General features: G+C 57.4%; 115 protein-coding genes, 6 pseudogenes, 2 riboswitches and 1 other annotated feature (2 of these 124 cut by a window edge). Of the genes and pseudogenes, 96 read left to right on the top strand and 25 right to left on the bottom strand.

Annotated features, from left to right (window positions below; translation table 11 throughout):
• Positions 1–1,145, top strand: partial view of an ABC transporter permease gene (locus tag IRT44_RS18955; protein WP_171564445.1) — the 3' portion only. The gene continues 313 nt to the left of window position 1, outside the view; only the last 1,145 of its 1,458 coding nucleotides appear in the window; its start codon lies beyond the left edge, outside the window; the stop codon is at positions 1,143–1,145.
• Between the two features lie 20 nt (positions 1,146–1,165).
• The gene (locus IRT44_RS18950; protein WP_171564444.1) at positions 1,166–2,692 is read left to right on the top strand and encodes an efflux RND transporter periplasmic adaptor subunit; all 1,527 of its coding nucleotides are present in this window, start codon (positions 1,166–1,168) and stop codon (positions 2,690–2,692) included.
• A 110-nt stretch (positions 2,693–2,802) separates the two neighbouring features.
• On the opposite strand, the gene IRT44_RS18945 is transcribed toward IRT44_RS18950, so the two are convergent.
• Together IRT44_RS18945 and IRT44_RS18940 are read right to left on the bottom strand one after the other, a co-directional pair.
• Positions 2,803–3,588 carry a class I SAM-dependent methyltransferase gene (locus IRT44_RS18945; protein ID WP_171564443.1) on the bottom strand — a complete coding sequence of 262 codons (786 nt, stop codon included), beginning with the start codon at positions 3,586–3,588 and terminating at the stop codon, positions 2,803–2,805.
• Positions 3,589–3,683: 95 nt separating this feature from the next.
• On the bottom strand, positions 3,684–3,848 hold the full coding sequence (locus tag IRT44_RS18940) for a hypothetical protein (protein ID WP_171564442.1): 165 nt from the start codon (positions 3,846–3,848) through the stop codon (positions 3,684–3,686).
• Positions 3,849–4,000: 152 nt separating this feature from the next.
• On the opposite strand from IRT44_RS18940, the gene IRT44_RS18935 reads away from it, so the two are divergent.
• From IRT44_RS18935 to IRT44_RS18925, 3 genes are read left to right on the top strand one after another with little or no spacing between them, the layout of a single operon-like run.
• The gene (locus IRT44_RS18935) at positions 4,001–4,453 is read left to right on the top strand and encodes a DUF1284 domain-containing protein (RefSeq protein ID WP_230077195.1); all 453 of its coding nucleotides are present in this window, start codon (positions 4,001–4,003) and stop codon (positions 4,451–4,453) included.
• Positions 4,454–4,474: 21 nt separating this feature from the next.
• A complete protein-coding gene (locus tag IRT44_RS18930; protein ID WP_171564440.1) occupies positions 4,475–4,696 on the top strand; it encodes a hypothetical protein in 222 nt (73 codons plus the stop codon).
• Positions 4,697–4,715: 19 nt separating this feature from the next.
• A complete protein-coding gene (locus tag IRT44_RS18925; protein WP_171564439.1) occupies positions 4,716–5,525 on the top strand; it encodes an EcsC family protein in 810 nt (269 codons plus the stop codon).
• Positions 5,526–5,587: 62 nt separating this feature from the next.
• On the opposite strand, the gene IRT44_RS18920 is transcribed toward IRT44_RS18925, so the two are convergent.
• Complete coding sequence (locus IRT44_RS18920) at positions 5,588–6,133, bottom strand: GNAT family N-acetyltransferase (RefSeq protein WP_171564438.1); 546 nt, start codon at positions 6,131–6,133, stop codon at positions 5,588–5,590.
• A 125-nt stretch (positions 6,134–6,258) separates the two neighbouring features.
• Positions 6,259–6,702 (bottom strand): flavodoxin, encoded by a 444-nt coding sequence (locus IRT44_RS18915; RefSeq protein ID WP_171564437.1) that lies wholly within the window; start codon positions 6,700–6,702, stop codon positions 6,259–6,261.
• A 149-nt stretch (positions 6,703–6,851) separates the two neighbouring features.
• A riboswitch (Lysine riboswitch) is annotated at positions 6,852–7,038 on the top strand.
• A gap of 92 nt (positions 7,039–7,130) precedes the next feature.
• Between IRT44_RS18915 and dapD the strand changes: the two genes are divergently transcribed.
• The 5 genes from dapD to IRT44_RS18890 all read left to right on the top strand — a co-directional run bounded on the left by dapD (position 7,131) and on the right by IRT44_RS18890 (position 11,683).
• A complete protein-coding gene (gene dapD / locus IRT44_RS18910) occupies positions 7,131–7,841 on the top strand; it encodes a 2,3,4,5-tetrahydropyridine-2,6-dicarboxylate N-acetyltransferase (RefSeq protein ID WP_171564436.1) in 711 nt (236 codons plus the stop codon).
• Between the two features lie 16 nt (positions 7,842–7,857).
• A complete protein-coding gene (locus IRT44_RS18905) occupies positions 7,858–9,075 on the top strand; it encodes an aspartate aminotransferase family protein (protein WP_230077194.1) in 1,218 nt (405 codons plus the stop codon).
• Positions 9,076–9,079: 4 nt separating this feature from the next.
• Positions 9,080–10,225 (top strand): N-acetyldiaminopimelate deacetylase, encoded by a 1,146-nt coding sequence (locus IRT44_RS18900; protein ID WP_230077193.1) that lies wholly within the window; start codon positions 9,080–9,082, stop codon positions 10,223–10,225.
• Between the two features lie 378 nt (positions 10,226–10,603).
• Positions 10,604–11,197 (top strand): hypothetical protein, encoded by a 594-nt coding sequence (locus IRT44_RS18895; protein WP_171564433.1) that lies wholly within the window; start codon positions 10,604–10,606, stop codon positions 11,195–11,197.
• Positions 11,198–11,263: 66 nt separating this feature from the next.
• Positions 11,264–11,683, top strand: a complete 420-nt coding sequence (locus IRT44_RS18890; protein ID WP_311837303.1) for a DUF4912 domain-containing protein — start codon at positions 11,264–11,266, stop codon at positions 11,681–11,683.
• Positions 11,684–11,743: 60 nt separating this feature from the next.
• On the opposite strand, the gene IRT44_RS18885 is transcribed toward IRT44_RS18890, so the two are convergent.
• On the bottom strand, positions 11,744–12,172 hold the full coding sequence (locus tag IRT44_RS18885; protein WP_171564431.1) for a DUF1885 family protein: 429 nt from the start codon (positions 12,170–12,172) through the stop codon (positions 11,744–11,746).
• A 184-nt stretch (positions 12,173–12,356) separates the two neighbouring features.
• Here IRT44_RS18885 and IRT44_RS18880 point away from each other — a divergent pair, with 184 nt between their 5' ends.
• From IRT44_RS18880 to IRT44_RS18860, 5 genes are all read left to right on the top strand, one after another.
• Positions 12,357–12,881 carry a MarR family winged helix-turn-helix transcriptional regulator gene (locus IRT44_RS18880; RefSeq protein WP_171564430.1) on the top strand — a complete coding sequence of 175 codons (525 nt, stop codon included), beginning with the start codon at positions 12,357–12,359 and terminating at the stop codon, positions 12,879–12,881.
• Between the two features lie 180 nt (positions 12,882–13,061).
• Positions 13,062–13,361, top strand: a complete 300-nt coding sequence (locus IRT44_RS18875) for a DUF3055 domain-containing protein (RefSeq protein WP_171564429.1) — start codon at positions 13,062–13,064, stop codon at positions 13,359–13,361.
• Positions 13,362–13,413: 52 nt separating this feature from the next.
• Positions 13,414–14,217, top strand: coding sequence for an alpha/beta hydrolase (locus IRT44_RS18870; RefSeq protein ID WP_171564428.1), 804 nt, complete (start codon positions 13,414–13,416; stop codon positions 14,215–14,217).
• A gap of 151 nt (positions 14,218–14,368) precedes the next feature.
• Complete coding sequence (locus IRT44_RS18865) at positions 14,369–14,494, top strand: GapA-binding peptide SR1P (RefSeq protein ID WP_171564427.1); 126 nt, start codon at positions 14,369–14,371, stop codon at positions 14,492–14,494.
• Between the two features lie 118 nt (positions 14,495–14,612).
• Positions 14,613–16,709: a hypothetical protein gene (locus IRT44_RS18860; RefSeq protein ID WP_230077191.1), complete on the top strand. Its 2,097-nt coding sequence runs from the start codon at positions 14,613–14,615 to the stop codon at positions 16,707–16,709.
• A 112-nt stretch (positions 16,710–16,821) separates the two neighbouring features.
• On the opposite strand, the gene IRT44_RS18855 is transcribed toward IRT44_RS18860, so the two are convergent.
• Positions 16,822–18,294, bottom strand: a complete 1,473-nt coding sequence (locus tag IRT44_RS18855) for an aminotransferase class I/II-fold pyridoxal phosphate-dependent enzyme (protein WP_171564425.1) — start codon at positions 18,292–18,294, stop codon at positions 16,822–16,824.
• A 39-nt stretch (positions 18,295–18,333) separates the two neighbouring features.
• Between IRT44_RS18855 and IRT44_RS18850 the strand changes: the two genes are divergently transcribed.
• On the top strand, positions 18,334–19,443 hold the full coding sequence (locus tag IRT44_RS18850) for an NAD(P)H-dependent flavin oxidoreductase (RefSeq protein WP_311837315.1): 1,110 nt from the start codon (positions 18,334–18,336) through the stop codon (positions 19,441–19,443).
• A 115-nt stretch (positions 19,444–19,558) separates the two neighbouring features.
• Here IRT44_RS18850 and IRT44_RS18845 read toward each other — a convergent pair whose 3' ends face one another.
• On the bottom strand, positions 19,559–20,209 hold the full coding sequence (locus tag IRT44_RS18845; protein ID WP_230077189.1) for a YktB family protein: 651 nt from the start codon (positions 20,207–20,209) through the stop codon (positions 19,559–19,561).
• 406 nt (positions 20,210–20,615) lie between these two features.
• On the opposite strand from IRT44_RS18845, the pseudogene IRT44_RS18840 reads away from it, so the two are divergent.
• The 6 genes and pseudogenes from IRT44_RS18840 to typA form a co-directional block, all read left to right on the top strand.
• Positions 20,616–20,897: pseudogene (locus IRT44_RS18840) on the top strand (hypothetical protein); the annotation flags it as partial.
• A 186-nt stretch (positions 20,898–21,083) separates the two neighbouring features.
• Entirely contained in the window at positions 21,084–21,737 is a 654-nt protein-coding gene (locus IRT44_RS18835; RefSeq protein ID WP_230077187.1) for an endonuclease III domain-containing protein, read from the top strand.
• Between the two features lie 76 nt (positions 21,738–21,813).
• Complete coding sequence (locus IRT44_RS18830) at positions 21,814–22,338, top strand: DUF4446 family protein (RefSeq protein ID WP_171564421.1); 525 nt, start codon at positions 21,814–21,816, stop codon at positions 22,336–22,338.
• 324 nt (positions 22,339–22,662) lie between these two features.
• Positions 22,663–23,259 carry a hypothetical protein gene (locus tag IRT44_RS18825; RefSeq protein WP_230077186.1) on the top strand — a complete coding sequence of 199 codons (597 nt, stop codon included), beginning with the start codon at positions 22,663–22,665 and terminating at the stop codon, positions 23,257–23,259.
• A gap of 234 nt (positions 23,260–23,493) precedes the next feature.
• Positions 23,494–23,898, top strand: a complete 405-nt coding sequence (gene speD / locus IRT44_RS18820; protein WP_171564419.1) for an adenosylmethionine decarboxylase — start codon at positions 23,494–23,496, stop codon at positions 23,896–23,898.
• Positions 23,899–24,069: 171 nt separating this feature from the next.
• Positions 24,070–25,911: a translational GTPase TypA gene (gene typA, locus IRT44_RS18815; protein WP_230077185.1), complete on the top strand. Its 1,842-nt coding sequence runs from the start codon at positions 24,070–24,072 to the stop codon at positions 25,909–25,911.
• An 81-nt stretch (positions 25,912–25,992) separates the two neighbouring features.
• Here typA and IRT44_RS18810 read toward each other — a convergent pair whose 3' ends face one another.
• The gene (locus tag IRT44_RS18810) at positions 25,993–26,223 is read right to left on the bottom strand and encodes a hypothetical protein (RefSeq protein ID WP_171564417.1); all 231 of its coding nucleotides are present in this window, start codon (positions 26,221–26,223) and stop codon (positions 25,993–25,995) included.
• A 159-nt stretch (positions 26,224–26,382) separates the two neighbouring features.
• Between IRT44_RS18810 and IRT44_RS18805 the strand changes: the two genes are divergently transcribed.
• The 4 genes from IRT44_RS18805 to IRT44_RS18790 all read left to right on the top strand — a co-directional run bounded on the left by IRT44_RS18805 (position 26,383) and on the right by IRT44_RS18790 (position 29,360).
• Complete coding sequence (locus tag IRT44_RS18805; protein WP_171564416.1) at positions 26,383–27,243, top strand: deoxyribonuclease IV; 861 nt, start codon at positions 26,383–26,385, stop codon at positions 27,241–27,243.
• A gap of 3 nt (positions 27,244–27,246) precedes the next feature.
• On the top strand, positions 27,247–27,573 hold the full coding sequence (locus IRT44_RS18800; RefSeq protein ID WP_230077184.1) for a YlaH-like family protein: 327 nt from the start codon (positions 27,247–27,249) through the stop codon (positions 27,571–27,573).
• A gap of 10 nt (positions 27,574–27,583) precedes the next feature.
• Positions 27,584–27,856, top strand: coding sequence for a hypothetical protein (locus tag IRT44_RS18795; protein WP_171564414.1), 273 nt, complete (start codon positions 27,584–27,586; stop codon positions 27,854–27,856).
• Between the two features lie 205 nt (positions 27,857–28,061).
• Complete coding sequence (locus IRT44_RS18790; protein ID WP_212131824.1) at positions 28,062–29,360, top strand: hypothetical protein; 1,299 nt, start codon at positions 28,062–28,064, stop codon at positions 29,358–29,360.
• A gap of 3 nt (positions 29,361–29,363) precedes the next feature.
• On the opposite strand, the gene IRT44_RS18785 is transcribed toward IRT44_RS18790, so the two are convergent.
• Positions 29,364–29,696: a DUF5665 domain-containing protein gene (locus tag IRT44_RS18785; protein ID WP_171564412.1), complete on the bottom strand. Its 333-nt coding sequence runs from the start codon at positions 29,694–29,696 to the stop codon at positions 29,364–29,366.
• Positions 29,697–29,846: 150 nt separating this feature from the next.
• On the opposite strand from IRT44_RS18785, the gene IRT44_RS18780 reads away from it, so the two are divergent.
• The 3 genes from IRT44_RS18780 (at position 29,847) to IRT44_RS18770 (ending at position 32,954) form a co-directional block, all read left to right on the top strand.
• Positions 29,847–30,305: a pyridoxamine 5'-phosphate oxidase family protein gene (locus tag IRT44_RS18780; RefSeq protein ID WP_212131825.1), complete on the top strand. Its 459-nt coding sequence runs from the start codon at positions 29,847–29,849 to the stop codon at positions 30,303–30,305.
• A gap of 89 nt (positions 30,306–30,394) precedes the next feature.
• A riboswitch (SAM riboswitch) is annotated at positions 30,395–30,507 on the top strand.
• A 96-nt stretch (positions 30,508–30,603) separates the two neighbouring features.
• Positions 30,604–31,770, top strand: a complete 1,167-nt coding sequence (locus IRT44_RS18775; protein ID WP_212131826.1) for an aminotransferase class I/II-fold pyridoxal phosphate-dependent enzyme — start codon at positions 30,604–30,606, stop codon at positions 31,768–31,770.
• Complete coding sequence (locus tag IRT44_RS18770) at positions 31,767–32,954, top strand: trans-sulfuration enzyme family protein (RefSeq protein WP_230077183.1); 1,188 nt, start codon at positions 31,767–31,769, stop codon at positions 32,952–32,954. Before IRT44_RS18775 ends, IRT44_RS18770 begins: the two co-directional genes overlap by 4 nt.
• Before the next feature lie 34 nt (positions 32,955–32,988).
• On the opposite strand, the gene IRT44_RS18765 is transcribed toward IRT44_RS18770, so the two are convergent.
• On the bottom strand, positions 32,989–33,597 hold the full coding sequence (locus IRT44_RS18765; RefSeq protein WP_171564511.1) for a YhcN/YlaJ family sporulation lipoprotein: 609 nt from the start codon (positions 33,595–33,597) through the stop codon (positions 32,989–32,991).
• Between the two features lie 195 nt (positions 33,598–33,792).
• On the opposite strand from IRT44_RS18765, the gene IRT44_RS18760 reads away from it, so the two are divergent.
• Entirely contained in the window at positions 33,793–35,124 is a 1,332-nt protein-coding gene (locus IRT44_RS18760; protein WP_230077182.1) for a PhoH family protein, read from the top strand.
• 392 nt (positions 35,125–35,516) lie between these two features.
• On the opposite strand, the pseudogene IRT44_RS18755 reads toward IRT44_RS18760, so the two are convergent.
• From IRT44_RS18755 to IRT44_RS18740, 4 genes and pseudogenes are all read right to left on the bottom strand, one after another.
• Positions 35,517–35,972: pseudogene (locus IRT44_RS18755) on the bottom strand (IS3 family transposase); the annotation flags it as partial.
• Between the two features lie 12 nt (positions 35,973–35,984).
• The gene (locus tag IRT44_RS18750; RefSeq protein WP_230077180.1) at positions 35,985–36,353 is read right to left on the bottom strand and encodes an IS3 family transposase; all 369 of its coding nucleotides are present in this window, start codon (positions 36,351–36,353) and stop codon (positions 35,985–35,987) included.
• 26 nt (positions 36,354–36,379) lie between these two features.
• Positions 36,380–36,676 (bottom strand): helix-turn-helix domain-containing protein, encoded by a 297-nt coding sequence (locus tag IRT44_RS18745; protein ID WP_171566349.1) that lies wholly within the window; start codon positions 36,674–36,676, stop codon positions 36,380–36,382.
• A gap of 95 nt (positions 36,677–36,771) precedes the next feature.
• Positions 36,772–37,248, bottom strand: a complete 477-nt coding sequence (locus IRT44_RS18740) for a DinB family protein (protein ID WP_171564407.1) — start codon at positions 37,246–37,248, stop codon at positions 36,772–36,774.
• A 154-nt stretch (positions 37,249–37,402) separates the two neighbouring features.
• On the opposite strand from IRT44_RS18740, the gene IRT44_RS18735 reads away from it, so the two are divergent.
• The gene (locus IRT44_RS18735; protein ID WP_171564406.1) at positions 37,403–37,849 is read left to right on the top strand and encodes a hypothetical protein; all 447 of its coding nucleotides are present in this window, start codon (positions 37,403–37,405) and stop codon (positions 37,847–37,849) included.
• Between the two features lie 67 nt (positions 37,850–37,916).
• On the opposite strand, the gene IRT44_RS18730 is transcribed toward IRT44_RS18735, so the two are convergent.
• Entirely contained in the window at positions 37,917–38,405 is a 489-nt protein-coding gene (locus IRT44_RS18730) for a hypothetical protein (protein WP_230077902.1), read from the bottom strand.
• Between the two features lie 73 nt (positions 38,406–38,478).
• On the opposite strand from IRT44_RS18730, the gene IRT44_RS18725 reads away from it, so the two are divergent.
• A complete protein-coding gene (locus tag IRT44_RS18725) occupies positions 38,479–39,126 on the top strand; it encodes an MBL fold metallo-hydrolase (RefSeq protein ID WP_171564404.1) in 648 nt (215 codons plus the stop codon).
• Between the two features lie 148 nt (positions 39,127–39,274).
• Here the strand turns inward: IRT44_RS18725 and IRT44_RS18720 are convergent, their stop codons facing one another.
• Positions 39,275–40,345 carry a coiled-coil domain-containing protein gene (locus IRT44_RS18720; protein WP_230077179.1) on the bottom strand — a complete coding sequence of 357 codons (1,071 nt, stop codon included), beginning with the start codon at positions 40,343–40,345 and terminating at the stop codon, positions 39,275–39,277.
• Positions 40,346–40,467: 122 nt separating this feature from the next.
• Here IRT44_RS18720 and IRT44_RS18715 point away from each other — a divergent pair, with 122 nt between their 5' ends.
• Positions 40,468–41,586, top strand: coding sequence for a class I SAM-dependent methyltransferase (locus tag IRT44_RS18715; protein ID WP_230077178.1), 1,119 nt, complete (start codon positions 40,468–40,470; stop codon positions 41,584–41,586).
• A 44-nt stretch (positions 41,587–41,630) separates the two neighbouring features.
• On the opposite strand, the gene IRT44_RS18710 is transcribed toward IRT44_RS18715, so the two are convergent.
• Together IRT44_RS18710 and IRT44_RS18705 are read right to left on the bottom strand one after the other, a co-directional pair.
• Positions 41,631–41,897, bottom strand: a complete 267-nt coding sequence (locus IRT44_RS18710; RefSeq protein ID WP_171564401.1) for a DUF2626 domain-containing protein — start codon at positions 41,895–41,897, stop codon at positions 41,631–41,633.
• Positions 41,898–42,110: 213 nt separating this feature from the next.
• Positions 42,111–42,815, bottom strand: coding sequence for a helix-turn-helix transcriptional regulator (locus tag IRT44_RS18705; protein WP_171564400.1), 705 nt, complete (start codon positions 42,813–42,815; stop codon positions 42,111–42,113).
• A 219-nt stretch (positions 42,816–43,034) separates the two neighbouring features.
• On the opposite strand from IRT44_RS18705, the gene IRT44_RS18700 reads away from it, so the two are divergent.
• The 3 genes from IRT44_RS18700 to IRT44_RS18690 all read left to right on the top strand — a co-directional run bounded on the left by IRT44_RS18700 (position 43,035) and on the right by IRT44_RS18690 (position 45,507).
• Entirely contained in the window at positions 43,035–43,412 is a 378-nt protein-coding gene (locus IRT44_RS18700; protein ID WP_171564399.1) for a Spx/MgsR family RNA polymerase-binding regulatory protein, read from the top strand.
• A gap of 560 nt (positions 43,413–43,972) precedes the next feature.
• Positions 43,973–44,731 carry an enoyl-CoA hydratase/isomerase family protein gene (locus IRT44_RS18695; protein ID WP_230077177.1) on the top strand — a complete coding sequence of 253 codons (759 nt, stop codon included), beginning with the start codon at positions 43,973–43,975 and terminating at the stop codon, positions 44,729–44,731.
• A gap of 146 nt (positions 44,732–44,877) precedes the next feature.
• A complete protein-coding gene (locus IRT44_RS18690) occupies positions 44,878–45,507 on the top strand; it encodes an RsfA family transcriptional regulator (RefSeq protein ID WP_171564398.1) in 630 nt (209 codons plus the stop codon).
• A 75-nt stretch (positions 45,508–45,582) separates the two neighbouring features.
• Here the strand turns inward: IRT44_RS18690 and IRT44_RS18685 are convergent, their stop codons facing one another.
• Positions 45,583–46,050, bottom strand: a complete 468-nt coding sequence (locus IRT44_RS18685) for an N-acetyltransferase (RefSeq protein ID WP_171564397.1) — start codon at positions 46,048–46,050, stop codon at positions 45,583–45,585.
• 273 nt (positions 46,051–46,323) lie between these two features.
• Between IRT44_RS18685 and IRT44_RS18680 the strand changes: the two genes are divergently transcribed.
• The 28 genes and pseudogenes from IRT44_RS18680 to ftsZ all read left to right on the top strand — a co-directional run bounded on the left by IRT44_RS18680 (position 46,324) and on the right by ftsZ (position 77,397).
• Entirely contained in the window at positions 46,324–47,667 is a 1,344-nt protein-coding gene (locus IRT44_RS18680; protein ID WP_171564396.1) for an acetyl-CoA carboxylase biotin carboxylase subunit, read from the top strand.
• A gap of 13 nt (positions 47,668–47,680) precedes the next feature.
• Complete coding sequence (locus tag IRT44_RS18675; protein WP_171564395.1) at positions 47,681–47,893, top strand: acetyl-CoA carboxylase biotin carboxyl carrier protein subunit; 213 nt, start codon at positions 47,681–47,683, stop codon at positions 47,891–47,893.
• Between the two features lie 52 nt (positions 47,894–47,945).
• A complete protein-coding gene (locus IRT44_RS18670) occupies positions 47,946–48,875 on the top strand; it encodes a hydroxymethylglutaryl-CoA lyase (RefSeq protein WP_171564394.1) in 930 nt (309 codons plus the stop codon).
• Positions 48,872–49,645 carry an enoyl-CoA hydratase gene (locus IRT44_RS18665; protein ID WP_212131830.1) on the top strand — a complete coding sequence of 258 codons (774 nt, stop codon included), beginning with the start codon at positions 48,872–48,874 and terminating at the stop codon, positions 49,643–49,645. Before IRT44_RS18670 ends, IRT44_RS18665 begins: the two co-directional genes overlap by 4 nt.
• 15 nt (positions 49,646–49,660) lie before the next feature.
• On the top strand, positions 49,661–51,199 hold the full coding sequence (locus IRT44_RS18660) for an acyl-CoA carboxylase subunit beta (RefSeq protein ID WP_230077176.1): 1,539 nt from the start codon (positions 49,661–49,663) through the stop codon (positions 51,197–51,199).
• Between the two features lie 305 nt (positions 51,200–51,504).
• The gene (locus IRT44_RS18655) at positions 51,505–52,479 is read left to right on the top strand and encodes a ketopantoate reductase family protein (RefSeq protein ID WP_230077175.1); all 975 of its coding nucleotides are present in this window, start codon (positions 51,505–51,507) and stop codon (positions 52,477–52,479) included.
• On the top strand, positions 52,463–52,882 hold the full coding sequence (locus IRT44_RS18650) for a DUF3397 domain-containing protein (RefSeq protein WP_171564390.1): 420 nt from the start codon (positions 52,463–52,465) through the stop codon (positions 52,880–52,882). The genes IRT44_RS18655 and IRT44_RS18650 overlap by 17 nt, the downstream gene beginning before the upstream one ends.
• A gap of 52 nt (positions 52,883–52,934) precedes the next feature.
• The gene (locus tag IRT44_RS18645; protein WP_171564510.1) at positions 52,935–53,492 is read left to right on the top strand and encodes a helix-turn-helix domain-containing protein; all 558 of its coding nucleotides are present in this window, start codon (positions 52,935–52,937) and stop codon (positions 53,490–53,492) included.
• A gap of 113 nt (positions 53,493–53,605) precedes the next feature.
• On the top strand, positions 53,606–55,228 hold the full coding sequence (gene bshC / locus IRT44_RS18640) for a bacillithiol biosynthesis cysteine-adding enzyme BshC (protein ID WP_230077173.1): 1,623 nt from the start codon (positions 53,606–53,608) through the stop codon (positions 55,226–55,228).
• 252 nt (positions 55,229–55,480) lie between these two features.
• A complete protein-coding gene (locus IRT44_RS18635) occupies positions 55,481–56,740 on the top strand; it encodes an adenosylhomocysteinase (protein WP_171564388.1) in 1,260 nt (419 codons plus the stop codon).
• A gap of 150 nt (positions 56,741–56,890) precedes the next feature.
• Positions 56,891–57,322: a division/cell wall cluster transcriptional repressor MraZ gene (gene mraZ / locus IRT44_RS18630; RefSeq protein WP_171564387.1), complete on the top strand. Its 432-nt coding sequence runs from the start codon at positions 56,891–56,893 to the stop codon at positions 57,320–57,322.
• 86 nt (positions 57,323–57,408) lie between these two features.
• Positions 57,409–58,344 (top strand): 16S rRNA (cytosine(1402)-N(4))-methyltransferase RsmH, encoded by a 936-nt coding sequence (gene rsmH, locus IRT44_RS18625; RefSeq protein ID WP_230077172.1) that lies wholly within the window; start codon positions 57,409–57,411, stop codon positions 58,342–58,344.
• A 37-nt stretch (positions 58,345–58,381) separates the two neighbouring features.
• Positions 58,382–58,861: a cell division protein FtsL gene (ftsL, locus tag IRT44_RS18620; RefSeq protein ID WP_230077171.1), complete on the top strand. Its 480-nt coding sequence runs from the start codon at positions 58,382–58,384 to the stop codon at positions 58,859–58,861.
• Positions 58,862–59,000: 139 nt separating this feature from the next.
• A complete protein-coding gene (locus IRT44_RS18615; protein ID WP_230077170.1) occupies positions 59,001–61,367 on the top strand; it encodes a penicillin-binding protein in 2,367 nt (788 codons plus the stop codon).
• A gap of 67 nt (positions 61,368–61,434) precedes the next feature.
• Positions 61,435–63,360, top strand: coding sequence for a stage V sporulation protein D (locus tag IRT44_RS18610; RefSeq protein ID WP_230077169.1), 1,926 nt, complete (start codon positions 61,435–61,437; stop codon positions 63,358–63,360).
• 119 nt (positions 63,361–63,479) lie between these two features.
• Positions 63,480–64,958: a UDP-N-acetylmuramoyl-L-alanyl-D-glutamate--2,6-diaminopimelate ligase gene (locus tag IRT44_RS18605; RefSeq protein WP_171564382.1), complete on the top strand. Its 1,479-nt coding sequence runs from the start codon at positions 63,480–63,482 to the stop codon at positions 64,956–64,958.
• A gap of 43 nt (positions 64,959–65,001) precedes the next feature.
• The gene (gene mraY, locus IRT44_RS18600) at positions 65,002–65,973 is read left to right on the top strand and encodes a phospho-N-acetylmuramoyl-pentapeptide-transferase (RefSeq protein ID WP_171564381.1); all 972 of its coding nucleotides are present in this window, start codon (positions 65,002–65,004) and stop codon (positions 65,971–65,973) included.
• Entirely contained in the window at positions 65,970–67,334 is a 1,365-nt protein-coding gene (murD, locus tag IRT44_RS18595) for a UDP-N-acetylmuramoyl-L-alanine--D-glutamate ligase (protein ID WP_171564380.1), read from the top strand. Before mraY ends, murD begins: the two co-directional genes overlap by 4 nt.
• 67 nt (positions 67,335–67,401) lie before the next feature.
• Positions 67,402–68,490 carry a stage V sporulation protein E gene (gene spoVE, locus IRT44_RS18590; protein ID WP_171564379.1) on the top strand — a complete coding sequence of 363 codons (1,089 nt, stop codon included), beginning with the start codon at positions 67,402–67,404 and terminating at the stop codon, positions 68,488–68,490.
• Positions 68,491–68,506: 16 nt separating this feature from the next.
• Positions 68,507–69,597 (top strand): annotated as a pseudogene (gene murG, locus IRT44_RS18585) (undecaprenyldiphospho-muramoylpentapeptide beta-N-acetylglucosaminyltransferase).
• A 116-nt stretch (positions 69,598–69,713) separates the two neighbouring features.
• The gene (gene murB, locus IRT44_RS18580) at positions 69,714–70,619 is read left to right on the top strand and encodes a UDP-N-acetylmuramate dehydrogenase (RefSeq protein WP_171564377.1); all 906 of its coding nucleotides are present in this window, start codon (positions 69,714–69,716) and stop codon (positions 70,617–70,619) included.
• A gap of 15 nt (positions 70,620–70,634) precedes the next feature.
• Complete coding sequence (gene murA, locus IRT44_RS18575; protein WP_171564376.1) at positions 70,635–71,891, top strand: UDP-N-acetylglucosamine 1-carboxyvinyltransferase; 1,257 nt, start codon at positions 70,635–70,637, stop codon at positions 71,889–71,891.
• Between the two features lie 169 nt (positions 71,892–72,060).
• A complete protein-coding gene (locus tag IRT44_RS18570; RefSeq protein WP_171564375.1) occupies positions 72,061–72,852 on the top strand; it encodes a cell division protein FtsQ/DivIB in 792 nt (263 codons plus the stop codon).
• Positions 72,853–72,885: 33 nt separating this feature from the next.
• Positions 72,886–73,593, top strand: coding sequence for a DUF881 domain-containing protein (locus IRT44_RS18565; RefSeq protein WP_171564374.1), 708 nt, complete (start codon positions 72,886–72,888; stop codon positions 73,591–73,593).
• Positions 73,594–73,610: 17 nt separating this feature from the next.
• Positions 73,611–74,360 carry a DUF881 domain-containing protein gene (locus tag IRT44_RS18560; protein WP_171564373.1) on the top strand — a complete coding sequence of 250 codons (750 nt, stop codon included), beginning with the start codon at positions 73,611–73,613 and terminating at the stop codon, positions 74,358–74,360.
• A gap of 1 nt (position 74,361) precedes the next feature.
• Entirely contained in the window at positions 74,362–74,709 is a 348-nt protein-coding gene (locus IRT44_RS18555) for a small basic family protein (RefSeq protein ID WP_171564372.1), read from the top strand.
• Positions 74,710–74,848: 139 nt separating this feature from the next.
• The gene (ftsA, locus tag IRT44_RS18550) at positions 74,849–76,099 is read left to right on the top strand and encodes a cell division protein FtsA (RefSeq protein WP_171564371.1); all 1,251 of its coding nucleotides are present in this window, start codon (positions 74,849–74,851) and stop codon (positions 76,097–76,099) included.
• 152 nt (positions 76,100–76,251) lie between these two features.
• The gene (ftsZ, locus tag IRT44_RS18545) at positions 76,252–77,397 is read left to right on the top strand and encodes a cell division protein FtsZ (protein ID WP_171564370.1); all 1,146 of its coding nucleotides are present in this window, start codon (positions 76,252–76,254) and stop codon (positions 77,395–77,397) included.
• Between the two features lie 74 nt (positions 77,398–77,471).
• Here the strand turns inward: ftsZ and IRT44_RS18540 are convergent, their stop codons facing one another.
• From IRT44_RS18540 to IRT44_RS18530, 3 genes are all read right to left on the bottom strand, one after another.
• Entirely contained in the window at positions 77,472–78,317 is an 846-nt protein-coding gene (locus tag IRT44_RS18540; RefSeq protein WP_230077168.1) for an IS3 family transposase, read from the bottom strand.
• A gap of 17 nt (positions 78,318–78,334) precedes the next feature.
• Positions 78,335–78,631 carry a helix-turn-helix domain-containing protein gene (locus tag IRT44_RS18535; protein ID WP_171566349.1) on the bottom strand — a complete coding sequence of 99 codons (297 nt, stop codon included), beginning with the start codon at positions 78,629–78,631 and terminating at the stop codon, positions 78,335–78,337.
• Positions 78,632–78,779: 148 nt separating this feature from the next.
• Positions 78,780–79,133: a YmaF family protein gene (locus tag IRT44_RS18530; RefSeq protein ID WP_230077167.1), complete on the bottom strand. Its 354-nt coding sequence runs from the start codon at positions 79,131–79,133 to the stop codon at positions 78,780–78,782.
• Positions 79,134–79,477: 344 nt separating this feature from the next.
• Between IRT44_RS18530 and IRT44_RS18525 the strand changes: the two genes are divergently transcribed.
• The 18 genes from IRT44_RS18525 (at position 79,478) to IRT44_RS18440 (ending at position 96,718) form a co-directional block, all read left to right on the top strand.
• Positions 79,478–80,482 carry an ABC transporter substrate-binding protein gene (locus IRT44_RS18525; RefSeq protein WP_171564368.1) on the top strand — a complete coding sequence of 335 codons (1,005 nt, stop codon included), beginning with the start codon at positions 79,478–79,480 and terminating at the stop codon, positions 80,480–80,482.
• Positions 80,482–81,519, top strand: a complete 1,038-nt coding sequence (locus tag IRT44_RS18520) for a FecCD family ABC transporter permease (protein WP_171564367.1) — start codon at positions 80,482–80,484, stop codon at positions 81,517–81,519. The genes IRT44_RS18525 and IRT44_RS18520 overlap by 1 nt, the downstream gene beginning before the upstream one ends.
• Before the next feature lie 4 nt (positions 81,520–81,523).
• A complete protein-coding gene (locus IRT44_RS18515) occupies positions 81,524–82,303 on the top strand; it encodes an ABC transporter ATP-binding protein (RefSeq protein WP_171564366.1) in 780 nt (259 codons plus the stop codon).
• Between the two features lie 43 nt (positions 82,304–82,346).
• Positions 82,347–82,913, top strand: a complete 567-nt coding sequence (gene cobU, locus IRT44_RS18510; RefSeq protein WP_212131841.1) for a bifunctional adenosylcobinamide kinase/adenosylcobinamide-phosphate guanylyltransferase — start codon at positions 82,347–82,349, stop codon at positions 82,911–82,913.
• A 201-nt stretch (positions 82,914–83,114) separates the two neighbouring features.
• A complete protein-coding gene (gene spoIIGA, locus IRT44_RS18505; protein WP_171564364.1) occupies positions 83,115–84,074 on the top strand; it encodes a sigma-E processing peptidase SpoIIGA in 960 nt (319 codons plus the stop codon).
• A 1-nt stretch (position 84,075) separates the two neighbouring features.
• Positions 84,076–84,798 carry an RNA polymerase sporulation sigma factor SigE gene (gene sigE / locus IRT44_RS18500; protein WP_171564363.1) on the top strand — a complete coding sequence of 241 codons (723 nt, stop codon included), beginning with the start codon at positions 84,076–84,078 and terminating at the stop codon, positions 84,796–84,798.
• Positions 84,799–85,005: 207 nt separating this feature from the next.
• On the top strand, positions 85,006–85,785 hold the full coding sequence (sigG, locus tag IRT44_RS18495; RefSeq protein WP_171564362.1) for an RNA polymerase sporulation sigma factor SigG: 780 nt from the start codon (positions 85,006–85,008) through the stop codon (positions 85,783–85,785).
• 226 nt (positions 85,786–86,011) lie between these two features.
• The gene (locus tag IRT44_RS18490; RefSeq protein ID WP_171564361.1) at positions 86,012–86,296 is read left to right on the top strand and encodes a YlmC/YmxH family sporulation protein; all 285 of its coding nucleotides are present in this window, start codon (positions 86,012–86,014) and stop codon (positions 86,294–86,296) included.
• A gap of 68 nt (positions 86,297–86,364) precedes the next feature.
• Positions 86,365–87,213, top strand: coding sequence for a peptidoglycan editing factor PgeF (pgeF, locus tag IRT44_RS18485; protein WP_212131843.1), 849 nt, complete (start codon positions 86,365–86,367; stop codon positions 87,211–87,213).
• Positions 87,210–87,908 (top strand): YggS family pyridoxal phosphate-dependent enzyme, encoded by a 699-nt coding sequence (locus IRT44_RS18480; protein ID WP_171564359.1) that lies wholly within the window; start codon positions 87,210–87,212, stop codon positions 87,906–87,908. Before pgeF ends, IRT44_RS18480 begins: the two co-directional genes overlap by 4 nt.
• A 29-nt stretch (positions 87,909–87,937) precedes the next feature.
• Positions 87,938–88,363: a cell division protein SepF gene (locus tag IRT44_RS18475; protein ID WP_171564358.1), complete on the top strand. Its 426-nt coding sequence runs from the start codon at positions 87,938–87,940 to the stop codon at positions 88,361–88,363.
• A gap of 25 nt (positions 88,364–88,388) precedes the next feature.
• Positions 88,389–88,658, top strand: a complete 270-nt coding sequence (locus IRT44_RS18470; RefSeq protein WP_171564357.1) for a YggT family protein — start codon at positions 88,389–88,391, stop codon at positions 88,656–88,658.
• 13 nt (positions 88,659–88,671) lie between these two features.
• Positions 88,672–89,445: a YlmH family RNA-binding protein gene (locus tag IRT44_RS18465; RefSeq protein ID WP_230077166.1), complete on the top strand. Its 774-nt coding sequence runs from the start codon at positions 88,672–88,674 to the stop codon at positions 89,443–89,445.
• Positions 89,446–89,539: 94 nt separating this feature from the next.
• Complete coding sequence (locus IRT44_RS18460; RefSeq protein ID WP_171564355.1) at positions 89,540–90,034, top strand: DivIVA domain-containing protein; 495 nt, start codon at positions 89,540–89,542, stop codon at positions 90,032–90,034.
• Between the two features lie 55 nt (positions 90,035–90,089).
• Positions 90,090–90,360 (top strand) — a binding site (T-box leader).
• A 50-nt stretch (positions 90,361–90,410) separates the two neighbouring features.
• Positions 90,411–93,197: an isoleucine--tRNA ligase gene (gene ileS / locus IRT44_RS18455; protein WP_230077165.1), complete on the top strand. Its 2,787-nt coding sequence runs from the start codon at positions 90,411–90,413 to the stop codon at positions 93,195–93,197.
• Between the two features lie 216 nt (positions 93,198–93,413).
• Entirely contained in the window at positions 93,414–94,175 is a 762-nt protein-coding gene (locus tag IRT44_RS18450; RefSeq protein WP_171564353.1) for a TraR/DksA C4-type zinc finger protein, read from the top strand.
• A gap of 12 nt (positions 94,176–94,187) precedes the next feature.
• The gene (locus IRT44_RS18445; RefSeq protein WP_230077164.1) at positions 94,188–95,306 is read left to right on the top strand and encodes a mandelate racemase/muconate lactonizing enzyme family protein; all 1,119 of its coding nucleotides are present in this window, start codon (positions 94,188–94,190) and stop codon (positions 95,304–95,306) included.
• 14 nt (positions 95,307–95,320) lie between these two features.
• A complete protein-coding gene (locus IRT44_RS18440; protein ID WP_212131846.1) occupies positions 95,321–96,718 on the top strand; it encodes an MFS transporter in 1,398 nt (465 codons plus the stop codon).
• A gap of 32 nt (positions 96,719–96,750) precedes the next feature.
• On the opposite strand, the gene IRT44_RS18435 is transcribed toward IRT44_RS18440, so the two are convergent.
• Together IRT44_RS18435 and IRT44_RS18430 are read right to left on the bottom strand one after the other, a co-directional pair.
• Entirely contained in the window at positions 96,751–97,224 is a 474-nt protein-coding gene (locus IRT44_RS18435; protein ID WP_230077163.1) for an NUDIX domain-containing protein, read from the bottom strand.
• A gap of 43 nt (positions 97,225–97,267) precedes the next feature.
• Positions 97,268–98,182 (bottom strand): NAD(P)/FAD-dependent oxidoreductase, encoded by a 915-nt coding sequence (locus IRT44_RS18430; RefSeq protein WP_230077162.1) that lies wholly within the window; start codon positions 98,180–98,182, stop codon positions 97,268–97,270.
• 263 nt (positions 98,183–98,445) lie between these two features.
• Here IRT44_RS18430 and IRT44_RS18425 point away from each other — a divergent pair, with 263 nt between their 5' ends.
• From IRT44_RS18425 to IRT44_RS19360, 4 genes and pseudogenes are all read left to right on the top strand, one after another.
• Positions 98,446–99,909 (top strand): LCP family protein, encoded by a 1,464-nt coding sequence (locus IRT44_RS18425; protein ID WP_230077161.1) that lies wholly within the window; start codon positions 98,446–98,448, stop codon positions 99,907–99,909.
• Between the two features lie 183 nt (positions 99,910–100,092).
• A pseudogene (locus IRT44_RS18420) lies at positions 100,093–103,610 on the top strand (BadF/BadG/BcrA/BcrD ATPase family protein).
• Between the two features lie 23 nt (positions 103,611–103,633).
• A complete protein-coding gene (locus IRT44_RS18415; protein ID WP_230077160.1) occupies positions 103,634–105,262 on the top strand; it encodes a 2-hydroxyglutaryl-CoA dehydratase in 1,629 nt (542 codons plus the stop codon).
• Positions 105,263–105,346: 84 nt separating this feature from the next.
• A complete protein-coding gene (locus IRT44_RS19360; RefSeq protein WP_256379846.1) occupies positions 105,347–105,475 on the top strand; it encodes a hypothetical protein in 129 nt (42 codons plus the stop codon).
• Between the two features lie 189 nt (positions 105,476–105,664).
• On the opposite strand, the gene IRT44_RS18410 is transcribed toward IRT44_RS19360, so the two are convergent.
• A complete protein-coding gene (locus tag IRT44_RS18410) occupies positions 105,665–105,760 on the bottom strand; it encodes a YjcZ family sporulation protein (RefSeq protein WP_171564345.1) in 96 nt (31 codons plus the stop codon).
• A gap of 200 nt (positions 105,761–105,960) precedes the next feature.
• Between IRT44_RS18410 and IRT44_RS18405 the strand changes: the two genes are divergently transcribed.
• The 10 genes and pseudogenes from IRT44_RS18405 to IRT44_RS18360 all read left to right on the top strand — a co-directional run.
• Entirely contained in the window at positions 105,961–108,165 is a 2,205-nt protein-coding gene (locus IRT44_RS18405) for a DNA topoisomerase III (protein ID WP_230077159.1), read from the top strand.
• Between the two features lie 88 nt (positions 108,166–108,253).
• Positions 108,254–108,919: a PspA/IM30 family protein gene (locus IRT44_RS18400; RefSeq protein ID WP_171564343.1), complete on the top strand. Its 666-nt coding sequence runs from the start codon at positions 108,254–108,256 to the stop codon at positions 108,917–108,919.
• A gap of 79 nt (positions 108,920–108,998) precedes the next feature.
• Positions 108,999–109,403 (top strand): DUF350 domain-containing protein, encoded by a 405-nt coding sequence (locus IRT44_RS18395; RefSeq protein ID WP_171564342.1) that lies wholly within the window; start codon positions 108,999–109,001, stop codon positions 109,401–109,403.
• 21 nt (positions 109,404–109,424) lie between these two features.
• Positions 109,425–109,931: a DUF4178 domain-containing protein gene (locus IRT44_RS18390; RefSeq protein ID WP_230077158.1), complete on the top strand. Its 507-nt coding sequence runs from the start codon at positions 109,425–109,427 to the stop codon at positions 109,929–109,931.
• Positions 109,932–109,943: 12 nt separating this feature from the next.
• Positions 109,944–110,740 (top strand): annotated as a pseudogene (locus IRT44_RS18385) (DUF4247 domain-containing protein).
• A 399-nt stretch (positions 110,741–111,139) separates the two neighbouring features.
• A complete protein-coding gene (locus IRT44_RS18380; protein ID WP_171564339.1) occupies positions 111,140–111,364 on the top strand; it encodes a spore coat associated protein CotJA in 225 nt (74 codons plus the stop codon).
• Complete coding sequence (locus IRT44_RS18375) at positions 111,361–111,630, top strand: spore coat protein CotJB (RefSeq protein ID WP_171564338.1); 270 nt, start codon at positions 111,361–111,363, stop codon at positions 111,628–111,630. Before IRT44_RS18380 ends, IRT44_RS18375 begins: the two co-directional genes overlap by 4 nt.
• Positions 111,631–111,651: 21 nt before the next feature.
• The gene (locus IRT44_RS18370) at positions 111,652–112,221 is read left to right on the top strand and encodes a manganese catalase family protein (RefSeq protein ID WP_171564337.1); all 570 of its coding nucleotides are present in this window, start codon (positions 111,652–111,654) and stop codon (positions 112,219–112,221) included.
• Between the two features lie 262 nt (positions 112,222–112,483).
• The gene (locus tag IRT44_RS18365) at positions 112,484–113,131 is read left to right on the top strand and encodes a DUF4912 domain-containing protein (protein ID WP_230077157.1); all 648 of its coding nucleotides are present in this window, start codon (positions 112,484–112,486) and stop codon (positions 113,129–113,131) included.
• Positions 113,128–114,070, top strand: a pseudogene (locus IRT44_RS18360) (1,4-alpha-glucan branching protein domain-containing protein); its annotated part runs 1,226 nt beyond the window's last position; the annotation flags it as partial. The gene IRT44_RS18365 and the pseudogene IRT44_RS18360, both read left to right, overlap by 4 nt.

The following is a 114,070-nucleotide window of genomic DNA, read 5'->3' as shown; positions in this document are numbered from 1 at the left end:
TCAAGCGGATACACGGGGAAACCAAGCTGAAAGTGGGCAGGCGAGAAGGGTATGTCGAGGTAGTCGGAGTGGACGTGCACGAATCGGCCGCCTACCGCAAGGATGACGTGGAAAAAGGCAGCTACCTGAGCGGATCGCCGCAGGAAATCGTCGTGGCCTACCGAGTTCCCACCATTTTGCGGGACGTGGAAAAGGAGCGGCGGGAAGCGCGGCGGAGAAGCGCGGACGCCAAACGGGGCGGGGGAATGGAGATCATGCGCCCTGGTTTTAACGGTGGCGATGCCCCCCAATCGTTCAATCTCGTCGACAAGACGGCTACGATCGTGCTGACGCGCGAGTACCGGATCGACGACGAGCCGCACTTCGAAAAGAAAGAAATCCGCGTGAGAGTCGTCGGCCAACTGCGGCAGGACGACAACCACCGCTACGGACACGCGGTCTATGCGCCGCTCAGCCTGGTAAAAGAGATCAACGACTGGCTCAACCGCACCCGGGGCGACGAATTTGGCGATGGAGGCGGCAGCACCCGGCGCAACCGCGAGACTGCGAAGCAGGACAGCTTTGAGTTTGACGAGATGACGGTGAAGGTGGAATCGCGCGAAAAAGTGGAGAGCGTTGTACAGGCGCTAAAGGAGCGCGGGTTTGAAGTCTGGTCGCCGGCTCGCGAACTGGAGCAGATCAACAAGTTCTTCTTCATCATCCAGATCGTGCTGGGCGGAATTGCCGCCGTCTCGCTGTTGGTCGCCACGATCGGCATTGTCAACACGATGATCATGTCCATTCTGGAACGGACCAAGGAAATCGGCATCATGAAGGTGATCGGCGCCACCGTGTACAACATACGCTGGCTGTTCCTGATGGAATCGGGCTTCATCGGATTGATTGGCGGACTGGCCGGCCTCGGCATCGCCTGGGGAGCGGTGGAGCTGGTCAACCACTTTGGAGAAGCGGGCGGCATCATGGACAGCCTCAACATCGGCTTCGGCGGACCCGAGGGAGAGGAGAAACTGCGCCTGGCCATCATTCCGACGTGGCTGTCTCTGTTCGCCATCGGATTTTCGTTTGTCATCGGTTTGCTGGCGGGTATTTTCCCAGCCATCCGCGCCTCCCGGTTGAGCGCGCTGCAAGCGATTCGATCTGATTAAAGAATGTGGGGATAGGGAGTATGAAAAAGAAAACGTGGATCATTCTTTCGGCAGTCATTGTCCTGTTGGGCGGTGGCGGATACGCCGGCTATCACTATCTCGGCTCCAAAGACGCGGCAGCCGAACAGACTCAGGAGGAGCCGCCCTCCTTTCCCACCGCAGTCGTGGACAGGGGGGACGTGAAAAAGACCATTTTTGCCTCTGGTACCGTGGAAGTAAAGGCGCGCGAGGAAGTAAAACCGGAACTGTCCGGCAAGGTGGAGCAGGTCTTCGTGAAAGAAGGGCAGCGCGTGAACAAGGGAGATCCGCTGTTCTCCATCGACAGTTCGGACGCCGCCCTGGAGCTGCAAAAGCAGGAGTTGAGCATCGTCCGCGCCAAGCGGGAATTGAACGATTTGAAAAACCGGAAGGACAAGATTGTCTTTTCCATGGGCGGCAAGGTGAAGGAAGTGCTGGTCAAGGAAGGAGACACGGTGACGCCGGATACCGTGGTCGCCAAACTGGTTGACACCGAACACCTGAAGATTACCGGAAAATTTTCCGCCTTTGAAGCAGAGCACTTCAAGGTGGGCCAAAAGGTGAAAGTGTTTATCTCCTCGTCGATGATCTTTCTCGACGGAACGGTGACCAAGGTCGACCTGGTCGGCAAGAAGGAAAAAGGCGTCGGTGGCGTTCACGACGTGGAAGTGCTGGTGAAAAAGCCGGGAGCTCTGTACGTGGGAGACCTGGGAGAGGTACAGTGGGTCAATCCAAGCGGCGTTCTGTTCGCCAGCCAGGTGGCGACGCCGTTTGAAGACCCGGACGACGTGGAGATTGTGGCCGGCACCCACGGCAAGGTCGGCAAGGTGGAAGTGGAAAACGGCGACGAGGTCAAGGCGGGTCAACTGCTGGCGAAAATGGACATGTCCGCCTCCGAACTGGACCTGAAGGAGAAGGAACTGTCCTTGAAAGAGTCGCTTTTGTCCCTCGAGCAGAAGAAGCGGGAGATCGCGAAAAAGCAGGTGACGGCGCCAATCAGCGGGGTAGTCACCAAGGTGGAGGTCAAACCGGGAGAGACGCCGGACTCCAGCAAGCCGGCTATGGTCATCATGGACAGCAGCGCCGTGTATTTTGTGGCGGGTGTGGATGAAATCGACATTCCGTCCATCAAGGTGGGTCAGACGGCCGAGGTGTACGTGACGGCGTTTGGCAACAAGCCGTTTATCGGCAAGGTCGTGGACGTGCCCAAAGAGGGGACGAAAGAGGACAAGTCGGTGCGCTTCGCGGTGAAAATCGAGCTGACTGATGCCGCTGAGATGAAGCACGGCATGACCGGCGACTGCGACATTTACGTCGAGAAAAAGGAAAACGTGCTCCGGCTGCCGCTGCAGGCGGTCGAAGTGCTGGAGGACGGCAAGGGAACGGTCATGGTGAAGGATCCAAAAACCGGAGAGCCGACGCCAAAAGAAGTGGAGATCGGGATCGAAGGAGCAGAGTTCATCGAAATCAAGAGCGGCCTTGAGGAAGGCGAGGAAGTGCTGATGATGAACGGCGGCGACGTCTTCTAGCACGGCCGCGTCGGCACGCCTCCGGCTCAAATGAAACCCGCCTGCTTGTGCCATTGCGGCAGAGCAGGCGGGTTGTTTGTTTGGACGCCCTGCTGTTCAGCCAATCCGCTTTACGGCAGCGGCCTTTGCTCGGGCGGCTTGATGGCGGCGACCCGGATTCGGCAGTAGTCCAGGACCCAGGAGCCGTCGCGGAACAAGGCGGGACGCAGTCGTTCGGCGATCATCGCGCAGGTTTCGTCTTTTTCCTGCGGAGGCATGTCGGCAAAAAACGGGCCGCAGAATGCATCCAGCCAGTGGCGCAGCCCCTGTTCTCCGTCCGGGAGCTCTGTGGGCCGTTCAAAGTGCTGCGCCAGTTTGACGACAAAGCCCTGCTGTTCCAAAAGCCAGGTGTAGGCGCCGATGCCGGGGAAGTACCAGGGGTTGCAGCTGTCCGCATCGCGCCCCTTGTCTGCCAGGACGGTGCGGATGGCCTGGACGACCCGTTCCACGTTGCCCGCTCCGCCAAATTCGGCCACGAACCGTCCGCCCGGCTTCAGCGCCAGCCACACCTGGCGGATGACCGCTTCCGGCCGCTTCATCCAGTGCAGGGCGGCGTTGGAAAAGACGGCGTCAAACAACTCCTCCGTCACAAACGTCTCGGCGTTGGCGACGAAAAACCGCAGCGCAGGGTATTTGCTCCGCGCCGTGTCAATCATCTCGGCTGACAGGTCCATTCCTGTCGGCACAGCCCCGGCCTTGGCCATCTCGGCACAGAGATCACCTGTTCCGCAGCCCAGGTCGAGAATCGTTTCCCCCGGCTGCGGCTGAAGCCATTCCAGCACGCCTTTGCCAAACCGGGAGACAAAGTCCAGCTTGCTGTCGTACAGCCGTGCGTTCCAGCGGTTCTCTACATGCATGGAAAATCCCTCCTTGGTATCGTTGTACCAGTGGAGGGGTTATTCGTCAAATCTATAAAAATGATGAAATGTATAGTTTTTACCTATTTATGCTCCTATATTCGGTCAAGATACAGCGTGGTTACCGAGGTGGAGTCGCCGTTTTTTATTTCTTCTTCCGTCGCCTTTTCTTCCAACTCGTCCATCTCCATCCCGGGCGCGATGGTCGGTTCGTGCTTCGGATTGCGATTCGGTTTGCGCTCGTCCGTCCGCTTGTCCATCGATCCTGCCTCCTTTCATTTGGGCTGTCCCTAGCGTTTGCCGGCAGCGCCAGCATTATGCCTGTCCCGGCAGCCGCCTTGTGGCGGGATGGTGAAAGCAGTACGATAAAACCAGGGAAAAGATGCCGGATGTCGGCAGGGAGGAGGAACGTATGGAGCCGATTATGCTGCGCGGCCATCATCTGCTGTGCGTTCACGGGTTTCAGGGGATGGGGTACAGCCCCGCGTTTGTCGCCAAAATGGGGGAAATCGTCGAGCGAATCCGCGATCCCCGGCAGGATTTTCCCATCCGGGTGGTGCGGGACTTTGACGACGCGTGCCAGGCGTGTCCCAACAAGGGAGCGGAACGGTGCGAAGCTTCCCCCGATTCGGAAGAGCACGTGCAGACGCTGGACCGAAACGTTCTTACCCATCTGGGCTTGACGGCGGGAGAGGTCTACCTCAAGTCGGAACTGGTGGAGCGCACCCGCCGCCTGGTGGCACCGGACGATCTGGCCTTCCTCTGCGCCGGGTGCTCCTGGTACGAATACGGCGTGTGCCGCGAGGGCATCGCCCGCTTGCGCCAGACAGAGGCCGGCAGGCAGGAGCGGAAAACCGCCCCATAGCCGGAAAGGAGAGAGAAAATCGTGACCGACGAAGAGCGCAGCGTATTGGAAAAGCTGGGGTTCCGGTTGGAGGACGGCGCGGTGAAACATCTCAAGCTGGGGATCGTAGAACGATGTGAGGTCTTTGAGGGATTTGCGTCTCTCGCAGAACTGGAGGCCTTTGCAAAAGCGATGCTGCGCACCCGCTGCCGGTTACGTAAAACGGCCGCACAGCCGGGCAGAGAGGGGCAGACGCGCGGGTAAGGAGATGAGTAGAGTCAGCATGGAGACGAGAGAGATGCTCTTGCGGGCGTTGAACGAAGTGGAAGCGTGGGAACGGGATCAGAAGGACCTGTGGTTCTGGGAAAAGCTGGGCCGGCTGCCATTTGTGCTGTTGGACCGCATTACGCCTGCCGTCGTCAGGGAAAAGCTGGGGACGGCTGTCGATGAAATGGCCGCCTTTTTGGAACAGGGGGGTACCTATCTGGTAAGCGATGAGGCGGTGTATGCGCGGTTTCAGGAGGCCCAGCAGGGTAAGGGACGGCCCAAGCAGGAGGACGTCAAGGGATTGCCGCTGGCCAGCATGGACCAGGTGGCAGCGGAAATAGTGTCATCCCGCGCCGCATTTGCCACGGTGCAGGGAGCGACAACGGGGGTGGGCGGCCTGTTCACCCTGGCGATCGACGTTCCGCTGCTGTTGGGCACCTCGCTCAAGGTGCTGCAGGAGATGGCACTCTGTTACGGATACCGCCCGGAGGAAAAACGGGAGCGGCTGTTCATCGTCAAATGTTTGCAATTTGCCTCTTCCGACATTGTCGGCAAGCGCGCGATCCTGGAGGAGCTCTCCCGCTTTGACGAGCCCGAAAGACAGCGGGATGTCATTGCCCAACTGCAAGGTTGGCGGGAAGTGGTGGTGACGTACACGGAAAACTTTGGATGGAAAAAGCTGTTTCAGATGGTACCGGTGGCGGGCATGCTGTTTGGCGCTTACCTGAACCGCTCCACCGTGCAGGATGTGGCGGAAACGGGCCGGATGCTGTACCGCAAGCGGCGGATTCTGGAGCGGCTGAGGCAGGAAGAAGCCGGAGCCTGACGGGCAGGATGTCCCGTGCGCTCCGGCTTTCCCGCTGCCAGGGCGGCACGGGACTGGCCGCTTTACGCCCACTCCTCGCTCGTGATCGCGAAGATCAGGTGGTCTTCCCAGACGCCGTTGATCTGCAGATACCGAAGCGACAGCCCTTCCCGGCGGAAGCCGGTCTTTTCCAGCACGCGGATGGAGGCCGTGTTGCGCGGCATGACCGCCGCCTGTACGCGGTGCAGTTCGGCTTTGGCAAACGCAAAATCCAGCACCTGCCGGACGGCCTGCGTCATACAGCCGCGTCCGCCACATGACTGGTCGAGAAAGTAGCCGATGGTGGCGTTTTGCCAGGCGCCACGCACGATGTTGGTAAGGTTGACGCGGCCGATCAGCTCGTCGCCTTCACGCAGAAAAACGCCAAATGCGTAGGCGGTACCCGCCGCGAAGTCGCGCTCGGCGGACGCCAGCTGCTCCCGCTGTCCCTCCAGGGTAAAAAACGACGCGGGACGGATCGGTTCAAACGGTTGAAGAAACGCCTGATTGCGAACGCGCAGGTCCAACATGGCCGGTGCGTCATTTGCCGTCAGGGGGCGGATGTACACGCTGGGTGCCTGTGAAGACATGGGGCGGTCCTCCTTATCCTCTTGATAGAATCTGGACCGCCAGTGTATCACGTATGCGTCCTTTTTGAAAAGACGGCTTGGCAGATTGGCCGGAACCGTACGGATGGGGCGCTAGCGCTCTTTTGCTACATCAGCGACTGTGCAAACGAACGTCCGAATTCCCGGCAGGTTTCCTTCTCCTGGGCGGACGGGGACAGTTCCACCTTCAACCCGTTCAACGGGACGTCTGCGCCCAGCGCAGTTACTTTTTCCAGCAGAATGTCGACGGCGGCTCCCACTTTTTCGTAGCCGGAGTCGCAAGAGCCGAATACCGCCGCTTTTTTGCCCCGCAGGTCAAGCCCTTCCATCTCTTCGTAAAAATCCAGAAACTCGTCTGGCAGTTCTCCGTCTCCCCACGTGTAGGCACCAAGCACAATGCCGTCATAGTCGGCCAAATCGGAAGCGGAGCAGTCCAGCACTTCCTTTACCTCCGGTTCGATTCCCGCCGAGCGAATGCCCTCGACGATCGCATCGGCCATCTCCCGGGTGTTTCCTGTCATGCTTGCATAAACGAGAATTATCGTTTTCATAAGCCCTCCGAATAGATAATGGTTATCATTTTCAATTACAAGATAATGAAAATGATTATCGTTGTCAACTATTATGTTTCGCTTCTTCTTCATTCAGATGTTGCCACCCGGGGAGGATTTTGATAGAGTAAAAGGAAATTCCATAACCATTAACAAATAGAGGTGCGCTGCGGAAGAGTACGTCTTGCCATACAAACGCGGGGGGCGTGGAAAGACGGAAAGGCCAAGGCGCCGAAGTTCTGGCCGTACCCCTCGGACGGCGAGGGCTGGGGTTCCCGTGAACAACGGTCGCCCTGTCATGAAAGGCACGGCCTTTCGTGGAGCGCTATTTACGGTTTGCTTTCAGGTATCAAAAAAGCAATGAGGATAGCGTCTGCACTCATTGCTTTTTCTACATTTTCACATACATGTGATGGAGGAGATTCACAGTGAACATGATGGATGCGCATGAAATTATCTCGTTTATTCAAAAAAGCGAAAAGAAAACGCCGGTGAAGGTATACCTGAAAGGGGAGCTGGACGGCATCGACTTCGGCCCAAGCGCCAAAACGTTTATCAGCAACGGCACGGGCGTGGTCTTCGGCGAATGGAAGGAAATCGAGCCGGTGCTGCAACAGCATAAGGATAAAATCGCCGATTACGTGGTGGAAAGCGACCGCCGCAACTCCGCCATTCCGCTGCTGGACACGAAAGGCATCCAGGCGCGCATCGAGCCGGGCGCGATCATCCGCGACCAGGTGAGCATCGGCAACAACGCCGTCATCATGATGGGGGCCGTGATCAACATTGGCGCTGTCATCGGAGAAGGAACGATGATCGACATGAACGTGGTGGTCGGCGGCCGCGGCACTATCGGGAAAAACTGCCACATCGGTGCCGGTGCAGTCATCGCAGGCGTGATCGAACCGCCGTCCGCCCAGCCGGTCGTGATTGAAGACGACGTGGTAGTCGGTGCCAACGCGGTGATTCTGGAAGGCGTTCGCGTCGGCAAAGGTTCCGTCGTGGCTGCCGGTGCGGTCGTCATCGAGGACGTTCCGCCGAACGTGGTCGTGGCTGGCACTCCGGCGCGCATCATCAAGCAGATCGACGAAAAGACACGCTCCAAGACGGAAATCAAGCAGGAGCTGCGGCAACTGTAGGAGCGTGAGTGAGAAGATGGCTACGGACTGGCGTTCACTCGACGAACAGTACATCGTCCCGACGTACAAACGGCTGCCGATCGCAATCGCCAGAGGAGAGGGCAACTATCTGTACGACACCGACGGCCGGGCGTATCTTGACCTGTTTACCGGACTGGCCGTCAATGTTCTCGGCCACTCCCATCCGCGGATTGTCCAGGCGCTCCGGGAGCAGGGCGAGCGGTTTTTGCACATCTCCAACATCTTTCTCAACCCGCCGGCGATCCGGCTGGCACAGCGGCTGATCGACAACACCATCCCCGGCAAGGTCTTTTTCTCCAACTCCGGGGCGGAGGCGACGGAAGCGGCGATCAAGCTGATTCACAAATGGACAAAAGCGGAGGGGGCCGGCCGGTCGGGTATCGCCGTCCTGCGCAACAGTTTCCATGGGCGCACGCTGGGAGCGGTGCGGCTGACGCGGCAGCCCCATGTCTATCAGGATTTTCCCCAGCCTGACTTTCCCGTCTACGAGCTGGATGCAGAAGACGCAGAACAGCTTCGCGCCGTCTGCCGCAGCGAAAAGCCAGCCGCCCTCCTGATGGAGCCGGTGCTCGGCTCCGGCGGTGTGGTGCCGCTTTCCGAAGCGTTTCTGCGGGAAGCGGAGGCGATCTGCCGGGAAGAGGGCGTGCTGTTTGCCATGGATGAAATCCAGACCGGCATGGGACGAACGGGTCGTCTGTTCGCGTATCAGCACGCCGGAGTGACGCCTGATTTGATCCTGTTTGCCAAAGGAGTGGGCGGCGGTCTGCCGCTCGGCGGGGTGATCGCCGGCCAACGGCTGATGAATCTGTTCAAGCCGGGGGATCACGGCACCACCTTTGCGCCCTCGCCGCTCTCCGCCGCGCTGGGCAATGCGGTGCTGGACGAATTGCTCGACCCGGCTTTTTGTGACCAGGTGAGCGACGTGATCGGCTACCTGTGGGGCCGTCTGGAAGAGCTGAGACACCGCCTGCCGGAGCAGCTTCATGCACTGCGCGGCAAAGGGATGATGGTGGGCATTCCGCTGAACGTTACACCCGAAGAAGCGGCCCGGCTGCAGCAAAACCTGCTGGCTGCGGGCTTCCTCGTCGACGTGACGCAAAAGACGATCGTCCGCCTGCTGCCTCCGCTTACCTTGACGCGGGCAGATGTGGACCGGTTTATCGACGAGTTTGCCCGTCAGCTGACGGCGCTCGGCACCGGAAAGGAAGTGTAGAGGGATGACCGATTCTGCGTTTGTGCAGATTCGCCGCGACTTGCATCAAATACCTGAACCCGGTTTTGCGGAGTACAAAACGCAGCGCTACCTGCTGGACTATCTGGAGCGGCTGCCGCAGGAGCGCCTGCAGATCAGGACCTGGCGCACCGGCATTCTCGTCAGGGTGCGCGGGCTTCATCCCAGGCGGACGATCGCCTGGCGGGCGGACATGGATGGTCTGCCGATCCGGGAGGAGACGACCTATCCGTTCCGCTCCAAGCACGAGGGGTACATGCACGCCTGCGGCCACGACATGCACATGGCGATCGGGCTGGGCATTCTGACCCATTTTGTGCACCATCCCGTCGATGACGATCTGCTCTTCGTGTTTCAGCCGGCCGAAGAAGGACCGGGCGGCGCCAAGCCGATGATGGAGAGCGAAGAATTTGCTGAGTGGCGGCCTGACTGCATCTTTGCGCTGCATATCGCGCCGGAGTACCCGGTGGGACACATCGCCACCAAGCCGGGTATCCTGTTTGCCAACACCTCGGAGCTGATGATTGAGCTGACCGGCAAAGGGGGGCACGCGGCCTTTCCCCACAAGGCAAACGACATGGTGGTGGCGGCCAGCCATCTGGTGACGCAGCTGCAGTCGATTGTGGCCCGCAACGTCGATCCGCTCGATGCGGCCGTCGTGACGGTGGGCAAAATCGAAGGGGGCACCCGGCAGAACATCATCGCGGAAACAGCGCGGTTGGAAGGAACAATCCGGACGATGTCGCTGGAGTCGATGGCCCGGGTGAAAAGCCGCATCGAGGCGCTGGTCAAAGGTATCGAAGCGGGTTTCGAGTGCACGGCTGCCATCGATTACGGCTGCGGGTACTGCCAGGTGTACAATCATGAGCTGCTGACGGAGCAGTTCATGGAGTGGGTGGGCACCCAGCGCCCGGACATCACGCCGATTCGCTGCAGCGAAGCGATGACGGGAGAGGACTTCGGCTTTTTCCTGTCAGAAATCCCCGGCTTTTTGTTCTGGCTCGGGGTGAATACCCCCTACGGCCTGCATCATGCAAAGATCGAACCGGACGAGCGGGCGATCGACATCGCAATCAGCCTGGTGACGGACTATCTGACCTGGCTGTCCGGACAGGAGGAATGGCCGATCTGAGCGACCCATTCATCAACCGAAGCCGTAGACAATGTACATCGTCGCATGGAGGGATGGGCCCCGCGTCTCGTTTTGGAGCGGACTTCATCCGCTTCTGTGCTGGGCGTCAAGCGAGCGAGCGGGCCCGATCTCCCATGCGCCTCGGACTTTGTCTGCATGCTGAAGCGACTCCACGCGAGTCGCTTTTTCTTTTATCTGAATAGAGTGTTGATAAGTCCTTCCTCCAGCACGAGATCCGCCTGTGGATATTGTGGATATTGTGAAAAAAGTTTGCGTGGCGACCACAACTATTTGCCGGCTTGGGCGTATAAGTTAATGCAAAAGAAATTGGGAAATTACGCGCTGAGAGAGGCGCAGAACATACTGGAGGATTGTGACATGAAGAAAGCATGGTTGTCTGCCCTGTTGTTGCTGACGATCGCCGGAGTTGGAAGCACGGCCCTGGGCGAAGGCGCGATGCGGGTCTATCTGAGCGGCGAGCGCATCGTCGACAGCTTGCCCGCTTCCACGAGCGCTTCGATGCAGAAACTGGTCAAGCGGATGGGAGGCTTTGTCGAGTACGATCAACGCTCCGGAAAACTGGAGATCGTCAAGCCGAACGTCAATATTCTCGTGCTGGAAGGCATTCAGCAATCCCGCAACAAGAACATCATTTTCAGCAATCCGATCAAAGGGTACAGCGACAAGGACGTGCCCCGGACGTTTAACGTGTTTGTCGAGGTGGATGACGCGCCGGTGACGAAAGACCTGAGGCTGCGCCTGGTGCTGATCGGCCCGGACGGCAAAGAGGTAGACCACGGCAAAGAGTGGAAGTACTCGACGCTGAACGCCAACAGCTTCTACTTCTCCGAACCGTTTGTCTCCACCAAATTGGAACTGTACGGAACGTACAAAGTGCAGCTGCAGATGAAGACAGAGAAGTCCAACGAGTACATCACCGTCGGTGAAAACAGCTTTACCGTCGGACGATAGCCCAATGAGAAAATTGGCTTGGTCGCGTTTCCACATGGCTTGTTGTCATGGTATAATGAGTAACAAATGACGTTTTGCGTCACCCTGATGCAAGTACATGAGAGAAAGGAACGATGGGAGCGAATGGAGACAAATCCCGCGCGGTCATCCACAGACATAGAAGGCCCGAGTATACGGATTGCCTGGAAAGATGAGCATTCGATCCTGGCCCAATGGCACATGACAAAGGAGTTCGAACGGGAAGTGGAGCGGAAATTTGCCATCCCGTTTGCCGAACTGCCATTTGTCCTCCGCCTCTTTGATGTGACAGACCGCAACGAGATCCGCAACGACGGCACCGACCTCTACACTGACTTTGACATTAACCACCGCTCATCGGAGTGGATCCTCTACGGCGTCACACAGGGCTTGCGCTACTGTGTGGATTTGGGGATTCGAATGGTTGATGGCAGATTTTATTCGCTGTCCCGATCTCAACCGATTTGATCAACGTACGCATTAAAACGGCTCTCCACTCGGGAGAGCCTTTTTTTGTCGTCCGGCCGCTCACGGTTTGCGCGGCTGGAAGTACTGGATGCGTTTGTTGAACAGGTGCAGCTCCGCCTTGTATTCGCGGGCCAAATAGCGGCAGAATTCATTTGCCTTGTTCATATCGCCGTGCGTGGCCGACTCCGGCAGGGAGACCTGAATGAAAAACTGCTCCTGGCCGTTCTCCTCGCGGGAGCCCACGCCCACGATGATGGCCTTGTAAAGATTGGGATCCTTGCCTTTCAGCAAAAACCAGGAACCCTTCCCTTCCGGCCGCTCCTCGATCACGTACGGAAAGGCGGCGTCCGCGTAGGTCCACCCCAGTTGTTCCCCCGTTTTTTTCGTCATCTCAATGTATCGCTCAAACTTTGCCTTGACGTCGTCGATGTCTGCTTTCGTGGCTGTGGAACCTTCCACGAAATAGATGTAGGCCGATTTCAGGTTCACGATTGCCGTCACTCCTAGTCCCGGGAATCTCTTGCGATTAGTGTAGCATTTCCTGCCACTCATTGGCAATGCGACATGTTACAAGGAAAATAATTGCGCGTCTTTTCTGAAAAGTGTAAAATAAATATCACATTCATTACAGGAAAGAGAAACAATGATAAAGGATCGTGGAGGAATGGACCCGATGCACGAGGTTTCAATTCGAAACGTTTATGAAGCATTAAACACGATGCGCGCCATTGATGTCGTCAACAAGGAAGACTGGGAACGGGCGGCCAAGGAAGCGGAGCTGGATTCGTCCGTGCAATTGAATATTCTCTGGATCATTTACTGCTACGAAGGCGTCCGCGTGACGCAGATCGCTGAATGGACCTTTTGGCATCCGTCTTCCATCGTCATTCATATCAAAAAGCTGGTGGAAAAAGGGATGGTCTCGATCGAAAAGTCGGAGCTGGACGGGCGCGTGGTGCACGTCTACCCGACGCAGAAGGGACGGGAAGTGATCGAAGCGAGCAGGCGGAACGTACCGTCGATATTTCGGCTCACCTATGCGCTGGAAAAGCTGGAGGAGCGGTACAGTTCGGCCGTTGTGGAACTGTTCTTTGAATGTTTGTCGTTTGTCGCCCAATCGTTGCATGGAGCGGAAAAAGTTCGCTGGATTCAGGAAGGGGAGGACCGCGTTCCCAACCTTCGCCATCTGATCAGCTAGGATCACAGCAGGATTGGTGAGCAAAAGAGGCGGCAGAACACCCAGGCGCTTTTGTGCGGCCACGAGGCTGCTGCGAGGGCAGGGGTGGAAATCTGCCGCTTTTTTTGATATACTGATAAACAATCCGAAAATTTCATCAATTTGCTTTTCGGACATCAATGCTATGAGGAGGGATTGCTGATGGAACGGTTCGACCACTTGTACGACGTTGCGGAGACTGCTCAGGTGCGCTTCTTCGGTGTTGCGACGGAACTTGCACGGCACGACTTTGGGATCGTCTTCACCAACAAGTTTGATGGTAAGCCGCTGGTCATCTGTATGCAGACGGGGCAATCCACTCTTCTCAGTTCGGAGGACGCGGTCAATCCAGAGTACCTGAAAAAGGTTTTTCGGATCGACTGCCAGAATGAAGCAGAAATGCTGTCGCAGTTTTTCCAGGAGTGTTTGCCATCGGTGCCGTTGGAAGATAACCAGTACTGACATCGGGCAGAAGGATTCCTTCTGCCCGTTTTTGTCTTGGGGAGGGAGGAGAATGGACAGCTATTTCCATGCCTGGACGGTCGCCGATCCGGTCGCGGCGGTCGTGCTGGTGCACGGAACTGGCGAGCATCACGGACGCTACAAGCATGTGGCGGCCTTTTTGAATGACCACCGCGTGGATGTATTCAGCGGGGATCTGCCCGGGTGGGGTCGTTCGCCGGGGAAAAAGGGGCACATTGATTCGTTTTCACAGTATCTGGACGCCGTGGAAACCTGGACGGAGCGGGCGCTCAAGGCAGCTGGAGACGAGCGGCCCGTTTTTCTCCTGGGGCACAGCATGGGCGGTCTGGTGGCGGTGCGGTTTGTCCAGCGGTATGAGAAGCGGCGTCAGCTGGCCGGGTTGATGCTCAGTTCGCCCTGCCTGCAGTTGAAGATCGACGTGCCAGTGTGGAAGGCCAGGCTGGCGCAATGGCTGGATCGCGCCATGCCCAGGCTGGTGATGGCAAACGGGATCACGGCGGACATGGTCTCCCGCGATCCGCAGGTGCAGGCGGAATACGTAAACGATCCGTACATCTATTCCAAAGTGAGCGTCCGCTGGTTCCAGGAGCTCAACCGGGCCATGCGGGCCGCCTGGGAAGAGCGGGAGCGGCTTGACCTTCCCGTGCTGGTGCTGCAGGCAGGAGATGACCAACTGGTCGATCCGGACGGAGTGGAACGGTTTGCGTCCGGCTTGCCGGCGGAGGTCACCTTTGTCCGTTTTCCCGGACTGCGCCACGAAGTGCTGAACGAACCCGAGCGGGAGGACGTGCTGCGGCAGATGCTGGAGTGGCTGAAGCGACACGGTGGTCAATGATAAATGTGACATACTAAATTGGCGATATTGTGTGTGTTTTTCGTATTGACTCTCATTAGTATGTCATATTAATATAAAAGTACCATCACATTTTGATGTCACTTTTGGCTGATCTGCGCTTAGGCAGTACGAACGCGGAGGGATTTCGAATATGGGTACGATTGTTTGTCAGAGTTGTGGGACGATTATCGAGCATTTTGAAAGCAACCAGGTGAAAACGCTGTACGGGATCTGCAACTGCGACTGCTGCCCCAGTGAAAAACAGGAACAGGAGTAACATGCAAATAGTTCGTCAGGCGCTTGTTGATAGCGCCTGATTTTTTTTGACATCCATTGCCATATGTCGGATAATTGGTAAAAGAGGGAGAAACGTCACAAAAGGAGGAATCGTTACAATGAAGAGAACCCCCATCCGAGGTTTGTTGGCGGCGGCGCTGCTGGCCACGACCCTGTGGAGCGGGACTCCGGCTTTTGCGTACTACGTAGGGGAAGAAGTCCGCATCGACTCAGGCAATCCGGTCATTTCCAAAGCCGGTTTTGACATTTCCAAGGATTACGCTGTCTGGATCGCAGAGGGCGAAAAAGTTATCACTCTGTATGATCTCGATGAGCATAAAGAAAGCCAAATCGGGGACAAGCAATCTGCCAAATCCCACCTGCGCGTGGATGGCAAGTACGTGTCCTGGATCGATTCCCGTCACGGCGGTTCGGATGTCTACCTGTACGACATCGCAAAGAAAAAGGAAGTGCGCCTGACGGACGGCTCGACAGAAGCGATGGAACTGGAACTGGCCGGAAACTACGTGGCCTGGAGCGGCAAGCATGGCGGAAAATCCGACATTTACCTCTACAATATCAATACCGGGGAAGAAGTCCGGATCTCCACAAGCGGCCAGGCGAGCAAACCGACGGTAAGCCCCTCGTATGTCGCGTGGGAAGACCGTCGAAACGGCAACGTCGACATTTACTACTACGACATCAAGAGCGGACGGGAACGCGCAGCGGTTACCTCGCTCGGCCATCAGACCAATCCCTCGATCTATGATGACCAGATCATTTACCAGGACGAGCGATACGACGACCTGTACGTCTACATGATCGGCCGCGAGCGAAACAAGCGCCTGACGGACGACTCCAACGAGCAGGCATACCCGCATCTGTACGGAGATACATACGTGTATATCGAAGAGGGTGCACTGATGATCGGCGATGTAGACTACGACGATGCGGAGGAGTTGGACGAAGAGGTCTACGACAAGCTGCCGCCGCGCATTTACGGCGATTACGTGATCTTTGCGAAACAAGACGGCGACAAGAAGGTGCATCTCTATCTGTACGACTTGGACGAAGAAGAGTTGGTCCCAATCGGCGGCTTGTCCGGAGAACCGAGCCAACCGGACGGCGATGACCGCTATGTGGTCTACCTCAATGAAAACAAGAAAGCATCTTCGGTGGTTCTGCACGATCTAAAAACGCAGACCAGTTCCGTGATCAGCAAATCCGGTTCGGAGCCGCGCCGTCCCCTGGTCAGCGACCGTTATGTCGTCTGGTATGACGCTGAGGACGAAGCGTTGATCGCGTACGACATTCGCCGCGGTACCCAGAAGAGGGTGACGAGCAGCAAGGACGAACCTTCCGACACGCTGTACGAACTGGACGGCAGCAAGCTGGCGTGGATCGACGATGACCGCGATCTGTACGTAACCGACTTGTCCACGGAGAAAACCGAGGATATTGCAAGGGTGAGCAACCCCAAGGCTGTTGACATTTACGGCAACTACGTGCTGTGGGTAACGGAACGCTCCGGAAAAGACAGCATTTACCTGTACGACCTGGACGATGAGGACGAGACGGAAGTGCGCACCAATGCTGACATTACCGGGGCCAGCGTGGGCGACAACGTCGTGGTGTGGAGTGAATATTCATCCAAAACCAAATCGTACGATCTGTACTATTACGACATTCGCCGGGACCGTACCGATGTGCTCACGCGTTGGACGGACGGGGATCAGATCGAACCGCAGGCGTCCCGCAACCTGGTCCTGTTCAAGGAAAAGCGCGGTTCGCGCAGTAAAGACTTCAGCTACGAGTTGTACGACATTGAAGACGAATCGTACAGCAGGTACTACTGGTCCGATGATGCGGAAATGGATGAGGTTCGCCTGAGCGGCAACCGCGTGGTGTGGATCGATAACCGCGACGGCAATCCGGCCGTGTACACGCTCGCAGTCACAGACCCGCGGGACGATGACGACGACGATGAACCGTCGGGCGATTACCGGGATTACAATTTCCTCAAAGTGCTGGAGGACGACTCGTTCTTCGACATTATTGACGAGAACGACTATGAAGACATCTATTTCGTCTTCTTTGTCGGCACAAAGAACGAAGTGTCCCTGAACTTCCTGGATGCGCTGAGTGACGCCGATCTGTTTTTAGACTTGGTGTATGAATCCGGTCTGGACAACGTTGTCATCCGCGTGTACAAATAATTTTTCAGACAAAACAGGCAGGCTGCGAGGGCGTGGTTCCCTCCTGGCCTGCCTGTTTATGATTATCAAAAAAGCCGCTGCACTCGAGATGAGGCAGCGGCTGTCACTGTCTTTAGCCGGAGATGGCGGCCTGCTGTTTGACCACCTTGACGGTCCGAAGCGTCTCGTCTTCCGGCCCCTGTACCGGGAGACCGACGCGAATGTTTTCCTGAATGTAGGCGATGTTGTCGGCCGTAATCACTTCGCCGGGGAGAAAAATCGGGATGCCCGGCGGGTAGACCATGATGAATTCGGTAATGACGCGGCCCTCCGCTTCCGCCAGCGGAATGACCTCCGTCTCCGCGTAAAACGCGTCGCGCGGCGTCATGGACAGCACGGGGATTCTCGGCAGGACAATTGCCGGCTTTTCCTCCGCCTGCACATGGGCAAATTCCACTGCCAGCTCGCGCAGAGCGTTGACGAGTACCTCAATCGTCTCGTCCGTGTCGCCGGGGGTGATGAGACAGAGCACGTTGTACAGGTCGCTCAATTCCACTTCGATGTTGTACTTGTCCCGCAGCCAGTTTTCCACTTCCCAGCCGGTGATGCCAAGATCCCGCACGTGGATCAGGAGCTTCGTCGGGTCCATTGCATACGTCGCCGGTTTGCCGAGTATTTCCCGGCCGATGCAGTAGATGCGGGGAATCTCGTTGATCATCTTCCGCGCCTTGTCGGCGAGCCGAATCGCTTCGTCCATCATCGCCCGTCCGTTCAGGACCAGATGCTGCCGGGCCATGTCCAGCGACGCCAGCAAAATGTACGATGTGGAAGTGGTGGTCAGCATGCTCATCACCGTTTTCACCCGGTCGATGTCCACGAGTCCTTCCCGCACGTTGAGAATCGAGGTCTGGGTGAGCGACCCGCCCAGCTTGTGTACGCTGGTGGCCGCCATGTCCGCCCCCGCCTGCATCGCGGAAATGGGCAGGTCCTCATGAAAATGGATGTGCACGCCATGGGCCTCGTCCACGAGTACGGGAATGCCGTATTGGTGGGCGATGCGCACAATTTCCCGCAGATCCCCGGCGATGCCGTAATAGGTGGGATTGATCACCAGCAGAGCGGCCGCGTCCGGATGGGTCTGCAGCGCTTTTTGCACGGCCTTGACCGTAATCCCGTGGGAAATCCCCAGGCGTTCGTCCATGGCCGGGTGAATGAATACCGGAACGGCTCCGGCAAAAATAACCGCCGACATGACGGATTTATGCACGTTGCGCGGCACGATGATCTTGTCACCGGGTTTGCAGGTGGCCATGATCATCGCCATGATCGCACCGCTTGTCCCTTGTACGGAAAAGAATGTATGATCAGCGCCGAACGCTTCGGCGGCCAATTCCTGAGCCTCTTTGATCATCGCCTTGGGATGATGCAGATCGTCCAGAGGAGCAATGTTGATGAGGTCAATCGAGAGCGCATTCTCCCCGATAAACTCGCGGAATGCCGGGTGCATGCCCATGCCCTTCTTGTGACCCGGAATGTGAAACTGGATGGGATTTTTTCGGGCGTGCTCCACCAACCCGCTGAACAGAGGAGTTTTCATTTGACTCATACGATCGCCTCGCTTTACCAGAAAGATGAATATGCGAAAATGATGGATGCAACGAAACAAACAAAGTTGAGTATAGCAAAAAGCATCGGGAAAGCAAGCGGATTTTTATTCATGTATGCGTTTACAGGCAGGAGTTTTGCCCCTGCACCGAGAAGTTTTGTGATAAGCGAGGTGAAGAGGATGAAAACGAGAGTAACGGAACTGCTTCACATCCGCTATCCCATCGTCCAGGGGGGATTGGCGTACCTGGCCTACGCCGAGCTGGCTGCAGCCGTCTCCAATGCCGGCGGTCTGGGGCAGATCACGGCAATGTCCCTGCCGTCACCCGAGGCCCTGCGCGAACAGATTCACAAGGTACGAGCGCTGACAGACAAGCCGTTCGGCGTCAATTTTGCCATCGGCCAGCACGGTCGTCCGTACGAACACATGCTGGAGGTCGCGCTGGAGGAGGGCGTCAAGGTCATATCAATCACCGGCGGCAATCCGGAACCGCTGATTCGACGAACCGACGGCCATGACGTGAAAAAGCTGGTGCTCGTCGCCTCCGTGCGGCAGGCGCAAAAGGCGGAAGCGATCGGTGCCGATGCAGTTATGGCTGTGGGTCAGGAGGGCGGCGGCCATTTGGGGCGTGACGACATCGGGACGTTTGTGCTCATTCCCCGCGTCGTGGATTCGGTGAAAATTCCCGTCCTGGCCAGCGGCGGCATTGGTGACGGTCGCGGTCTGCTCGCGGCGATGGCGTTGGGAGCGGACGGCGTGGAGATGGGCACCCGATTCATCGCCACGCAGGAATGCGTGCACGCCCATCCTGCCTATAAGGACGCACTGTTAAAAGGCACAGAGCACGATACGGCCGTCATCAAGCGAACGCTTGGCACACCCGCTCGCGTCGTGCGCACCCCTGGCTCCGACCGAATCCTGCAGCTGGAGCAGGAAGGCGCTGACTACGAACGCTTGAAGCCCTACATCAGCGGCGAGCGCAATCGTACCTTCATCTACGAGGGGAACGCTGAGGAAGGCTTTGGCTGGGCCGGGCAGGTGATCGGCTTGATCCACGATGTGCCGACCGTGCAGGAACTCTTCGAGCGGATGTTCCGGGAGGTGGAGGAAAGACTTGCTGCGCTGCGCGCCAGTGTCGAGCGGGAATAGCCGATACCGCTTATTCCCATCTCTCGTCCGGTACGCGAGACAATGAAAAAAGAACAGGCACGCCTCATTTTCGATAGAAAGCGGACCTGTTCTTTTGCATATATTCTCACTACCTTTAGCGAGAAGCAGCCAGCGAACCGGACCTGCACAGGTTGTACAGCCTGGTCAGCACGGCAAATGTATCGTCCATTCGCTGCAGCAGCTTGTCGCCGTCGGCCAGCACCGGATCGTGCCGGTCGATGGTAATGCCGCAGAGAATCTCCGCTTTTTTCACGGCAGCCAGCCTGTCCACCAGCTTGAGGATGCCCTCCCGTCCCAATTCAGCCTGCGGGGTGCTGTCCGGCTGGGTGTGGTCGGGGGACCAGCGGAAATCATCGGGGACGATCTCCAGGATCTCATCCAGATGCCGCTTCATCGATTGACTGATCTCTGCTTTTACGGGCGATTCGTAGATGACGGCGTACCAGACAAACAGGTGCGTGCCCCACAGCCCCACCTGAAAATGCGGGTGCTTTTTATACCCGCGCTTGTCGGGAGCCCAGGCCACCCATGTATCGTTTGGCGGATTGACGGTCCGGCGGGCGTGTTTGGCCACATGGTAAAACATTTCGCTGCCGCACGCCGTGGAGAGCGTCGGGGCGAAATGATGGCCGAGCGCCTCCAGTTTCGGGCGGATGACGGTTTTGATCGCCTCCATCCGGTTATCCAAGCCGTCAATGGCAAATACGTCAAAGTCTTCCTGACGAAAACCTGAAAACGTTTTCATGAAACGGACACCTCGCTTCAGACTGTCTCGCAAGTTGCCCGCGAGAAACGGGCAGGCGTCCCCGTCAAGGGAGCTTGTAATCCCCCATATGATAACATAACAAGCCGGAAAAAAATACATGTCGGGAAATGAATAGCAATCCAAGCCGCAGAATAATATGATATACCACTCGCTCCCGTCTGCAGCAACATTGTCTGAGTATTCTGTGAATGGGGGTGGATGAACTACGACAAGGAATCTGGAGTTTGGGGAGCTGGCAGGTTGGCTTGGCCGGACCACCGGCACGCGATGCCGCACACACTCGAAAGCGGGAGCAGCGTCTCGTGAAGGGAGTCCTACAGGCAGTTTCTTTTCCGCGCGAACACCCCCGACGGCATGGCCGAATGAACGTACCGGCACCTCGTCGGTAAAGCGCATTCGGCAGGAAGAGGCCGTCAGAACAGTCGAAACAAAAGGAGCTGAGAAAACAATGATCCACGAAAAGGCTTGCAATGTAACCATGGATCAGGTGATTGCCGCTCTGAAACGACGCGACGCCGAAGAACGCATACCCGTCCTGCGCCTGGAACTGGACTACGAACTGGCCACGCTGTACGATGCGCTGCAGGAGAATGACAAGGTGCAAATTCGCAAATCAACCGAACGGTTAAAGCAGCTCAGCCGTGAAATGCTGCTGCTGGAAGCGTAACGAACGACTGGAGGAACGTACAGGAAGATGAGTCTCGAACATGTGCATAGAGAATAAAAAAAGCGACATCTCGTCATGGTAGGTGTCGCTTTTTTTGGTCTCGGAATGGGGCGCGGAAGGCGTCTTTTTGCTCGCGGTGTATCTGCTACAATGAAAGGGAAACGCGTCTGCGGGAGGGATGAGCGCATGTGGAAGCGCATATACCACACGTTGGAGCGGACATTCCCGTCGTTTACCGTGGATGAGTGGTGGGGGGTGACCGAGCCGTTCGCCCGCATGGCGGGGAGCGTACTGGTGCAGAATACGACCTGGATCAATGCAAGCAAAGCGCTTGACAGACTGGAAGAGGCGGGATTGCTTGAACCGGCGGCACTGGCTGGCGAGACGGCCGAACGACTGGCGGAGGTGATTCGTCCGGCCGGATTTCAGCGGGCGAAAAGCGCTGCGCTGCTGCGGCTGGCCGGGTGGGTCGTGGAGCATGGCGGAGTGGACAGGCTTCGCCGGTTGACAGACAGCACGGACGAGCTGCGCCGACAGCTTCTGCTCCTGAAAGGAATCGGGCCGGAGACGGCGGACACGATCCTGGCCTACGCATTGACCCGGCCGACCATTTCCGGGGACGCCTATACCCGTCGATTGTGGCAGCGGCTCACCGGCGAAGTGCTTTCCTACGAACAGGTGCGGCGGGCCATTCTGGCGGAGCTGACGGAGGCGGAAGATCTGCGCCGGCTGCACGGTTTGATCGTGGAGCACGGCAAGGCGATTTGCGCAAAGCGCCTTCCCCGCTGTTCGGCCTGTTTGTTTGCAGACGATTGCCGATATTTGCATGATTCCATTTGAATTGCCCGACCGGACGGAGGTACAATAGTAGAGGATTTTGGCATTTACGCACCACCAGAAAGGAAGAAAACATCGCATGGAACCACTCCTATCATTGACGGCCGACACGCCAATCTTGCTGTTGACCGTGCTCGCGTTTAACCTCCTCCTGCTCGTGCTCATCATCATGCAGTCCGTGCGGATCAAACGGCTGCGCAAATCGCTCAACCGGCTGCTGTCGGGGACGGGCGGGGCCAACCTGGAAGAGGGCATGCACCGGCTCATGGACGAAGTGGTCGAGGTGAAAAAGCGGCAGGATGACCAGCAGTTTACGCTGAACCGCCTGGCGCAGCGCGTTGGAAGCCAGTGTGCCAACGTGGCGCTCGTCCGCTACAATGCGTTCGCCGAACTGGGCAGCGACTTGAGCTTTTCGCTTGCCATCGTGGACGACGCGCAGAACGGCGTGGTCATCACCAGCATCTACGGACGGGATGAATCGCGCATGTATGCCAAACCGGTGCAGGGCGGCGAATCTCCTTATCAGCTCTCCGAGGAAGAACGTACCGCCATTCGCAAAGCGATGAACAACAGTGCTGGCCGACTGGATGAGAAAAGCCGGTAAATCCTACAGGAATGGCACGCATTGCACAGATTCAGGGAGTTCTTTTTCCCTCCTCGCCATTTCTTGGGGATATTTGAGCTTTTTGCGAAAATTCATCCGCTTTTCGCTCAAGACTTTTGCCTGCACATCGTGTATAATAAAAGTGTCAAGGACGGTTTAATTACAAAAAGTAGGTGATCCGCCTTCATTACCCAAATCGATTATCGATTCACGGGGCAAGGCCAGATTCTACAACGTTCCTTTGTTGACACGTAGCGTATCTCCTCAATTGGCAGTCGTTATTGTCTGAACGAGCCAGGAATTTACAAGAATTGAGGAGATAGTATGGCACAGCGTTTAGCAACCAATTACGCCAAGGCCTATTTCACGATGAATGAAGAAGAGCTGGACCGATTTGTCGCTCTCTTCGCCAATGAACACATTTCAGTCGATGTTAAAGTATGCGACAACGGTGATCGTGACGTGTTGCTGACGGATCAGAACGGGGAGATCCAACTGACCTTCCACCGGACTGGCAACCGTTATTCGTGTGAAAGTTCCTACCTCATCCGAGACATGCAGTTGGCCAACGCGATGCGAAAAGCCATGAAAACATTTCGCGGTCACGGAATCGTGCACCGAATCTACGACGGATTTACAATCGTCTACCATTACGACGAAGGCTCTGTCGTAAGCATTCAGGAAGTCTCCGGCGACGAAGAGGTGTCCATCTTCGAGAACACCAACGGAAACGTTGCACGGGAACTGGAATCCCTGTTCCGGCAGATGGGCAGCGAACAGGAGATCGAATCGATTCGGCAAGAGACGGATCGATGGCTTGATTTGCGTAATTGGGCAAAGAGAACGGCCCCGGAAAAGGTCAATGCGATTGATCTTCGACTGGCCGCGTTGTCACGCCGTTTGTTTCAATTGGAAGCATAAGAGCAAGCAAAAAATGGGCGCATCCGCCCATTTTTTGTTTTCCTGGTTTTTCTCCAAAAAAAGTATTGTCATTTGGGCAGAAGCATGGTATGTTTGTTTTCGTTGGAAACAAGATTAGGAACCAGGATTCACTTTAAAGGGTGGATTACATGAGGAAAACCGCCCCCGTTAGTGAATGACGCAGGTCCTAGCGATGTTTAACATTACACTTGCTAGGAAGGGGGAAACCGAAAGATGGAATACTCGACTTTCGGAAGACACGTTGCCGTTGACACATGGGGAGTTCAGTTTGATTTGTTGAACGACGCCGAATATTTGAAGAAAGAAATGATTGAGGCTGCCGAAGCGTGTGGCGCCACCGTATTGGGCGTGCAAGCCAAGCAGTTTTCTCCTCAAGGGGCTACCGTTCTGGTTCTCCTCTCGGAAAGCCACCTGTCCATTCACACCTATCCCGAGCGCGGATTTGCCGCTCTGGACTGCTACACCTGTGGCGAAACTGTCGATCCGCAAGTGGCGATCGACTACCTGATTTCCGTGCTGAAGCCGGAAAAAGTGTACGCGAAGAAACTGGTACGCGGCACCGGCGAACTGCAAGTTTCCGAACCGGAAATCAAGACGTTTGAAGTAGCAAGCAAGTAACAATCGCCAGCAAAGCCAAGAGGTGCGGAATCATCCGCACCTCTTTTACGTCAATCCTGCTCCGGGATTGGCGGCTGAGTGACATCCAATCGTCGTTCATCGCAGGTGTCCATTGTGCCGTTTTTCACAACCTGATAATATGAAAGGTACGCATACCTAGAGGAGGTACACATGAAGCGTCTTGACATCCGCAACATTGCGATTATTGCCCACGTCGACCACGGGAAAACGACGCTGGTTGACAAATTGCTGATCCAATCGGGGACGTTCCGCAGCAACCAGCAGGTGGAGGAGCGGATGATGGACTCCAACGATCTGGAGCGGGAGCGAGGCATTACCATCCTGGCGAAAACGACGTCCGTCAAATACAAGGAGTATACCATCAACATCCTGGACACGCCCGGCCACGCCGACTTCGGCGGTGAGGTGGAGCGGATCATGAGCATGGTGGACGGTGTGCTGCTTATCGTCGACGCATTTGAAGGCTGTATGCCGCAGACCCGTTTCGTGCTGAAGAAGGCGCTGGAAGCGAAGGTGACGCCGATCGTCGTCGTGAACAAGGTGGACCGGGAAAACGCCCGTCCCCAGGAAGTGATCAACGAGGTGTACGATCTGTTCATCGACCTGGACGCGACGGAAGAGCAGCTGGAGTTTCCGATTGTATACGCATCCGGTCTGCAGGGCATTGCGGGGATGGAGCCGGATCAATTGCAGGGCGACCTGGGCCCGCTGTTTGAAACGATCGTCAAGCACATTCCGGCGCCGGAAGCGGATGAAGCGTCTCCGCTGCAGATGCAGGTCACGATGCTGGATTACAACGACTTTTTGGGCCGCATCGGCATCGGCCGGATTTACCGCGGGACGATCAACGTCAACGACATGGTGGCTGTCGTCAAACGGGACGGCTCGATCAAGCGGATGCGCGTGCAGAAGCTGTTCGGCTTTTCCGGCCTGCAGCGCGTGGAGCAAAAGATGGCCAAAGCGGGGGACATTGTGGCGATCGCCGGACTGGAGGACATCAACGTCGGCGAGACCGTCTGCCACGTCGATCATCCCGACCCGCTGCCCCTGTTGAAAATTGACGAGCCGACGCTGCAGATGACCTTCCTCGTCAACAACAGTCCGTTTGCCGGACGGGAGGGCAAGCACGTCACCTCCCGCAAACTGCGCGACCGGTTGATGGCGGAGCTGGAGACAGACGTGTCGCTGCGTGTGGAGGAGACCGATTCGCCCGACGCGTTTATCGTATCCGGCCGGGGCGAACTTCATCTCTCCATCCTGGTGGAAAACATGCGCCGGGAAGGGTTTGAGCTTGCCGTCTCCAAACCGGAAGTGATCGTGCGGGAAATCGACGGCCAAAAAATGGAGCCGGCGGAGCGCCTGATTATCGATGTGCCGGAGGAGTACACGGGTGCCGTCATGGAGACGCTGGGCCAGCGCAAGGCAGAGATGGTCAACATGATCAACAACGGCTTCGGCCAGGTGCGGATGGAGTTCATCATTCCCTCCCGCGGGTTGATCGGCTACCGCACCGAGTTTTTGACCATTACCCGCGGATACGGCATCATGAACCATTCGTTTGACAGCTACCGTCCGTACGTTCCCGGCAGCGTGGGCGGCCGCCGTGCCGGCGTGCTGATCTCCAACGAGACGGGCACAGCGACCACGTACGGTCTGATGTCCGTCGAAGACCGCGGCGTGATGTTTATCACCCCGGGGACAGAGGTGTACGAGGGGATGATCGTAGGCGAGCACAACCGGGACAACGACCTGACCGTCAACGTCTGCAAGGAAAAGCACGCCACCAACGTCCGCTCGGCGACCAAGGAAGAGACGGTGAAGATGAAAACCCCCCGTCTGCTGACGCTGGAGGAAGCGCTGGAGTATCTGAACGACGACGAACTGTGCGAAGTGACGCCGCAGTCTGTCCGCCTGCGCAAGAAGTTCCTGACCAAGTCGGAGCGGGAGCGCTACGAAAAGCAAAAACGCTGGGAAGCGCAGGCACAGGCGTAACGACAACGGAAGAAGCCGTACTGTCTATACAGGCAGCACGGCTTTTCTTTTTTCCGTCATGCGGTTTGTTCGTGGGATTGGCTACAGCTGTTTCAGGATGTTTAGTTCTTCCTCGGCGAGGATGATCTGCTGCAGCGATTCTGTTCCGTTTCGCACGGTGCTTTGCAGGACACGGACTACGCCGTCCTGGTTTTGCACCACAATCGTTCGCACTTGGCCAAGTCCGCTTTTTCTCACCGAGTCGTACATGGTGCGGTAGGCGAACCGCTCCTGCAAAAATTGTACGCTGGCCATCGCTTGTGCATGTTTCACCCGTTTCCCTCCCGCTCTGCTGAATGGTCACTACTTCATAGGTAAGCGGACGGATCGGGTTTTATGATACTGCTGCATGCGCAGGGTTCTCATTTTGACAGGGCACGGGCCAACTGATAAAGTTAAATGGACAGATTTTATCGTGGGAGTGAAACCAGATTGAAAATCGGATGCCATATCAGCGTTGGCAAGGGACTGGAACAAGCAGTCCTGCGCGCCATTGAGCTGGGGGCGGAATCGCTGCAGGTGTTTACGAAGAACCCGCGCGGTCTGCGCCCGAAAAAAATTGACTACCGGGACGCGACCAAAGGGGTGGACCTGCTGCAAAAGCACGATCTCACCCTGGTCTGCCACACCCCCTACATCACCAACCTGTCTACGCCCAAGCCGGATCTGCAGGAAGTGACGATTCGCTCGATTTTGGAAGATTTGCATATTGCCGAAGCCTACGGGGCGGTCGGCGCCGTGGTGCACTGCGGCAAGCACGTCGGCGAAGGGGAAGAATACGGGACAAAACGAATGGTAGAGACGTTGGACCTGATTCTGGAGCAGTACGACGGTCCGGTCAAGCTCCTGCTGGAAAACACGGCTGGCCAAGGCTCCGAACTGGGACTGACGATCCGGGATCTGATGGAGATTCGCGCCGCCACCCGTTTCCCCGAGAAAATCGGGTTCTGCTTTGACACGTGCCACGCCTTTGCCGCCGGGCAGTGGAGAGGAGAGACGTTTGACGACCTGCTGGAAGAGATGGAGCGGACAGGCTATCTGGAGCACCTGGTGGCGATCCACTTCAACGACAGCAAGGCCCCTTTTGCCAGCCGGAAAGACCGCCACGAAAAAATCGGCAAAGGGGAGATTGGCAGTGAAGCGCTGGCCAAATTCCTGGTGAGCGACAAACTCCAGCACCTGCCTGTTGTATTGGAAACCCCAGTGGAAGACGAACGGGAGTACGCAGACGAGATGGTGTACCTGCACGAACTGCGCCGCGAGGGCCTGGACGCTGCGGGGCAGGAGGGGTGACGCATGGAGTGGCTTGAGCTTGCCTCCACCTATTCGCCAGCCGCACCGGACCAGCTGTCGGCGTACGACAGCTTCCGCTTGTGGGCGGACCACTACCGCACCTGGATCATTTTTGTCGAGTTGATCATCGTGTACTATCTCGGGTTTGCCACTCGCTGGCGCATGCCGATTCTGAAAACGCTCCTGTTGTATGTGCTGCTCTTTATCGGCGCATTGATTTTCGCCATTCTGGACGTGCAGCTCCCGGTGAAAAGCGCACTTTTGGTCGCCGTTGCCATTCTGGTGATCGTCAAGGTGCGGAACAAGCCGGGAGAACGCAGCGGGAAGTGAGGGAACCGTCGTGAAGCGGGAGGATGCGCTCTACAACTGGCTGCAGATTCAAATCGTCGCCGACGCCCGGCCGGATGACCGGTCCGCTCTGGATACGGCAGCATTTTTCGCGGACATCTTGAGAGAGGACCACCAGGCATCGGAATGCGAGTATCGCCGCGAAGGGGACTGGTACGTGGTTCGCTGCGTCTTCCCCGACGAAGTCTGGGAACGCCGCTATCCCTCGGAGGAAGCGGAATCGCTTTTGGCTGCAATCGAAAACGAACCCCGGTATAACGAGTAGAACCGGCATGAGGCTCCGCCGAACGAAAGAACGGTTGGGACTTCGGCATTATCCCCGTCTCCGCCAGAGGCGGGGTTTTTTTGTGTCGTTTGTCCCAATCTGGTCTCGGCATCCCCCGTTTTTGGTCGTAACTGCAACCTTTGCAGGAAACCTGTCGTCTGTTAGGGTGTCCAGGGCAGGAACTACATAGAGAGGAGAAGGCAGCATGAAGAAAATAGGAACCAAGCCCGTATTGGCAGTCGTGACTGCCGCGGCGATCATCGGGGGAGTGACTCCGCTCCTGGCAGATGCGAGCACCCCCGTACCCGCAACAAACAGCACCAAAGTTGTCATGAACGATGAAAGCAAACACGTCACCCGATACAATCTGAAAGAGTTGGCGGCAAACGATCCGGCGACGCTGAACATGCTGTTGAAAACGCAGGCCGACCACCTGTATCTGGTCGTAAAAGAGATCGGGCTGGACGCCAAATTGCGGACGTACATCGAGGAACATCCGGAAGAGTGGGAGCGCGTCTACCGCGAACACTACGCCGACATCTACCTGGAAGTCCGTTTTGACGTCGATGAACAAGGTTTCATCAGCGTGAAACCGGAGACCCGCGACACAATTACGTACCTGAAAGGGAAAGTGTCGGAACATGTGACCAAAGTAGTCGTCGAAAAGCCAAACGGCGGCACGATCGAAGTGATTCCCACCGCGGAGGATACCTTCACGGTCAGCTTTACGGCGATCGTAAGCGCCACGCCGCAGTACGCGACAGTCAAGGCGTACGTGGACGACAAGCTGGTGGACACCCGCAAGGTGCAGGTAAACACGGGAACTGTCGTGCAGGCCGACGTGCTGATTCACACCTTGGCTCTGTTGGATGAGAAGAAACAGGAACTGAAAGTAAACGGCATCATCAGCCAGGAAGCGGACAAGGTGATCGTCACGTACAACGGCAAATCCAAAGAAGCGAACGTGAAAAAACTGTGGCAAGGCGTCGGCTCTTTCTCTGTCAGCCTGAAGGACGTACAGGCCGGCAAAGGCAAGGTGTTGATCGCAGCTTACAAAGACGGCAAGAAAATCGATTCCGAATCCGTGGAGCTGAAGGTAATCAACGACGCTGACAAGCCGCACAGCTACCGCATCGAGGGAACCGCAACGATCAATGCCAAGGAAAAACAGGTTCGCGTGAAAGGAAGCATTGACGGCCTGAACGGCAAGGGCAAGGTGAAGCTGTACGTCGTGGCGCCGGACGGCAAAAAGCACGAGGTGAAAGTGAAAGACGGCCGGTTTGAGGCGAAGCTGAAGTACCACGATCGCTCGTACAGCGCGAAAGCAGTCCACCTCGAGCTGTACCTGGACGGCAAACTTGTGGCCAAAGCCGACATCCCGCACAACAAGCCGGTCAACGGCGATGACGATGAAAAAGGCAAAGACAAGGGGAAAGACAAGGATAAGGGACCGAAAGGCAACGGCAATGGGAAAAAGCACGGTGATGACGACGATCACAAATAAGGCTTACTGTCGATAGGCCTGCACGTAATCGATCAATTGGCGGATGTAATCGCCGATAATCGGGACTGACAGGAACTGGCTGAGAAAAGAGCCGAGCAGCACCAGGACGATGGCCGTACCGATCGTCAATCCCAGGCCTCGGGCAAGACCTGCGAGGAAGTTGATCCACAGCAGCTTGCTCGGGGCTGTATAATTTTGAATCACGTCGGCGAGGCGGATATCCTCCAGAAAGAGGGCGATTTTGTCCATCCGTTCGTTCAGTTTGCGCACTTCCTGCAGCTCTGCCAGCAGCTTGTCGATCTTGGCCAGCAAGCGGTCGGTGGGGGATGGGGGCATGCGGCTCTCCTCCTGTCTTGCATTCGTTCCCGTTACGTATCAGTGTAGGAAAAAAACGGGTGAGAAGCAAGGTGTTGGACGGAAAGGTTTGCCTATCGCCAGGCGGGTAGGTACAATAGACGTACATTCCCTTTTCAAGGAGGCATCGGAATGGCTGAAACCGTTTCCCAAACGCTTTCGGAGGAACTGTTCGCGCTTTTGCAGCAGGAGCGTTTTGTCACACTCGGAACGATTGACCACGAGTCCGGCGCTCCGTCGCTCAGTTCCCTTTCCTGGACGTTTGCGCCGACGCCGCAGTTGATCCGTTTCGCCGTAGACAACCGCTCTCGTATTTTGGCCAACATTGCCAAGGAACCGCAGGTCGTGCTGCACTTGATCGGGGCCGGTTCCTCCTATGCCATCAACGGCAGGGCGACGATCAAGACGGAACGGATGGAGAATGTCCCGCTGAAGCTGGCGATGGTGGAAGTGGCCATCGAGGCCGTTCGCGACGTGATGTTCTACGGCTCCCGCATCTCGGTCGAGCCCCAATATGAAAAGACGTACGACAAAAATGCGGCCAGCAAACTGGACAACCAGGTGATGACCGCATTGAAAAACGCAACGTGATCGGGTTACCAGCATAATGAAAAACAGGTTGACAGGTACTGCCGATTTCGGTAGTATAAGGTCAACCAATTGCAAATTGCATAGCAAACTTCTTATCCAGAGAGGCGGAGGGACTGGCCCGATGATGCCCGGCAACCAATCACCTGTACAAGGGGATACTGGTGCTAATTCCTGCAGAGTGTAACGCTCTGAAAGATGAGAAGGATTTGCTTACGTACGCGTAAACAAAGCCTTCTTTTCAGAGAAAAGAGGGCTTTTTTTAATGCCCTCGGTCATTTTGTTGGAGGGAGAGATCCATATGCATCTGGAGACAAAATTGGTGCAGGCGGGCGTCGCCAAAGACGAGCGGACCGGCGCAATCAGCTTTCCCGTTTACAACGCCACCGCGTATCGCCATCCCGCCCTCGGGCAGAGCACGGGGTACGATTACACGCGCACAGCCAACCCGACCCGGACCGTGCTGGAGCAGACGATTGCCGAAGCGGAAGGGGGAGACGCCGGGTTTGCCTGTGCTTCCGGCATGGCCGCGATACATACGGTCATGGGACTGTTCTCCCAGGGAGATCACCTGGTCGTATCGCTCGATCTGTACGGCGGGACGTACCGGTTGTTCGAGCAGGTGCTCTCACGTTACGGACTTCGCTTCAGCTATGTCGACCTGCGTGACGTGAAGAATCTGGAAGAAGCAATCCGCCCGGAGACGCGGGCTGTTTTTGTGGAAACGCCGACCAATCCCCTGATGCAGATCACCGACATCGCGGCGGTGGCAGAGGTGGCCAAGCGAAACGGGCTGTTGACCATTGTGGACAACACGTTCATGACGCCGTACTGTCAGCGGCCGCTGGAGTTGGGGGCTGACCTGGTGCTGCACAGCGCGACCAAATACCTCGGCGGCCACAACGACGTCCTCGCTGGATTGATCGTCACAAAGGGTGAAGAGTTGTCCGAAAAAATCCGGTTTTTGCACAATTCGATCGGAGCGGTGCTGGGGCCGCAGGACTGTTGGCTGCTGCTGCGGGGGATGAAGACGCTGGCTCTGCGAATGGAACGCCATCAGGCAAATGCCTTGGCGATTGTAAAGACATTGCGGGAACACCCTGCCGTGACGGACGTTTATTATCCCGGTTTGCCGGAGCATCCCGGTTATGAGGTGCAGTGCAGGCAGGCCAGCGGGTTCAGCGGGATGGTTTCGTTCCGCCTGCGCTCGGCTGAACAGGTGGCGCCGTTTCTGGAGAGCTTACGGATCATATCGTTTGCGGAAAGCCTGGGCGGCGTGGAGTCGCTGTGCACCTATCCGGCGACGCAGACGCATGCCGACATCCCGCAAGAGATTCGCGAGTACGTGGGTGTGTGCGACCGGCTGCTGCGGCTGTCGGTCGGGATCGAACATCCCGACGACCTGATCGCTGACGTGTGTCAGGCTCTGGATGCAAGTCTCTCACTGACGGGAGGGAGCGTACGATGAAGTTTGCCACCAAACTGCTGCACGGCACCAGTTGTATCGACCCGGTGACAGGGGCGGCCTCAGTGCCCATTTATCAGGCGTCCACCTTTCACCAGGCTGATCTGGACCGGCCCGTCGTTTACGATTACGCCCGTTCGGGCAATCCCACACGGCATGCGTTGGAAGAGGCAATCGCCGTTTTGGAGGGAGGCGAGCGCGGATTCGCCTTTGCTTCCGGTATGGCGGCCATCTCCAGTGTGTTCATGCTGTTCTCCGCCGGAGATCACGTCGTGGTGGCGGAGGACGTATACGGCGGCACCTACCGCTTCTTGACCAATGTTCTGTCCCGCATGGGGATCGCCGTCAGCTTTGTCGATACCACGTCGTTGGAGCAGGTGGAAGCAGCCATCCGTCCCGAGACCAAGGGCATCTACCTGGAAACTCCGTCCAACCCGACGCTGAAAGTGACGGACATCGCCGCTGTCTGCGCGCTGGCGAAACAGCGGGGACTGCTGGTGATCGTGGACAATACGTTTATGACGCCGTACTATCAGCGGCCTCTGGAGCTGGGCGCGGACGTGGTGATCCACAGCGCGACCAAGTTCATCGGCGGCCACAGTGACGTCGTGGCCGGGTTGGCCGTGACCAAGGAGGCGGCATTGGGTGAGCAGCTCTACATGATCCAAAACGGCATGGGAGCGATCCTCGGCGTGCAGGATTCCTGGCTGGTGCTGCGCGGCTTGAAGTCCTTGAAAGCGCGTCTGGACGTCAGCACGCAGACGGCGGAAAAGCTGGCCCGCTGGCTTTCCACACACCCGGCGGTCAGCCGCGTCTACTACACCGGATTGCCGGAACACGACGGTCATGACCTGCAAAATCGGCAGGCGAGCGGACACGGGGCGGTACTCTCCTTTGACGTGGGAAGCCGCGAGCGGGCCAAAGCGCTGTTTGACCGCGTCAAGCTTCCGATTGTCGCCGTCAGTCTGGGGGCGGTCGAAACGATTCTTTCCTATCCGGCGATGATGTCCCATGCCGCCATGCCGCCCGCAGAGCGTAAGCGGCGTGGAATTACGGACGGACTGATCCGTCTCTCCGCGGGCCTGGAGGACGCTGTCGACCTGCTTCAAGACCTGGAGCAGGCATTGGACGCGCTTGGACCCGCAGAGCAGGTGGCAGACGACAAACAGGCATTTTCCTGGGCGTAAGCCCGGAAAATGCCTGTATTGTTTCGGACGATGGTCAGCGGTTCACCGGGATTTTTTCATTTCCCTGCGGTTTGGAGTTGCCGCTTTTGTTGATCCGCTGTTCGTTTTCCCTGGTAGGCGTCTCTTCCCGTTTTTGCACGTCGCGCGGCAGCTGCGGCATGAGCCTCCCGACGATGTCCGCCAGTTCTTCGGCCAAGCCGGTCACGGGACGACCGCGTTGGATGTCAGCAGCCATTTCCCGCAGCCGCTGCACGATATCGGGGTCGGCCGTGACGATGGCGTTCGCCCCTTGGGGGTCTTCTTTCAGCGCTTCCGCCACCGAGTATTTGATCACGCCCACTTCCGGCCGATCCAGATGGGCGTTGACATCAATGCCGACGACCGCCCACTTGCCCAGGACCACCGCCGTCGCGTCATTGACGTTTTTCACCCGCGTGGCCAGGCGCACCAGCCGTTCAGCGGTTGCCTGCGGCGACTGGTTGTAGGTTGGGGACGGGGCGGTTTGCTGGACGCGCTGCGTTTCCGGCACAGTTTGGCCGGGCTGCGGAGCCGCCTGGTTGGCCGGAGGCTTGTTGTTCGTCATGCAGGCGGAGAGGAGCAGGCTGACGCTCAGTACATAGATCGCTGTCCGTTTCACGGTCATACTTCCTTTCCCTGGATTGCTGCGGTACAGGTGATGGTTAGTCGTATTGTGTTCTGCCTGCCCCGTTTTCATTCTTCTACCTCTCGTCTATCCGTCCACCCCTTGTCATACACTGTAATACATCGCGTTCGGACAGCAGAGCATCCGGTCCCCAACTGCATATAATAGAGAAGATGGGTAATAGGAGGCGAGACTTTGAAGAAAATCTACGTACTGGACACCAACGTACTCCTGCAAGATCCGCGGGCGATGTTCTCCTTTGCGGACAATGAGATCGTCCTACCCGCCGTGGTATTGGAAGAAATTGATTCCAAAAAGCGCTATATGGATGAAATTGGCCGTAATGCCCGTTACGTGTCGAGATTGTTGGACAGTTTTCGCGAACTGGGCCATCTGCATCAGGGCATTACGCTGGAGACAGGCGGTCTGTTTCGCGTAGAGTTGAATCACTCATCGCTTCACAAACTGCAGAAGCAATTTACAGAATTTACAAACGACAACCGGATTTTGGCCGTAGCGCTAAATTTGCAGGAAGAGGAAAACCTGTCCCCAAGCCCTCGTCCCGTCATTCTCGTCAGCAAAGATGCCCTGATGCGGGTAAAGGCGGACGCGCTCGGCCTGAAAGCGGAAGATTTCCTGTCCGACCGCGTCGTCGAGCACTCCAGTATTTATGCTGGTTGCGAAAAGCTGACAGTGGCTTCCCACATCATTCAAACGTACTACGCCTCCCGCAAGCTGAACCTGTCAGCCTGTTTTCCCAATACCCGGTTTTTTCCGCACCAGTTCCTGATTTTAAAAGACGAGATCAATCCCTCGATCTCCGCGATCGGCAAAGTGGACGCAGAAGGCAGGACGCTGGAGATGTTGGTGACGAGCGACGATCCGGTCTGGGGCATTCGCGCCCGCAACGTGCAGCAGCGCATGGCCATGGAACTGCTGCTGCGGGAGGAGATTCCGCTTGTCACCATGACGGGCAAGGCTGGTACCGGCAAAACACTCCTGGCGTTGGCGGCGGGGCTGTTGCAGATCGAGGACCTGCAGACGTACAAGAAGCTGCTGGTGGCCAGACCCATTGTCCCCCTGGGAAAAGATATTGGCTTTCTCCCCGGGGAAAAGGAAGAGAAACTGCGGCCGTGGATGCAGCCGATTTACGATAATTTGGAATATTTGTTTAATACCAAGCACCCGGGTGATCTGGACAAGATCCTCGCCGGCATGGGAAGCACCCAGGTGGAGGCACTGACGTACATTCGCGGACGCTCCATTCCCGGTCAGTTTATCATTATCGACGAGGCGCAGAACCTGACCAAACACGAGGTGAAGACGATCCTGACCCGGGTCGGCGAAGGGTCAAAAATTGTGCTCATGGGAGACCCGGAGCAGATCGACCACCCCTATCTGGACGAGAGCAACAACGGACTGACCTACGTGGTGGAGATGTTCAAGACGCAAAAGCTGGCGGGCCATATCAAGCTTGAAAAAGGGGAACGCAGCGTGCTGGCGCAGTTGGCGGCCGATCTGCTGTAGGGATGCATAGAAACCAAAAATCAGCGCATACTGTAAAACGTCGAGCCCGATGATTGATGGATCAACGGCGACAAGCCTTCTTGGGAGGCGAAAAAGCGTGGTTATTTATGATCATGCAGTCGATCTTGGTCAAAGTGGCGGAACCCGAGCTCTTTAGGTAACAGACTCTATGGATGGAGGCTGACGTGCCAAAGAGAATAACCGGTAGTACCCCAGAGCAGAAGGGCTCGACACAACCGCTCCTTGTTGGAGCGGTTTTTCATTTTTCAGCTTACAGCGGCCGATTGGACGGGGCGGATGATTTGAGAAGGGGAACTTCGGGAAAAGAAAAAAGCCCGGGCTGAAAGATGGTCAAGACCCCATTTTGTAGACACTTAAAAAACCCCCGGCCGTTAGGCCGCATGCTGACGCCTGTACTCGACTGGCGTCAGCTTATTTAATTTGATTTGCAAACGCTCCTCATTGTAAAAACGAATGTACTCCTCAATTCGTCTTTGCGCCTCATCCAAACTTCGAATATCATAAGGATAGAGAGCTTCTGCCTTTAAGTGCGAGAAGAAACTCTCCATAGGGGAATTGTCTAAACAATTGCTCCTTCGGGACATGCTGATTCGGGCGCCAACCTTTTGCAGCATGTCGTGGTATGCATGGGACGTGTACTGGAAGCCTTGATCGCTGTGTACGATCAGTCCAGTCACGTCCTTATGCTTTTCAAATGCTTTCCGAAACGTCTCTAGGACAAGGACATTGTCATTGTGTAAGCTCACATGGTGCGCCACGATTTCGTTGTGAAACAAGTCTTTAATCGCAGATAAGAAGATACGTTGATCTCCTACACGAAACTGGGTAACATCGGTGACTCACTTCTGGTTCGGTTTCTCGGCTGTGAAGTCACGCTTCAACAAATTTTCGGCAACACGACCATCTGATTCAGCCGCTCGATACGTGCTCCGATACGCTCGTTTGCCACGAATAATGGCTTTCAGCCCAAGAATTTGCATGAGCCGTAACACCTTCTTATGATTCACAACCTTGCCGTATTGACGAAGGAGTTCCGCTTGAATTCTTCGATACCCATATATTCCTTTTCGTTCATCATAGATGGTTTGAATCTGCTGTTTCAGTTCTCCGTCTCTATCCCACTCCTTCTGTGCAAGATATCGATAATACCCACTCCTCGATACACCAAGAAGTTTGGAGAGTTCGGTAATCGGGTACAATGCTGCCACATTCTCCATCACACGATACTTTTTTCTTACACCTCCCGCATCCAGATTTCCAAACACTTTTTTAGAATTTCGTTCTCCCGTTTCAATTTTTTCACATGTCGATCTTGATCGATGTACTCTGGACGTCGTCCACGCTGATCCAAAAGACCGAACTCCCCAAGTTGTTTGTATTTCCGCATCCATTTTTTTACTCGATCCTTATCCTGGATTCCTAAATGCTCAGTGATACGTCTGTATGTCCACTTCTCCTCTACATGCAATCGTATTGCCTCCATTTTCAACGACAAAGGATAATGCTTGAACTTTTGACCTTTGATAGCCATAAAAAATTCACCCCTTAAAGTAACATCGGTTATCCCAAGGGGTTTTTCCAATGTCTACTTTAAGGGGTGCACTCTAAGAGCCGGGCAAAAGGGGTTTATGAATGCGTTATGGCCAGCGCCTTTTTCAGTGTGTTGATTGTACTGATGTGCATCCCCTCGTGAAAGAGCGAAAAAACGAACATCTCGCCCAGTGTGGTCATCTGCGTGTTTCGCAAGACGAACGGCTGCGGCAATTCCTGGTTGAGCCGTTCACGGAAGGTTCGCTTGATTCGCTCCTTTTGCTCTTCCAACTGTTCGGCCAACGTGGACAGGGATGGCACCTCTCCCTGCCAGTCCGCCGGTTTCGTGCCCGGTCCGAACAGCGTTTTGTACGAGGCAGGCAGGTGTGTAAATTCGAGACCGTACATACAGCTTTCCTGAACGGTCAGAATATGTCCCAGATTCCAGCGGATGTTGTTGGAAAAGCCTTCCGGAACGATATCCGCCTGCTCTGTGGGCAGATCCTTCAATACCGCCAGAGTGATGCCGCGAACCAGATCGTACTGCTTCCAGACAAATGCGTAATCGTGCACGGGTGACTACCACCTTTCCCTAAATTTGCCATACGTGTGATTGTATTCGCTTTCGGCGGGCAAACACCTGCCAATGATGGCACATCGAGACGGTTTCATCGAAGGTCATGCGTCGGGCTTATCCCCCATACACATGAATGAGGGGGGAGTAGACATGGTCAGTCTGGATTCATCCATTTCCTTTATGATTTACATCACGGCGGTGTCCAGCGCGGCCGCCGGGGTGACGGAAGCAGTCAAGTCGGTGGTACCCTTCCTCGCCACTGATTACGAGGCCGAACAAGACCGGTTGGAAGACCACAACCACGCCGCTCGGCTGACACATTACAAAAAGTTTTGCAATCTGATCATCTCCGTCGTGTCCGCAGGCGTCATTTTCGCACTGCTCGGCCTTGATCCCGCGCTGATTCTCGTCGGGGCGCCATCCGCCTTTGTCGACAATCCGTGGAAAGTGGGCACCTGGATCTGGGGGATTGTCGCTGTCTTTGGATCGCCGTTGTTTGCCTCCGTCTTGAAGATTCTGGAAGGGTGGAAACAAAACGTCAACGGCGACAACTTTCCGCACAAGCCAAGACAAAAGGTCAGAGGACCAAGAAACTGACGAGGCGATTCATGCGGCTTTCACTCGAGTGGAAAGCCGCATGGTTTTTTCATGAGATGGGCTTGTCTCACTCGTTCCACCACGTGACGGCCGTCCGGTAGGCGCGGGCAATTCCTTCGATCAGGTCAGTCTGGTTGGCGTCCACGAGGTACAGCGTGGGGCGGGATGACGATGCGTGCAGCGTTCCGATCACGTGTTCCCGGCACTGCTCCAGAGCGGCCCAGCGGTCGCGTTCCTCGCCGGCGGCAGCGTCCATTGAAAACGCGGCGACGCGGTCAGCGTAGAGATACACGTGTTCGTTTTGACTGACGAATCCGACGTCGTCCAGGTGGGCGATGTCCGCTCCCTCGGGGAGCAGCCAGAGCGTAAATTCTTCGCCCAGCATTCCCGCCTTTTGCAAGATGTCCCGCAAGGTGTCCCGATCGTGCGGGCTTTCTACAATAAACAGTCGGCCGTCGCGGTCAAACACATTGACATGATCCCCAATTTTATGTATGACTTGAGCATAGAAGCCGGGCCGTTTGCCGTCCGGCACCTGCATGTCCACACCGTACATGCGCTTCAACAGTCTCACTCCGTTTCACGTTGAGTATTATCCATATCGTATCATAAAAAAAGGAGGTTCACCCATGAACGAACCACAATTGACCATTGAGAAATACGTACTGGGGCCGTTTCAAACCAACGCCTACATTTTGACCAACCCGGAAACCGGGCAGAGCATCGTGATCGACCCGGGGATGGAACCGGCGGCGCTCCTTCGCGCTCTGAAGGGAAAAAACATCGTCGCCATCCTGCTGACCCATGCGCATCTGGACCACATCGGCGGGCTGAATCAGGTGCGTGCCCTGACCGGCGCACCGGTCTACATCCATCCGCTGGAGCAGAGCTGGCTGACCGATCCCGATCTGAACGGCTCGACCCGCTGGCACTTGTCAGAACCCATTGTCTGCGAGCCGGCCGAGCACGAGCTGGCCGACGGGCAAACGCTGGAGCTGGCCGGACTGACCATCCGCGTCCTGCACACGCCCGGACACTCGCCGGGGAGCTGCTCGTTTGTGGTGGGACAGCATTGCTTCGGCGGCGACGTCCTGTTTGCCCAAAGCATCGGGCGGACAGACCTGCCGGGAGGAAATTTCGAGACACTGATGATCAGCATTCAGGACAAACTGTTTGAGCTGGATGACGACACGATCGTCTACCCGGGGCACGGTCCGAAAACCACGATCGAAGCGGAAAAGCTGTACAACCCGTTTGTGACGGGCTTGCTGCGGTAACCGAGCGTCGCCGGCTGTCATCCGCATCCCCAGCGGACGAGCGGCCGAATAAGGAAAAAGCCAGTGCAAAACGCTGGCTTTTTCATCTGCCAAATGCGGCCCAAATAGACGAAAGCGTGTTTGGAACAGGGCGTCCCGGCGGCCATCCCTATTTTTTGAACCCAAACGGCAGGTTGATCTTCAACTGCAGCTTTAATTCCTGGTTGGCCAGCGTGATCCCCTCCACCTGGATGTTGGAGGAGATCAGCTCCGGGTAAAAACCGAGGTCGTACGTTTTCTGCAACTCTTCAATCGTCGAGGCAGGCAGGGCGAATCCGTCATAGTACAGCTCGTTGATGTGAAATTTCAAGGCTTTCGTCGAAACCAGCTCGTACGTGCCGACCAGCCGCATGTGTACCTGGTCGTACGAGCCTTCCACAATCAATTGGTTGTTGTCAAAGGAAAATTGCGTATGTTTGAACAATTCGTCCTTGGAGACCAGGAAGCGGTTAAACTCATCCTGCCGGATCGTCAGCGTGTGCGTGAACAGCCCGTTGGATTGGATGCGATCCGGCGTCGCCAACTCGGAGATCTGGAACATTACATTGGACAGCTCGTTGAAAAACGTTTGAAAAGCGGGCAGTCCCCGTTCCCGCCAATCGGTGATGAGGTGGTCCATCAGTGCCTGAACGCTGGTCGGGTCGCTCAGCATCTGCACGTTTTTCTCCTTTTCCGCCTGGATTGCCAGCATGTCCGCCAACTGCTTCTCGTACTGCTGCCGCAAATTCTGCAGCAACGTCAGCCGGTTTTGCCGCTCCGCCTGCATCGACCTCATCGCGGCACGTTCCTTCTGGTATGCTTCCAGCTTCGTCAGATCCCGTTCGTAGAGGATTTGCAGAAAATCAAACAACAACAGAAAATCATTGAAATTTTTCGTATCAAACAGCAGCGTCAGCAGGTTGGCCCGCTCTCCCGTGTAGTACGCTTTGGCAACCTCTCCTGCGTGGCGGCGCATCGCGTCCATCACCAGTTTCTTACGCTGCAGATCCAGATCCAGCTGGGCGATCTCCCCGTGCAGCCGGTTTTCTTCCTGCTTGATCAGCGTCAGTGTGCGCTCCAGTTCTTTTTGGGTAAAGTGCTGCTGCAAGATCAGCTGTTCCAGGGGCAGCTGCTCTTGGGCCAGGGCTGTCGCGGTCAACGGCAGCGCCAGCAGCAGCAAGCAAAGCATGAGTGTACGCATGGCTTCACCTTTTGTTTTTGTGAGGTGGAGAAATACGTAAAAAACAATTTCTCTCCACATTCTATGACTTCTTTTCGTATTATAGCCTTATACGGTTAAATTTGGATAGCGGGAGAACAGAAATGACGATTACATCCATCATTCGGGACCAAATACGCAATCATCCGCGGCGGGCGATTCCGTTTGCGCGGTTCATGGAGCTGGCACTCTACCATCCGGAAGGCGGGTACTACATGTCGGCGCGCCCCAAGGTGGGCAGAGACGGTGATTTTTTTACCAGTGCGACGGTTCATCCCGTCTTTGCCGAGACGTTGGCTGACGTGGTGGCCGAGATGTGGCAGTCGGGTGGCTGGACCGCCCCGGCGCTGGTGGAGATCGGCGGAGGTACGGGCGCGCTTTCGGGCAGCATGCTTCGCCGGCTGCGCGAGACGGTGCCCGAGCTGTATCGGGACATGCGCCTCGTATTGATCGAGACAAGCCCGTATCATCGGCAGCTTCAGCAGGAGGTGCTGCGCGATGCTGAGGTGGAGACGCGTTGGTATTCCAGTCTGCGGGAGGCAGCAGCAGAAGGCGTCGAAGGGGTGATCCTCTCCAACGAATGGCTCGATGCCTTTCCCGTGCATGTGGTGGAGAAGACGGCTGACGGCTGGCGGGAGGTGTGGGTGACGGAGACAGACGGCGGTTTTGCCGAAGTGCTCGGCGAATTGACGTTTGCCCTGGAGGATAATCTGCAAGAGATGGACGAGTCGCTGCCGCGGGGGATGCGGATCGAGGTCAATACGGCGATGGAGGAGACAGCCGCCGACCTGTCCCGCCTGCTGAGGCAGGGGTATGTCCTGACCGTGGATTACGGTGACGTGCAGGAGGAGCTGTACCATCCCGCCCGGAAGCGGGGGACGCTGATGTGCTACCACCGCCATCAGGCGCACGACAATCCCTATGTGCACGTGGGGGAACAGGACATCACGGCGCACGTCAATTTTTCTGCATGGATACGCGCGGGCGAGCGGACTGGGCTGAAGACGCTTGCCTACATGCGACAGGACCGTTTTTTGATCAAATGCGGCCTGTTGGAAAAGGCGGTCGCCCATGCGGACACGGACCCGTTCACAAGTGAAGCGATGAAGCGGAACCGGGCGATTCAACAGCTGATCTACCCGGGCGGCCTGGGCGGCCTCTTTCGCGTGCTGGTCCAGGCAAAAGCGATGCCGGACGGAGTGCCGCTCAGCTTTTTGCGCTAGCTCTACAGGAAATAAAAAAAGATGCTCACCCAGAGCATCTTTTTTTACATGATCAAGTTCAGCATGGAGTGCTCTTGCGGACCCACCGGCATGACGAAGAACGTGTAATAGGTGAAGCCCACGAAAGAGACAAACATAAAACAGAAGAAAATGTTCAAGTACGCCCGTTCTGTCAGATTCATGTAGCTGAGAGATACGAAGAAGGCGGTCAGTCCGAAAAACAAGAGAGCCATCGGGTACAGGTGCCCCCAGAACGCCATCAGCGCGATCGCCAGCGTCCAGAAGCCGAGTACGCGATACATGCGATCCATCTGTTTCCCTCCTTTTTCCAGCAAGTCGGCAAGATTTACAAGATTCCTCCCCCATTATAAAGGACTGGAAGAGGCCTGTAAACGGGAAGGTATGACGGTTTTTTGACGCAGCCGTTCCCACGCATCCGAATCGCTCCCGGCATACCATCCAGCCGGATGGGGGAGATTCGGGTTGTACCGCTGCCGACCGCGCCGTTGGGCGAAACGTCGACGTCAACGAGGGATACGCGCCACGGTATAGTTGCAGGACCTGCAACCTTTGATCATGGACTCGTCTTCTTGTAATTCAATGTGTCCAAAGTAAGTCTCAAATATCCCCGACAACAGAGCGTTGTGCATCTTGCAAATGGCGTCGGGGAAACGCTTGGCTGTCTCGGAAAACGTGCAGTTGTTCACTCGAAAGCGCAAACTTCCGTCCGAAAGGGGTTCGATCTCCGGTTTGAGTCCTTGCGCCACCAAGAGCCGGTGGATGTGGGACAACTTTGCGTCCAACGTTGCGTTATTCATGTCGATCGGCACTTCCGCCAGCGCCCGTTTGGCCATTTCCGTTCCCATGCGGTGTCCCATTTTGACGAGGGCAACTTCCCCCATCTCTCCCAAGGACAGCAGACTTTCGATGGCGATGTCGGCCAACAGCCGGTAATCACGAGGAGGAAACTGCAGGCTGACTACCTGATCGGAAAGGGCGTACAGACGGCAGGGACGCCCCCCCTTGCCGCTTTTGTCGGAGAAAGAGGTAAGCAAATGGACGTCTTCCAGCTTGGTCAAATGCAGCCGCGCCACGTTTGGATGGATGGAAAACTGCTCGGCCACCTCTTGCACGGTCACAGGCTCTTTGCTGTTGGAGACAAACTGGTAAATGGAAAAACGGGTGGAATCAGCCAAGGCGCTTGTTAACTTTTGAGCGTCGCAATCCACGCTGGTCCCCCCTTTCTCAGTACAAATCACCATTAGTTTAGCCGATTTTCGCGCCGTTGTTAAGGTTGGAGTGTGCCAGGCATTCGTCGTATTTTATATATTTAATACTATTGACATAGTGTTAACACCGCATTTATAATCCAGAGTAGAAAAGGATTTTTTATTACCTAACTTTTGTATAGTTAAATAAGAAAATAGAGCAAGATGGAGGGGAACACGATGGCGGTCGCTGAACGTACTCGTCCACAAACATTGACGTTTTTCACCTATCCGAGCTGTACATCCTGTCGCAAGGCCAAGGCGTGGCTGGCGGAACACGGAGTAAAATACGAGGAGCGGCACCTGTTCAAAAATCCGCCGACGCCGGAAGAACTGATGGAGATCATCAAAAAGACCACCAACGGCTTGGACGAAATCCTGTCCACGCGCAGCCAGCGTTTCAAAAACCTGGAGGTGGACATCAATGAAATGACCGTCAGCCAGCTGTTGGAGATGCTGAGCGAAGAGCCGCAGCTCCTGAAGCGACCGATTCTGACCGACGGGGAAAACATCATCATCGGGTATAACCAATCGGCGATGCAAAAACTGCTGGCCTAAGCGAACGAGGAGGGAATATTCCGCCTCTCAGCGTGTAGACAAAGTCCGAGGCGCATGGGTGATCGGGCCTGCTCGCTCGCTTGACGACCAGCAAAGAAGTAGATAGCGTACGCTCCAAAACGCGACGCGGGCAGGGGGCAAACATCTGGGTGTTTGGAGGAAGTGAGACTTGTGCCCCTGTTTTCCCCGCGTCTTTCGTTTTTCCGCTGAGCCGGTCGTCAAAGGAGCTCGCTTGGCCCATCACTCCATGCCATGTCCTTTATCTCCACCTTCGGTTGATCGGTGTTCAGGCCTTTCGGCCTGACAACGATGGAAAGATCGTTTCCTTGCGGAACCTCAATGAAAAAGTACAGTTTGTCTTCTGTCTGCGAGGAGGGGATATCCCTCCTCTTTTTTCGTTTGGCGGGCCCGTTTACAATGTAGGAAAGCGGTTCGTGAAGTCTGATTCGCGAAGTCTGATTAGAACAAGCGGGCTGCTTCGATGGCGTTGACCTGCCTGGACGGGCGTTCACCATGGGTACTGCTGTGCTCTGGAATATCAGCGAAAGGGTTGGAGAAGAATGGACACAATCTTGGTGGAAAAACGGGCGGGGGTGGCCTGCATCACGCTGAACAGGCCCCACGTCCGCAACGCGATCAGCCTGGAGATGGCGGAGGAACTGCGCCAGACGGTGAGCGCGTGCGAGGAGGACGACGCGGTCAAGGTGCTGGTATTTACCGGCATGGGCGACAGTTTCATCTCCGGCGGCGACCTGCGGCAGTTCATGCAGGCAAGGGGGAGGGAACAGGCGCAGCCGATTCTCGACCGCGTGGCCGGGCTGCTCCGCGCGATCGACAACTGCAGCAAACCGACCATTGCGATGATCAACGGACACGCCATCGGGGGCGGCTGCGAGTTTGCGATCTCCTGTCACTTTCGCTTCGCCGCCGAGACGGCCGTGCTCGGCTTTGTCCAGATTGGCCTCTCGATCACGACCGGATGGGGCGGAGGGTCGCGCTTGCTGGACAAGCTGCCGGAGTCCAAGGCGCTGGCGCTTTTGCTGACGGGTAAGCGGGTTAGTGCGCAAGAGGCGGAGCGCTATGGGCTGGTGGATGCGGTGTATCCCGCAGATCGCCTGCGTGAGGAGACGGAACGCTTTGCCGCCGAGATCGCCGCGCAGCCGCTTTCCGGTATCCGGGCGTACATGCAGCTGTTGCGCTGGAAGCGGGACGGGTTGAGCCTGGACGAGCGCATCCGCCGCGAGGTCAGCCAGTGCGCCGAGTTGTGGGGCAGCGACGATCACGTTTCCGCGGTGCAGCGGGTTCTGCGAAAAAACTAGCGGTTTGACCAAGCAAATCCCTCCCGTTTAAACCCTTTTGTGTCTGGACATACTTTTTCTAGTAGAAAGCGATTCTACCAGAGTAGGGAAAAGCATAGGATGAATTACATCATCATCCTATCAAGGTAACGGGAGGGACATTTTTTATGGCAGCTTCCAGACAAGATGCATGGACGGAAGACGACGATCTGGTGCTGGCGGAAGTCACCTTACGCCATATTCGCGAGGGCGGGACACAACTCGCCGCATTTGAAGAAGTGGGACAGCGGCTGGGCCGAACTGCCGCCGCCTGCGGGTTTCGTTGGAACAGCTGCGTGCGCAAGCGGTATGACGCGGCGATTCAGATCGCCAAGAGCCAACGCCAGCAGTTGAAAAAAATGGGGCGGTTGAACGCGCGAAACAACGCGCTTGACTCGGCCAACACTGCCAAGTCGGGAGGCCAGCTCCTGCTGGGAGAGGGCGCAGCTGCGGCAGACGACGAGCAGCACATCGAGGCCGTCATAAGGCTGTTGACCAACCAGAAGGAGATCGTGCGCCGCTTGAAGCAGCTGGAACAAGAATTGGAAGGAAAGAATGCGGAGATAAAAGAGTTGAAAGAGGCCAACGAACGGATGAAACAAGAGCTGGAGCAGGTGCGCGGGGTCAATGAGGACTACAAGGCACTCGTGCAGATTATGGACCGCGCCCGCAAACTCGCTTTCTTGCAGGAAGAGGAGGCGCCCAAGGCGATTTTCAGGATGGATGAAAACGGCAACCTGGAGCGCGTGGAAAAGTGAGCGTGCAAACGTGCCAACAAAAAAGAAGCGGACAAAACCGCTTCTTTTTTTGACGCGTGGATGGTGCAAAATCCCTCAGTCCTGCAGGCCGACACCTTCGGGCAGCCAGACGTACGGGTTCTCGCCGCGGTCGCGAATCGGGTTGTACTTGACCGGAGTGAAGCCCATCTTCAGCCAGAATTGGTCAGCGCGACAGCGGGAGTTGGTCTTGATGGGGGCACCAAAGCTCTTGGCGTGGTTGACCAGAGCCGTGCCGTAATCCTTGCCGCGGTAATCGGGCAGCACTTCCAGTTTCCACAATTCGTAATAATCTTGAGCCGGTTTGAAGTAGCGGTCGTACTTGCCGTCGATTTTGTACAGGCTCATCCGTGCCACCAGCAGGCCGTTGTCGTAGATTCCGTAAAAAGGAGATTCCGAATCGTTTTCCACGATGTTCGCCTCCAGGTCTTCCTTCATGGAAAGCTCCTCCAGGCCAAATTCGCGGAATTTTTGAAACTCCTCCAGAGTCTTGTAATTGATCCGTAAACGTTTTACTTCATACATCGCTTGCCACTCCTCTCACGCGCATTGCCTAACCTTCATGGGCTACCTACATTATACACCAAAAACCTCCTTCCCGAGCGATTTTCTCGTGTTGATTTCTTGGGTATCCCAGAAATTGGATAGGCTATCATGGAAGAAATTTAAATTTCAACTAGAACTATGGACGGTCTCATGGCAAAATAGAGAGTAGCAAAACAATTTCGAACAATCGCACCGCATGCAATGAAAGCGTTTTCGAGCAGCGGACGATTGATCGCCGAAAGGAGCGTTGCCATGCGCAAAGTACTGATTGCCAATCGCGGGGAAATCGCGCGGCGGATCATCCGCACCTGCAAAGCCCAGGGAGTGGCGACAGTGGCCGTATATTCGGAGGCGGATCGCAACCTGCCGTTTGTCAGGGAAGCGGACGAGGCCGTCCACATCGGACCTCCCCCTGTGCCGCACAGCTATCTCAACGTGGAGGCGATCATCGCGGCCGCCAAAGAGACCGGAGCGGATGCCGTCCATCCGGGCTACGGCCTGTTGTCGGAAAACGCCGCGTTTGCACGGCGCTGCCGCGACGAAGGACTGGTCTTCATCGGGCCGTCGCCGGAGGTGATTGCGCAGATGGGGGATAAATTGACGGCCCGCCGCGTGATGCGGGAAGCAGGTGTACCCGTGGTGCCCGGCTGCGAGGAACCGGTGAACACGCCGGATGAAGCGGCCAGGGTGGCGGCCGAGATTGGCTATCCAGTCATGCTCAAGGCCAGCGCGGGCGGCGGCGGCATCGGCATGCAGATATGCCGCGACGAAGCGGAGCTGCGCCAGGCGTTCCAGTCGGCCAGGGGCAGGGCCAAGGCGTATTTTGGTAGCGACGCCATGTACGTGGAAGCGTATGTGGACAGCCCTCGCCACATCGAGGTGCAGATCGCGGGAGACGCGCATGGCACCGTCATTCACCTGCTGGAGCGGGAGTGCTCCATCCAGCGCCGCCACCAGAAGGTGCTGGAAGAAAGCCCGTCCCCGTTCCTCGACGAGCTTGCGAGACAGCGGCTTTGCGAAGCTGCGGTGACGGCTGCCAGGGCGGTCGGGTATACCGGCGTCGGCACGGTGGAGTTTATCATGGACGGGAACAAGAATTTCTATTTCCTGGAAATGAATACCCGGCTGCAGGTAGAGCATCCTGTCACTGAAGAGATGACCGGTCTCGACCTGGTCGCGCTGCAGTTGGAGATCGCCCGCGGCAACGCTCTGCCCGTCGCGCAGGGGGATGTCAAGGCGCTGCGCCATGCGATCGAGCTGCGGGTGTACGCCGAGGATCCCGTCACCTTTTTGCCGTCTCCCGGAACGATTACGTACTACCGGCCGCCGCAAATGGACGGGGTACGGGTGGACGACGGCGTGGAGACCGGCACGCAGGTAACGCCGTTCTACGACCCGATGATTGCCAAGGTGATCGCCTCCGGCACAACCCGCGAAGAAGCGATACAGCGGGCACGGGAAGCGATGCGGCAGTTTGAGGTTACCGGGATCAAGACCAACATTCCGTTTTTGCTGGAGGTCTTGGGCGACGAGGCATTCCGGCGAGGCGTGTACACCACGCGCTTTGTAGAAGAGCGAAAAGAAAAAACAACGTAAGGAGAGCATGATGATGAAAAACGTGACAGCATCCATGGCAGGAACCGTTATCAACGTGCTGGTGCAGGCAGGCGACCAGGTGAACCAAGGTCAGGACGTGGTCGTGCTGGAGTCGATGAAGATGGAAGTGCCGATCCAGGCGGAAGCGGACGGCAAAGTGGTTGAAGTAAAAGTAAATGTCGGGGACTTCGTCAATGACGGAGATGTCATCCTCGTACTGGAGTAGTTTTTAGAATGATTCCAAACTGAGCGCCCGCTAGGAAAGGCAGGTGGCCTGCATGCAGGTGCAGATTGTAGAAGTAGGGCCGCGTGACGGCCTGCAAAACGAATCTCAAATGGTGCCGACCGAGGCGAAAATCCGGCTGATCGGCCTGCTGGCCGAGGCGGGACTGCGCCGGATCGAAGCCGGCTCATTCGTCCATCCGCGCTGGATTCCCCAATTGGCCGACACGGCGGACGTCTTTCGCCAACTGCCGCGCAACCCGGACGTGACGTACAGCGCGCTCGTGCCCAATCTGCGCGGGCTGGAGCGAGCCAGGGAGTGCGGGGTGACGGAGGTGGCGGTATTCATGTCCGCCTCGGAGACGCACAACCGCAAAAACATCAACAAAAGCATCAGCGAAACCTTCCCCGTTCTCAGGGAAGTAGTCCAAGAGGCGCTGACGCTGGGCATGCGCGTGCGGGGATACGTCTCCACCGTGTTCGGCTGCCCGTATGAAGGGGCCGTCCCGCTGGACAACAGCCGGCGGGTGACGGACGAACTGCTCAAAATGGGCGTCTACGAAGTCTCCATCGGCGACACCATCGGGGTGGCCACGCCCCGTCAGGTGCAGGAGACGTTTTCAGTGCTTGTGAACGATGTTACGAGCGAGCGCTTGGCCGGTCATTTTCACGATACCCGTGGAACGGGCCTGGCCAACGTGGCGGCTGCCCTGGCCGAAGGAATCCGCACATTTGACAGCTCGATCGGCGGTTTGGGGGGATGCCCGTACGCGCCGGGGGCGAGCGGTAACATTTCCAGCGAAGATTTGGTTTACATGCTGCACGGCATGGGCTATGAGACTGGCGTGGATCTGCAGAAGCTGATCGAGGCGGGCAGTTACATTCAGCGGCAGTTGGGGCGCCCTCTGCCGTCCAAGGTGCTTGCGGCCAGTCTGGCGCAGGCGGAAACCTGCGCAAAGAATGAGGCGGAAGGGGATACGGCATGAGCGTACTGCTGCGAAAAGAGGGGGCCGTCGGCGTGCTGACGCTGAATCGGCCCGAGGTGTACAACTGTCTGAACCTGGAGACGCTGTTCACGCTGCGTCGGCTGATTGCCGAGATCGACGCGGACAGGGAAATTCGCGCCGTCGTAGTGACCGGTGTGGGGGAGAAGGCGTTCTGCTCCGGCGCCGACTTAAAGGAGCGGCGGACGATGACGGAGCTTCAAGTGCAGCTCTACATCCGCACCATCCGGGATACGTTCAGTGAGCTGGAGCGTCTGCCCAAGCCGGTCATCGCCGCGATCAACGGCGTTGCGCTGGGCGGCGGAACGGAGCTGGCCCTGGCCTGCGATCTTAGGGTGATGAGCGAGACGGCCCAGATGGGGCTGACGGAGACGTCGCTTGGCATCATTCCCGGAGCGGGCGGGACGCAGCGGCTGCCGCGCTTGATCGGCAAGGGGAAGGCCAAGGAGCTGATTTTTACCGCCCGCCGCGTCAACGCCGAGGAGGCGCTGGCGATCGGGCTGGTCAACCGCACGGTTCCGCGCGATCAGGTGATGACGTCCGCGCTTCAGCTGGCTGAGGAGATTGCCGCCAACGCGCCGCTTGCGCTGGCCCAGGCGAAGTTCGCCATTGATTACGGGATGGAGGCCGATCTGGCGACGGGGTTGGCGATCGAGAGCAGCGCCTACCAGGTGCTAATCCCCACCCGCGACCGGCTGGAAGGGCTGGAAGCGTTCAGGGAAAAGCGAAAACCGGTATATCGCGGAGAATGACGGGAGGAACGGCAGATGAGCAAGCAGTTGGAACAGACGCTGAAAGAACGGATTGCCAAGGTGAAGCAGGGAGGAGAGGAAAAGTACCACGCCAAGCTGAAGGAGCAGAACAAGCTGTTCGTCCGCGACAGATTGAAGCTGTTGTTTGACGATGAGTTCATGGTGGAAGACGGCTTGTTTGCCAATTTCACCGCGGGTGACCTGCCGGCAGACGGGGTCGTGACCGCCATCGGCAAAGTGAATGGGCGGACCGTCTGCGTGATGGCCAACGACGCGACGGTCAAGGCCGGTTCGTGGGGAGCGCGGACGGTGGAAAAGATCATCCGCATCCAGGAGACGGCGGATAAAATGCGCGTGCCGCTGATCTACCTGGTTGATTCCGCCGGCGCACGCATCACCGATCAACTGGAGATGTTCCCCGGCAGGCGGGGAGCGGGCCGGATCTTTTACAACCAGGTGAAGCTCTCCGGCAAAATTCCGCAGGTGTGCGTCCTGTTTGGCCCTTCCGCCGCTGGAGGAGCGTACATTCCGGCGTTTTGCGACGTGGTCATCATGGTGGACAAAAACGCCAGCATGTACCTCGGGTCTCCCCGCATGGCGGAAATGGTAATCGGCGAAAAGGTGACGCTGGAGGAACTGGGCGGCGCGCGCATGCACTGCTCGGTGAGCGGCTGCGGCGACATTCTGGCGGCCAATGAAGAGGAAGCGATTCAGGCAGCCCGTCGCTACCTCAGCTATTTGCCGGACGACTACACGAAAGAGCTCCCTGTGGAAGCGGCCCGGCCACCCAAACCGGATGCGCGGGACATCAACGAGATCGTGCCGGAAAACCAGAACACGCCCTTTAACATGTACGACTTGATTGATGCACTGGTGGACGAGGGTTCGTTCTTTGAGATCAAGAAGCTGTTCGCCCAGGAACTGATCACCGGTTTTGCCCGGCTGGAAGGAAAACCGGTCGGCATTGTTGCCAACCAGCCTCGGGTGAAAGGAGGCGTGCTGTTCGTCGATTCGGCCGACAAGGCGGCCCGCTTCATTACCTTGTGCGACGCGTTTCGCATCCCGCTGCTGTTTCTCGCTGATGTCCCGGGCTTCATGATTGGCACCGCCGTAGAGCGGGCCGGCATCATCCGGCACGGCGCGAAAATGATCGCGGCCATGGCGGAGGCGACTGTGCCGAAAATCTCCGTGATCGTGCGCAAGGCGTACGGCGCCGGCCTGTATGCGATGGCCAGCTCGGCGTTTGAACCCGACGCCTGCCTGGCACTGCCCGGCGCGCAGATCGCCGTGATGGGGCCGGAAGCGGCGGTTAACGCCGTCTACAGCAACAAGATTCAGGCGATTGAAGACCCGCAGGAGCGGCAAGCGTTTATTATGGAAAAACGACGTGAGTACCAGCAGGATATCGACATCTACCTGCTCGCCTCCAACCTGATCGTGGATGCGATCGTGCCGCCGAGCGAACTGCGCGGCGAGCTGATCCGCCGTTTCGAGATTTACAAGAGCAAGCAGCAAATCTTCTCGGAGCGCAAGCACCCGGTATACCCGGTGTAGATGTGCCAGACAGACTGTCTTCGGTGAGGAGGCAGTCTGTTTTTTTTTTTTTTTTTGTGAAAAACAGGCTGTGGCGCTGCTTGGCAGCCAACGGGAGGTATGCCTTTACAAATAAGAAGGTTTAACCTGAAGCGATGGCGTTGCGTTTTGTTCACTCAGATTGACCGCTGCTGTCGGCACGTGTGCTGACGGACCGCTCGGGCGGAAAATGTTTCGATAATTTCGACCTTTTGCGCACATTTCATTGAACATTGATCGCAAACCTGCTATTCTTGAAATAAGTATTGATTAATGTAGGTGAACAAATGCAGTCGGAAGCGATAACGTTCCACCCGGTGGTAATCGGCGGCGGTTCCGTAGGATTGCTGTACGCGGCCCGTTTTTTGCTGAACGGCCAGTCGGTCGAGTTGGTTACCCGCACCCGTGAGCAGGCCGCGCTGATCGGCGACCGGGGGCTGTCCCTGTACACGCTGGACGGCCGACGGGAAACAGTCGCGGTCAACGCTTCTCCGATAGACGACGGATTGCCGGAGGGCGATCTCTACCTGTTGGCCGTGAAGCAGACTGCCATCGCCGAGCTGCTGCCGCTGCTGCGCCAACTCCCCCGCTCGGCGCGGGTGCTGGCCCTGCAAAACGGCATGGGTCATCACGAACAATTGGCGGAAGGGCTGGAGCCTGGGCAGCATTTTTACGCGATCAATACAGAGGGGGCGCGCCGCCTGTCGCCGTTCGAGGTGGAACACACCGGCACCGGCCTGCTGCGCGTCGGACCCTGGACGGCTGAGCCTGTGCGCGATCCGCTGATTGCCGCGTTTGTCGCCTGGGCCAACCGCTGCGGCATCCGCGCCGAATACGTGGACGCTGTCGAGCCTTACGCCTGGCGCAAACTGCTGGCCAACGCGCTGATTAATCCCTTGACCGCGTTGTTCGAGATTCCCAACGGCATGCTGCTCGATTCACCGCACACGCTTAGGCTGATGCGGGAATTGTTTGACGAAGCGGCCGCCGTGGCCAACCGCTGCGGTCAAAAAATTGATGAAGCAGATTGGCAGGAAATTGTATCCATTTGCCGAAATACTTCCCGGAATCTTTCCTCCATGCTGCAGGATATCAGACGGCACCACCGGACGGAAGTGGACGCGATCAACGGGTACCTCGTGGACACGGGAAAACGGACCGGCACGCCCGTTCCGCTGCACGAAACGCTGTTGCGCGCCGTACATCTCAAATCAGGCATGGAAACCGCGAAAGGAGAGGCGGCACATGACCGTTTTGGGTAATCTCTGGTCGTTTGTTTGGGCAGTGCTGACCCATGTGTGGGCTCTGTTGACCGTTTTTCCATTTCTCGGGTTTCCGCTGGCGTATCTGATCGTGCACGCGTGGAAACGGGACCGGCGGCTGGCCGGCCGCTGGGCGGTTAATATCACGAATTTTTTGTTCATTCGCGCTGTCGTGGCCGCCTATGGCGTGATCTGGCCGGATGCGCTTTCCGCTTGGTGGTGGGTGATCGTGTTTTTCCTCGTGACTGTAGGCTTGCTGAGTTGGCTGCAGGTGAAGTGGAAGAGAAAACTCTCCCTGCGGAAGGCCGGTTTTTCCGCGTGGCGGTTGTCGTTTCCCCTGTTTGGACTGGTTTACGTGGTGCTCTTTGCGATGGGGATCGTCAAGACGATGAGCGTCGTCTGAATCCACCGGCGGTATCAATACATATCCTGAAAAGAAAGAAGGTAGGACAATGATGCGGCTTCCCATCGAGTCGATCGGACACAAGATTCGAACGATTCGGAAAGAACGCGGCTTCACGCTCGAAGTCATGGCCAACAAGACAGGACTGAGCAAGGGCTTGCTCAGCCAGGTGGAGCGCGGCATTTCCCAGCCCTCGCTGGATTCGCTGTGGAAAATTACGAAAGCGCTTGAATCGTCGATCATTCACTTTTTCGAGGACATCGACCAGAAGCAGGTACACGTCACCCGCAAAGAGAAGCGCAGACAGATGATCTTCCCTGAATCGACCGGCACGTACAGTCTGCTTTCCACCGGCGGCAGCGGCAAATTGGGCATGCTGGAAGTCAGGCTGCAGCCGGGACAGATGGCGGCAGACCGGTTTGTGCAGGCAGAGGGCGAAGAGTGTTTTGTCGTCATCCAGGGACGCGTGACGGCGCGTTTTCATGACGAGGAGCATGAACTGGAAGCGGGTGACAGCATTTCGTTTGACTGTTCCAAACCCCACACCATTGAAAATACTGGCGACGGCGAGGCCGTGCTGATTTGGTCGATGACACCGTCGCAATTTTAAGACAGCACATTTGACTGCACTTAGACAACCCATTCAGCGGGTTGTCTTGTTTTTTTACGGAAAGGGGGCATGGTATAATTTGCAGTGACATGGCGTAAGAAAGGTGAGCATTAATGAAAATTGAATGCGTTGCGCTTCCTTTGGCGAACCCGCTGTCCAATGCGTACCAGCAGGGAAAAGCCGATGCGCTGCAATTCTTTGCGTACCATCCCTACCGTTCCGATTCGTACCGGGAGCGGATCGCGTGGCTCACAGAACGGCCCATCCCGCACCGGAATGAACTGGCGGACGGATTGTATGCCTACAACAGTCAGATCGGCAATCATCCGGAGGCGCTGGCGCAGATTGAACGGCTGCGATGTACGCAGACGCTGGTCGTCGTTGGCGGCCAGCAGGCCGGAGTGCTGACAGGACCGCTGTATACGATCTACAAGGCTGTCCACCTGGTACAGGCAGCAAAACGGCTGTCAAAGGAACTCCAGACGGAAGTCGTTCCGGTGTTTTGGATTGCCGGTGAAGATCACGATATTGACGAAATCGACCACCTCTACTGGCTGGCGGAAGGGGGAACGGCTCTGCGCAAAGGACGGCTGGCGCTGCCGCGCAAAGGGCGCCCGTCGGCCAGCATGCTGCCCTTCGACCCGGATGAGTGCCGCCGCTTTCTGGCCGATTTTTTTGCCGACCAGACGGAAACGGAGTATACGGCCGTGATTCGGGATCTGTTGGAAGAAACGCTGGCTTCCTCCAAGACGTTGGCGGACTGGTTTGCCCGCCTGATGGCCCGCCTGTTCGGCAAGCACGGTCTGGTGCTGGTGGAGTCCAGCCTGCCGTTTGTGCGCAAACTGGAACAGCCGATGTTCCGCGCGATCCTCGAACAAAACGAACAGCTGGCCGGCCTGCTGATGGATGCCGCCGAACGGATCGAAGCCGCCGGATACCCGCAGCAGCTTCAGGTGAAGGCGCATCAAGCCAACCTGTTTCTCTACGAGGACCAAGACCGTTTGCTCCTGGAGCGCCACGGCGAACGGTTCGTGACGCGGCGTCGCAGCTACACTCGTGAGGAGTTGCTGCGGCTGGCGGAGATGGAACCGGAGCGCTTCAGCGCCAATGTAGTGACTCGCCCGCTGATGCAGGAGTATCTGTTCCCCACGCTGGCCTTTGTGGCCGGACCGGGTGAAGTGGCGTACTGGGCGTATTTAAAAGAAGTGTTTGAACTCTTTGGGCTTCGCCTGCCGATCGTGCTGCCCCGCCTGTCGGTCACCCTGGTCGAAGGGGCGATGGAGCGGCTGATGCGCGAGTGCGGCATTACCATTGAGCAGATGTTAAGGGATTTTGCCGGGTGGAAAGCCGAATGGGAGGCGCGGCGGGCACCGCACCCCCTGGCCGGGCGCTTCACGGAGGTGCGGGAAGGTTTGCTCGACATCTACCGTCCGCTCGTGGACGAGGTCATCCGCCTGGAACCGGGCATGCGTAAATTGGCCGAAAAAAATGTGGGCATGCTGATGGCCCAGGTGGACTTTTTGGAGAAGCGGCTGCTCCGCTTGCTGGACCAGCGGGAAGATGTGGGCCGGGTGCGGGTGCAGCGGCTGGAGGCTGCGCTTGCTCCCGAGGGAGCATGGCAGGAGCGGAAGCTGTCGTATGTTTCCTTTGCCAACAAGCACGGACTCGATCTGGTCGACCGTCTGATCGAAGCGCCGCTTGCCCACGACGGCAGGCATCACGTCATCTATCTGTAAATCATACAATTTCCTCTAAGATACAAGCACCCGCAGCAGTGCTTCTGACTGATGGCCAATCGATTGCAGCGAACGAGACACATGTTTCCAGGCTTCTTTGTCAGTGTTGACTGAGCCACGCTGAACCACGAGCGTCCGCTCCTGTCCGCGCAAGACCATTTTTGGTTTGAACAGGAAAAAAGGATGAAGCCTGCGAATGCGTATGATAAGATAATGATGGTGTTGCAGAGAAGAAGGAGGTTCGTCAAACCCATGAACATGGTTTCGGAAAGCATTGTAAAAGACATGTCATTGGCACCCAACGGTCACTTGAAGATCGACTGGGTGAAAGAACATATGCCCGTGTTGAACCGGATCCGGGAGCGCTTTGAACGGGAAAAACCGTTTGCCGGCCTGAAAGTGGCGATTTCCCTGCACCTGGAAGCAAAAACGGCATACCTGGCAAAAGTGATTCAAGCAGGCGGCGCCGAAGTGACGATTACCGGTTCCAACCCGCTCTCCACGCAGGACGACGTCTGCGCGGCCCTGGTGGAAGACGGCATCCGCGTATTTGCCAAGTACAATCCGGATCCGGCGGAGTACAAGGAGCACCTGATCAAAACGCTGGAGACCCGTCCGGACCTGATCATTGACGATGGCGGCGACCTGGTGTCCATCCTGCACAGCGAACGTCGCGATCTGCTCGGCCAGATTCGCGGCGGCGCGGAAGAGACGACCACCGGGATTCTGCGCCTGAAAGCGCTGGAAAAAGAGGGCAAGCTGGAGTTCCCGATGGTGGCGGTCAACGACGCGTTCTGCAAATACCTGTTTGACAACCGCTACGGCACCGGGCAGTCCGTCTGGGACGGCATCAACCGCACGACGAACCTGGTCGTCGCCGGAAAAACCGTGGTCGTGGTCGGCTACGGCTGGTGCGGCAAAGGCGTGGCGATGCGCGCCAAAGGCCTCGGGGCGAAAGTGATCGTGACCGAAGTGGACGCGATCAAGGCGGTCGAAGCGTACATGGACGGCTTTGAAGTGATGCCGATGAGCGAAGCGGCCAAACACGGCGACTACTTCGTCACCGTTACCGGCAACCGCGACGTGATCCGCAAAGAGCACTTTGAAGTGATGAAAGACGGAGCGATCCTCTCCAATGCCGGCCACTTTGATGTCGAAGTGAACAAGGTGGAGCTGGAAGCACTGTCGAAATCGAAGCGCACGGTTCGCAAGGACATCGAGGAATTTGTCATGGCGGACGGTCGAAAACTGTACCTTCTGGCGGAAGGCCGCCTCGTCAACCTGGCGGCGGGCGACGGCCACCCGGCGGAAATCATGGACATGACGTTTGCCCTCCAGGCAGTCTCTCTGGAATACGTCAACAAACACTACCAGTCGATCGGCAAGCGCGTGCTGAACGTGCCGTACGAGCTGGACGAAATGGTGGCGCGCTACAAGCTGGAGGCGCTGGGCATCGGCATCGACAAATTGACCGACGAACAAAAAGCGTATCTGGACAGCTGGGTCGAATAAGCGGCGAAACCCGTCCAAGTCCGGCGAGAAAATCAGCGAAAAAATCCTGCTTACAAAAGCAGGATTTTTTTTTATAATAACAACTAGGCAGCGAGTGGGGAAAAGTGGGGGGAAGTGGAGTCTAGTGGAAGGAAAGTGGGGGAAACGGCCGTGTTCATGGGTGAATATCAGCACAGCATCGATGAAAAAGGCCGACTGACCATCCCTGCCAAATTCCGCGAAGGGCTCGGCTCGTCCTTTGTTATAACCCGCGGCCTCGATCAATGTTTGTTTGTCTACCCGATGGAAGAGTGGAAAGTGCTGGAGGAGCGGCTGAAGACGCTCCCCTTTACCAAGGCTGACGCCCGCGCCTTCACGCGGTTCTTCTTTTCCGGCGCGACCGAATGCGAATGGGACAAGCAGGGCAGGGTAAACATACCGCCCACTTTGCGCCAGTACGCTGACATCCAAAAGGAGTGCGTCTGCATCGGCGTCTCCAACCGCGTGGAGATCTGGAGCAAAGAGCGCTGGGAAGAGTACTTCGCTCAGTCGGAGGGTTCGTTTGGGGACATTGCCGAAAAGCTGGTGGATTTCAACTTGTAACTGCATGAGTCCAGGCAGCGCAAAATATCCGGTTTGAAAAGGCAGACAACCCTTTTCTTACGCGTTTGAATCGGGAGTGACAACCTTTGTCGTTTCATCATGTGACCGTACTCAGGGAAGAAGCCGTAGACGGGCTGAATATCCGGCCGGATGGCGTCTATGTGGACTGTACGCTGGGCGGCGCGGGGCACAGCAGCTTGATCGCGTCCCGGTTGGGCGCAGGCGGACGCCTGATCGCCATTGACCAGGACGACTGGGCGCTGGACAACGCCCGCGAACGGCTGGCTCCCTACATGAATAAGGTGACGCTGGTCAAGAGCAATTTTCGCCGAATCCGTGACATTGCAAGCGATCTCGGTCTGGACGGTGTGGACGGCGTGCTGTTTGACCTGGGAGTCTCCTCCCCACAGTTGGACGAGGGGGAGCGCGGCTTCAGCTACAACGCCGATGCGCCGCTGGACATGCGGATGGATCAGGATGCACCGTTGACCGCCTACGACATCGTAAACGAGTGGGATGAGGAAGAGCTGGCCCGGATCATCTGGGAGTATGGTGAGGAAAAGTTTTCTCGGCGGATTGCCCGTCAAATCGTACAGCGGCGCCGGCATGCACCTGTGCGGACGACCGGGGAGCTGGTGGAGCTGATCAAGGAAGCGATTCCGGCGGCGGCCCGCCGGAGCGGCCCGCACCCGGCGAAACGCACGTTTCAGGCCATTCGGATCGCAGTCAACGACGAGCTGGATGCATTCCGCGAGGCGGTCGTGGACGCGATCGATCTGCTCCGTCCCCAGGGTAGAGTGAGCGTCATCACGTTTCATTCGCTGGAGGACCGGATCTGCAAGCAGGTATTTCAGGATTTTGCCAAAGGCTGCACTTGTCCGCCGTCGTTTCCCGTCTGCACGTGCGGGAACCAGGCGTCTGTCAAAATCATCACGAGAAAGCCGATTTTGCCTTCGGAAGCGGAATTGACGGCCAACCCGCGCGCCCGTTCGGCCAAGCTGCGGGTGGCGGAAAAACTGTAAGGCCCCGCGAGCCTGCACGCAAAGGAGGGAGACCGAGTTGAGCTACTACTACCGGGGAAATCTTGCGGTGGAACTGGAAAAGTCGCACACCGTGACCAAAACCAAGCGCACCATTCGCATCAAACCGTCCATTCCAACCAAGGAAAAGCTGCTGTACCTGCTGTTGATCTCGCTGATCGTGACGGGAGTGGGTCTGGTCGGCGTCCGTTACTCGCAAATTTCACAGTACAACTACGAAATCCAGCGCCTGAAAAAAGAGATCAAGGAGACGAAGGAGCAAAACGCCTCGCTGCTGCTGCAAGTCGAGCAGTTGAGCAACAGCGACCGGATTCTCAGAGAAGCGCAAAACATGGGGATGGTTTACAATCCGGAAGCGGTACACTTCATCGGTCAACCCAAGGGGAAATCCGCGTCACAGGGATCGGCGCAGACGAATCCGGCGAAAACTCCCAAGCAAAATCAAAATGACAACAATGCCAAGACGAAACAGCCCGCTCAGTCGAAAACGAATTCCTGACGGGAACTTGCGGATATTGCCGTAATCACAGGTTCAACATGCTGACATCAGCTTCACCGACAGGGATCGGAGAAGCTTTTCTTTTTTGCCGTCTCTGCACGGGGGCGGTCATCATCCGTCGAGTTGGAGGGAAGAGGGCATGGACACGAAACGACGCGTCAACTGGCGGATCCTGATTCTGGCGCTTTGCACCATCGTGCTGTTTTCCGGCCTGACGGTGCGACTCTGGTGGCTTCAGACCGTAGAAGCGGCAAAGCTCATGGACTACGCCAAAATCCAATGGGACGACATGGAAAAAACGCTGCAGCCCAAGCGGGGAGAGATTCTCGACCGCAACGGCGAGAAGCTGGCCTTCGAAGCCAAGGCGTACACGGTAAACGCCAGGCTGAAGCCCATGGACGACAAGGACCAGGATTACGTCAAAGACCCATACTACACGGCCACCAAACTGGCACCCATTTTGAACGCGCCGGTGGACAAACTGTATAAATACCTGACGAATCCTACCGCCAAAGTGGTGGAATTGGGACGCTGGGGCAACAAGATTACGGAAGAACAGCGCAACCGCATTCTCGAGCTGCAGCATCCGACGCTGCCAAACGGGCAGAAGGTGGAGGATAACCAGCTTCCCGGCATCACGCTGATCGAAACAACCCGCCGCTATTACCCCAACGGCAGCTTTGCCACCCACGTCCTCGGCTATGTGGACTACGAGGGCACGCCGCGCATGGGGATCGAACTGCAGTTGGACAAGGAGCTGCGCGGCGAAAAAGGTGAGATGCAGATTCTGACGGACAGGCTGGGGTATCAGCTCCCGGACGGGGAGCGCAAGTACAAACCGGCCAAGGACGGTCTCAACGTCTACCTGACGATCGACCGGACGATCCAGGGCTATGTGGAGCAGGCGCTGGAACAGGCGGAGCAGGAATTCAAGCCCAAGGCCATGACTGTGGTCGTAAGCGATCCCAACACGGGCGAAATCCTGGCCATGGGCAACCGGTCCCAGTTCAACCCCAACGAGTACTACAAGGGGATTTCCAACTACACCAACCACGCGGTCACGAGCATGTTTGAACCGGGCTCCACGTTCAAGATCATCACGTTGGCGGCCTCCATCGAAGAGGGGTTGTTCAACCCGAATGAGACCTACCAGTCGGGTACATACACGAAAATTCCCGGTCCGGCGATTCGCGACCACAACAACGGGGTCGGCTGGGGCAGGATCACCTTTCTCAAAGGCGTGCAGCGCTCCAGCAACGTCGCCTTCGTCATCCTGGGGTACGACCGGCTGAAGCAGGACCGGCTGAAAAAGTACTTCAAGGACTTCGGGATGGGCCAGCTTACCGGCATCGAGCTGCCCTACGAAAAGGCCGGCAACCTGAACAACCTGGATAATCCGCGTTCGCCACGCGATATCGCCGTTACCACGTTTGGCCAAGGGGTGACCGTGACGGCGATCCAGCAGGTGATGGCGGTAGGAGCGATTGCCAACGGCGGCGAGCTTTTGAAACCGCACATCGTCAAGGAAATGCGCGATCCCAATACCAGTGAGGTGGTCAAGCGCAACGAGCGGGAAGTGGTTCGCCGGGTGGTCAAGGAATCGACCGCCAAGCAGGTGCGTGACATACTGGAGACGGTGGTCACAGACGAAGAAGGTACGGGGAAAGCGTACAGGATCGACGGCTATCACGTTGCCGGCAAGACCGGGACGGCGCAGAAGTACAACCCGGAAAACGGTGAAGTCATGAAGGGCCACTACATCGTCTCTTTCATCGGTTTTGCGCCCAAGGACAATCCGCGTCTGCTCGTCTACGTGGTGGTGGATGACCCGCAGGTGGGCGAGTCGTATCAGACATGGGGCAGAAAGGTAGTGGCGCCGATCTTTACGTCCGTCATGGGGCGCAGCCTGCAGTACCTGCAGCTAAAACCCGACATGCAGCAGGTGCAGCAGGCGTCGTACAAGGCAAACACAGCCACATCCCAGAAGCCGGTTATGACCGACAAGGAAGTGACGGTGCCCAAGCTGGTCGGCATGTCCACGACGACCGCGCAACTTCGGGCCCAGCAGGAGCAGTTGAACGTGAACGTGGTCGGAACCGGCACAAAGATCGTCAGCCAGATTCCGGCCGCGAATGAGACAGTGCCCTCCGGCACCCGCGTGATCCTCGTGACGGATCGGGTCAAAGGGGCGAAAATGCCGGACTTTACCGGCAGGTCGCTGCGTGACGTAATGGAATTCGCCTCGCTGTTGAACATCCAGGTTGCGCAGGTCGGGACCGGTTTTGTCACCCAGCAAAGCATCAAGCCGGGCACCGTGCTCAATGGAGGCGAAAAGCTGCAGGTAACGCTTCAGCCTGCGTCCAAGCTGCCGCAGGCGTCTGACGAGACCAATCCGACGACAGGAGGCGCCCCTCCCGGCGCTACATCGGGATCCGAGACAACAGCGCAGGGTTCCGCGGAAGCGGGCACAGCAGGATCGGCGAATCAGCCGCCGTCAACACCGTAAGTTCTAACCCGTCCCCCCGCGAATAGGGTAGGAAAGAGACAACCTACTCCGTGAGGGGGGACTCGCTTTGCGGGTATCCAATGTAACTGTGCGGCGCCGCATTTTTGTCGCCTTGGTGATCGGCATCGTCCTGTACACCGCACTGATCACCCGTCTCGGATACGTTCAACTGGTGCAGGGGCACTGGCTGCAGGACAAGGCGTTGAAGTTGTGGAACCGCAACATTCCGTTCGAAGCCAAGCGAGGGCGCATTCTCGACCGCAACGGCAACGAACTGGTCACCAACATCAGCGTTCCCTCGGTCATGGCGATTCCGGTGCAGCTGGAAGATGCGCGTGAGACGGCGCGGAAGCTGGCGGTCATACTGGAGCAGGACGAAGAAACGGTCTACCAGGGCATTACCAAACGAGCGATGATTAACCGCGTGCCGGGCGGACGGAAAATCTCTGCGGAGAAAGCCAAGCAGATTCAGGAGCTGAACCTGCCCGGCATCGAGGTGGTGGAAGACACCCAGCGATTCTATCCGCATGGTACGATGGCCGCCCATCTGCTCGGTTTTACCGGGATCGACAACCAGGGGCTGACCGGTCTGGAACGCTTGTACGACGACTATCTCAAAGGGCAGCCCGGTTACGTTTCGTACCTGGCCGACGCGCGGGGAAAGTCGATGCCCGGCGGAGGAGAGCAATATGTCGCACCAATCGACGGGATGGACATGTACCTGACCATCGACAGCACGATTCAGTCGTTTATCGAGCGGGAACTGGATCAGGCGATGGTGGCGTATCAGCCTGACGACGTGCTGGCGATAGCCATGAACCCGAAGACGGGCGAGATTCTCGGCATGGGCAGTCGCCCCACCTTTCAGCCTGACCGCTACCGGGACTACCCCGAAGAGGTGTACAACCGCAACCTGCCAATCTGGAAGACGTACGAGCCCGGTTCGACGTTTAAGATCGTGACCCTGGCCGCTGCGCTGAACGAAGGCGTGGTCAGCCTGGACGAAGGGTTTTACGATCCGGGTTACATCCTCGTCGCCGGCAAGCGGCTGCGCTGCTGGAAACGGCAGGGACACGGCCAGGAAACGATGCTGGAAGTGGTGGAAAACTCCTGCAACCCGGGGTTTGTGACGATGGGGCAGCGGCTGCAAAAGGAGCGGCTGTTTGACTACATCAAAAAGTTTGGCTTTGGACAAAAGACAGGCATTGATCTGATTGGTGAGGAAAACGGCCTATTGTTCAACTTGGACCGGGTGGGACCGGTGGAATTGGGCACCACGTCGTTCGGCCAGGGGGTGTCGGTCACGCCGATCCAGCAGATGGCCGCCGTGGCTGCGGCGATCAACGGCGGAAAGCTGATGAAGCCGTATGTAGCCAAAGAGTGGCGTGACAGCGTAACCCATGACGTGGTGGGCAGGGCGCTTCCCACCGAAGTGCGTCAGGTGATTACGCCGGAGACGTCCGCCAAGGTTCGCTACGCACTGGAGAGTGTCGTGGCGCGCGGAACGGGGAACAAGGCGTACATCGAGGGCTACCGCGTCGGCGGCAAGACCGGTACGGCCCAGAAGGTAAAAAACGGCAGGTACGTAAACGGGGAGTACATCGTCTCCTTTATCGGTTTCGCGCCGGCAGACGACCCGCAGATACTGGTCTACTTCGCCGTCGACAACCCCAAGGCGCTGGCCTTCGGGGGGCTGATCGCCGCGCCGAGCGTCAAAAACATCATCGAATCGTCCCTGCAGTACATGGGCGTGCCGAAACGAAAGGACGGCATCCCGCGGGAGTACAATCCCGCCCTCGGCCAGACGCGTTACGTGGAAGTGCCCAACATGGTGGGGCTTTCGATGCGGGAAATAGTCACTACGTACGACACGCTGCCGTTGGTCGTCTCCGGCAAGGGCACTCACGTCATCAGCCAGTCGCCTGCCCCGGGAGTCAAAATCGAGGAAGGATCAAAAATTCGTATCCATCTGGGTGACAAATCAGCCGATTAGCTATACAATGAGATTTCGGAAGCGGGGTGGGGAGGCTTGATCGAAAGCCTCACCCGCCGCGTTTTGTAGAAATCGCAACGCATTTGTCTATAATAGGGAGAGAATGGGGTGCCTGTTTTATGCTGTTACGAGATCTGCTTGCTCCTCTGTTGCCGGTGCAGGTAACGGGAGATGACAGCTTGGAGATTACAGGATTGACGGCAGACTCACGCAAAGTTCAGCCCGGCTGCTTGTTTGTCTGTCTGACAGGCTTCACCGTGGATGGTCATGCCTTCGCGGCACAGGCGGTGGAAAACGGAGCCGTCGCCGTGCTTGCGGAGCAGGATGTGGACGTGCCAGCGACCGTTGTCCGGGTGCCGGATACCCGCCGGGCAATGGCAATGCTGGCTGACCGTTTTTACGGGTCGCCTACGCGGGAATTGAAGCTGATCGGGGTGACCGGAACCAACGGCAAGACGACCACCACCCATCTGATTGACAAGATTTTGCGCGACCAGAACAAGCGCACGGGGCTGATTGGCACCATTCACATGCGGATCGGCGATGTCACCGAAGAGGTGAAAAACACCACGCCGGACGCGCTGGAACTGCAGCACGCGTTTCGCCGGATGCGCGACGTCGACACGGAATACGCGATCATCGAGGTGTCTTCCCACGCTCTGGAGCAGGGGCGCGTACGCGGCTGCGATGTACATACCGCAGTCTTTACCAACCTGACGCAGGATCATCTGGATTACCACGAGACGATGGAGAATTACCGTGACGCCAAGTCGCTCCTGTTCTCCCAACTGGGAAACAGCTACGATCCCGACAGGTTGAAAACGGCCGTGCTCAATGCCGACGACGAGGCGTCGAACCTGTACGCCAAAGTCACGCCCGCCCGGGTGATCACGTACGGCATCGACAATCCGGCCGACGTGCGGGCCGCCGAGATTGAGATCACCAGCCGCGGCACGTCGTTTACTGCCCACACCTTCGCCGGTTCCATCCGGCTCAATCTGAAGCTGATGGGCAAATTCAACGTCTACAACGCGTTGGCCGCCATTGCCGTCGCGCTGGCCGAAGGTGTGCCGCTTGATGAGATCAAGGCGAGCCTGGAAGCCGTGCCGGGCGTAAACGGCCGGTTTGAACCGGTCGACGCGGGCCAGCCGTTTGCCGTGCTGGTTGACTACTCGCATACGCCGGACAGCCTGGAAAACGCGCTGGCGACCGTCAAGGAGTTTGCCAAGGGACGGATTTTCTGTGTGGTCGGCTGCGGCGGAGACCGAGACAGGACAAAGCGCCCAATTATGGCGCGGATTGCAACAAAATACGCTGACCTGACCGTCTTAACGTCTGATAACCCTCGCTCCGAGGATCCGCAGGCGATCATTGACGACATGTTGGCGGGCCTCACGGAAGTGGCTGCGGAGCGATACGTCTCCATCGTGGACAGAAGGGAAGCGATCCGCTACGCCGTGGCGCAGGCCAAGCAGGATGACGTCATCCTGATCGCCGGAAAGGGACACGAAACCTATCAAATCATCAAGGGACAGGTGCTGCCGTTTGACGACCGTGAAGTGGCCCGGGAGGCCATCGCCGAACGGCGGAACGAATAGAGGCACGCGTCCGTGAATAGCATCAGAGAAAGGAGGGTCGGGCATGTTCGCTGACAATGTACTACTCGTCACGATCGTCGCCGCGTTTCTCATTGCCGTACTAATCGGTCCCCTGTTCATCCCCGTGCTGCGCCGCCTGAAATTCGGGCAGGCGATCCGGGAGGAAGGGCCGCAATCTCACCAAAAAAAGGCAGGAACTCCCACCATGGGTGGGACAATCATCCTGATGGCACTTATTTTTACCGTGCTGAAGTTTGCCAACATCAATGCAGAAATCCTGTTTTTGATGCTGGTGACACTTGGCTACGGATTGATCGGATTTTTGGATGACTACATCAAAATCATCCGGAAGCGGAATCTCGGCCTGACGGCCAAGCAGAAATTTACCGGCCAACTCCTTCTGGCCGTCGGCGCGTATTACCTATTAGTGCAAATGGGACACGATACGACGCTGCACCTGCCGGGGACACCGTGGAAGCTGGAGCTCGGCCTCTTGTACTTCCCGTTTCTGCTGTTTCTCCTGGTAGGCACGACCAATGCCGTCAACATCACCGACGGTTTGGACGGCCTGCTCGCCGGGACGGGCGCGATCGCCTTCGGGGCGTACGCCATCATCGCCTGGATCAGCCAGGACTATGACACGGCCATCTTCAGCGCAGCCGTCGTCGGGGCTGTGCTCGGCTTTCTCGTCTTCAACGCGCATCCCGCCCGCGTCTTTATGGGGGACACCGGGTCGCTGGCACTCGGCGGTGCCCTGGCGGGAATCGCGATCATGACCAAGACAGAGCTGCTGTTGGCCGTCATCGGCGGCGTGTTTGTCGTCGAGACGCTCTCCGTCATTCTGCAGGTTGTCTCCTTTAAAACGAGAGGGAAGCGCATTTTCCGGATGAGTCCGCTTCACCATCACTTTGAACTGACCGGATGGTCGGAGTGGCGCGTTGTCGTCACCTTCTGGCTGGTGGGCATCATCTTTGCCGGATTGGGCGTGTACCTAGAGGTGGTGGCAATGCGATGAAACGTTATCACAATCAGCACGTAGTCGTGTTGGGCATGGCAAAAAGCGGTGTGGCAGTGGCAAAACTGCTGCACCGCTTTGGTGCGCATGTTGTCGTCAACGACAAGAAGCCGCGCGAGGAAACGGCTGGCGCCGACGAACTGGAAGCGCTCGGCATTCCGGTCATCTGCGGGCATCACCCCGATTACCTGATCCATGAAGGCGTGACCCTGGTGGTGAAAAACCCGGGCATCCCTTACGAAGCGGCGCCGGTGGCCAAAGCGCTGGCGCTCGGCATCCCGGTGGTGACGGAGGTGGAGCTGGCCTACCTCATCTCGCAGGCGCCGATCATCGGCATCACCGGCTCCAACGGCAAAACGACCACGACCACGCTGGTCGGTCTGATCCTCAAGGAAGCGGGCATGGATGCCCTGGTAGGAGGCAATATCGGCACGGTGCTGTGTTCGCTTGCGGAAACGGCCCGGCCCGACCAGCGCCTGGTGGCGGAATTGAGCAGCTTTCAACTGCTGGGGACGCAGGCGTTCAGGCCGCAAATCGGCGTGCTGCTCAACCTGTATCCGGCCCATCTCGACTACCATCACACAATGGACGAGTATTTGGCAGCCAAGCTGAAGCTGTTTGCCAACCAGACGGCTGACGACATCGCCATCCTGCCGTACGACCAGCCGGACGTGCTGGCCAAATGCGGGGAACTGAAGGCGGCCACCTACTACTTCAGCAAGTGGCAGTCGGTGCCGCAGGGCGTCTATGTGGACGGCGGTGACATCGTCTTCGTCGGGCCGCAGGGGGAGCGGGATGTGCTCATGGCTGTGGCCGATCTGTCCGTCGCCCATCTGGACAACGCCCTGGCAGCCGCGCTGGTGACCAGGCTGGCAGGCGCGGACAAGCAGTCCATCGCCAAGGTGCTCTCCACCTTTCCGGGCGTGGAGCACCGCATGGAGTACGTGGCGACGATTGACGGTGTCAAATACTACAACGACTCCAAGGCGACCAACCCGGAAGCGGCTTCGCGGGCGCTGCAGGCGCTGGACGAACCGATCGTCTGGATTTGCGGCGGACTGGATCGGGGCGTGGATTTTCGCGAGCTGGTGCCTGTCATCGGGCCGCGGGTAAAAGCGGTGGTCGCGCTCGGGCAGACTGCCCCGATTTTGCTGGAGCGGGCAAAAGAAGCAGGAATTAGCAGGCTCATCCATGTCGATACTGTGGAAAAAGCCGTCCTTGCCGCCAGCGGCGAGGCTGCGCCGGGCGACGTGGTGCTGCTCAGTCCGGCGTGCGCAAGCTGGGACATGTTCCCGTCGTTCGAAGTGCGGGGGAGCATGTTTAAGGACGCTGTGCATAGACTTAAAACAAGCCTAGCATAACGTCCGTCCCGTACAGCAGGAGTGCTGCATCAGCGAAGGACGGCGCGAGAAAGGATGACCTGTCACAATGAGCAAGTCCCGCTCCGCTCCCGACTTCGTAATTATTTTTGCAACACTTTTTTTATTGGGAATAGGCATCGTGATGGTGTACAGCGCCAGCGCGATCGTGGCGCAGAAGTTCAACGACCCGTTTTTCTTTGCCAAGCGGCAGTTGATTTTTGCCCTGCTGGGGATCACCTCCATGTACCTGACGATGAACATGGACTACTGGATCTGGAAGCGGTGGGCCAAAGTCGCGTTTTACGCCAGCATCGGCCTCTTGATCCTGGTGCTGGTCATCGGCATCGAGGTGAACGGCTCCAAGAGCTGGCTGGGCATCGGCGCGTTCGGGATTCAGCCGGGTGAATTCGCCAAGCTGGGAGTCGTCGCCTTTTTGGCCCGCTGGCTCTCCGACAATCAAAAGCTGATCGTGCAGTTTCGCAAAGGGCTGGTGCCCGCTCTGGCGATCCCGACCGTATGTTTCGCCCTGATCATGCTGCAGCCTGATCTGGGGACGGGTACCGTGCTGATGGGTACCGCGCTGGTGATGATTTTCGCCGCCGGGGCAAAGATCAGCCACTTCATCGGCTTGGGCGTGCTTGGCCTGGCCGGGTTTGTCGGACTGATTCTGTCCGCACCGTACCGGATCAAGCGGATCACCTCGTTCCTCGACCCATGGCAGGACCCGCTGAACACCGGGTACCAGATCATCCAGTCCCTGTACGCCATCGGTCCCGGCGGGCTGTTTGGCCTGGGGCTGGGGCAGAGCCGGCAGAAGCACTTCTACCTGCCGGAGCCCTACAACGACTTTATTTTCTCGGTGATTGCCGAGGAGCTTGGCTTTGTCGGCGGATCACTGGTGCTCCTGCTGTTCCTGTTGCTGTTGTGGCGGGGCATGCGCACGGCGATTACAGCGCCGGATCTGTTCGGCAGTCTGCTGGCGCTGGGCATCATCGGAATGATTGCGATCCAGGTGGTCATCAACGTCGGTGTGGTGACCGGCATGTTTCCGGTTACCGGAATCACCCTGCCGTTTTTAAGCTACGGCGGCTCGTCGCTGACGCTGATGCTGACCGGGGTCGGTGTGCTGTTAAACATTTCGCGTTTTTCCAGATAGAATAGAAGGTGATCGTATGCGTGTCGTCCTCACAGGTGGAGGCACAGGTGGACATATATACCCGGCGCTTGCGGTGGCGAAAGAAGTGTCCCGCCAGGAACCGCAGGCGGCCTTTTTGTATATCGGCAGCAAGCACGGCCTGGAGGCCCAGATTGTGCCGCGGGCCGGGATTCCGTTTGAATCGGTGGAAATTGTCGGCTTGAAGCGGAAGCTCACCCTGGACAACGTCAAGACCCTGTGGAAGTTTTTCCGCGCCGTCTCCGCGTCGAAACAGATGCTGCAGCGTTTTCGGCCGGACGTGGTCATCGGCACGGGAGGGTACGTCTGCGGCCCGGTGGTCTACGCGGCGGCCCGGCTGGGGATTCCCACCATCATCCACGAGCAAAACGTGGTGCCCGGCCTGACCAACAAATTTCTTACCCGGTTCGTCGACAAGGTGGCGGTGTCGTTTCCCGAGTCCCTGTCGTTTTTCCCCGGTCAAAAAGCGTGCTGACCGGCAATCCCCGGGCGACGGAAGTGATGCACGGAGACGAGCGGGCGGGCCGTTCGTTTTTGGGCATCGGCGGGGACAAGCGTATCGTCCTCATGTTTGGCGGCAGCCGCGGGGCGAAAGCGATCAACGAAGCGGTGCTGTCCATCGTGCCGGAGTTGGAACAATTTGAAGATACCCACTTTGTCTACGTGACCGGCGAAGTTCACTACGAGGCAATTACCGCCGCTCTGCGGGAAAAGGGAGACCTGCCGCGCAACATTTCCCTCCTGCCGTTCGTCCACAATATGCCGGATGTTCTGGCGGCTACGCATGTGCTGGTCAGCCGGGCAGGCGCATCCACGTTGGCGGAAATCACTGCCTTGGGCATCCCCGCCATTCTCATCCCGTCCCCGTACGTGACCAACAACCATCAGGAGAAAAACGCACGCGGACTGGAGAAGGAGGGAGCGGCTGAAGTCATCCTGGAGCGGGAGCTGACCGGCGAGCGGCTGCGTCAGTCGCTAACCAGACTGTTGAGCGACCGGAAGCGCTGGGCGTCCATGCGGGAGGCCTCGCTCAAGTTGGGGATGCCGCAGGCGGCAACGGAAATCTATCGGTTGATGAAAAGCCTTTAGAGGCAAAAAACGGACGTCTGGGCGATTGTCACGCCGTTATGGGCGATCGCATAGGATGAAGCAAACACGTGATAAGACATAGGTCCGACCTAGCATGTGTATCAGGAGGTTCACAGATGAAACAAATCGCAGATGAGTTGAGGCAAGCAGGTATTGGAAAAGTGTGGACCAATGAACCTCTCGCCAACCATACGACGTGGCGGATCGGGGGTCCTGCTGACTTGTTAATCCAACCCAAGGATAAAGCATCCTTGCAGAAAGCCTTGCAAATCATCCATCGTCACGAAATTCCTTGGAGTGTTATTGGGCGCGGTTCCAACCTTCTGGTGAGGGACGGAGGGATTCGCGGAGCCGTGCTCAAGGTGGCTGAGGGCTTGAGTCACTGCGAGTTCAGGGGCGAAGAGGTGTGTGTGGGTGCCGGATATTCCATGATCCGCCTAGCGGTGGAGGCAGGCAAGATGGGGTTAACAGGCATGGAGTTTGCGGGAGGCATTCCTGGTACAGTAGGCGGAGCCGTCTACATGAATGCGGGGGCTCACGGATCTGATCTTTCACGTATTCTACTAGAAGCCGAGATACTCTTCGAAAATGGCGAGGTAAAGGTGTTGAGCAATGAAGAGCTGAGCTTCAGCTATCGTACGTCTCTTCTGCAAAAGCGCAAGGGAATCGTGCTTGAGGCGCGCTTCCGTCTGCGCAAGGGCGACCGCAAGGAGATTGCGGCCACACTGGCTGCGTACAAGGATCGCCGCCGGCAGACGCAGCCCCTGCAGATGCCGTGCGCCGGCAGCGTGTTCCGCAATCCGCCGGGAGATCACGCCGGACGGCTGATCGAAGCGGCCGGATTAAAAGGCTTTCAGATTGGAGGAGCTCAGGTCTCTGAGATACACGCCAACTTTATCGTCAATCGCGGAGGGGCCACGGCTGCCGACGTCCTCACCCTGATGGATCACATCAGATGTACGATCAAAGAAAAATTCGGCGTCGAGATGCATCCGGAAGTGTTGGTGGTGGGCGAGGGGTAACACGGAGGTGAAAGTTTGGAGACTTTTACGATCGATGGCGGAAGACCTCTGTCCGGCACGCTTCGGATCCAAGGAGCAAAGAACGCTGCCCTACCCATCCTTGCCGCATCCGTTTTGACGGAAGGGCAATTTTATATCTACGACGTTCCCCATCTCAAAGACATCGAGGTGATGTTGAAGATCCTGACGGCCTTGGGGGCCAAGGCGAAGCATGCGGACGGATGTGTTGATCTGGATACAACGTCTGTCTCTGTACCGCACGTGCCAGATGAGCTGATGGGCCAGATGCGTTCTTCCATATTTCTGGCGGGGCCGCTCCTCGCTCGCCTGGGCGAGGTAACCATATCCAGACCGGGCGGATGCGATATCGGGGAGCGCCGGATTGATCTGCACCTCGCGGGATTGTCCGCACTGGGTGCAAAAATCGAAGAAGCGGAAGGCTACATCACGTTTCGGGCGGAGCAGTTGCGCGGGACCAACATCTTTCTGTCCTTCCCCAGCGTGGGAGCGACGGAAAACATCATGATGGCGGCAGTGCTCGCCAAGGGGACGACGCGCATCTGCAACGCGGCGCGTGAACCGGAGATTGTTGACCTGCAGAATTTCCTGAACGCCATGGGAGCGCGGATTCGCGGCGCCGGCACCGATACGATCGAGATCACCGGCGTTACGCGTCTGCGTTCGGTCAGCTACCGGATCATTCCGGACCGGATTGTGACGGGCACCTTTCTGCTGGCGGCAGGTATCGCCCAGGGTCATATCGAGCTGACCAACACCATTCCCGAACACCTCACCGCCCTGATCGAGGTAGCCCGTAGCTGTGGTGTTGAAATCAAGACCCACCATGATATAATGGAAATCAAGAGTACGACTCGACCCCGCGCTTACGAACGGATCATCACCTCTCCCTTCCCGGGGTTTCCGACGGATTTGCAGGCGCAATTGATGGTGTTTTTGGCGCAGGCCAGGGGAACGAGCGTCATCAAGGAAACCATATTTGAGGGAAGGTTCAAACATGTAAACGAATTGGCGCGAATGGGCGCCTCCGTATACGTCGACCTGGGTTCTGCGATCATTCGCGGCGTCAACAAACTGACGGCTGCGAACGTGGAAGCAACCGATTTACGGGCAGGTGCCGCACTTGTGCTCGCCGGCTTGGCCGCGGAAGGCACCACAACGGTAACGCAGATTCATCACATCGACCGCGGGTACGAACGGCTGGAATTGCAGCTTCGCCAGCTTGGGGCAGAGATTACCCGCACGTCGACATAGTTCAGGTGGTTGTAGAGTGACAAGCGGCATAAGGATATGCCGCTTTCCCTGTTTTGTACGGTGTCAGATAATCCATGAACATCCATTTTTTGTGTAAACCATATGTACGCAGTCGCCGCGCATTTCATGTTCTTGCGCGTGCGACAGCTTATTGAGGAAGGGTAGGCTCATGGCGGTATACGAAGAACGCATTCCGCATGTCAAGGAACAGCGCCCCAAGCGCAGAGTCAACCGCAAGCTGGTGTTTCTGCTCGGCTTGTTTTTTCTGATCATCCTTGTCATCGTGTTTATTCGCTCACCATACAGCAAGGTTCAGCAGATTCAAGTGTACGGAAACGATATCTACCCTGCCGAGCAAGTTGTGAAGAACTCCGGTCTGGTCATCGGGATGCAGTTTCTCAACGTGTGGGAATCCGATGTGCGGACAAGCCTGAAGCCGCTGGAGGGAATCAAGGACGTGTCCGTCGAGCGTTCCTTTCCCGGCGTGATTCGACTGCATGTTGAGGAGTATCGGCGTGTGGCATTCTGGAACGGACCGGACGGCAGCCGTTATCCGCTGCTGGAAAACGGGCGGGTGCTCAAGCAGGTCAATTTTGCCAATCGCGTGGTGGACAGGCCGCTGATCAGCTCCTGGTCGGCACCGGAACTGCTCCCGCAGCTCGCGAAGGCGCTGGCCAAGTTGTCGCCGGGTGTGCTTGGTGAAATCTCCGACATCACGCTGACGCCCACGGCGTACGACAAGCAGCGCGTGACGCTCTACATGCGCGACGGCAACGAAGTGCGCAGCGTGCTGCACAAACTGGACTCCATGCTCAACTGGTATCCGACGATTGCCAAGGAACTGCCGCAGGGCGTCAAGGGAGTGCTCTCGCTGTTTGAGCAGCCGTGGTTTGTGCCGTACGGAACGCCGGATGCGCCCATCCCGCTGCAGTCCGGTGATACACAGCCTCCACAGTCGTAGTGTCTTAGTACTGTATAAAAGGGGAAGCAGCCAATGGGTCGTCACAAGTTTCAGTTGTATTTAACCATCGTCACGTTCTGTACCGGGTTTCTCATCGCCACTTCGATCGAAACGACCAAACTGCTGCGGACGGAACGCATGAACGACCAGCAGTTTCAGCAGGAGACACAGCTCAACGAGCGCATCCTGGCGGAGAAGGAGCAGAACCGCCAGCTTGAGGACCAGCTCTTGGACCTGCAGCGTCAGGTGGGCAAGGTGGAGGAGGCGATGGCTCAGCGCAAGTCGGAAGCGGCGGCGATTCTCAGCGAGTTGGAAGCGGCGCGGATGATGGCCGGCGTCGTGCCGGTCGAGGGACCGGGCGTCGTCGTGACGATGCAGGACAGTCAAAATGCGGCCAGCAGCGCTGATGTGACCAATTACATCGTCCACGAGCAGGATGTGCGCCTGGTGGTCAACGAACTGCGCGCTGCCGGAGCCGAAGCAATCAGCATCAACGGCCAGCGACTGGTCAGCAACTCGTCCATCCGCTGTGTCGGCCCCACGATCATCGTCAACGGCATCAAGTCAGCCGCTCCGTTCGTCATTACCGCCATTGGCGATCCGAACACGCTGGAAAGCGCACTTAATCTGCCGGGCGGCGTCCTCAGCACCTTGCGGGATTTCGTGCAGATCGAGGTGGCAAAAAAGGACAAGGTGGTCCTGCCTGCCTTTGTCGGTGACGCCAAAACCAAACACTCCTGACGGGGGAAGCATTTTCCATGTCGCAAAAAAACCGTAAAATCACGTTTATTCTCGCCTTTATTAGTGCTATCATAGGTGTTATGTTGACGGTACAGCTTCGCAGCAACCTGCATCCGGTGCAGAAGGAGTCCCGCAGCATCGCAGAACTGCGCACGACGCTGCAAAAAGAGCTAGAAAGACACAAGAATCTGCTGGCCGATATTTCCAAATACAATCAGCTCTACTATCAGTACGAGACGGCTCTCAACGAAAACGAAAGCATCTCCGTCATGAAGGAAGAGTTGGAACGCAACCGCCGCATGGCGGGCATGGTCAGCGTGGAGGGAGAAGGGATTGAGCTGCGTATCGTGGAAGCAGAGCAGCCGCCGGCCGATCCGGCGGTGGACATGTCCTCTCACGAAGCGGTTGCAGGCGGCTATACGGTCGACGACGAGGATTTGCGCTGGCTTGTCAACATCCTTTTTGCCAACGGCGCTCAAGCGGTTTCCATCAACGGACACCGTCTGATCGCCACAACGTCCATCCGCTTGGTCGGCGACGCCATTCAGGTCGACACGAAGACGATTCAGCCGCCGTATGAATTGAAGGCGCTGGGGGAGCCGGATGTGCTCCTGTCCGCCTTGAAGCTGGAGGGCGTGGAAGAGAATTTCAAGCTCGCCAACAAGACCATTGTGGCCGAGAAGCGGGACAAGCTTGTCATTCCCGCCAATCGTGAGCCGCACGTCATCCAATACATGAAACCTGTCAAAGAAAAAGGAGATTCGTAACATGTGGCTCCCGCTCGTCGGTTTGATTGTCGGCATCGCTGTCGGCTTGCTGCTGGATTGGCGCGTGCCGCAGGAATACTCTAGCTACCTCTCCATCGCCCTCCTGGCCGGATTGGACACGATTTTCGGCGGCATCCGCTCGTATCTGGAACGTACGTTCAACGTGCGCATCTTCATGTCCGGTTTCTTTTTCAACACGCTGTTTGCGGCCGGGCTGGCCTTTATGGGCGGTTTTCTCGGCATTGACCTGTACCTGGCAGCCATCGTTGCGTTTGGGGTCCGCTTGTTCAACAATCTGGCGGTCATCCGCCGGATCGTATTGTCTCGCTGGATCAACGAGCAGGAGTAGGGTGGTTCTTGGGAGGAAGGTCATATTTTTACAAAAATTCATGATGAAAAAAAGGGAATGGTAGTCCTGTGTGGAATAAATTACGCAGATGGATTCACTACTCGATGACGAAAGTCGTAGCAGGGGAGGTGTCACAGGTTTGGTAAGTAATGAACTTATCGTCAGCCTAGATATAGGAACGTCCAAAGTTCGCGTCATGATTGGCGAGGTCAACAACGGTTCCATCAACATCATCGGTGTCGGCCAGGCCCACTCCGAAGGAATCAAAAAGGGCGTGATCGTCGACATCGACCAAACCGTGCATGCCATCCGGGAAGCTGTTGACCATGCAGAACGCATGGTAGGAGTATCGATAGACGAAGTGTATGTCGGTATAACCGGGAACCACATTGAGCTGCATGAAACTCAAGGGGTTGTCGCTGTTTCCAGCGAGGACCGTGAAATACGAGAGGAAGACATTCAACGCGTCATTCAGGCAGCGAAAGTTGTTGCCATTCCGCCTGACCGAGAAATAATCGAGGTCGTACCGAATGAATACATCGTGGACGGACAAGGCAGCATCAAGGACCCGCGCGGCATGATCGGCGTCCGGCTGGAAATGGAAGGAACAATTGTAACCGGCCTGAAAACGGTCGTACATAACATTGTGCGCTGCGCCGAACGCACCAACCTGCGTGTGGCGGGAATTTTCCTGCAGCCGCTTGCTTCCAGCACCGTGGCGCTTTCCAAGGACGACAAGAACATGGGTGTCGTCCTCGTCGACATCGGTGCCGGTTCCACAACCATCGGTGTCTTCAAACATGGGAAACTGGCGGCCACCACCGTCATTGGCATCGGTGGAGACCATATCACCCATGACATTGCGCTTGGCCTGCGCACGCATACCGACGTGGCAGACCGCGTCAAGATGAAGCACGGCTGTGCCCTGATTGATGAAGCTTCCGACGACGTCACCTTTAAAGTGACCCGCATCGGCAGCGATGTGGAAAAACAGTTTACCCAGGTGGATCTGGCCACAATCATCGAACCGCGTGCGGCGGAGATTTTCAACCTCGTGGATGAGGCCGTGTACAAGCTGGGCTTTCGTGATCAAATCGCCGGCGGATACGTGCTTACGGGGGGGACCGTGGCGATGCCGGGCATGCTGGAGCTGGCCAAGGAAGAACTGGACGCGCCGGTTCGCATCGCCATCCCGGATTACATCGGGGTGCGGGACCCCGCCTATACCACCGGCGTGGGTCTGATTCAGTACGCCCTGCAGCAGTTGGAGCGGCGCAACGTAAACAACACCGCTCCGATTAAAGCGGTGCAGAAGCAGGCCGTTTCCAAGCCGAAGGAAGGCGGCGGCTTCATGGAGAAAGTGAAAAACTGGTTCAGCGAGTTTATCTAACCGACTGCAACCGCAAAACATTTTAAATCGGGCGAATCGGCAGAGGATTGACAATGTCCCGCTGCGGCCAACTAATACGGCCGTCTGCCGCATTCCCCGCAGGCTTCATCAGCCAAAGCTTTTCTCATGTTGAATTGGGGAGGACTAGCAAGATGCTGGAATTTGATATGGAGATGGAATCCTTTGCGCGAATTAAAGTAATCGGTTGCGGCGGTGGCGGAAGCAACGCGGTGAACCGTATGATTGCTGGCGGCGTCAAAGGAGTGGAATTCATCACCCTGAATACGGATGCGCAAGCGCTTCAACTGTCCAATGCAGAAATCAAACTGCAGATCGGGGAGAAGCTGACGCGCGGCCTGGGTGCCGGGGCCAACCCGGAAATCGGTAAAAAAGCGGCAGAAGAGAGCCGCGAGATGATCGAGAACGCCTTGCGCGGCGCAGACATGGTGTTTGTGACCGCAGGGATGGGCGGCGGTACCGGTACCGGTGCCGCTCCCGTCGTTGCTGAAATCGCGAAGGAACTTGGCGCATTGACTGTCGGCGTGGTTACCCGTCCGTTCTCGTTTGAAGGGCGCAAGCGTGCCATGCAGGGCGAAATGGGGATTGCCGCACTGAAGGAAAAAGTGGACACGCTGATCGTGATTCCGAACGACCGTTTGTTGGAAATCGTGGATAAAAACACACCGATGCTGGAAGCGTTCCGCGAGGCGGACAACATTTTGCGCCAAGGTGTGCAGGGCATTTCCGACCTGATTGCGGTGCCCGGTCTGATCAACCTGGACTTTGCCGACGTGAAGACGATCATGACCGAACGCGGCTCCGCCCTGATGGGCATCGGGGTGGGTAGCGGAGAAAATCGTGCGGCCGAGGCAGCTCGCCGTGCCATTTCCAGCCCGCTGCTGGAAACGTCAATCGATGGTGCTCGCGGCGTGCTGATGAACATTACGGGCGGTACCAATCTCAGCCTGTATGAGGTGAACGAAGCTGCCGACATCGTGTCGTCCGCTGCCGATCCGGACGTCAACATGATCTTCGGTGCCGTCATCAACGAGGAATTGAAGAACGAGATTGTCGTGACGGTTATCGCCACCGGTTTTGAAGACAACCAAAAACAGGCGGCTGCAGCCCGTCGTACGCAACAGCAGCCGATTGCGACCAACCGTCCGACGCCGATCTCCAATACCAATACGGTCCGCAGCAAGGAGGAGGAAGAAGAAAAATCGTTCTTCTCCATGAGCAATCTGGACAACCTGGACATCCCGGCGTTTCTGCGCAACCGCCGTCGCAACAAAAAATAGGGACGGACGTAAAAAAACCTTGTTCCTCTTTGGTCAAGACCCCATTTTGTAGACACTTAAAAAACCCCCGGCCGTTAGGCCGCATGCTGACGCCTGTACTCGACTGGCGTCAGCTTATTTAATTTGATTTGCAAACGCTCCTCATTGTAAAAACGAATGTACTCCTCAATTCGTCTTTGCGCCTCATCCAAACTTCGAATATCATAAGGATAGAGAGCTTCTGCCTTTAAGTGCGAGAAGAAACTCTCCATAGGGGAATTGTCTAAACAATTGCCCCTTCGGGACATGCTGATTCGGGCGCCAACCTTTTGCAGCATGTCGTGGTATGCATGGGACGTGTACTGGAAGCCTTGATCGCTGTGTACGATCAGTCCAGTCACGTCCTTATGCTTTTCAAATGCTTTCCGAAACGTCTCTAGGACAAGGACATTGTCATTGTGTAAGCTCACATGGTGCGCCACGATTTCGTTGTGAAACAAGTCTTTAATCGCAGATAAGAAGATACGTTGATCTCCTACACGAAACTGGGTAACATCGGTGACCCACTTCTGGTTCGGTTTCTCGGCTGTGAAGTCACGCTTCAACAAATTTTCGGCAACACGACCATCTGATTCAGCCGCTCGATACGTGCTCCGATACGCTCGTTTGCCACGAATAATGGCTTTCAGCCCAAGAATTTGCATGAGCCGTAACACCTTCTTATGATTCACAACCTTGCCGTATTGACGAAGGAGTTCCGCTTGAATTCTTCGATACCCATATATTCCTTTTCGTTCATCATAGATGGTTTGAATCTGCTGTTTCAGTTCTCCGTCTCTATCCCACTCCTTCTGTGCAAGATATCGATAATACCCACTCCTCGATACACCAAGAAGTTTGGAGAGTTCGGTAATCGGGTACAATGCTGCCACATTCTCCATCACACGATACTTTTTTCTTACACCTCCCGCATCCAGATTTCCAAACACTTTTTTAGAATTTCGTTCTCCCGTTTCAATTTTTTCACATGTCGATCTTGATCGATGTACTCTGGACGTCGTCCACGCTGATCCAAAAGACCGAACTCCCCAAGTTGTTTGTATTTCCGCATCCATTTTTTTACTCGATCCTTATCCTGGATTCCTAAATGCTCAGTGATACGTCTGTATGTCCACTTCTCCTCTACATGCAATCGTATTGCCTCCATTTTCAACGACAAAGGATAATGCTTGAACTTTTGACCTTTGATAGCCATAAAAAATTCACCCCTTAAAGTAACATCGGTTATCCCAAGGGGTTTTTCCAATGTCTACTTTAAGGGGTGCACTCTACTTGGGGAACAAGGTTTTTTTGATTGTCTGCGCCGGACGGCAGACGGGTCAGTGGCAGCCTTCGTCGATGTGTCAGCGGTAGCCTTCGCTGGTGCGTCCCCGGTAAGAATGGATATGCCGATCGTTGAGCGTCGTTTCACCAGCAATTGTGTGATAATGGCCGCCGCCGGGAAGCGGAATGGGCGGACTGGTCCATCCGCGAAAATAGTGAACGTGACCGTCGTCAAACGAGGTGACGCCTTCGTAGTAGTGGACGTGACCCCTGCCCGGGACCGGGTAGGGCCCCGACGTTCGTCCCCGCACCTGGTGGCGATGACCGTGGTTGAAGCTGGTGCGGGTCGAATACGCATGAATGTGTCCCGGAGTGTCGGAGAAGCGAATGAAATCGATGGCATGGGTGTGCTGATCGGACCGTTTTTTTCGCAAGAGAATACCGCCTTTCAAAAGAATGACGTTTCTACATAACATGCCATCCGGGGAAATCTGGAAACGGTAGATGCCTATCGCATCACGACAAATTCTGCGAGAACGTACGGAATCTCGTCTCCGGGAGGGATCACGGCAGCTTTTCCCTTGCCGTGTATCTTCTTTTTTTGCCGCCTCAATGATATAATGACAGACGGGTTTGACGCATACCTATCGAATCGTATTCCGGCAGCGGGTGCTTGCTGACCCTTTGTTTCCCGGCGGATGCAAAGGGTTTTTTCGCTTTACGGTGGGCTGCCAGAAAGTTTTTATACATTTATACATATGGAAAGGAAGAGTGAACGATGAAACGATCCCTGTGGCTTGTAACGGGTGCGCTGGTCGTGGCGCTGCTTGGCGGCTGCGGCGGCAGCGGACCGACCACGGGCGGTTCGGACCAGGCGCCTGCGCCGGCGACGGTCGGCACAGATCAGAATACAGGCCAGAAAACGACTGCCGGCACCAAACAGACGAGTTATCCCCTCACGCTGAAAGATGCGACCGGCACCGCCTATACGTTTGCCAAGGCGCCGGAGCGGATTGTCTCCACGTCCCCGGCTGAAACGGAAATCTTGTTTGCATTGGGGTTGGGCGACCGTGTGGTGGCCGTCTCTGATTATGACGATTACCCGGAGGAAGCCAAAGCCAAGCCGAAAGTAGGGGGCATCGTCAATCCCAATGAGGAGGCGATCATTGCCCAGCAGCCCGACCTGGTGATTACGGGTATTTCCATGCAGGATCAAGTGGCGGAAAAACTGCGTTCGCTTGGCCTGGTCGTCTGGAAGACCAACCCCCGCACGACGGAGGACATCCTGAACAACATCCTGCTGTTCGGTCAGATTACCAACCGGCAGGAACAGGCGGAGACGCTCGTCGCACAGATGAAGGAAGACATCCAGCGGGTGAAAAACGCCGTGCAGGACGTCAAGCCGAACGAACGGAAGAAGGTGTATGTGGAATTCGCACCCGGTTGGACCGTCGGAAAGGGTGAATTCATGGACGAGCTGATCACACTGGCAGGAGGCGTAAACATCGCCAACGACATGGAAGGCTGGAACCCGATCAGCGAGGAGAAGGTGCTAAACGAAGACCCGGACGTGATCCTGTATGCGAGCGGCGTGACAGATGATAAAAGCGGCCAGACCCTGGAGCAGATCATCCGCAAGCGGAGCGGTTGGGACAAGATAACAGCCGTCCGCGATCAGCGGATCGTCGGTGTTGACCAGAATGTGCTGAACCGCCCGGGCCCCCGGATCACCCAAGGGCTGTATGAGGTGGCCAAAGCGATTTACCCGGATCGGGTGAAATGATGAGAACGCGATTGTTTCTCTGGGGAGGAGCAGGCTGCCTGCTCCTTTTCTTCTCGGTCGTAGTCAGCTTGTCACTGGGAGCGGCCCACCTGCCTATCTCCCAGGTGTGGGCTATCCTGCTTCATCAACTTCCAGTGATCGGGCAGCACGTCCCTGCCGACTGGCCGGCGTCGTCTGAGCAGATCGTGATGAAAGTGCGGTTTCCCCGAATCATGCTGGCTGTTCTCGTCGGGGCTTGTCTGTCGCTGGCCGGCGCCGGTTTCCAAGGCGTGCTGCGCAATCCGCTGGCCGATCCTTACACCCTGGGAGTGGCTTCGGGGTCTGCCGTCGGTGCCGCTTTCTTCATCTTGTTCGGCTTCCAGTTTGTCCTGCTCGGCCAATGGACCGTTCCCATCGCTGCTTTTCTGACCGGCCTGGTCAGTCTGTGGGCAGTCCTTAGGCTGGCCAACACGAACGGCATGTTTCACGTCGAAACCCTGCTGCTGTCGGGCGTCGTCATTCAGGCATTCCTGGGATCGCTGGTGTCGTTCATGGTCTCGCTCTCCGATCAGGTAGTGAACGAAATCGTCTTCTGGCTGATGGGCAGTCTGGCGTACCGGGGCTGGGCGTTTTCGTCCGTGCTGGTGCCCTACCTTGGTGGCGGACTGATTGTGCTGGCTGCTTACAGCCGAACGTTAAACCTGTTTGCACTGGGTGAAAGACAGGCCGCTCACCTGGGGGTTCATGTGGAACGGACAAAACTGGTGGTGCTGTGTGTGTCCGCCCTGCTGACCGCCGCCGCCGTTTCCATTGCCGGGGTCGTCGGCTTTGTCGGCTTGGTGGTGCCCCATCTGGTCCGCCTGCTGGTAGGCCCGGACTACCGCCTGCTGCTGCCGCTGTCGGTGATATACGGTGCCGCGTATGTGCTGTGGGCGGACACGCTGGCACGCACGATTCTGGCCCCGACGGAGATTCCGCTTGGGGTGGTCACCGCCTTTCTGGGCGCGCCGTTCTTTGCCTATTTGCTGAAGAAAAACAAACGGCTGGCGAGGAGGTAGACGGATGGTACGGGTTGACGGAGTGGGTAAGGCGTACGACGGCATGCCAATTCTGCGAGACGTTCATTTTTCCGTGGAAAGCGGGGAGTGTTTCGGCATCATCGGCCCCAACGGCAGCGGAAAATCCACTTTGTTGAAGCTTTTGTCCGGCGTCGAATCCCCCGATGAGGGGCACATCTGGCTGGATGGCCGACCGCTCGAAGCGTACTCGCGCAAGGAGCGGGCCCGCCGGATTGCCGTGCTGCAGCAGGAGCCCCTGCCGGCGGTCGGGTTTACCGTCAGGGACGTGGTGGAGATGGGGCGGTATCCGTATCAAAATTGGCTCGGGGAAGAGCGGGAGAACGCCGCTTCGCTGGTTGACGCAATCATCCGGATGCTCGGGTTGGGCGACCTCGAGCACCGCACGTTGGAATGGCTGAGCGGGGGGGAGAAGCAGCGGGTGGCCTTGGCCAAGGCGATGGTCCAACAGCCCCGGCTTCTGCTCCTGGACGAGCCGACGACATACCTGGACATCGGCTATCAGGTGCAGCTCATGGATATGGTCCGCGCCTGGCAGAGACAGGAGGGTGTGACCGTAATCGCCGTCCTGCACGATCTGAATCTGGCATCGCTGTACTGCGACCGGCTCCTTTTGCTGCAAAAGGGGCAGCCGTGTCGGATCGGGGCCCCTCGGGAGATATTGCATGCCGATGTGATTCGGGAGGTGTACGGCACCCAGCCGATCGTGATTGAACACCCGGTGCGCCAATCGCCGCAAATCCTGCTGCAATCGGGATGCAGCTAGCAGTGTGTCGTCGGCGTGTCGGATACGAGAGGAGGAAATGGGCATGATCGTGCTGGTTACAGGCGGTGCGCGGAGCGGCAAGAGCACGTTTGCGGAAACGTACGCGGCCCGTCTCGGGGTACAAGGCGTGTACATCGCCACATCCCCCGTTTTTGACGAGGAACTGCGGGAGCGGGTACGCCGCCATCGTCAGCGCCGCGAGCAGTCGCCCTTTTCGTGGGAGACGCATGAGATACCGTACGACCTTGCCGGCTTTTTGCGCGGGCTCTCCTTTGAACCGGCGATCGGCTCGGGCGAGCGCGTGGTCCTGGTCGATTGCCTGACACTCTGGCTGTCCAATTGGCTCTTGAAATTTGAACAGGAGCAGCCGATGGAGCGTACGCTGGAAAAGGTGGACGAACTGGTGGACGTGCTGCGGTCGTTTCCGGGGACGATCATGCTGGTCTCCAACGAAGTGGGGTACGGCATCGTTCCCGACAATCCGCTTGGCAGGATGTTCCGGGATGCGGCCGGCATCATGAATCAGCGGGTGGCGGAAGCGAGCGACCAGGTGTTTCTGGTGACAGCAGGCATTCCGGTGGAGCTGAAATCGCGCGCCTTTCGCCCGTGACGATCAAAACAATAAAGGGCTGTCGTACACATCGTGACGACAGCCCTTTCGTTTTATTTTAGGGGTTGTGCCCCGCACGAAATTGCCCTCAGCCCCCGCCTGGTCCCTTCTACAAAAAATCCGAAAAAACACGGTCAAGAATTGACAGACTTTACATACACATTGATATATACTGTCTTTGCCGGGCGGGGGTGAAGGCAGATGATCGTCTATCTTGATATCATTTTACTCCTGAATGTGGCCATTGATACCTTGCTGCTCTGGTTTACGGCCTATTTTCGCAAAGAGCGGGTTATATGGTGGAGGATCCTGCTTGCTTCTCTGTTCGGGTCGATGTACCTGGCGTTTTTCTTTCTCCCTTCCTTCGCCTCGATGTACCAGTGGACCGTGAAGCTGTTGTTTTCCGTTCTCATGCTGTGGATCGCGTTTGGCAATCGAAGACTGCGAGCCTTTCTGCACAATCTCGCCATTTTCTACTTCGTGGCCTTCATCTTCGGCGGCGGGGTGTTTGGCCTGCAGTATTTCCTTGCCTCACACAACGAGATCTTGAACGGGTTGGTGACTCTCCACAGTGACGGCTTCGGTGTCGGGTTCAAACCGACGCTGGGCGTTCTCGCCATGGGGTTTTCCCTCGTCTTTGTCCTCAGCCGGAAGAGCTACCATGCCGTTCAAGAGCCGCGACGGATCGAGGCGTTCCTCGCCGAGGTGACGGTGACGATCGCAGGGGAAAGCGTCGTCTGTCGCGGACTGGTGGACACCGGCAACCAACTCCACGAACCGATTACCCGCCAGCCGGTGATGATTGTGGAGAGCGAACTGGTTGCCCATATCCTGCCGGCTTCGCTTCGTCAGCGGATCGGCAGCCCAACGGCATGGGAAAACCTGGACGGGGTCTTCGAGCAGGTGCCCGCCGAATGGCAGTCGCGGCTGCGGCTGATTCCCTACCGCAGCGTGTCCCGAGGGATGGATTTTCTGCTCGCCGTCAAGCCGGACGAAGTAATTGTCGTGCAAAATGGCGCCCGCTACCTTGCCAGGAAGGTGCTGATCGGTCTCAATCCGATCCCGTTGGCCGCCGACGGCCGGTATCAAGCCATCGTGCACCCCGCCATCATACAAAGCGATGACCAAAACCTAACTCCCTTACGCGAACAGGAGGGCTAGTATGTATGTGAAACTTCGCCTGCAACTCCAATTGCTCTGGTACCGTTTCCTGCTGTGGATTGGTGCACGCGCCGAAGAGATCTACTACATAGGGGGAAGTGAAGCCCTGCCGCCGCCGCTGACCAGAGAAGAAGAAGAGATTCTCCTGAGCCGGCTGCCGTCCGGCGATCCCGCCGTGCGCAGCATGCTGATCGAACGCAACCTGCGGCTTGTCGTGTACATCGCCCGCAAATTTGAGAACACGGGGATCAACATCGAGGATCTGGTCAGCATTGGGACGATCGGCTTGATCAAGGCGGTCAATACGTTTGATCCGGAGAAAAACATCAAGCTGGCCACCTACGCTTCCCGCTGCATCGAAAACGAAATTCTCATGTACCTCAGGCGGAACAACAAGATTCGCTCGGAAGTGTCGTTCGACGAACCGCTCAACATCGACTGGGACGGCAACGAACTCTTGCTCTCCGACGTGTTGGGGACGGACAACGACACCATTTACAAGAACATCGAAGACCAGGTGGACCGCAAGCTGCTGAAAAAAGCGCTGGATAAGCTGACAGAGAGAGAACGCATCATCATGGAGCTGCGCTTCGGATTGTCGGGAGAAGAAGAGAAGACGCAAAAGGACGTCGCCGATCTGTTGGGCATCTCCCAGTCGTACATTTCCCGTCTGGAAAAGCGAATTATAAAACGGTTGCGAAAAGAATTCAACAAAATGGTGTAGCGCATAATTTCCCAATCGAAGGAGATACTGTTCCTAAACCGTGCCAGAGAGTGGTAACGCCACTTGCTCGTACAACCGCCTATACACGGCTCGCTCTCGCCGCAAAGCTCGGCCTTCGCCGAGTTTTCTTTCATCCGGCGATGCGTCGGTACGCGGCCTTTCAAGACAACCGGGTTGGGAACTTTCTTGCTTCGAGGAGGGTAAGACGTGACGCGCAACAAGGTAGAGATTTGCGGGGTGGACACTTCAAAGCTTCCGGTGCTTACCAACAAAGAGATGAGGGAGCTGTTCGAACGCCTGCAGAACGGCGAACTGGCAGCGCGGGAGAAACTGGTCAATGGAAACCTGCGGCTGGTGCTGAGCGTCATTCAGCGCTTCAACAACCGGGGCGAGTACGTGGATGACCTGTTTCAGGTGGGATGCATCGGCCTGATGAAGGCCATCGACAACTTTGACCTCGGCCAAAACGTGAAATTTTCCACGTACGCCGTGCCGATGATCATCGGGGAGATTCGCCGCTACCTGCGGGACAACAACCCGATCCGCGTGTCGCGGTCCCTAAGGGATATCGCGTACAAGGCGCTTCAGGTGCGGGACAATCTGACCAACAAGCATTCGCGGGAACCCACCATCACGGAGATTTCCCAGGAATTGAACGTGCCCAAGGAAGACATCGTGTTTGCGCTGGACGCCATTCAGGACCCGGTCTCGCTGTTTGAACCGATCTATCAGGATGGCGGCGATCCCATCTACGTGATGGACCAGATCAGCGACGAGAAGAACAGGGATGCCAACTGGGTGGAAGAAATCGCCCTGCGCGAGGGCATGCAGCGGCTGGGCGAACGGGAGAAGATGATTCTCTCCATGCGGTTCTACGAAGGCAAGACGCAGATGGAAGTGGCGGAGGAGATCGGCATTTCCCAAGCACAGGTCTCCCGGTTGGAAAAAGCGGCCATCGCCCACATGCAAAAACACGTGCAATCGTAATGGGTTTATCATCAGCAGCCTCCATGCCATCAGCGTCGGAGGCTTTTGTTTCTGTATAAGCTGCTCGGCGACTGAAACAGTCTGAAAGTTGTGAAATTTACAAGTCGTGATGGGACTCTGCAATCGACGCGCCGTGACGCCGGTCCAATCTTTCACCGCTCCCCGGGGCATATTTGTCTGCCCGTTCATATACTTGAACTAACGGAGAAAAAGTAGGTGAGGAAAAATGGTCAAAATCTCGGATTTCCAGACCAAAGAAGTGGTGAATATTTTGGATGGCAAGCGGCTGGGGCAGATATCCGATCTGGAGATAGACCTGCGCCACGGGCGGGTGGAGGCGATTGTCGTCCCCGGACCGGGCAAATTCCTCGGGTTTTTTTCAGCGGGCAACGACTACGTGATTCCCTGGCGCAACATCATCAAGATCGGCAAGGACGTCGTGTTGGTTCGCCTGGAGGAGTCGATGCGGGTAGAGGCAAAAACCGGCGGGGAAGACGAATACCGGGCGTAAGAAAGGCGAGAGAGCCTTTCTTTTCTTTTGGGCTGTGGTATCATAAGCCATATAAGGAAGGTGACAACATGAACGAACCGTTTGTTGGCAGAGAGGGCGGCGCGCTGCTGCATCTGCGCGAGTGGGAAGAGCGCTTTCCCGGCTTGGCGGCCGGGTTTACCCTCAGAAACGGCGGAGTGAGCGAAGGAGCGTACCACTCTTTTAACATGGGCCTGCACGTGGGAGACGACCCGAACCGTGTGGTGGCCAACCGGCGCAAGCTGGCAGCGGAACTGGGCATGTCGTTTGAAGCCTGGACGTGCGCGGATCAGGTGCACGGCAGCCGGGTCTGCCAGGTGACCGCCCAATCCATGGGAGCGGGCAGGGAGAGCCTGGACGACGTCATTCCGGCGACAGACGGCCTGCATACGAATCAGCCGGGCGTGCTGCTCACGTCCTTTTATGCCGACTGCGTGCCGCTGTTTTTCCTCGACCCGGTGTCGCGGGCGATCGGCTTGGCCCACGCCGGCTGGAAGGGGACGGTGGCGCGTATTGCCGAGGAAATGGTGCGGGCGTTTGAAAGTCACTACGGCAGCAGGGCGGAGGAGCTGCTGGTGGCGATCGGTCCTGCCATCGGCGGCTGCTGCTATGAAGTGGACGAGCGAATCATGGAACGGGTACGGACGGCGGCTGCTCGCTGGGAAGACGCCGTGACGCCCCGGGAAAACGGCCGATACATGCTGGATCTGCCTCGTCTGAACACGGAGATTTTGGCGGAATGCGGCGTTGCGCCAGAGCGCGTGCTGCGGACGGGATGGTGTACAAGCTGCCGGACCGACCTGTTTTTCTCTCACCGCAGGGAGGCGGGGAAAACGGGCCGGATGGCATCGTTTATCGGATGGAGAGAGTCTGAAAAAGGAGCTGTGAACGAATCGTGACGAGAGAGAGGGAAATGCTGAAAGCGAGGCTGGCAGCCGTCGAAGAGCGCATCGCGGCCGCCTGCGATCGAGCCAACCGGAAGCGGGAAGAGGTGAAAGTCATAGCCGTCACCAAGTACGTCGACGCCGACGCGATCGGCGATTTGTTGGCCATCGGGGTGGAGCATATCGGGGAAAACCGCGTGCAGGATGCACTGCCCAAATTCGAGCGCTACGGCCACCTGGGGACGTGGCATTTCATCGGCCATCTGCAGACCAACAAGGTAAAAGACGTCGTGGGCAAATTTGCACACATCCACTCGTTGGACAGGCTGTCGCTGGCCCGGGAGCTGAACAAGCGCGGGGAAGCGCTGGACCGTGTCGTTTCCTGTTTTCTGCAGCTCAATATCTCTGGAGAAGAGACAAAATTTGGGCTTAGTCCCAATGATGTATTGGCTTTTTTGCAGGAAACCAGTAATATGAATCATATAAAGATCGTCGGATTGATGACCATGGCGCCTTTTGTCGAAAATCCCGAGGAGGCGCGACCCGTATTCCGCGGCCTGCGGGAATGGAAAGAACGGATCAACGGCTGGAACTTTCCGCACGCTGCAATCGAAGAGCTGTCGATGGGCATGTCCAACGATTTTGAAGTGGCGATTGAAGAAGGAGCGACATATGTCCGGCTTGGTTCGGTCCTGGTTAAGCCGGAATGACCGCAACGCTGCACGAGAGGAGGATGGCCATGGGCGTAATGAACAAGATCATGGGGTTCTTTGGATTGGATAACGAAGAATACATTGAAGAGACGGTGGAAGAGGAGCGTGAAGAGCAGGAGCGGGAGTCTTTCACCAAACGGCAGCCGGCGCCTCGCGCCAACAACGTGGTGCCGTTTCAGGCTCGGGAAAAGGAGGGCATTCGGTTGGTTTTATGTGAACCACGACATTACAGCGACGCGCAGGACATCGCTGACAACCTCCGTCACCGCCGGCCGGTCGTCGTCAACCTGCAGCGGGTGGATAAGGAACAGGCGAAGCGCATCGTCGATTTTTTGAGCGGAACGGTCTACGCGCTGAACGGTGACATTCAAAAGGTGGGCGACTACATCTTTGTCTGCACGCCGGATCACGTCGACATTCAGGGGACGATCTCCAGTGTCGTCGAAGAGTAAGAGAACCTAGCAAAAGGGTGAGTGAATGACAACGGCCATTTTTACCATTGTGTATTACGCTTTTACCATTTATCAATTCATGGTCATTGCCTACGTGCTCATGTCGTGGGTGCCGCAGATGCGGGAAACGCCCATTGGTCAACTGCTGGAGCGGTTGGTGGAGCCGTATTTGGCGCCATTTCGCCGCTTTATCCCGCCGCTCGGCTTTATCGATATCTCGCCAATCGTGGCGCTGATCGCACTCAACTTCGCCCACAGGGGCCTGAATGCGATCCTGCAGCAACTGCTGCTGTGAGGTGCGTGACGGCATGAGCGTGTTTGATCATTTTCGAAAAGAAGAACGTCCCTTTGCGGAACGGGCGCTGGAGATGCTGACGCTGACAGAGCGGAAGCAGGCCATGCGCCTTACTGATTTTCTGGACCCGAGGCAGCTTGCGATCATGCAGAGCCTGACCTCGCAGGTAAGTGACGTGTCCGTCTCGGCCAGCGGAGGCTACGACGGAGCGGAGCGGGTGCGCGTGCTGCTCCATCCCGATTACATCGTGCCCGAACCGCAGGACTACCGCCTGGCCCTGCTGCGGATTTCCGCTGACCAGCGCTTCCATACATTGGAGCACCGGGATGTGATGGGTGCGCTGTTGAACGTGGGGCTGAAGCGGGAGAAATTTGGCGACATGATCGTGGCCGAAGAGGCGATCCATGTCGTCATCGCAGACGAGGTAGCCGATTTCATCTGTTCACAGGTGACCCATATACACCGGACGCCGGTCCAATTTGAGCGGGTGGATTGGGAGTCGTTTCAGCCGCCCGCTCCCCGGTATGCGGAAAAGGTGATCACGGTTCCGTCGCCGCGTGTCGATGCGGTCATCGGCGAGGTGTACAACCTGTCGCGGGCAAAGGCGTTGGTCCCGATCCGGGCGGGCAAACTGAAAGTCAACTGGAAAGTGGTGGACGACCCGTCGCATCTGCTGGAGCCTGGCGACATGGTGTCGCTGGCCGGGTTTGGACGGTTCAAGCTGCTGGACGTGTCCGGGCCGACGCGCAGCGGACGGCTGCGCATGATCGTCGGGCGACTCACCTGAGACGGGCTCAATAATTTTGCAAATTCCGGCAGGAAATGCGGATAAACCTGTCGAAGAATTTGGGTACGATTACCGGAAAAAGTGAGGGGTTCATGTGCCTTTAACGCCATTGGACATACACAATAAGGAATTCAGCACGGGTTTTCGCGGTTACAACATTGACGAAGTGAACGAGTTCCTCGATCAGGTGATCAAGGACTTCGAACTCCTGATAAAGGAAAAAAAGGAACTGGAAGAGCGTGTCGCCATGCTGAACGAGCGGGTGGAACACTACAAGAGCATGGAGGAGAACCTGAGCAAATCCATCCTTGTGGCTCAGGAGACGGCCGAGGATGTCAAGGCCAACGCCCGCAAGGAAGCGCAGTTGATCCTGAAAGAAGCGGAGAAAAACGCCGACCGGATCGTCAATGAAGCACTGGCGAAATCCCGCAAGATCGCCATCGAGATCGAAGAGTTGAAAAAGCGCGCCTCTGTCTATCGGATGCGCTTCCGCACGCTGCTCGAAGCCCAGTTGGAGATGCTGGATAACGGGGCATGGGACGATCTCGAGCAGGCAGATTCCACGACGTCCGCTCTGATGGCGGAATAAACCGTTGACGTTCAGGCCATGATGGTACTATAATATTTGCAAACTTTTCATCACTGGATCGACGATGAACGGGAAGAGTACGTGACCAAGCACTGCCCAGAGAGCCGGGGAGAGGTGAAAGCCCGGCCAGTTGCCGTCGCCGAAAATCACCCGGGAGTTCACAACTGAAAGCCGGCTGCCGGCGTCACGTCCGGCGGGCGAGTAAGGGAGCGCGTCATTCCCGTTACGAATGAAACGAGTGGAGCGGAGCGGCATCCGTCTGCTTTGCGGCAGGGCCGTTCCGTTCAATCAGGGTGGTACCACGGGAGCCTTCTCTCGTCCCTTTTGGGATGGGGGAAGGCTTTTTATTTATACCAAGTAGGAGTGAAAACAGGTCATGGATTACAGCAAAACATTATCGCTGCCCCAAACCGATTTTCCCATGCGCGGCAACCTGCCGACCCGGGAACCGCAGATACAGGCCCGCTGGGATGAGCAGGAGATTTACCGGAAAGTGCAGGAGCGGACAAAGGGGCGTCCGTTGTTCGTGCTGCATGACGGTCCTCCGTATGCCAACGGAAACATTCACATCGGCCACGCGCTGAACAAGATTCTCAAGGACATCATCGTTCGCTACAAGTCGATGGCCGGTTTCTGCGCGCCGTACGTTCCCGGCTGGGACACCCACGGTCTGCCGATCGAACAGGCGATTATCAATGCTGAGGGGCTGGACCGCCGCAACATCGAGGTAAACGAATTCCGCAAACGCTGTGAAGCGTACGCCTGGTCCTACATCGAAAAGCAGCGGGACCAATTCAAGCGGCTGGGCGTTCGCGGCGACTGGGAAAATCCGTACGTGACGCTGAAACCGGAGTATGAAGCGCGGCAAATCCGCATCTTCGGTGAGATGGCAAAAAAAGGCTACATTTACAAGGGGCTGCGCTGCGTATACTGGTCCCCGTCGTCTGAGACGGCTTTGGCGGACGCGGAAATCGAATACAAGGACAAGCGCTCGCCATCCATTTACGTCAGCTTCCAAGTGACCGACGGCAAGGGCAAACTGGACACGGACACCGGCGTTGTCATCTGGACCACCACACCGTGGACGATTCCGGCCAACCTGGCCATCTCCATTCACCCGGAACTGGAGTACAACGTAGTGAATGCGGACGACCGCAAATTCCTGCTGGCGAACGGTCTTTTGGAAGCAGCGTCCAAGGAGATCGGCTGGGAGAACGTAGAGGTTCTGGCTACCTTCAAGGGAAGTGAACTGGAAGGCGTCGTGACGGCCCACCCGTTCTACGACCGTCCGTCTCCGCTGATCCTGGGCGAACACGTCACCCTGGACGCCGGTACGGGCTGCGTTCACACCGCTCCGGGACACGGGGAAGACGACTTCAACATCGGCCAGAAATACGGTCTCGGCGTGCTTTGCCCGGTTGACCATGAGGGCAAGATGACGGCCGAAGCACCAGGTTTTGAAGGCATGTTCTACGAGGATGCCAACAAGGCGGTTACACAAAAGCTGGAAGAAGCGGGAGCGCTCTTGAAGCTCGGCTTCATCACCCACTCGTACCCGCACGACTGGCGGACGAAAAAGCCGGTCATCTACCGGGCGACCGAGCAGTGGTTTGCGTCGATCGACGGCTTCCGCGAACAGATGCTGGAAGCGATCAAAAACGTGCAGTGGCTTCCGCACTGGGGCGAAACGCGCCTGGCCAACATGGTGGCCGACCGCGGCGACTGGTGCATCTCCCGTCAGCGCGTCTGGGGCGTACCCATCCCGATCTTCTACTGCAAATCCTGCAACGAACCGGTGATCAACGACACGACGATCGATCACATCGCGGAGCTGTTCCGCAAAGAAGGCTCTTCCGTCTGGTTTGCCCGTGAAGCGAGTGAACTGGTGCCGCCGGGCCTGACCTGCGAAAAGTGCGGCTGCACGGAGTTCCGCAAAGAGACAGACATCATGGACGTGTGGTTCGACTCCGGCTCCAGCCACGAAGCAGTGTTGAGAGAGCGGGAAGAACTGAAATGGCCGGCTGACCTCTACCTGGAAGGATCGGACCAGTATCGCGGCTGGTTCAACTCGTCGCTCTCCACCTCGGTGGCCGTATACGGAACGGCGCCGTACAAGGCGGTGCTGAGCCACGGCTTTGCCCTCGACGGCGAAGGACGCAAAATGTCCAAGTCGCTCGGCAACGTCGTCGTGCCGCAAGAGGTGATCGACAAGCTGGGGGCGGACATCCTGCGCCTGTGGGTAGCGTCCGTGGATTACCAGGCGGACGTGCGGATTTCCGACGCGATCCTCAACCAAATCGCCGAAGTGTACCGCAAGATCCGCAACACGTTCCGCTTCCTGTTGGGCAACCTGAACGGGTTCGACCCGGCGAAGGACCGCGTCCCGTACGAGCAGCTGGGCGAATTGGACCGCTACGTGCTGGCCAAGGCGGCCCAAGTGGTCAAACGGGTGCGCAAGGCGTACGACGACTATCAATTCCACACGGTGTTCCACGCTGTTCACAACTTCTGCGTCATTGACCTGTCCGCCTTTTATCTGGACATCTGCAAAGACCGGCTCTATGTGGAAGCGCCCGACAGCATCAAGCGCCGCGCCGCGCAGACCGTCATGTACGACTGCCTGTTGAACCTGGTCAAACTGGTGGCGCCGATCCTGCCGCACACCGCAGACGAAGTGTGGAGCTACATCCCGGGCGTAGCCGAGGAAAGCGTGCAGCTGACCGACATGCCGGAGGCAAACGAACAGCATCTCGGCTTCGCGGCAGACATGGAGAGCAAGTGGGACGCGTTCCTGGCGGTGCGCGACGAAGTGCTGAAAGCGATGGAAGAAGCACGCCGCAACAAAGTGTTCGGCAACTCCGTCGACGCCAAACTGGCGCTCTATCCGCAAACCGAAGAGGTTGCGCGGGTCTTGTCCGCCATGGATGACCTGGCCGACCTGTTCATCGTCGCCCATGTAGATCTGCATCCGCATGGCGCCAGCGTGCCGAGCGAAGCAGCTGTGCTGGAGGGCATCGCAGTCGTCGTCGCACCTGCTGACGGGGTCAAGTGCGAGCGCTGCCGCGTGGTGAAGCAGGACGTCGGGGCGGACAGCGCCCATCCGAGCCTCTGCCAGCGCTGCGTGACGATCGTACACGAACACTACGCCCACGTGGCTGAATAATTTAATCTCACAATCTGACAAACAGTACAGCTCTGCCTGTGCCCCTGCGGTGAGGCAGGGCTGTTTTTTTGTCCACAGGGTTCCTCCCCCACGGCAGAAAGGGTTGTCAGAGCGATGTCGGCTCACGCGGGGCAGGCAAGGGACTGGCCGTGGGTTATTTTCGCGGCCGGCAAGACATACTACACCAAGAAAAGCAAACAGAGGAGGGTGGCATGCGTGGACAAGGAAAAGCTGGCTCGGTTCAGGGAACGGCTGATGCAGGAAAAACGTGAGCTGGAGGAGCGGGTGCAGGCCCACTACGGCATGCGGGAGCCGATGGCGACATCCCTGCAGGAGTTTTCCATGTACGACAATCACCCGGCCGACATTGGCAGTGAGCTGTTTGAGCGTGAAAAAGATCTCGCACTGGACAGTCTGGACCGGGAGACGTTAAAGGAGATTGACCAGGCGCTTACCCGCATGGACGAAGGGACGTACGGGCTCTGCACCGTCTGCGGGCAGCCCATCCCGGAAGAGCGGCTGGAGGCGCTGCCCTACGCTCAAACCTGCAAGGAACACGCGGCGGCACCCAACATCAACCAGTCTCGTCCGATCGAGGAGGAGTTCTTGCAGCCGCCGTTCGGCCGCACCTCGCTGGACGAAAAAGAAGGACAGAACAGCTTTGACGGAGAGGACGCCTGGCAGATTGTCGAGTCGTGGGGAACGTCAAGCACGCCATTTTCCTATGTGGACAACGACAAGACCGACTACAAGGAAATGTACGTGGAAAGCGACGAGGCGGACGGAGCCGTCGAGGCCATCGAGCAGATCGGCTACACGGACATCGACGGCTACCACGGTCCGGAGAGCGTCAATTTCATGCGCAGCGGCACGTATGAGGAGTACATGCGCAAAGGGGAAGGCAAAGGCTTGTTTCTCGATTACGAAGCGTATCTGCAGGAGCGGGCGGAGCGCGAAGGGCGCGACGACCTGTTGTGAGGAGCACATCGGATGCAGATCGAACGCGTGGAGACCTACCCGCTGCTCTATCGGTTGACGCAGCCGTACGGCGACGCCAACGGCTACAAGAAGTACCGCGCCTGTTACCTGATCCGCATCGTCACGACCTCCGGGGCAGACGGATGGGGAGAAGCGGTAGACTGGCTGCCGACGCTGGACAAGGGATTTCGCGAGCGCATCATCCCGTACCTCATCGGCAAACGGGTGACGGACCGCCTGCGCCTGGTGGAAGTGATCAGCAAATGGCATCAGCGCTCGGCAGCGGCCGTCAGCATGGCCCTGACCGAGATTACTGCCAAGCTGGCCGGTTTATCCGTCTGCGAGCTGTGGGGCGGGGCGTACCACACCAGCATCCCGGTGTACGCGTCCTTTCAATCCTACAGCGAGCGTCCTGATTGGGCGGAGCATTCCGTCCGGCTGGTGGAACGACAGGTGCAGGCCGGATTTCGCCGCATCAAGGTGAAGATCGGCGGCCGTTCCTGGCAGGAGGACCGCCGTCACATCGAGCGGCTGATGGCATCGCTGCCCGCAGACGTCCAGGTGGCGGTAGACGCCAATCAAAGTTACGATCTGGCTGCTGCCCGACAGTGGGAGCATGTCTTTTCCCGTTATGAAAGCTGGATGTGGCTGGAAGAGCCGATGCCGATGGAGCGGACGGAAGAGTACGCCAAATTGCGGCAGGCGTTGTCAATTCCGCTGGCCGGGGGCGAAAATCTGATCCACTGCTACCAGTACGTGCCGCTGTTGAAACAGGGAGCGCTTGATATCATCCAGCCCGATCCGATGCATGCGACCGGGGTGGACAGCTTTCGCTTCATGCTGCAGATGGGGCGGCAGTTTGGACACCGCGTCTCTCCGCACGTGTTTGACGGATCGCTAACGCGGCTGTACGCGATATACGCGCAGGCGTGTCTCCCGGCGTGGAGCAAAATGGACGCCGACCCGATTGAACCGGTGGAGTGGGACGTCATGGACAATCCGTTTACCTGCATTTTTCCAATAGCTCCGGTCAATGGACAGGTGACCCTGCCGCGAGGAGCGGGCATCGGCGTCCAGCCGGATTGGCAGATTATCAAAGCGTTGTGCTGGGATGGCAGCGCATACGCGTGACGAGGGTGTACGGTATGGCACAGAACACGAAAAACCTGATAGGACTGGTGGGCATTCCGCTTGTCATGGTGTTGGGAAACTCGATGTTGATCCCCGTCCTGCCCACGATGAAAGCCAAGCTGCAGCTGACGGGCTTGCAGACGAGCCTGGTGATTACCGCGTTTTCCATCGCGGCGGGCGTCGTCATTCCGCTGGCGGGCTATCTGTCCGACCGGTTTGGACGCAAAATCGTCGTGACCCTGTCTCTGATTCTGTACGGGGCGGGCGGTCTGTTGGCCGGATTGGCGGCGCTCTGGTTGGACAAGCCGTACGGGATCATCATGACTGGACGGGTCCTGCAGGGGATCGGTGCTGCCGGGACTGCCCCGATTGCGCTGGCCATGGTGGGCGACTTGTTTAACGGGGCGGCGGAAAGCCGGGCGCTGGGCTTGATGGAGACATCCAACGGCTTGGGCAAGGTGCTCAGTCCGATTATTGGCGCGCTGTTGGCCATGATTACCTGGTACATGGTGTTTCTCGCGTTTCCGATCATCTGCGGAGTGATCGTGCTGCTGTTTTTGTTTTGTACCCGGGAAAACAAGCAGGAGAAACAGCCGGTGCAGGTCGGCCAGTATCTCCGATCCATCGGACAGGTGTTTCGGCAGCACGGACGTTGGCTGGTGCCGGCGTTCTTTATCGGCAGCATCTGCCTGTTCACACTGTTTGGCGTGCTGTTTTACCTGTCCGATCTGCTGGAAGAGACGTTCAAGATCGACGGCGTGCTGAAGGGCGGTTTCCTGGCCATCCCGCTGCTGGTCATGAGCATCGTCGCATACCTGACCGGCCTGATCATCAAAAAAAAGCTGCGCCTGATGCGCCTGTTCGTGATCGTCGGGATGTTTCTTTTGGCCGCCTCCTACGTGATCGCCAGTTTCGTACAAGGGGTGTACCTGTTGATCGGGGTGCTGGTGATCGGCAGTGTCGGAACAGGCATGATCCTGCCCTGTCTCAACAGCATGATCGTCGGGGCCGTGAAAAAGGCGGAACGGGGCATGATCACGTCGCTGTACAGCGGCGTCCGGTTTATCGGCGTAGCTGTGGGACCGCCGGTGTTTACCTGGCTGTTGGGCATTTCCCGCAACGTGATGTTTTACTCCATTGCCGGCATAACCGCCTTGTTTGCGGTGGTCGCGCTGTTCTTTCTAAAACCGCAGCAGGCAGCTTCCCAGGAGGCTTCCGGCCAACAGGCAAAAGCGGAAGACAAGCAGGAAAAAGACATGGAAGCAATGCGTCAGGCGGCGGAGATCCTGGGAATCCAGGCGGAGAGCGAGGAGGAGAGACAGCGGGCAGAAGCGGTGCGCAGGATGGGGTTTGACCCAAACGATCTGGTCAACCATCTGTTGAGCGGGAAAAAGGAAAAAGGCAAAAGCTAAAACAGGCATCGCCCACGGTTGGGGGATGCCTGTCACGTTGTCGCAAACGGATGGCGGCGTGCCCGCTCCAGCGCCAGCGGGTATACATCGTCGTACAGATAGCGGCTGAAGCGGGGATCATTCCGTACCTGGAGCGGTATTTGTTCGAACAACACCCGTTCAGCAACGTCGGCACCGGGCGGCTCCGTTTCCAGGTCCAGCACGCGGGCAACGTAGATATCCTTGACCAGATTGTGGTTGACGGTGTACTGGCCGATGCGCTCGATCGCCTCCAGCGTGGCACCGGTTTCCTCGTAGGTTTCCCGGATCGCGGCAGCCAGACTGGACTCACCCGGCTCCACCTTGCCTCCGGGCAGCTCGATGCCCCGCGTGCGGTGGCGGGTAAAAACCAGCCGGCCCTGCCAAAACGGAAAAACCAGTACATGCAGGGCACGCCGGTTTCGGTAGACGGCCGGGTCAAACGTGAGCGTCACCGGCAGGCCAAAATTATCGACGAACGAGTACATGATCACGGCTCCTTTTGTCCGGATGGTCACTAGACGCGATCGGCTACAGCGACGGGACCTGAAGTGAAATGTGCTTGACCGCCTTCATCGCCTGGCCGACGGCGAGTGACAGGCTGGCATAAGCGGCGCCGTTGGTGATGTCACCGATGGCGTAGATCCAATCAGCACCCACCCGCAGGTTGATGTCGGTCTGCAGATACCCGCCTTCCAAGGCAGGCAGTTGTCCCAACCCCTCGCTATTCCCGCGCACGCCGATTCGCGGCAGGACCCAATCGACGACGAGCGTTTGCGGCGTGTCGGAGCGGGGGGAGTCCAGGGTGAGCACGGCTTTGCCGTTTTGCTCCCGGCAGTCGCTCACCACTGTCTCCCACAGCACGTGGAGAGAAGGGTGAGGGCGAAGGCGCTCCACCCACTGCGGACGGGCTCGCAGCCGATCGCTGCGGACGAGGAGGTAGAGGCTGCGGACGTGGGGCAGGAGGTTGCAGGCGCTTTCCACCGCCCGATCACCGCCTCCGATCACCGCGACATCCTGGCCGGCGACAGCGGTTCCCTGCGAGGTGGTGGAGAACCACGGCTGCAGCACCCGCGAACAGCCGACGAGGGCGGGAATCCGATTGGGGCGCACGCCCGTCGCGATAATCAGGTAGTCGGCCAGGTACACGGTCTTGTCGGTATGGACCAGGTGCTTGTCGAGATCGATCGAGCGGAGCGCTTCCCCAAGGCGGGGACGGAGTGCGCGAATTGATCGATGGGCGAGCAGTTCGTCCAGCAAGGCCGCGCCATCCGGGTATACACGCGGTGGAAAGTCCCAAATTTGGTTGTGGATGTCCGAAAGCTGCCCGCCGAGCCGATCGTTTTTTTCCACCAGGACACAGGACAATCCGAGCCGTTCACACCAGATGGCAGCAGACAACCCGGCGATGCCGCCGCCGGCGATCAGCACCTGTACGTGTTCCACACTCAGCCCCTCCGCTTCCCGTGATCGTTCCGGTTTCTATCTTGGATAATTTTAGACTACCGTTTTCCTGTGGGGAGCGCAAGTGCGTTCTGGAGGGCGGGCCTTCCGGACGGAACAGGCCGGCACCTGATCCCATTTTGGGAACCTATCATCATTCTACAAAGCCAGACAAAATTGTGATAAAATTATACATATTTTTTCCAGAAAAGGTAGAATCGTCGAGCCAAACGCCACGTACAATGGGATTGAGGAGTTGACGACGCATGCGGAAGACGGATGAAGCGACTGCTCCTGCACAAAAGGGGCGCCGCGCCAGACGGAGACGGCGGACATGGGGAATGCGTCTGCTGCTGGCGGGCTGTCTGATTCTGTGTATGCTGGCAGCCGGAGCCGCCTACAGCTTCACCCGGATCAACGAAACCCTGGGGACGATTACGAATGACCCGTACAAGCTGCCGGACGAGCCTGCAACGCAGCAGGCGTACGAGAAAAAGAAGCCGCTTTCCGTGCTGATTATCGGGACCGACACCCGGAAATTGGGGGGCATGTTAAACACCGACGTGCTGATTCTGACCGTCGTCGATCCCGATGCGCAGCGGGTGACGATGGTCTCTCTGCCGCGCGACACCCGCGTCCAGATGCCGGGCTACCCGGGTTACCACAAGATCAACAGCGTGTTTGCCGCCGGGGAAAGCGTGCGGATTCGCGCAGAGCAGCGAGGTGAGCCGGTGACCGAAAACGGCGTCTCGCTGTTGAAAAAAACGGTCGAAGCGATGATGGGCATCCCGGTGCAGCATTACGTCCTGTTTGACTTTGAAGGCTTCACCGCAGTGATTGACAAGCTGGGCGGGGTAGAGGTGACGGTCGACCGCGACCTCGTCTATGAACTGCCCCAAGGGGGCGTCTACAAGCGTCTGAAAAAGGGACGGCAGGTGCTGAACGGCGAGCAGGCTCTCGGCTTTGTCCGCCACCGTGTGGACCGGCGGGGACACGCTTACGACTCCAGCGATTTTGACCGCAACCGGCGGCAGCAGGAAGTGATCAGGGCGGTGGCCGACAAAGTGACGTCGATGAATGGCCTCAGGAACGCGTTCGCCATTCTGGAGACAGCGGGCCAGCACATCAAAACCGATCTGTCCAAAGAGCAGATCACCGGATTGGCCCTCGATTTCACCAGCTTTTCCTCGGAGCGGATCGTTTCGCTGGACAATGGCGCCGTGTGGGATTCCCGCCTCCTGTACACGCTGTGGCCCAAAGAGAAGATGGATCAGGTCCGCTCCGCCCTGCAAAGCGCCATGAAGGTCACAACAGGCGCAACCTTGAGCGAGGCGGCCGTTGCCGAGTACGCACGCGCGGAACAAAAAAAGACGACAGCGCCAAGCAAACAGACGGCTGGAAACGGGAAGACGGGAGCTTCCAAACAGGCAGGGAAAACCGGCCAATCGGCTGCCGGTTCCACGCCGGCACTCAACGGCGGCAAGTCCAAACCGGCTGATTCCGGTGACGTGTCGGCCGGAAAAGGGAGAACGGACAACTCCCCAGCGGACATTCCCGCTTCGGGCGGAACGGGCGGACAGCAATCGTCTCCGCCGCCAAGCACCAGCCCCGAAGCCGAGCAGCCGCCCGCCAATCTTCCGCCGCCCGACATCATTGCTCCACCCTCTTTTGATCCGCTTCCTGCCGGGGCAGCCGGCAAAGAAGAGGGCAGCGGTGCGGTTATACACTAACAGATGAGAAAACGACATGCGGCAACCTGCCAAACAGGCTGGCTGCCCGCACCCCCTCCTCGAAGTGCCGAGGAGGGGTTTTTTGTTGGCCCATCTCTTTTCCCCTATATCCATGATGAATAGATTACATCCAACTTTGCCACGCTACCTATATGGATGTTATTGGAGAAAGGTGTGGTTTTGATGGCAAAGGAAGCTGCAGGGCAAGACTCTCTCATTATTGGTGTCGACGTCGGCTCGACTACCGTCAAAGCTACCGTGGTCGATCCCGACACCAGGGAGATTCTCTGGTCAGACTATCAGCGCCATCATACCAAGCAGGCGGAAAAAGTGCTGGAATTCCTGGTGGCGATCGGCAATCAGTTTGCCCATGTCCGGCGTGAAAACATTCGCATCTTTATGACCGGCTCCGGGGCCGGCCCGATTGCGGAACACGTCGGCGCCAAGTTTGTCCAGGAAGTAAACGCCGTAACCATGGCAGTGGAACAGCTTCATCCTGACGTCGGCAGTGTGATCGAACTGGGCGGGCAGGACGCGAAAATCATCATCTTCAAGGTAAACGAAGAGACGGGGGACAAGCAGGCGATCACCTCGATGAATGACAAGTGCGCCTCCGGGACGGGTGCCACCATCGACAAATGCATGATCAAGGTGGGCATGCCGATGGAGGAGGTGGGCCGGCTGCATTTCGACGATTCCAAGCTGCACCACGTGGCCGCCAAATGCGGCGTGTTTGCAGAGACGGACATCGTCAACCTGGTGAAGAGCGGCATCCCGGCGGCGGAAATCATGTGTTCGCTGGCGGACGCCATCGTCATGCAAAACCTGTCCGTACTCACGCGGGGAAACACGCTCAGGCACCGGGTGCTGCTGTTGGGCGGCCCCAATACGTACCTGCCGTTTTTGCAGGAGTGCTGGCGCAAGCGCATTCCGCAGACGTGGGAAGAGCGGGGATACCAGTACCCCCGGGACGTCCCCGTCGAAGAGCTGATTTTTGTGCCGGAAAACTCCCAGTACTACGCCGCATACGGCGCCGTCATGTACGGACTGCACGAGCCGGCCGAGGTGGGCGCCTACAAAGGGATCGAAGCGCTGAAAGCCTTCATCGCCCACGGACGCAAAGCCAAACTGGGTGAAAATGCCGGCCCGCCGCTCGTGCGCAGTGTCAGCGAGCTGGAAGAATTCCGCCGCACGTACAGCATCCCGCCGTTTACGCCCGCCAGCTTCTCGCCTGGGCAAAAGGTGAGGGCGGTGATCGGGCTGGACGGAGGATCGACGTCGTCCAAAGCGGTGCTCGTTGACGAGAGCGGCGCCATTTTGCTGAAAGAGTACCAACTGTCCAAGGGCAACCCGCTCGAAGACACCAAAGAGATGCTGCGGCGGATTCGCGACAAGGTGACAGGCGAAGGAGCGGAGCTGGAGATCATCGGCTTTGGCGCCACCGGGTACGCGGCGGACGTGCTGGAGAAGACGCTCAGGGCGGACGTCAACATCGTGGAGACGGTCGCCCACATGATGAGCGCCGTTCACCAGTTCGGGGATGTCGACGTGATTTGCGACATTGGCGGCCAGGACATCAAAGTGCTCTTTTTGAAAAACGGCGACATCCGCAACTTCCGGCTGTCCAACCAATGCTCGGCGGGCAATGGCATGCTGCTGCAGGCGATGGCCGACCAGTTCGGCATTCCCATCCAGGAGTATGCGGAAACGGCCTTCAAGGCGGAACTCACCCCCAAGTTTTCCTACGGCTGTGCGGTGTTCCTCGATGCCGACCGGGTCAATTTTCAAAAGGAAGGGTATTCCAAGGAAGAACTGCTGGCCGGCCTTGCTCTGGTCCTGCCGAAAAACGTCTGGCAGTACGTCGTGCAGATCCCGCGCATGGCCGAACTGGGCCGCACCTTTGTCCTCCAGGGCGGCACGCAGTACAACCTGGCAGCGGTCAAAGCGCAGGTCGATTACATCAGGGAGCGGGTTCCCGACGCCAAGGTGTACGTGCATCCCCATCCTGGTGAAGCAGGCGCGATCGGCGCCGCGATGGAGACCCTGCGCGTCGTCAAGCGTCGGGGGTATTCCACCTTCCTGGGGCTGGATGCTGCGATTGGGCTTTCGTACATCACCCGCAACGACGAATCCACCCGCTGTACCTTCTGTCCCAACCACTGCAGCCGAACCTTTATTGACGCAAAGACGCCGGACGGACAGACGGCCCGCTACATCTCCGGCTTTAGCTGCGAAAAGGGAACGGTGGAAGACAAGGAGGCGGTCATTCGCCTGACCAAGCAGCGGCAGGAACTGAAAAAACACTATCCCAACCTGGTGGAATACGAAGCGACCCGCATGTTCCAGCATTTCTACGATCCGGAACCGATGCCGACAGCGGACGAGACGGTGAACGACGTGCGCGTCACGCGCAGGTGGCTGGGTCTGGGGGCGTGCGCAGAAAGGTGTATACGCGCCATTTTCAGCGCTCCTCGGCAGAGGCGGCAGAGCGGCGCAGCCGGATGCGCATCGGAATTCCGCGGGTGCTCAACATCTGGTCGACGGCTCCGTTTTGGCGCACCTATTTTGAAACACTTGGCATCGACAAGAACAACATCGTATTCAGCGACTACACCAGCGAAGAGATGTGGCTGGAGGGCGGCAAGTACGGCTCGATCGACCCGTGCTACCCGTCGAAGGTGGCCCAGGCGCACATCCACAATCTGCTGTTCAAGCATCACGAGCGGAAGCCGCTGGACTGCATCGTATTCCCGTGCATCACCCACATTCCGACCCACTTGCAGAACGTGATGGATTCCGCGAGCTGTCCCATTGTCGCCGGGGCGCCCAATGTGATTAAAGCGGCCTTTACGAAAGAGATTGACTTCTTTGCGACGAGAGGTGTCACCTACCTCGACCCGGCCGTCACCTTTACGGAGCGGCACATGATGAAAAAGCAGTTGTTCGAGGCGTTTCGAGACGTGCTGCAGATCACCGAGGACGAGAGCGATTTTGCCGTGGAGCAGGGATGGCGGGCGATGGACCTCTTTGACGCCGAAATGCAGGAGCGGGGAAAGGCGATCCTGGAGCAGGTGGAAGCGGAAAACCGTCTGGCCATCCTGATGATCGGGCGGCCGTACCACTCCGATCCCGGTCTCAATCACGGCGTGCTGGAAGAGTTTCAGGTGTTGGGCTACCCCATCCTTTCGATGCGCTCCATCCCCAAGGACGAGCAGTGGCTGCGGCGTTTTTTCCGCGACGACATCGAGAGCGGGCGCGTGGAGCACGCACTGGAGGTGACGGATGTCTGGCCGGAAAACTTCAGTTCCAACAGCGTGCAAAAGGTGTGGGCAGCCAAGTTTGCCGCCCGCCATCCCAACGTTGCGGTGCTTGATCTGTCCAGTTTCAAGTGCGGTCATGACGCACCGACCTACGGGCTGATCGACAAGATCATCTCGACGGCAGGAACGCCTTATTCCGCCTTGCACGACATCGACGCCAACAAGCCGAGCGGCTCGATCAACATTCGTGTGAAAACCTATGCCCACAGCCTGAGTCTGCACGAGGAGCGGCTGCAGGATCTGGCCGCGAAAAAAGCGGAGCTGCAAAAGCGCATCGAACAGAAGCGGCGGGAACTGCTTGGCCTCGACACGCAGGAACGGACGGCTGTGATGGAATCGACCGGGTTTGCGCAGACGGGCAGCGAATCGATCCCGTTATGACCATCTGAAAGGGGCGAAAAGGTATGTCAACCACCACAGAAATTTCCGGGAACGAAAACGCGATTGCCGATGAATTGCGCCGTTATCAGGAAGAGCAGATGCAGGCGCTGGGATTGACAGCCAGTCGGCAGCAGTGGTTTGATCCGGTTCCCCGCCAGTTTTTGGCCAGGGACAAGGCCAGCACCACCATCCTTTTCGGCGGACTGACCATGGCCCACGACTACCTGATCGAAGGGGCGCTCTCCGGGCTGGGCTACAACGTAAAGCACCTGGATTGTCCCGACAACGAGTCGCTTCGGTACGGCAAGGAGTTCGGCAACCGCGGCCAGTGCAATCCGACGTATTTTACCGTGGGCAACCTGATCAAGTATTTGACGTATCTGCGGGACGTGGAGGGCAAATCAAAAGAGGAGATCGTCGCAAACTACCTGTTCATCACCAGCGGTTCGTGCGGGCCCTGCCGCTTCGGCACGTATGTGACGGAGTATCGCAAGGCGCTGCGCGATGCCGGGTTTGACGGCTTCCGCGTGCTCCTGTTTCAGCAGCAGAGCGGGCTGAAGCAGGCGACCGGCAGCGACTCGGCCCTCAAGCTGGACACCGCGTTCTTCCTCAGTTTCTTGAAAGCAGTCCTGTTGGGCGACATTCTGAATGCCATCGGCTATCGCATCCGTCCCTACGAAGTGGAACCGGGCGCCACCGATGCCGCGCTCGAGCGCTGCAAACATCGACTGTACGAGGCCTTGCGCCAGCGCAAATGGCTGATTCCCGCCCTGCTGGCATGCCGCAGGGAGCTGCAGGCGATCCGGGTGGACCGGACGCAGGCCAAACCCAAGGTGAGCGTGATCGGCGAGTTTTGGGCGATGACGACGGAGGGCGACGGCAACTATCAACTGCAGCGCTTTCTGGAAAAGGAAGGGGCCGAGGTGGACGTGCAATTGCTGACTGCCTGGATTCTCTACCTGATCTGGGAAGGGCGCTACGACACGCTGAAGCGCATGAGGCTGCGCGGCGAGGACGGCGGCCGCTACGGCCTTGCCGGCAAAAATCCGGTCATGCGCCTGCGCATGCTGTGGGCGGCCGACCGCGTTCTCCGCTTGATGTTTTACAGCTACGCAAAGCTGTTGGGCTTGTCCGGCTACCATCTGCCGGACATGGATGAGGTGGCCCGGGTTGCGCATCAGCATTACAACAACCACCTGCGCGGCGGCGAAGGCCACATGGAAGTGGGCAAGCTGATCCTGAACGTGGTCAAGCGGAAAGTGAACATGACGATCTCCGTCAAGCCGTTCGGCTGCATGCCGTCTTCCGGGGTATCGGACGGCGTGCAGTCGCTGATCACGGAAAAGTACCCGGATGCCATTTTCCTCCCGATCGAGACGACAGGAGACGGCGCGATCAACGTCTACAGCAGGGTGCAGATGATGCTGTTCAAAGCAAAGCAAGCCGCCCAGAAAGAATTCGAGGAAGCTCTGGCGCAGCAGGGGATCACATTGGAGAGGCTGCGGAACCTGGCAGACCGCCCGGCCTTTGCCCATCCGTTGAAGACCAGCCGGCACCGGGTAGCCTGTACGGCGGCCAACGCCGTCTACAGCCTGCGCCGCTTTCCCTGGCTGTCCGTTCGGAGCAGCAAAGAGGAGATGCACAGCGTCTAGCACGAAAAAAACGCGTTTTTTCGCCAAGCAGCGGAAAGCGCGTTTTTTGCATATCCTGATGAAAAACGATACCGGGGAGAAGACATGAAGGAAAAAGAAAATCGCCCGACGCCCACTCAGGAACTGCAGTTGATCGGGCAGGTATTGTCGCTGATCGGGGCTGTCCTTCAATTGATCGGCTACGTGGTGGAATTGAACGACAAGAAGAAATGAGACACCCCATCGCTCGCAGCGAGCATGCCAAGGCGTACAGGTATCTGGTGCTTGTGGATACATGAGGAGAGATGTGTACCATCGACCGTCGGCGGCGTTTTCTCACCAGCCATAGCGGAGTGCATGCAAGGGGAGAATGCCCCCGAATTCTCCCTTTGCATGGATCTGTCTGCTTTTGCTTTGTTTCCGTTATTCACAACTGCAGCCGACGATGACCAACAGGATAAACAGCACGAGCACGAGGCTGAATTCGTCAAATCCGCAACCGTTGAAGATACTGCTCATCACTACCCCTCCTTTCCGCGACTATCATACTGTATGTGTGCGCAGAGGGTTTTGCCTGTACGCTCGCCCAATGCTGGACGCACCGACGAGGAAATCCCCCCGTTTGGACAACGGATGGACAAGCCGGGACAGGTCCGCGGACTTGTAGTACAATAGACGTCAGAACAAATGTTTCCAGACGGATGGGGAGAATGCCACGCATGAAAGTCATCATTGCCGAAAAACCGGACCAGGCGCTCAAGCTGGCCAGTCCGTTTGCGCATAAAAAGAAGCAGGGCTATGTGGAAATTCAGCCAAACCAGCTGTTTCCCCGGGGGGCCTACATCACGTGGGCGGTAGGTCACGTGTGTGAGCTGGTGCCGCCGGAAGCGTACAACCCTGCCTGGAAAAAGTGGGCGGTGGAGACGCTGCCGATCATCCCGGAATCGTTTCGCCATCAGGTGATAAAGGGCAAGGCCAAACAGTTCGGGATTATCAAGCAGCTGCTCAGGCGGCCTGACGTAAACGAGATCATTCATGCAGGCGACGCCGGACGGGAAGGGGAGCTGATCGTCCGGACGATCGTGGAGATGAGCGGGGTTCGCAAGCCGATGAAGCGGCTGTGGATCTCGTCGCTGACGGAGCGGGCTGTCGTCGCCGGCTTCGCATCGCTATTGGAGGAGGAGCAGACGCGCAATCTGTACCACGAGGCGTACAGCCGGGCCTGCGCCGACTGGCTGGTGGGCATGAACGCCTCCCGCGTGTACACCATCCTGCTAAAGAAAAAAGGAATCAGCGATGTGTTTTCCGCCGGCCGGGTACAGACCCCGACCCTGGCGCTGGTGGTAAAGCGGGAAAAGGAAATCGCCTCGTTTCGGCCGGAGCCGTTCTGGGAAGTAAAGGCCACCTTCGACGTGTGCGGCAAACGGTATGAAGGCGTCTGGCAGAAGGACGGGCAATCGCGGATCAACGACCCCGAGCTGGCGGAGCGGATCGCCGCGTTTTGCCGTGATAAACCGGTACGCGTGTCGGAGGTGAAGACGGAGCGGAAAGAATTCCTGCCCCCGTACCTGTTCAACCTCTCTTCCCTCCAGGCGGCCGCCAACAAGCTGTACAAGTTTTCGCCGCAAAAGACGCTGGACGTGGCGCAAAAGCTGTACGTCAAGGGATATCTCTCCTATCCGCGCTCTGATTCCGCCTTTGTGACGGCCGAAGAGGCGCGGGCGTTCCCGGATATCCTCGCCAGGCTGGCCAGACAGCCCGAGTACCGCGGCTTTTTTCCCGCGCCGAAGTCCTCGATCGCCCAAGATCGACGCTACGTCAACCAAAAAAAGGTAACGGACCACTACGCGATTATCCCGACGGAGCAGGTGCCCACCGTGGCCAAGCTGGGGGACGACGAGCGGAAAATCTACGACCTGGTGGCCCGCCGGCTGATCGCCGCCCATTATGAGAGCGCGCTGTTTGATTACACGACGGTGGTCACGCTGGTGGACGGCCGGGCTGCATTTGTCAGCAAGGGAAAGGTGCAGCTCAGGGCCGGATGGCGGTCGGTGCTGTTCGACGAGGAGAAGGAAGAGGACGAACCGGTGCTGCCGCCGCTGGCCGAGGGAGAAGAGGGGCGGGTGTGCAAAGCAAGCGTCAAGGAGAGCAGGACGCAGCCGCCCAAGCGCTACACCGAAGGTCAGCTGATCACGCTGATGAAGACGGCGGGCAAGCATCTGGACAACGAAGAGCTGGAGAAGGTGCTGATGAAGGCGGAAGGGCTGGGCACCGAAGCGACCCGCGCCGCCATCATCGCCACACTGAAACAGCGAAAGTACATCGAGGTCAAGCGGAACCAGGTGTACGCCACCCCCAAGGGCATGCTTTTGATCGATCTGATCGGTGACAAGATCCTGGCCTCGCCGGAAATGACCGCCCGGTGGGAGCAGCGTCTGGCGGAGGTCGGGCAGGGATTGGCCTCGCCGCAGGCGTTCATGGAGCAGGTGAAAAAACTGTCCAGCAAGATCGTGCAGGATGCGGTGGAACAGTCGCAAAGCTGGAATTTGGACGGATACGACGTAGCGGCGATGCCAAGGCAGTCTTCTCGGTTCAGCCTGGGCAAAAAGGTGGCCGCCTGCCGCGCCTGCGGCGGCGATCTGGTGGACAAAGGGGATTTTTACGGCTGTGCCAACTACCGCAAGACCGGCTGCGGCGTGACGCTGTCCAAGACCATTTTGGGCAAGAAAATTTCCGCCGCCAACGTCAAACGGCTGATGGAGTCGGGCAGAAGCAATCTCATCAAAGGATTTCAAAAGGGCGAAGAGCGCTTCGACGCCTACCTGCTGTGGGACGACCGGGAGCAAAAGGTGCGCTTGCAGCAGGATGCCGGCGGCGAGGCAGAGCGCAAGGGCAGCATGCGCAAACGAAAGGAGTCCGGTTGAAACCGAGGCCCCTCTTTTTTCGTAGATACGTGTTAGAGAGGCGCAGTTGCAGCTGCGTTGACATTCTTATGCAAGGAGGAAAAATGTCATGTCGTTTTTCAAACGTCTGCGAGACCTGACCATGGCCAATCTGTATGCTCTGATTGAAAAAGCGGAAGACCCCGTTAAAATGACAGACCAGTATCTGCGCGACATGCAGGCCGATCTGGAAGAAGCGGAAAAAGCTGTCGCTGCCCAAATCGCCCTGGAGAAAAAATTCAAGCTGCTGTACGAGGAGCAGGAAGCCCTCGTCAAGAAACGCGACGAGCAGGCCCATCTGGCCGCGCAGGCGAAGAACGTCGATCTCGCCCGACGCGCGTTGGAAGAAAAGAAAGCGGCCCAGCAAAAGATGGAGGAGTACAAGGCAAGTTACGAGCAGAATAAACAGGCGGCTGACAACCTGCGCGAAAAGCTGGCGGAAATGCGCAAGCAGATCAACGAGCTGAAACACAAACGGGAGACTCTGGTCGCCCGCGTCAACGCCGCCAAGGCCCAGAAAAACATCAACAAGGCGATGTCCGGGTTCGACGCAAATACGGCGATGGCGGGGTTGAAGCGCATGGAGGAGAAGGCGCTGCAGCTCGAAGCGGAAGCGGAGGCCAGCGGCGACGTGTACAAAAAAGAAACATCGCTGGACGAGGAAATCGCCAAATTGAACCGTGATCAGGAAATTGAAGACGAACTGGCGGCCCTGATGAAAAAATACGAGGGGTAAACCGCTCCAGGCGGTTCCCCTTTTTCTCTGATTCCGCGAACTGCCGCAAGTAAATTTTGACGCTGTGGAGGGATGGACTTTGTCGTGGTTTGAAGTGCTGGCCATGCTGGTGTGGACCGGGGCCGGCGCCATTCTCTTGTTTGTGCTCATGTGGGTGGACAGTTTGTTCACCAAATACAAGGACATTACGGAAATGAAGAACGGGAACGTGGCGGTAACGACCCGTTTCGTCATGAAGCTGTTTGCCCAGGGCTATATCTTGTCCCGGTCGATTGCCACTTCCAACGATCTGTTTATTGCCCTGTTGGTGTCTGTGGTTTCATTTGTCATTTTGTTCATGCTGGAATGGATTGTCGAACGGCTGTTGAAAATGGCTGCGTCGTTTGATCTGGACGAGGGAACGCGGCAGGGGAAAGTCGCGTACGCATTGTTGGCCGGCTCTTTCCACATCGTCGGCGCTTTGATTTTGGCCGCTTGTCTGTAGTGCGGGGAAAGGAGGGCATCCATGAGTTTGTTCAAGCGAATCCACGGTCTCTTTGCCAAGCATGAGCCGCTGCCCGCAGAGCGCAGCATCCTCACTGTTGGGCCGGGAGATGTGGTGGAGGTTTCCCTGGTCACCTATCAGGTGACGGGCAGGATTCAAAACGTCAGTCGAAACGCCGTGATGCTGACCCTGCAGGACGGCCAGCAGATTCGCTATCTCTATATCGAAGAGCGGGAACAGGTGGTGTATCAGCTCTACAGCGCCATTGACGGCCGGCTGGATTTTGACGATGGAGTCCCGACCACGATCGAAATGGACGGGGTCTACTACCACCTGGAGGAACACTACAGCGGTCACGTGACGGCCCAGGGCAATACCCCGTTTTCTTCGTCAGGCGAGCAGCACATCTGGCAGTTTCAATCCGACCAGCGCCATCTGCTGCGGATCGAATGGCAGGACGGCCGTTTCATGCTGTACGAGGGAGAGTTTGTCCTCTCGGCTGACGTGCAGGTCTTGCGCGGAACGTAGGGAGGGATGAGGATGGCACAGCGGTTGTTTCGAGCGGTCACGATCTTGTTGGTGCCAGCGCTCTTGCTCTTGTCCCTGGCTGGCTGCGGGAAACCGTCGGCTGGATTGGACTATCCGCTGGAATCGGTGATCTCCAAGGACGACGGGCAGTATTCCCGCGTCTACCGCGCCGAAAACAAAACAGTGCCGGAAGTGGCCCGCGAACTGGCAGAGCAGCGAGAGCCGGACGAAATCTCAAAAGAAGACGAGAAACACATGTTTCTCATCTATCCGGATGAATGGTACCACCTGCAGCAGGATCAAGAGAAGCCTTCGGACACGCTCATCGAAGTGGACAGCAAGGAGTTTGTCCGGCAAAATTACGATCCGTCGTTTCTGGAGGGGTTCATCATCGCCAGCCTGCTGGATGACCTCTTCGATGCGCACAAACATGCCACCGGTTCGTATCGAGGGTATACCACAAGAGACATCTACAAACCAGGGGGACGTACCGGGTCCCCACCCAGCAGGAAAAAAAGGCGGCTCCTCCTGTCACCAAGCAGGGAACGGGGAGCATCATCAAGCGCAGCGACAAGCCTGCCGATCGGAGTTCCGGAGTCGGTGCGGACGGCAGCATCATCAAAAAAAAGACGGAACCGTCCACAGCGCCATCCGGGCAGGTCGGGCGGATTATCCGCAAGTCTGACAAGAAGACGACCATCTCCAATTCGACATCCACAAAAAAATCCTCAATCTTCTCCCCGCCGCGAAGCAAATCGCCTCCGCGCACGAAGGTTGGTGGCTTCGGCCGTATCACCAAACGACGATAACCTGCTGAAAACAGCGGGTTTCCGACTGAAGCCAACCCGATTGCATCGAAGGAGAAGCACGTTTCCAGGCAGAGCGACTTGTGAGCCCTGCCGAGCGGAGCAGCGATTTGCGGGAAAAAGGATCGCCACCGTTGAACAGTCTGCGTAGCCATGCGGCTTTGGCGATCCCCCGCAAATCAATGCGGAGCGAGCAGTATGTGCTTCCCTGTTGGGCGAGCACGGAGCGGCTGACGGAAACGTGTTCTCCTCGCAACGGTCATTTTTCTACACACTGTAACCCGCTGAGCACAGCGGGTTTTTCTTATGCCACACAAACGGGCGACCGCCCAACACAGCAGGTAGGTGAGTGTCATACAGTGATACTGGTTAGTCAATCACCTAGCAAGGAGGTCACCTTCGTTGGATTCGCAGACGAGAGTGTATTATCCGTACGTCAGCCCCTTTGACCCGTGTCCGCCGATCCGGGTGAAAACCTATGTGGTCCCCCCCAACCTGTTCATGAATTTTCAGCCCCCCGGACTGCCGCAGTTTTCTGCTCACGAAGCGCTGCGCCACGGCGTGCTCTGGCCGGCATTGTACAGTCCGTACGAGGGACGGGATCGAAAAGGGAGGGAGCGGAAGTGAGCGATCGCAAACAAGTGGACGAACGCTACTACCAGCTTCTGCATGAGCTGCAGGCGCTCGATTTCGTGCTGGTGGAGTTGTCGCTGTACCTGAACACTCACCGAGACGACATGAATGCGGTCCAGCAGTTCAACGAGTACTCCGCCAGACGCTGGCAGGTGGCGTGCGAGTTTGAGGCTCATTACGGACCGCTTTTGCAATTCGGACACAGCTATTCCGGATATCCCTGGCAGTGGCCCGAAACGCCGTGGCCGTGGCAGGTATGAGGATGAGGAGGAGAATCAAACGTGTGGATTTATGAGAAAAAACTGCAGTACCCCGTACGCGTGAGCAAATGCGATCCGCGTATGGCGAAACTCCTGATCGAGCAGTATGGCGGCGCCGATGGGGAGCTGGCGGCGGCGCTCCGCTACCTGAACCAGCGGTACACCATCCCTGACAAGGTGATCGGTCTGTTGACGGATATCGGGACAGAAGAGTTTGCGCACCTGGAAATGATTGCCACCATGGTGTATAAGTTGACGAAAGACGCCACGATCGAGCAGTTGGAGGAAGCCGGCCTCTCCCCCCACTACGTTAATCACGACAGGGCGCTGTTTTACAACAATGCCGCCGGCGTCCCCTGGACGGCGGCGTACATCCAGGCCAAAGGCGACCCGATCGCCGACCTGTACGAAGATATTGCCGCCGAGGAAAAAGCGAGAGCCACCTATCAATGGCTGATTGACATGACGGACGATCCCGACCTGAAGGACGGCCTCAAATTCCTCCGCGAACGGGAGATCGTCCACTCGCTGAGATTTCGTGAAGCAGTGGAACTCTTGAAAGAAGAGCAGGGACGAAAGAAATTTTTCTGATTTACTGTCTGATCCACCTGTACAGGTGGTTTTTTTCTTGCCCTGATTTCCCGAAAGGTCAACGGGTCTTTCGCCATCCTGCAGTTCGTCAGTTTTCATGACGAAAAACAGTCGGAAACTCGACAAAAGAAGAAAGGATGTGCACACACTGTTCGACAGTCTTTGATGGGCGGTTTTGGCTATGATGGCATTGTTGGCAAAAGACCCGTCGCCTCCGCCAGTCTCGTGCTTGGAGGATACCGGCAGAAAGGAGCGTTCAACGATGTTGGAACGAATCTTACAGCTTCGCTCGCAGTCCATGACCATCGCGCAAATCGCCAAAGAATGCGGGCTGACCGTGGGCCAGGTGAAATACCGGCTGCAGAAGGGCAGATCGCGTTCGGCGGCCGAACCTGACTCCAGCAGCCGGAATGCTGTCCCGCCAAAGAACAAACCGGACGACGGGTGGCGGCTGCCGCCGTTTTACGGGAGGGATGTGGTCAAACTGATGGTGCAGGGGCCGACGGTGCTGTTTGTCTATTGGGAGATCACCTGGCCGCGCATGCGGATGGTCGCATCCTACCTGCAGGCAGACTACCGGCAGATCGACAAGGGGCTCCGTCTCTACGACGTGACCGACTGCTTGTTTGACGGCACCAACGCGCATTGCCACCTGGACGTGACCGTGTCACATGACGCCCACTCCTGGTTTGTGCATGACGTCCAGCCGGGGAGAACGTACATCGCCGACTTTGGTCTGTTCCACCGCGAGCGCTTCTACCCGACCCTGCGCTCGGAACCGGCAGCGACACCGCGCAATTACCCTGCCGCATGGGGCGAGCCGCTGGTGGAGCCAGCCACCGACACGCGCGTACCAGACTGGTTTGAGAACTTTTCTTCCTATTCCCTCTATCCCAAAACGTCAAAATGAGCGAGGTGTCTGTGGTGTCAAACGGTTATCTCTCCCTCGTGCTGCATGCCCATATGCCTTACGTGCGGGATGGCGAGCGGGATGATCGCCTGGAAGAGCGCTGGGTGTACGAGGCCATGCTCGAATCGTACATTCCGCTGTTGCTGGTGTTTGAAAAGCTGCTCGCGGACGGCATCCCGTTTCGCATCACGCTGGCCGTTTCACCTCCGCTGCTGTCCATGCTTGACGATCCGTTGATCCGTGAGAGATTCCGGCGCCATCTCGCCAAAACGGTCGAGTTGGCCGGAAAGGAATGCAAGCGGACGAGCGGCAGCCCGGAGGAGCACCGCGTCGCCAAAATGTATCTGCAGCGCTTTCGGGAAGTCGCCCAGTACTGCCGCAAGTGGGATTATGCGCTTGTATCCGCTTTGAAACGGCTGCAGGAGAGCGGCTGCGTGGAGCTGATTACGTGCGCCGCGACTCACGCGTTTCTCCCCTTTGTAGAGACGGAAGAGGCAATCCGCGCCCAGCTTATGGTAGGGATTGATACGCATGAGCGTATTCTCGGCAGCCGTCCCGCGGGAATCTGGCTGCCCGAGTGCGGCTATACCCCGGGGCTGGACCGCCTGCTGAAAGAGGCGGGCATCCGCTACTTTTTCACCGACAGCCACACGGTTCGCCACGCCACTCCTCATCCGCGGCGGGGGCTGTTTGCGCCGCTGTTGACCCCGTACGACGTAGCCGCCTTTCCACGCGATGAAGAAGCGTCGCGTCAGGTGTGGAGCTCTGTCACCGGCTATCCCGGAGATTACGATTACCGGGAATATTACCGGGACATCGGGTTTGATCTGGACTGGGCGTACATCGCTCCGTACGTTCATCCCGAGGGATTCCGCGTACATACAGGACTCAAGTACCACCGGATCACCGGGCGGGATGAGCCAAAAGCCATTTACGATC

Origin of the sequence: Brevibacillus sedimenti, assembly GCF_020923495.1 — a bacterium.
Lineage (GTDB): Bacteria > Bacillota > Bacilli > Brevibacillales > Brevibacillaceae > Brevibacillus > Brevibacillus aydinogluensis.
Note: the sequence above shows the minus strand (reverse complement) of the source record. Positions and strands in the feature narration are given on the sequence as shown.

Bases quoted from the DNA above. Each gene is read 5' to 3' on its own strand.
- IRT44_RS18850 (WP_311837315.1), top strand. From the start codon at position 18,334: ATGATGGATGCAACGAAACAAACAAAGTTGAGTATAGCAAAAAGCATC.
- IRT44_RS18470 (WP_171564357.1), top strand. From the start codon at position 88,389: ATGACAACGGCCATTTTTACCATTGTGTATTACGCTTTTACCATTTAT.
- IRT44_RS18665 (WP_212131830.1), top strand. From the start codon at position 48,872: ATGAGCGTACTGCTGCGAAAAGAGGGGGCCGTCGGCGTGCTGACGCTG.
- IRT44_RS18400 (WP_171564343.1), top strand. From the start codon at position 108,254: ATGTCGTTTTTCAAACGTCTGCGAGACCTGACCATGGCCAATCTGTAT.
- IRT44_RS18685 (WP_171564397.1), bottom strand. From the start codon at position 46,050: ATGTATGAAGTAAAACGTTTACGGATCAATTACAAGACTCTGGAGGAG.
- IRT44_RS18800 (WP_230077184.1), top strand. From the start codon at position 27,247: ATGGAGTGGCTTGAGCTTGCCTCCACCTATTCGCCAGCCGCACCGGAC.
- mraY (WP_171564381.1), top strand. From the start codon at position 65,002: ATGTTCGCTGACAATGTACTACTCGTCACGATCGTCGCCGCGTTTCTC.
- IRT44_RS18770 (WP_230077183.1), top strand. From the start codon at position 31,767: ATGAAGTTTGCCACCAAACTGCTGCACGGCACCAGTTGTATCGACCCG.
- IRT44_RS18835 (WP_230077187.1), top strand. From the start codon at position 21,084: ATGTGGAAGCGCATATACCACACGTTGGAGCGGACATTCCCGTCGTTT.
- IRT44_RS18535 (WP_171566349.1), bottom strand. From the start codon at position 78,631: ATGGCTATCAAAGGTCAAAAGTTCAAGCATTATCCTTTGTCGTTGAAA.
- IRT44_RS18655 (WP_230077175.1), top strand. From the start codon at position 51,505: ATGCAGTCGGAAGCGATAACGTTCCACCCGGTGGTAATCGGCGGCGGT.
- IRT44_RS18700 (WP_171564399.1), top strand. From the start codon at position 43,035: ATGGCGGTCGCTGAACGTACTCGTCCACAAACATTGACGTTTTTCACC.
- IRT44_RS18445 (WP_230077164.1), top strand. From the start codon at position 94,188: ATGCAGATCGAACGCGTGGAGACCTACCCGCTGCTCTATCGGTTGACG.
- IRT44_RS18780 (WP_212131825.1), top strand. From the start codon at position 29,847: ATGGCTGAAACCGTTTCCCAAACGCTTTCGGAGGAACTGTTCGCGCTT.
- IRT44_RS18515 (WP_171564366.1), top strand. From the start codon at position 81,524: ATGGTACGGGTTGACGGAGTGGGTAAGGCGTACGACGGCATGCCAATT.
- IRT44_RS18695 (WP_230077177.1), top strand. From the start codon at position 43,973: ATGGACACAATCTTGGTGGAAAAACGGGCGGGGGTGGCCTGCATCACG.
- IRT44_RS18440 (WP_212131846.1), top strand. From the start codon at position 95,321: ATGGCACAGAACACGAAAAACCTGATAGGACTGGTGGGCATTCCGCTT.
- IRT44_RS18465 (WP_230077166.1), top strand. From the start codon at position 88,672: ATGAGCGTGTTTGATCATTTTCGAAAAGAAGAACGTCCCTTTGCGGAA.
- IRT44_RS18615 (WP_230077170.1), top strand. From the start codon at position 59,001: ATGGACACGAAACGACGCGTCAACTGGCGGATCCTGATTCTGGCGCTT.
- IRT44_RS18895 (WP_171564433.1), top strand. From the start codon at position 10,604: ATGAAGAAAGCATGGTTGTCTGCCCTGTTGTTGCTGACGATCGCCGGA.
- IRT44_RS18785 (WP_171564412.1), bottom strand. From the start codon at position 29,696: ATGCCCCCATCCCCCACCGACCGCTTGCTGGCCAAGATCGACAAGCTG.
- IRT44_RS18520 (WP_171564367.1), top strand. From the start codon at position 80,482: ATGAGAACGCGATTGTTTCTCTGGGGAGGAGCAGGCTGCCTGCTCCTT.
- murB (WP_171564377.1), top strand. From the start codon at position 69,714: ATGAAACAAATCGCAGATGAGTTGAGGCAAGCAGGTATTGGAAAAGTG.
- IRT44_RS18645 (WP_171564510.1), top strand. From the start codon at position 52,935: ATGCGGCTTCCCATCGAGTCGATCGGACACAAGATTCGAACGATTCGG.
- IRT44_RS18825 (WP_230077186.1), top strand. From the start codon at position 22,663: ATGGCACAGCGTTTAGCAACCAATTACGCCAAGGCCTATTTCACGATG.
- IRT44_RS18745 (WP_171566349.1), bottom strand. From the start codon at position 36,676: ATGGCTATCAAAGGTCAAAAGTTCAAGCATTATCCTTTGTCGTTGAAA.
- IRT44_RS18670 (WP_171564394.1), top strand. From the start codon at position 47,946: ATGCAGGTGCAGATTGTAGAAGTAGGGCCGCGTGACGGCCTGCAAAAC.
- IRT44_RS18650 (WP_171564390.1), top strand. From the start codon at position 52,463: ATGACCGTTTTGGGTAATCTCTGGTCGTTTGTTTGGGCAGTGCTGACC.
- IRT44_RS18555 (WP_171564372.1), top strand. From the start codon at position 74,362: ATGTGGCTCCCGCTCGTCGGTTTGATTGTCGGCATCGCTGTCGGCTTG.
- cobU (WP_212131841.1), top strand. From the start codon at position 82,347: ATGATCGTGCTGGTTACAGGCGGTGCGCGGAGCGGCAAGAGCACGTTT.
- sigE (WP_171564363.1), top strand. From the start codon at position 84,076: ATGTATGTGAAACTTCGCCTGCAACTCCAATTGCTCTGGTACCGTTTC.
- IRT44_RS18390 (WP_230077158.1), top strand. From the start codon at position 109,425: ATGAGTTTGTTCAAGCGAATCCACGGTCTCTTTGCCAAGCATGAGCCG.
- IRT44_RS18870 (WP_171564428.1), top strand. From the start codon at position 13,414: ATGGACAGCTATTTCCATGCCTGGACGGTCGCCGATCCGGTCGCGGCG.
- IRT44_RS18680 (WP_171564396.1), top strand. From the start codon at position 46,324: ATGCGCAAAGTACTGATTGCCAATCGCGGGGAAATCGCGCGGCGGATC.
- IRT44_RS18905 (WP_230077194.1), top strand. From the start codon at position 7,858: ATGGCTACGGACTGGCGTTCACTCGACGAACAGTACATCGTCCCGACG.
- IRT44_RS18435 (WP_230077163.1), bottom strand. From the start codon at position 97,224: ATGTACTCGTTCGTCGATAATTTTGGCCTGCCGGTGACGCTCACGTTT.
- IRT44_RS18790 (WP_212131824.1), top strand. From the start codon at position 28,062: ATGAAGAAAATAGGAACCAAGCCCGTATTGGCAGTCGTGACTGCCGCG.
- IRT44_RS18940 (WP_171564442.1), bottom strand. From the start codon at position 3,848: ATGGACAAGCGGACGGACGAGCGCAAACCGAATCGCAATCCGAAGCAC.
- IRT44_RS18605 (WP_171564382.1), top strand. From the start codon at position 63,480: ATGCTGTTACGAGATCTGCTTGCTCCTCTGTTGCCGGTGCAGGTAACG.
- ftsZ (WP_171564370.1), top strand. From the start codon at position 76,252: ATGCTGGAATTTGATATGGAGATGGAATCCTTTGCGCGAATTAAAGTA.
- IRT44_RS18765 (WP_171564511.1), bottom strand. From the start codon at position 33,597: ATGACCGTGAAACGGACAGCGATCTATGTACTGAGCGTCAGCCTGCTC.
- IRT44_RS18880 (WP_171564430.1), top strand. From the start codon at position 12,357: ATGCACGAGGTTTCAATTCGAAACGTTTATGAAGCATTAAACACGATG.
- IRT44_RS18410 (WP_171564345.1), bottom strand. From the start codon at position 105,760: ATGAGCAGTATCTTCAACGGTTGCGGATTTGACGAATTCAGCCTCGTG.
- IRT44_RS18855 (WP_171564425.1), bottom strand. From the start codon at position 18,294: ATGAGTCAAATGAAAACTCCTCTGTTCAGCGGGTTGGTGGAGCACGCC.
- IRT44_RS18635 (WP_171564388.1), top strand. From the start codon at position 55,481: ATGAACATGGTTTCGGAAAGCATTGTAAAAGACATGTCATTGGCACCC.
- IRT44_RS18775 (WP_212131826.1), top strand. From the start codon at position 30,604: ATGCATCTGGAGACAAAATTGGTGCAGGCGGGCGTCGCCAAAGACGAG.
- speD (WP_171564419.1), top strand. From the start codon at position 23,494: ATGGAATACTCGACTTTCGGAAGACACGTTGCCGTTGACACATGGGGA.
- IRT44_RS18490 (WP_171564361.1), top strand. From the start codon at position 86,012: ATGGTCAAAATCTCGGATTTCCAGACCAAAGAAGTGGTGAATATTTTG.
- IRT44_RS18830 (WP_171564421.1), top strand. From the start codon at position 21,814: ATGGAACCACTCCTATCATTGACGGCCGACACGCCAATCTTGCTGTTG.
- IRT44_RS18425 (WP_230077161.1), top strand. From the start codon at position 98,446: ATGCGGAAGACGGATGAAGCGACTGCTCCTGCACAAAAGGGGCGCCGC.
- IRT44_RS18715 (WP_230077178.1), top strand. From the start codon at position 40,468: ATGACGATTACATCCATCATTCGGGACCAAATACGCAATCATCCGCGG.
- IRT44_RS18405 (WP_230077159.1), top strand. From the start codon at position 105,961: ATGAAAGTCATCATTGCCGAAAAACCGGACCAGGCGCTCAAGCTGGCC.
- IRT44_RS18875 (WP_171564429.1), top strand. From the start codon at position 13,062: ATGGAACGGTTCGACCACTTGTACGACGTTGCGGAGACTGCTCAGGTG.
- IRT44_RS18945 (WP_171564443.1), bottom strand. From the start codon at position 3,588: ATGCATGTAGAGAACCGCTGGAACGCACGGCTGTACGACAGCAAGCTG.
- IRT44_RS18690 (WP_171564398.1), top strand. From the start codon at position 44,878: ATGGCAGCTTCCAGACAAGATGCATGGACGGAAGACGACGATCTGGTG.
- IRT44_RS18925 (WP_171564439.1), top strand. From the start codon at position 4,716: ATGGAGACGAGAGAGATGCTCTTGCGGGCGTTGAACGAAGTGGAAGCG.
- IRT44_RS18730 (WP_230077902.1), bottom strand. From the start codon at position 38,405: ATGTACGGTGTGGACATGCAGGTGCCGGACGGCAAACGGCCCGGCTTC.
- IRT44_RS18415 (WP_230077160.1), top strand. From the start codon at position 103,634: ATGTCAACCACCACAGAAATTTCCGGGAACGAAAACGCGATTGCCGAT.
- IRT44_RS18900 (WP_230077193.1), top strand. From the start codon at position 9,080: ATGACCGATTCTGCGTTTGTGCAGATTCGCCGCGACTTGCATCAAATA.
- bshC (WP_230077173.1), top strand. From the start codon at position 53,606: ATGAAAATTGAATGCGTTGCGCTTCCTTTGGCGAACCCGCTGTCCAAT.
- IRT44_RS18675 (WP_171564395.1), top strand. From the start codon at position 47,681: ATGAAAAACGTGACAGCATCCATGGCAGGAACCGTTATCAACGTGCTG.
- IRT44_RS18845 (WP_230077189.1), bottom strand. From the start codon at position 20,209: ATGAAAACGTTTTCAGGTTTTCGTCAGGAAGACTTTGACGTATTTGCC.
- IRT44_RS18865 (WP_171564427.1), top strand. From the start codon at position 14,369: ATGGGTACGATTGTTTGTCAGAGTTGTGGGACGATTATCGAGCATTTT.
- IRT44_RS18720 (WP_230077179.1), bottom strand. From the start codon at position 40,345: ATGCGTACACTCATGCTTTGCTTGCTGCTGCTGGCGCTGCCGTTGACC.
- spoIIGA (WP_171564364.1), top strand. From the start codon at position 83,115: ATGATCGTCTATCTTGATATCATTTTACTCCTGAATGTGGCCATTGAT.
- typA (WP_230077185.1), top strand. From the start codon at position 24,070: ATGAAGCGTCTTGACATCCGCAACATTGCGATTATTGCCCACGTCGAC.
- IRT44_RS18570 (WP_171564375.1), top strand. From the start codon at position 72,061: ATGGCGGTATACGAAGAACGCATTCCGCATGTCAAGGAACAGCGCCCC.
- IRT44_RS18365 (WP_230077157.1), top strand. From the start codon at position 112,484: ATGTTGGAACGAATCTTACAGCTTCGCTCGCAGTCCATGACCATCGCG.
- IRT44_RS18475 (WP_171564358.1), top strand. From the start codon at position 87,938: ATGGGCGTAATGAACAAGATCATGGGGTTCTTTGGATTGGATAACGAA.
- ileS (WP_230077165.1), top strand. From the start codon at position 90,411: ATGGATTACAGCAAAACATTATCGCTGCCCCAAACCGATTTTCCCATG.
- IRT44_RS18540 (WP_230077168.1), bottom strand. From the start codon at position 78,317: ATGGAGAATGTGGCAGCATTGTACCCGATTACCGAACTCTCCAAACTT.
- IRT44_RS18525 (WP_171564368.1), top strand. From the start codon at position 79,478: ATGAAACGATCCCTGTGGCTTGTAACGGGTGCGCTGGTCGTGGCGCTG.
- IRT44_RS18935 (WP_230077195.1), top strand. From the start codon at position 4,001: ATGGAGCCGATTATGCTGCGCGGCCATCATCTGCTGTGCGTTCACGGG.
- pgeF (WP_212131843.1), top strand. From the start codon at position 86,365: ATGAACGAACCGTTTGTTGGCAGAGAGGGCGGCGCGCTGCTGCATCTG.
- IRT44_RS18920 (WP_171564438.1), bottom strand. From the start codon at position 6,133: ATGTCTTCACAGGCACCCAGCGTGTACATCCGCCCCCTGACGGCAAAT.
- IRT44_RS18725 (WP_171564404.1), top strand. From the start codon at position 38,479: ATGAACGAACCACAATTGACCATTGAGAAATACGTACTGGGGCCGTTT.
- IRT44_RS18710 (WP_171564401.1), bottom strand. From the start codon at position 41,897: ATGGATCGCATGTATCGCGTACTCGGCTTCTGGACGCTGGCGATCGCG.
- IRT44_RS18890 (WP_311837303.1), top strand. From the start codon at position 11,264: ATGACGTTTTGCGTCACCCTGATGCAAGTACATGAGAGAAAGGAACGA.
- IRT44_RS18560 (WP_171564373.1), top strand. From the start codon at position 73,611: ATGTCGCAAAAAAACCGTAAAATCACGTTTATTCTCGCCTTTATTAGT.
- IRT44_RS18915 (WP_171564437.1), bottom strand. From the start codon at position 6,702: ATGAAAACGATAATTCTCGTTTATGCAAGCATGACAGGAAACACCCGG.
- IRT44_RS18860 (WP_230077191.1), top strand. From the start codon at position 14,613: ATGAAGAGAACCCCCATCCGAGGTTTGTTGGCGGCGGCGCTGCTGGCC.
- IRT44_RS18735 (WP_171564406.1), top strand. From the start codon at position 37,403: ATGGTCAGTCTGGATTCATCCATTTCCTTTATGATTTACATCACGGCG.
- murD (WP_171564380.1), top strand. From the start codon at position 65,970: ATGAAACGTTATCACAATCAGCACGTAGTCGTGTTGGGCATGGCAAAA.
- IRT44_RS18660 (WP_230077176.1), top strand. From the start codon at position 49,661: ATGAGCAAGCAGTTGGAACAGACGCTGAAAGAACGGATTGCCAAGGTG.
- spoVE (WP_171564379.1), top strand. From the start codon at position 67,402: ATGAGCAAGTCCCGCTCCGCTCCCGACTTCGTAATTATTTTTGCAACA.
- IRT44_RS18565 (WP_171564374.1), top strand. From the start codon at position 72,886: ATGGGTCGTCACAAGTTTCAGTTGTATTTAACCATCGTCACGTTCTGT.
- IRT44_RS18950 (WP_171564444.1), top strand. From the start codon at position 1,166: ATGAAAAAGAAAACGTGGATCATTCTTTCGGCAGTCATTGTCCTGTTG.
- IRT44_RS19360 (WP_256379846.1), top strand. From the start codon at position 105,347: ATGAAGGAAAAAGAAAATCGCCCGACGCCCACTCAGGAACTGCAGTTG.